Below are 115343 nucleotides of genomic sequence, written 5' to 3' on the forward strand. Positions count from 1 at the left end.
TCGCCGACCAGCCGGCCACCGGTGGCCTGGGCGATCCACGACAGCAGGCGCGGCGTCATGCGGCACCGCCTTCGCGACGGCGCAGGCAATCGCGCGCCACCGCCGCATCCTCGAACGGATGCTTCACCCCGCACACATCCTGGTAGGGCTCGTGGCCCTTGCCGGCGACCAGCACCACATCGTCGGCACCGGCGCCGCCGATCGCCTGCGCGATGGCGGCAGCACGGTCGCGCTGCACCACCACCCGCCCAGGCTCCCTGAGCCCGGCCAGGATGTCGGCCACGATGGCGTCGCCATCCTCGTTGCGCGGATTGTCGTCGGTGACGATGACGCGGTCGGCCAGGCGCTCGGCGATGGCTGCCATCTGCGGGCGCTTGCCGGTATCGCGCTCGCCGCCGCAGCCGAACACGCAGGTCAGCGTGCCGGCGGTGTGCGCGCGCAGGGAGGCCAGCGCCTGCTCCAGCGCGTCGGGGGTGTGGGCGTAGTCCACCACCACCAGCGGCGCGCCGGCTTCGCCACCCAGCCGGTTCATGCGGCCATCGACCGGCAGCAGCTGCGACAGGGTGTCGGCGATCAGCGCCGGCGCCATGCCCATCGCGAACAGGGTGGTCGCCACGCCGAGCAGGTTGTCCACGTTGAAGCGGCCCAGCAGCGGCGAACGCACCGGATGCGCCTGGCCGCCGGCGTGCAGCATGAAACGGATGCCGTTGCCGTCCAGCACCAGCTCTTCCGCGCGCACGCTGGCACCGGCGGCGCCGCGCGAGGAGAAGCCCAGCGCGCGCACCTTGCCACCGACCGCTGCGAACAGCTCGCGGCCGAACGCATCGTCCAGGTTGACCGCCGCCGCGCGCAGGCCGGGCCAGTCGAACAGCCGCGCCTTGGCCGCCCCGTAGCGGGCCATGTCGCCGTGGTAGTCGAGATGATCGCGGGTGAGGTTGGTGAACACCGCCACGTCGAAGTGCACGCCATCCACGCGACCTTGGTCGAGCGCGTGCGAGGACACTTCCATCGCCACCGCCGAGGCGCCCTCGTCGCGCAGCTCCGCCAGCAGCGCGTGCATGCGCAGCACCAGCGGAGTGGTGAAGCCGGTCGGCACGATCTTCGGGTACACGCCGCTGCCCAGCGTGCCGACGGTGCCGGCCTTCTGGCCGCGCAGCGTCCACGCCTGCGCCAGCAGCTGCACGGTGGACGTCTTGCCGTTGGTGCCGGTCACGCCCACTGTCGCCATCGAGGCGCTGGGATGGCCGTGGAAGCTGTCGGCCATCGCGCCCATGCGCGCGCGCAGGCCGGCCACCGGGATCGCGTCGGCCGGCGCAGGCAGGTCGTCCGGCGCCGGCGGTTCGTAGAGCACCGCCGCGGCGCCGGCCTCGCGGGCCACGTCGACGAAATTCAGCCCGTGCGCACCGAACCCGGCGATCGCCACGAACGCATCGCCCGGCTTCACCTCGCGGCTGTCCTGGACCAGCCCGGTGATGGCAAGGTCGGCGGACAGCCCTTCAAGCTCCGGCAGCAGTTCGCCCAGCAGCATGGCGCGGGTCATTGCAGCGCCCTCGCATTGGCGGCACCGGATGGCGCAATGGCGGCGGCCGTCGCGGGGAGTGCCGGCGGCGTGCGGCCTTCGGCCTTCATGCGCTTGGCCTCGGCCGCGGCCTGCACGGCCAGCCAGGCATCGAGGTTGTCGGGCGAGACATCCATCAGGCGCAGTGCGCCCTCCATCACGTTGCGGAACACCGGGCCGGCGACCACGCCGCCGTAGTAGCCCTTGCGGGTCGGATCGGGATCGTTCACCGCCACCACCATCGCGAAGCGCGGGTTATCCACCGGCACCAGCCCGGCGAAGTAGCCGATGTAGCGGCGCGAGTAACCGCCGGCGCTGGCCTTGCGCGAGGTGCCGGTCTTGCCGGCCACGTGGTAGCCGAGGATCGCCGCCTGGGTGGCGGTGCCGCCCGGCTCGGTGACCGTCTGCATCATGTGCAGCACCTGGTTGGCGATGCGCGCGTCCAGCACCCGCTTGGGCGGGTTGGGCTGGCCCTTGACGAAACTGGGCTGGTGCAGCAGTCCGCCGTTGCCGAGCGCCGCGTAGGCGGTGGCGATCTGCAGCGGGGTGGCGCTCAGGCCGTAGCCGTAGCTCATCGTCTGCTTGCTGGTGCCGCTCCAGCGGTCGGGCGCGGGGAACAGCCCGGCCGCTTCGCCCGGGAACCCGCTGCCGCTGCGCTGGCCGTAGCCGAAGCGGCGCATGAAGGCATAGAACTGCGCGTCGCTGAGCCGTTTGGCCACCAGCGAAGCTCCGACGTTGGAGCTCTTGCGGATGATGCCGGTGGTGTCCAGCACGCCGTAGTTGTGGGTGTCGGTGGTGCGGTAGCGGCCGTTGGCGATCCAGCCCGGGCTGGTGTTGAACAGGGTCGCGGGCGTGATCACCCCGGCCTCGAGCCCCGCCGCCACGGTCAGCGGCTTCATCGTCGAACCGGGCTCCAGCAGGTCGGTCACCGCGCGGTTGCGGTGCGCGTCGCGAGGGCTGGTGCCAACCGCGTTGGGGTTGAAGGTCGGCAGGTTGGCCATCGCCAGCACTTCGCCGGTTGCAACGTCCAGCACCACCGCCGAACCGCTGCTGGCGCCGGTTTCGGCAATCGCGTTGCGCAGTTCGCGGTGGGTCAGGTACTGGATGCGGCGGTCGATGCTCAGCGCCAGGTCGTGCCCGGGCTGCGCCGCGCGCACCAGGTCCACGTTCTCGACGATGCGGCCCTTGTTGTCGCGGATCACGCGCTTGGCGCCGGCAGTCCCGCGCAGCCAGTCGTCGAACGCCAGCTCCAGGCCTTCCTGCCCGCGATCATCGACGTTGGTGAAGCCCAGCACGTGCGCCAGTGCCTCGCCCTGCGGGTAGAAGCGGCGGTACTCGCGCTGACTGGCCACGCCGGGGATGTCCAGCGCGAGGATGCTCGCGGCTTCGTCCGGGTTGATGCGGCGCTTGAGGTAGACGAACTCCTTGTCGGCACGCGCGCTGAGCCGGCTGGCCAGCTCGTCCTGCGGCATGTCCAGCGCACGCGCCAGCGCCGGCAGGCGCTCGGGCACCTTCAGCAGCTCGCGCGGATTGCCCCAGATCGATTCCACCGGCGAGGAGATCGCCAGCGGCTCGCCGTTGCGGTCGGTGATCATGCCGCGCGAGGTGGCGATCGGGATCTCGCGCAGGAAGCGCGCGTCGCCCTGCTGCTGGTAGAAGGCATGGTCGACGACCTGCAGGTCCAGCGCGCGCGCCAGCAGCGCCACCGACCCCAGGCCCAGGAAGCCGCAAACCAGCGCCAGCCGGCGGCGCAGGTCGAACTGCTGCACCCGCGCGCGCGGATGCACGCTGGCGGCGCGCTCGCGGCGCGCTTCGCTCCCGAACCAGCGCAGGCGTTTGCCGAAACGGGTCATCGCCGCAGCACCACCACGTCTTCGGTGCGCGGGAACTCCATTCCCAGGCGGGTGCGCGCGACCTGGTCCACACGGTTGCTTTCCGCCCAGGTCGCCTGCTCCAGCTGCAGCCGGCCGAACTCGATGTTCAGCGCGTCGCGCGCCTTTTCCAGCCGGCTCAACTCGATGAAGGCCTGGCGGTGCTCGTGGCGGTCGCGCACGATCAGCAGCGCCGTCGCGATGTTGGCGACCACCAGCGCGCCCAGCAGCAGGTGCCGGTTCATGCCGCCACCGCCCGGCTTTCGACCGGCAGTTTCTCGGCCACCCGCAGCACCGCGCTGCGCGCGCGCGGGTTGGCGGCCAGCTCGCCCTCGGAGGCCTTCTGCGCGCCGCCCACCAGCCGCAGTACCGGCGTGAACGGCACCTCGACCGGCATGCGCCGGTTGGTCGGCGGCGCCTTGGCGTGCTTCGCCATGAACTGCTTGACGATGCGGTCTTCCAGCGAGTGGAAGCTGATCACCGCCAGCCGTCCACCCGGCTTCAGTCGCGACAGCGCGGCATCGAGGCCGGCCTCGAGGTCGGCCAGCTCGCGGTTGATGTGGATGCGGATGGCCTGGAAGCTGCGCGTGGCCGGATGCGTCTTGCTTGCACCGCGCGGGCAGGCCTGCGCGATCAGTTCGGCCAGCTGCGCGGTGCGCAGCAGCGGCGCCTGCGCGCGTGCCGCCACGATTGCCCGTGCGATGCGCCGGCTCTGGCGCTCCTCGCCGTAGATCCACAGCACGTCGGCGATGTCCTTTTCCGAAGCCCGCGCCAGCCACTCGGCGGCGCTCTCGCCGGACTCGGGATCCATGCGCATGTCCAGCGGGCCGTCCTTGCCGAACGAGAAGCCGCGCTCGGCCACGTCCAGCTGCGGCGAGGACACGCCGAGATCGAGCAACACCCCGTCCAGGCCCGCCGCGGTTGCCGGCCAGTCGGCCAGGCTGGCGAAGCTGCCGCGATGCCAGGACAGGCGCGCGTCGGCGTCGGCCATCTGCATGGCCACCGCGATCGCATCCGGGTCCTTGTCCATCGCCAGCAAACGCCCCTTTTCGCCAAGCCGTTGCAGCACCCCACGGGCATGACCGCCACGCCCGAACGTCCCGTCCAGGTAGGTTCCGTCCTCTTTCACCGCCAGACCGTCCATGACCTCGGCAAACAGCACCGGGAGGTGGGCGGACGCGATGCCCGCGCCACCGCCGCTCACAGCATCAATTCCTGGAACTCGTCGCCCAGGTCCTCGTCGCCCAGCGGCTGGCGGATCTGCGCCAGGTGGTCCGCCTCGCTCCACAGTTCGAACTTGTCGCCCATCCCCACCAGCACCGCCTTGCGCTCGATGCCGGCGGCATTGCGGTGGCTGGCCGGGATCGAGATCCGCGCATTGCCGTCGGGCTCGACGAACTCGGCCGCGCCCACCAGCTTCAGCTGCAGGATGCGGCTGGGCTTCTTGACCCGCGGCAGCGCGTTGACCTGGTCACGCACCTTTTCCCACACTGCGTGCGGATAGATGTACAAACCGGTGGTCTCGAAGGCGTTGTAGGTGATGACCAGGCGGTTGCCACACGCACGCGCGACGAGATCCCGGTAGGCGGTCGGAATCGCCAGCCGGCCCTTGTCGTCGATGGTGATGGCGGTTTCGCCCTGGAACATGCTGCCCTTGTCGCCCCCGTCTGCCGCGGAGTTTCAACCAAGAAAACCACGATTTTCCCGGTTTTCCCACGAAGCCCCACATTAGCAGGCAATTGACCTATGTCAACAACCCGACGGCGGAAATTTCCCCCGGCCCGTCAATGACTTGCAGCAAACTTCAACAAGTTGTTCAAGCTTTATCCACAAGCTTATGTTTCGCCTCATTTTTTGAGATTGCGGGACTTCCCGCACACTTTTCGATGAACAGGGGCAACCGCCCCGGATGCATGTTGCAGCGCAAAAACTGAATGGACGTCGCCCGGCGCAGAATGCCGCGCATGTGTCTGGTCGCCCTCGCCTGGAACGTGCATCCCCGCTGGCGACTGGTGGTGGCCGGCAATCGCGATGAACTGCACGCCCGCCCCACCGCGGCACTGGCCCGCTGGGCGGACGCGCCGGTACTGGCAGGGCGCGACCTGTGCTCCGGGGGCACCTGGATGGGACTGGGCCCGGATGGTCGGGTGGCGGTGGTCACCAATGTGCGCAACGGGCTGGCGCCGCCCTTCGCCGGCCCGTCGCGTGGCGAGCTGCCGCTGCGCTTCCTCGCCGGCCGCGACCCGGCCCCGGCCTACGCGGCCGCACTCGCTGGCGAGGCCGGGCGGTACGCCCCGTTCAACCTGCTGGTGGCCGATGCCAACGCATGCGCCTATGTCGGCCATCACCCGGATGTCGCACGCGAACACCGGCTGGCGCGTGGCACCTACGGCCTGTCCAACGGCGCCTTCGACGCGCCCTGGCCGAAAACCACGCGCCTGCGCGGGGTGCTGGCGGCATGGGCCGACGCCGGCGAGACCGACCCGGAGCCACTGTGGGCAGCGCTGGCGGACGAGCAAATCGCAGACGACAACCTGTTGCCGGATACCGGGGTGGGCCTGGCGCTGGAGCGGCGGCTGTCCGCTGCCTTCATCCGCGAACAGGACTACGGCACCCGCGCCAGCACGCTGGTGCTGGTGGGGCACGACGGCAGCACCCGCATCCACGAGCGCCGCTTCGGACCGGGCGGGGTGTTCGAAGGCGAAACCATGCTCGAGTCCGCGCCCTGAACGACATCACGGCGCCGCCACCGTACAATGGCCGCTGGCGGAGTCGGCCAGGCAGTCGCGTCACCGGAAACGGTGCCGAGGAAAGTCCGGGCTCCACAGGGCACGGTGCCAGGTAACGCCTGGGCGGCGAGAGCCGACGGAAAGTGCAACAGAAAGATACCGCCCAAGACTGCTTCGGCAGGACGGCAAGGGTGAAATGGTGCGGTAAGAGCGCACCGCGAGTCTGGCAACAGACCGGCACGGCAAACCCCACCGGGAGCAAGACCAAATAGGGAGACGATGAGGCGGCCCGCCGAGTCTCCGGGTAGGTTGCTTGAGCGTAGCGGTGACGCTGCGCCTAGAGGAATGACTGCCGCGGCGCGCAAGCGTCGAACAGGACCCGGCTTATCGGCCGGCTCCGCCGCCTTCCATTGCGCTGATCGCAATTGAAGGCCCCAAGGTTTGCTGCGCAAACCCTGGCCCCGGGCCTCCACGGACCTGCTCAATCCGATCCGTACAGTTCCTTGCGCGGCGCGCCGGACAGCTCCGCCGCCAGCTTCGCGGCAGTCGAGGGCGGCAGGTGGTCCTTGAGCCTGGCGTACAGGCGACGGCCTTCATGCACCTTGGCGTCCGCATCTTCACCCGCACCCTGCACCAGCACCACGAATTCGCCCTTGCGCTGGTCGCCATCGGCTTCGACCCGCGCCTGCAGCTGCGCGAGGTTGCCGTCCAACACGGTCTCGAACAGCTTGGTCAGCTCGCGCGCCAGCACCGCGGGACGCTCATCGCCGAACGCCTGCACCATGTCGGCCAGGGCTTCCGCGATGCGGTGCGAGGATTCGTAGAAGATCAGCGTGCGCGGCTCCGCGGCCAGCGCCTGCAGGCGTTCGCGCCGGGCCGAGGCCTTCGCGGGCAGGAAGCCTTCGAAGGCGAAGCGGTCGCTGGGCAGGCCGGCCACGCTCAGCGCCGCGACCAGCGCCGACGGGCCCGGCACCGGGCTGACCTTCACCCCGGCCGCACGCGCGGCGCGCACCAGCCGGAAGCCGGGATCGGAGACCAGCGGGGTACCGGCATCGCTGACCAGCGCCAGCGACTCGCCTGCCTGCAGGCGCGCGACGATCCTCTGCGCGATCGCCTCCTCGTTATGTTCGTGCAGTGCCACCAGCGGCGTGGCGATGCCGAAATGCGCCAGCAGCTGGCCGCTGCGGCGGGTGTCCTCGGCGCAGATCGCCGCGACATCGCGCAGGGTCTGCTGCGCCCGCGGCGACAGGTCGCCGAGGTTGCCGATGGGCGTGGCGACGACAAAAAGCGTTCCGGAGTCCTGCATGCCTGTCTTCAACGTGTGCGCGGGTAGAATCCTAGCCGGTTCCCGAACGAGCGCCCACGCCCGTGGCCCAGATGCGACTTTTCCTCCTCGTCCTGCTGCTGGCACTGGCCGGCTGCGCGAATGTGGCGCCCAAGGCGCCGCCCCCGCCGCCGTATGCCGCCGCCACGCTCGAGGCGCAGGCGCTGGCGGCCGGGCACGCCGCGCTGGACGGCCAGGCGCGCCGCGCCAACGCCGAGGCCATCGAACGGCTGCTGGCCAGCCTCGACGACGCCACCCTGGCGCGCGACGCCGCCCGCCTGCCCGCCGGCGACCCGCTCTACAACTTCGCCGGCCGCTCCCTGTTGCGGCGCGGCCTGCCGCCGCCGCGCGGCTTCGACCGCGACGAGGCCAGCTTCGGCGCCGCCACCCGCCCGCCCGCGGCCGCCGACGGCTATCGTCCGCCGCTGCAGGTCGGCGTGCTGCTGCCGCTGTCCGGCAACCAGGCCGCGGCCGCCGCCGCGGTGCGCGACGGCTATCTGGCCGGCTACTACGGCGAGTCCCGTCGCCGCCCCCTGCTGCGCTTCTACGACACCGCTGGCGGCGCGAAGGCGGCGCTGGCCCGTGCTGCGGCCGAGGGCAATGATTTCGTGGTCGGCCCGCTGGGCCGCGACGAGGTCGACGCGGTGTTCGCCGGCGAGCCGGCACTGCCGCTGCTGGCGCTCAACCGCGGCGACCGCGCACCGGCACCTGGCAGCGCAGCGTTCTCGCTGTCGCCGGAAGACGAAGGCATCAGCCTTGCGCAGTACCTGATCGAGGAACGCGGCAGCAAGCGCGTGCTGCTGGTCGCCGGCAGCGACGACACCCAGCGACGCACCGCCGATGCCGCGCGCAAGCAGCTGGAAAGCCGCGGCGTGCGCGTCGTCGCCCGCCTCGGCGTCAGCGAACAGATGGACGGCGCGCTGCGCCAGCTCGCCCAAGCCGAGGCGCCCGACGCGGTGCTGCTGGTGCTGAAGGGGCCGCAGGCGCGCATCGTGGCGCCGCAGCTGGCGCTGGCCGGCATGGCCGGGCTGCCGCGGGTGGCTGCCTCGCAGATCATCTCCGGCACCGGCAAGGCGGCCGAGGACGCGGCGCTGGACGGCATCGTCTTCCCCACCGAGCCGTGGCTGGTGCAGCGCGTGGACGGCCTGCCCTCGCAGGCCAGTGCCGCCGCGCGGGTGGATACCGCCAAGGGCCCGGCGGCGCGGCTGTTCGCATTCGGCCTGGATACGTGGCGGCTGACCGGTTACCTGGAGCACCTGGCGCTGACCAACAGCGGCATCGTCGGCGCCACCGGGCGCCTGCGCCTGGACGGTTTCGGCAACGTGCTGCGCCGCCCCGGCTGGACCCGCTTCGTCGGCGGCGAGCCGGTGCCGCTGGCCGATGGCGCGCGCTGAACCCGATCGGCGCGCCCGCGGCGACGCGGTGGAAACCGCGGCGCAGGGGTTTCTCGAGGCGAAAGGCCTGCGCCTGCTGGCACGCAACGCCAGTACGCGTGGTGGCGAGCTCGACCTGGTGATGACTGACGGCGCTGCCGTGGTGTTCGTGGAGGTGCGCTTCCGTGCGGATGCCGCCTTCGGTGGCGGCGCGGCCTCGGTCGATGCCGGCAAGCGACGCCGGCTGGTGCACGCGGCGCAGATCTGGCTGCAGGAGCACCCCACCCATGCCGAGGCACCCTGCCGCTTCGACGTGGTCGCCGCCAGCGGCGATCCGGCCTTGCCGGCACTCGACTGGCTGCGCGACGCCTTCCGTGCCGACGACTGCTGAAACACATGACCCTTCCCGCCGCCCTCGTTGCCGAACTGTCCGCACTGCTGGGCGAGGGCTGGCGCACGGACGAAACCACGCGCGCGGCCAACGGCGGAGACGACTCCCGCCGTCACGCCCTGCCCGATGCGGTGGCGCTGCCGCGCGCGCGCGAGGAAGTGCTGGCGCTGGTACGCGCCTGCCGCGCCCATCGCGTCCCCATCGTCGCCCGCGGCGGCGGCACCGCCACCACCGGCGCGGCGGTGGTCACGCAGGGCGGCATCGCGGTGTCGTTCGCGCGCATGGACCGCATCCTCGAGGTCCGCGCCGCCGACCGCTGCGCGGTGGTCGAACCCGGCCTGCGCAATGGCGAGCTGCAGGCTGCCCTGCAGCCGCACGGCCTGTTCTGGCCGCCGGATCCGTCCAGCTTCGAGAGCTGCACCGTCGGCGGCAATCTCGCCACCAATGCCGGCGGCCCGCGCGCGGTGAAATACGGCGCCACCCGCGACAACGTACTGGGACTGGTGGCCGTCACCGGTGCCGGCGAGCTGGTCCGCGTCGGCGGCGCCTATACCAAGTGCTCTTCCGGCTTCGACCTCACCCGGCTGCTGGTGGGCAGCGAGGGCACGCTGGCGCTGATCGTGGAGGCGACCCTGAAGCTCGCACCGCGCCCGCAGGCGCAAGCCGGCCTGCGCGCGTTCTACCGCGACGCCGCCAGCGCGGCAGCCGCGGTATCGCGGCTGATGGCGCAGCCGGTGGTGCCGGCGATGCTGGAGTTCATGGACCGCCGCAGCTTGGACCTGCTGCGCCGCAACGGCAGCGACGTGCCGGAGGCCGGTGCGATGCTGCTGGTGGAAGCTGACGGCAGCGTTGATGCCCTGCCCGACCTCCTTGCCGCACTCGGTGCAGCCGCCGAGGGCGCCGGCCTGCTCGACATGGACGTGGCGCAGGATGGCATCGCCCGCGACAAGCTGTGGGCGGCGCGGCGCGCGCTGTCACCGGCGCTGCGCACGATTGCCCCGGGTAAGATCAACGAAGACGTGGTGGTGCCGGTCTCGCGCATCCCCGAGCTGGTGGCGGGAGTCGAGGCATTGGCCGACGAATGCACCCTGACCATCGTCTGCTTCGGTCACGCCGGCAACGGCAACCTGCACGTCAACATCCTCTACCACTCCGACGATGCAGACGAATCCGCCCGCGCGCAGGCGGCACTGCCGCGCGTGTTCGCGCTGGCGCTGTCGCTGGGCGGCGCCCTGTCCGGCGAACACGGCATCGGCCTGTCCAAGCGTGCGTTCATGGCCGATGCCTTCGATGCCGCAACCCTGGACACGATGCGCGCGGTCAAGCGCGCACTCGACCCGGACGGCATCCTCAATCCGGGCAAGCTGCTGCCTTGACAGCAGCGGCCCGTGCGCTCGCCCACCGGCTGCCCCCCAACCTCAGGCACAGGTGATGCGACAGGCCGGCCGGATAGCCTGTGCTCCCGAACCCGTCTGGATCTGCCCGCATGCGCGCGCTGCTGCTCCCGCTAGCCCTGCTCTTCTCCGCAACCGCCGCACACGCAGCGCCGAAGCCGCCGGAAAATCCGGACGGGTATCGGGTCATGCTGGTCGGCAACAGCCTGACCTACGCGAACAACCTGCCCGCGCTGCTGCGCGCCGTCGGCGCCGCCGAAGGCAAGGCGATCAGCACCGAAACCTTCGCGGCCCCGGGCGGGACCCTCAGCGAGCGCGTGGCCGATGGCGCAGTGACGCAGGCGCTGCAGGAGCGCAGCTTCGACGCGGTGGTGCTGCAGGAACAGGGCGGCCACCTCGCCGCCTGCATGTCCAGCCCGTCGGCGCAACACAAGGCGCCCTGCGCCGCCAGCCGCAAGGCCTACGCAGCGCTTGCGGAGCAGGCGAAGGCGCGCGGCGCGCGGGTGCTGTTGATGGCGACATGGGGGCCTGACGAACGCTGGGACGCGCGGGTGGCGCGCAGCGTCGCCATGCATGCGAAAGCGACTGGCAGCGAAACCTTCCATGCCGCGCGTGCACTGCATGCGCTGCGGACGGCGATGCCGGGCGTGCAGCTGATCCCGGACGGGATCCACCCCAGCACCCATGGGGCTTTGATCCTGGCACTGGCGCTGTACCGTGAACTCACCGGCCAGGCGGCAACCGCCCACGAACTGCGGATCAATGCCCCGCTGCTGCCGGTGAACGCGGCGGTTTCGCCATCGACCCCACTGGAATCGCAACCGGCGCTGGCGGGCGACGGCAGGACCACGGTGGTGCCGGTGGAACTGATGGCGCCGCTGGTCGAGGCGCTGGCGAAACCGTCAGGCGAAGTGCTGCCACCCCGTCGCGGGCGCTGACCAGGCAGCGCCCGCGAGGATCGGGCGCACGCCGGTGGCGGCGGTGACGGTGCCGATCCGGGTGGCACCTGTGCCGGCTTCCGCCAGCGCCTCGCCTAGCGCGGCGGCGGCGGTCACAGGCACGGTGAAGCACAGTTCGTAATCGTCGCCACCCGCGGCCTGCAGCACGCGCCGGGTGTCCGGGTCGAACGCCGCGCGCAGCGCGTCGCTGGCCGGCAGCGCATCGACATCGACCTCCGCGCCGACCCCGCTGGCGCGGCAGATGTGGGCGAGGTCGGCCAGCAGGCCGTCGCTGACGTCGATGCAGCTGCTGGCGATCCCGCGCAGCGCAAGGCCCAGCGCCACCCGCGGGGTGGGCCGGTCCAGCCGCGCCTGCAGGACCGGCGATATCGCCGCGCCGGCCTGCCACTGCCGCAGCGCGCCGGCGGCATCGCCCAGCGTGCCGCTGACCCAGATGTCATCGCCCTCCCGGGCGCCGTCCCGGCGCAGCGCCCGGCCGGGCTCGACCAGGCCGTGCGCGGTGATCGCGATCGACAGCGGGCCGCGGGTGGTGTCGCCGCCGACCAGGGCGAAGCCGTGCTGCGCGGCCAGCGCGAAGAAGCCATCGAAGAAGGCGTCCACGAAGCCGGGGTCGCCCTGTGGCAGCGACAGCGACAGCGTGCCCCAGGCCGGCTGCGCGCCCATCGCGGCCAGGTCAGACAGGTTCACCGCCAGCGCCTTCCAGCCGATGTCGGCGGGCGCGGTGTCAGGCGGGAAATGCACGCCCACGTTGAGCGCGTCCATGGTCACCGCCAGCTGCATGCCGGGCGGCGGCAGCAGCAGCGCGCAGTCGTCGCCGATGCCCAGCACCACGTCGCCGCGCGCGGCGGCGCGCTGGCGGATGCGGGCGATCAGGTCGAATTCGTGGACCGGTGGCATCGGTACGGCGTTGTCAGCCCCGCGGGCGCAGGACGACAGGACGATTACCTCTTCGCTTCCACGCCGCGCAGCACCGCCGCGGCCTTGTCCAGCACGCCGTTGACGTAGGTGTGGCCGTGCTCCGAGCCGAAGCGCTTGGTGGAGTCGATGGCTTCGTTGATGACCACGCGGTACGGCACGTCCGGGCGGTGGGTCAGCTCGTAGGCGGCGATCCGCAGCGCGGCCCGCTCGATCTGGTCCACTTCCTCGATCCCGCGGTCCAGATGGCCGGCCAGCGCCGCGTCCAGCTCGGCGGTGTGGCGGAGCACGCCGCGCACCAGGTCCTCGAAGTACTCGAGGTCGGCGATCTCGTGGGCCTGTTCGTGGGCGAACTGTGCGATCAGCGCGCGCTCGTCGGCATGGTTGATCTGCCAGGCATAGATCGCCTGCAGCGCGCGTCGGCGCGAGCGCGAACGGGCCACGGGATCGATGCCGTCGGGACGACGATGATGCTTGTTCATGCTTGCTCCTGCAGCTTGCGGCGCAGGTCGGCCATCTCGATCGCCACCAGCGCCGCCTCTTCGCCCTTGTTGCCATGGCTGCCGCCGGCACGCGCCAGCGCATCCTCGAATTTCTCCACCGCCAGCACGCCGTTCATGACCGGCACGCCGGTATCCAGCGCCACCCGCATCAAACCATCGGATGTCCCGTCGGCCACCTGTTCGTAGTGGCGGGTGTCGCCGCGCACCACGCAGCCCAGCGCGACGATGGCGGCGTGGCCGCCGGCCTGCGCCAGCTGGCGCGCAATCACCGGCAGCTCCCACGCGCCGGGCACGCGCACCACGTCGATGGCAGCCTCGGCGACGCCGTTGGCGAGCAAGGTCGCGCGCGCCGATTCCACCAGCGCATCGACGATGCGCGGGTTCCAACGGCTGGCAAGGATCGCGAAACGCGCGTCGGGATGGACGCGCAGGTCGCCTTCGTGATGCGGCATGGGCTTGGGCGGGTGCGTGGGCTGGGCAGTTTACCGCGCCGGCAGCACCACGTATTCCACCACTTCCAGCCCGAACCCGGCCAGCCCGACCTGCCGGCGCGGCGTGCCGAGCACGCGCAGGTGGCGCACGCCCAGCGCGGCCAGGATCTGCGAGCCGGCGCCGTTGCGCCGCCACTGCGCCAGCGCCCCGGCCTTGCTGGCGGGGGGCGCCGGCTGTTCGCGGATGCGCGCCAGGGTGGCCTCGGCGTCGGGCGCATCGCCCAGCAGCACCAGCACGCCGCGGCCGTCGGCGGCGATCATCGCCAGCACGTCGCCCACCAGCGGACCGAAGTCGGCGCGCCGCCAGTGCAGTGCGTCGGCCAGCGGGTTCTGCTGCTGCACCCGCACCAGCACCGGTTCGTCCCCGGCCACCTCGCCACGCACCAGCGCATAGTGCAGGCCGCGGGTGAGGCGGTCGCGCCAGGTATGCAGCTGGAAGCGACCGTGGTCGGTGTCGATCTCGCGGCTGTCGATGCACTCGACGGTGTGTTCGGTATCCAGCCGGTAGCGGATCAGATCCTCGATCGAGCCGATCTTCAGCCCGTGCTCGCGGGCGAACGCCTCCAGCTGCGGGCGGCGCGCCATGCTGCCGTCGGGGTTGAGGATCTCCACCAGCACGCCGGCCGGCTCGAAGCCCGCCAGCAGCGCCAGGTCGGCGGCCGCCTCGGTGTGGCCGGCGCGGTTGAGCACGCCGCCGGGCTGCGCCATCAGCGGGAAGATATGGCCCGGCTGGCTGAGGTCGGACGGCTTGGCGTCGGGGCGCACGGCGGTGCGCACCGTATGCGCGCGATCGTAGGCGCTGATGCCGGTGGTGACGCCTTCGGCCGCCTCGATGCTGACGGTGAAGTTGGTGTGGTGCTGCGAGGTGTTGTCGCGCACCATCGGGTTCAGGCCCAGCTGCGCGCAGCGCTCGCGGGTCAACGACAGGCAGACCAGCCCACGCGCGTGGGTCACCATGAAGTTGATGTCCGACGGCTTGACCAGTTCGGCGGCCATGATCAGGTCGCCTTCGTTCTCGCGGTCCTCGTCGTCGACCACCACCACCATGCGCCCGGCGCGCAGTTCTTCCAGCAGTTCCGGGATGCTTGCAAAGCTCATGTCCAGTCCTTCGTTGCCTGCAGGCGCTCTGCATAGCGCGCCAGCAGGTCCACTTCGATGTTGACCGCGTCGCCGACCTGCAGCGCGCGGAAGGCGGTGTGTTCCACCGTGTGCGGGATCAGCGCGACCTCGAAACCGGTGTCGTCGGCGGCGTTCACGGTCAGGCTGACGCCGTCCACGCAGACCGAACCCTTGTGGGCGATGTAGCGCAGCAGCGGCCGCGGCGCCGAAAACCGCCAACGCACCGCACGCGCGTCGTCCCAGCGCCGCTCGGCGCTGGCCAGCCCGTCCACGTGGCCGCTGACCAGATGGCCGCCGAGTCGGTCGGTGGGCAGCATGGCGCGCTCTAGGTTCACCGGCGCGCCGATGGCCAGCCGGCCCAGCGTGGTCAGTGCCAGCGTTTCGTTGGAGGCATCGACGGCGAAGCTTGTCGCGTCGAATTCGACCACGGTGAGGCAGCAGCCGTTGACCGCGATGCTTTCGCCCAGCTGCACGCCGTCAAACGGCAGGGTGCCGGCGTCGATCACCAGGCGGGCATCGCCGCCGCGGGTTTCGCGCGATTCCAGCCGGCCGACGCCGGCGATCAGTCCCGTGAACATGTCAGTGCGGTTTCCTGAAGGCGTGCACGAACAGCGGCCAGCGCAGCGCGAGCGCGCCGGCATCGCCCCACGCATTGGCGAATTCCGCAGCCAGGGCGGCCACCGCATCGCGGCCGGTCGCCTCGCGATGGCGCTTGGCAGCCGAATAGCTGGCGAAGTAGGCGAGCAGGCGCGGCAGCGGCCACTGCGCGGTCAGCGCGAAGGCCGGCGCGTCGATGCGCGGGAACGGCCAGGCGTAGCCGGCGTAGGCGGCGTCGACGTCGCCGCGCTCGGTCGGCCAGTGCGGGCGGATCGCCTCCTGCAGCGCGGCATTGACCGCTTCGATCGATGTCGGCACCTGGATGTCCTGGTACCCCCAGACCACCAGCACGCCACCCGGCTTCAGCACCCGCGCGACCTCGGCGAAATACGCGCGACGGTCGAACCAGTGCAGCGCCTGCGCCACGCAGGCGGCATCGGCGCTGGCATCCGGCAGGCCGCAGGTTTCGGCAGGCTCGACGCGGAAGTCGGCATTCGCGATTGCCGGTGCCTGCGCGATCTGCGCCGCGCTGGGATCGGTGGCGTTTACGCGCCCGAAGCGCGCGGCGAGGTCCCGCGTGGCCTGGCCGCTGCCGCAGCCGGCTTCCCAGCACAGCCCGGGCGACGGGGCGACGCCGACGATCCAGTCGAACAGCGCCGACGGATACTCGGGCCGGGCGGCGGCGTAGTCGCCGGCAACCGCCGAGAAATGATCCTTGAACACGTTCACGCCGACTCCGGGCGCAGCAGCAGGCGGAAGTCCTCGCCCACCACGGTGCTTTCGATGCGCCGCATCTTCAGCCGCTGCGCCATCGCGTCGATGTGCAGGCCGTCGAACAGCGGGCGTGCGCGCGGGCCCAGCAGCACCGGCGCCACGTACAGCAGCAGTTCGTCGACCAGCCCGGCATCGAGGAAGGCGCCGGCCAGGGTGGCGCCGGCCTCCAGCTGCACCTCATTGATCCCGCGGCCCGCCAACAGGCGCAGCACCGCATCGAGGTCGAAGCGGGTGCCCTGCACCGGCACCGCCACGCGATCGATCTCCAACCCGCGCGGCAGCCGGGCATCCGGCGCGTGGATGTACAGGGTGGGCGCATCGCCTTCACGCACGCGGCCGCGCGCCACGGTGGCCAGGCCGGGGTCCAGCACCACCCGCAGCGGCGGCAGGAAGTCGCTGCCATCCTCCAGACGCACGGTGAGCTGCGGGTCGTCGGCCAGCACGGTGCCGGCACCGGTCAGCAGCGCGCCGCTGCGCGCACGCCAGCGCTGCACGTCGTGGCGCGAAGCCTCGCCGCTGATCCACTTGGAATCGCCGGAGGCCATCGCGGTGCGGCCGTCCAGGCTGGTCGCCAGCTTGACCCGCAGCCACGGGCGCCCGCGCTCGACACGGGCCAGGAAGCCGCGGTTGAGCTCGCGCGCCTGCGCTTCCATCAAGCCGTGTTCGACCACGATCCCGGCCGCCTGCAGGCGTTCGAAACCGGCGCCGTCCACCGACGGGAACGGATCGCGCATGGCCGCGACCACCCGCGCCACCCCGGCCGCCACCAGCGCCTCAGCGCACGGCGGCGTGCTGCCATGGTGCGCGCACGGCTCCAGGCTGACGTAGGCGGTGGCGCCGCGCGCCCGGTCGCCGGCGGCCTCCAGCGCGAACACCTCCGCATGCGGCCCGCCCTTGCGCTGGTGCCAGCCCTCGCCGACCACCTCGCCATCGCGGGCGATGACGCAGCCCACCATGGGGTTGGGACGCGCCGTGTACGCACCGCGCTCGGCCAGGCGCAACGCGCGCGCCATCAGCGCGTGGTCGGTGGCGGAAAACGAGAAGGGGGTCGGAGTCACTTTTCCTTGTCCTTGCCCGGCTTGGCAGTAGGGCGGGGGAAAAGTGGCTCTGACCCCTTTTTCTCCTCCAGCAGCGGCAACTGGCCCTCGCCGGGGAGATCGCGCTCCAGCCGATCCAGTTCCTCGCGGAAATCGGCCACGTCCTCGAAGCTGCGATAGACCGAGGCGAAGCGCACGTAGCCGACGTGATCGAGCTTGCGCAGCTCGGCCATCACGAATTCACCGACGCGGCGCGCCGGGATCTCGCGCTCGGCCGCCATCCGCAGCTGGTGCACGACCGCCCGCACCGCGGCCTCGATCTGCTCCTCGGAAACCGGCCGCTTCTGCAGCGCTCGGTCGAAGCTGGTGCGCAGCTTGCGCGCATCGAAGGCTTCGCGGCGGCCATCGGACTTGACGATGGCGGGCAGCTTCAGCTCGATGGTCTCGAGGGTGGAGAAACGCTCGCCGCAGGCCTCGCAGACGCGCCGGCGGCGGATCGTGGCGCCGTCCTCCGACACCCGCGAATCGATCACGCGGGTGTCGCTGTGCTGGCAGAAAGGGCAATGCATGGATCGAAGACGCGACCGCGCGGGCCTGTCCCTGCCCTCAGCCGTAGACCGGGAACTGCTTGCACTGCTTCTCGACGTTCGCGCGCACGCCGGCGATCACGTTCTCGTCGTTCGGGTTGTCCAGCACGTCGCAGATCCACTCGGCCAGCGCCACGCAGTCGGCTTCCTTGTAGCCGCGGGTGGTGACCGCCGGGGTGCCGATGCGCAGGCCGGAGGTGACGAAGGGCTTGCGGGGGTCGTTCGGCACCGAGTTCTTGTTGACGGTGATGTGGGCCTTGCCCAGCGCCTCCTCGGCCTGCTTGCCGGAGACGTCCTTGCCGATCATGTCGACCAGCATCAGGTGGTTCTGGGTGCCGCCGGAAACGATCTTGTAGCCGCGGGCGATGATCACCTTCGCCATCGCCTGCGCGTTCTTCACGACCTGCTGCTGGTAGTCCCTGAAGGCCGGCTCCAGCGCTTCCTTGAACGCCACCGCCTTGGCGGCGATCACGTGCATCAGCGGGCCGCCCTGGATGCCGGGGAACACGATCGACTGCAGCTTCTTCTCGATCTCCTCGGCCTGCTCGCCCATCGCGGCGCGGCTGGCGACGATGATGCCGCCACGCGGGCCGCGCAGGGTCTTGTGGGTGGTGGAGGTGACCACGTGCGCGTGCGGCAGCGGGCTGGGGTACACGCCGGCGGCAATCAGGCCGGCCACGTGCGCCATGTCCACGAACAGGTAGGCACCGACCTTGTCGGCGATGGCGCGGAAGCGCGCCCAGTCGACGACCTGCGAGTAGGCGGAGAAGCCGGCGACGACCATCTTCGGCTTGTGCTCCAGCGCCAGTCGCTCGACTTCGTCGTAGTCGATCAGGCCTTGGTCGTTGACGCCGTACTGGATGGCGTTGAGCAGCTTGCCGGAGATGTTGACCTTGGCGCCATGGGTCAGGTGGCCGCCGTGCGCCAGTGACATGCCGAGGATGGTGTCGCCGGGCTGCAGCAGCGCGAAGTACACCGCCTGGTTGGCCTGCGAGCCGGAGTGCGGCTGCACGTTGGCGTAGTCGGCGCCGAACAGCTGCTTCAGGCGCTCGATGGCCAGGTTCTCGGCCACGTCCACGTATTCGCAGCCACCGTAGTAGCGCTTGCCCGGGTAGCCTTCGGCGTACTTGTTGGTCATCTGGCTGCCCTGCGCTTCCATCACCCGCGGGCTGGCGTAGTTCTCGGAGGCGATCAGCTCGACATGGTCTTCCTGGCGGCGGTCCTCGGCGGCGATGGCCTTGGCCAGTTCGGGGTCGAAAGCGGCAAGCGTGTCGGCGCGGGAGAACATGGGGGCGAGCTCCGGGAAGGGGGACGTGGGGAAGCTGAATTCTAGCCCGTTTCGCGCCCGTTCCCGGCCATTTCCCCGCCGCAACTGTCCGTTCCAGCTATAATTTCCGCATCCCGAAATCCCTTCGCGGCCCTGCCCGGTGTAGGCCGCCGCCGTACGCCCGGAGCGCGCATGTCCTCGCAATACATCTACACCATGAACCGCGTGTCCAAGGTGGTTCCGCCCAAGCGGCAGATCATCAAGGACATCTCGCTGAGCTTCTTCCCCGGCGCCAAGATCGGCCTGCTGGGCCTGAACGGCGCCGGCAAGTCCACCGTGCTGCGGATCATGGCCGGGGTGGACAAGGATTTCGAAGGCGAGGCCCGCCCGCAGCCCGGCATCAAGGTCGGCTACCTGGCGCAGGAGCCGGAGTTGAACCCGGAACACACCGTCCGCCAGGCGGTCGAGGAAGGCGTGGGCGAGGTGCTGCAGGCGCAGGCACGGCTGGACGAGGTCTATGCCGCCTACGCCGAGGAAGGCGCCGACTTCGACGCGCTGGCCAAGGAGCAGGAACGCCTGGAGGCGATCCTCGCCGCCGGCGACGCGCACACCCTGGAGAACCAACTGGAAGTAGCCGCCGACGCGCTGCGCCTGCCGCCGTGGGACGCCGTTATCGGCAAGCTGTCCGGCGGCGAGAAGCGCCGCGTTGCGCTGTGCCGCCTGCTGCTGCAGAAGCCCGACATGCTGCTGCTCGACGAACCCACCAACCACCTCGACGCCGAATCGGTCGAATGGCTGGAGCAGTTCCTCGCCCGCTACACCGGCACCGTGGTGGCGGTCACCCACGACCGCTACTTCCTCGACAACGCCGCCGAATGGATCCTCGAGCTGGACCGCGGCCGCGGCATCCCGTGGAAGGGCAACTACACCGACTGGCTGGTGCAGAAGGACGAGCGCCTGAAGCAGGAAGAGAACCAGGAGAAGTCGCGCCAGAAGGCCATCCAGAAGGAACTGGAGTGGGCGCGCAGCAACGCCAAGGGCGGCCGCTCCAAGGGCAAGGCGCGCCTGGCGCGGATCGAGGAACTGCAGTCGGTCGACTACCAGAAGCGCCAGGAGACCAACGAGATCTTCATTCCGCCGGGCGAGCGCCTGGGCCAGAAGGTGATCGAGTTCAAGAACGTGTCGAAGAAGTTCGGCGACCGCCTGCTGATCGACAACCTCAGCTTCCAGGTGCCGCCGGGCGCCATCGTCGGCATCATCGGCCCCAACGGCGCCGGCAAGTCGACGCTGTTCAAGATGATCACCGGGCAGGAGAAGCCGGATTCGGGCCAGATCGACATCGGCCCGACCGTGCAGCTTGCCTACGTGGACCAGAGCCGCGGCGCGCTGGAAGGCAACCACACGGTGTTCCAGGAAGTCTCCGGCGGCCTCGACATCCTCAACATCAACGGCATCGAGATCCAGTCGCGCGCCTACATCGGCCGCTTCAACTTCAAGGGCCAGGACCAGCAGAAGCTGGTCGGCTCGCTGTCCGGCGGCGAGCGCGGCCGCCTGCACATGGCCAAGACCCTGCTGCAGGGCGGGAACGTGCTGCTGCTCGACGAACCATCCAACGACCTCGACATCGAGACCCTGCGCGCGCTCGAAGACGCGCTGCTGGAGTTCCCCGGCAACACCTTCGTGATCAGCCATGACCGCTGGTTCCTGGACCGCATCGCCACCCACATCCTCGCCTTCGAGGGCGACTCGCACGTGGAGTTCTTCCAGGGCAACTACCGCGAGTACGAGGAAGACAAGAAGCGCCGCCTGGGCGACGACGCCGGCCCGAAGCGGCTGCGGTTCAAGGCGCTGAAGTAACGGCCCGGACGCCCACGGCAACGTGGGCGTCCCTGCATGCAGGAGGAGGACACCATGGGCTTCATCGACAAACTGCGCGCCCGCTGGCGCGACGCCGACACCCTGCTCTGCGTCGGCCTCGATCCCGATCCGGCGAAGTTCCCAGACCGCTTCGTCGACGATCCGGACGCGCTGTTCGCCTTCTGCCGCGACATCGCCGATGCCACCGCGGAGTACGCCTGCGCGTTCAAGCCACAGATCGCCTACTTCGCCGCCCACAACGACGGCGAGGCGCAGCTGCAGCGACTGATCGCCCACCTCAACGGCGCGCACCCGGACGTGCCGGTGATCCTCGACGCCAAGCGCGGCGATATCGGCAGCACCGCGCAGCAGTACGCCTGCGAAGCGTTCGAGCGTTTCGGTGCGGATGCGGTGACGCTGAACCCGTACATGGGGCGCGACTCCGCCGATCCGTTCCTGCAGTACAACGACCGCGGCTGCGTGTTCCTCTGCCACACCTCCAACCCCGGCGCGCGCGACTTCCAGGAGCTGCTGGTGGACGGCGCGCCGCTGTACCAGCACATCGCCCGCGCCATCGCCGGTGAGTGGAACGGCGATGGCAACTGCGCGCTGGTGGTGGGTGCGACCTTCCCGGAAGAGCTCGCCGTGATCCGCGGGATCGTAGGCGACATGCCGCTGCTGATCCCCGGCGTGGGCGCGCAGGGCGGCGACGTCGAGGCGGTGGTGCGCAACGGCAGGACCGCGGACGGTACCGGGCTGATGATCAACTCCTCGCGCGGCATCCTGTATGCCTCGCGCGGTGAAGGCTATGCCGAAGCGGCGGCCGATGCGGCAAGGTCGCTGCGCGACGAGATCAACCGCTACCGCTGACCGCTATCGCGCCAGCGGCATGAAAGCGGGCGCGATCAGCGGCGCAGCGCCGCGCGCAGGGCCGCCAGCGGGAAGCGCCCCCAGATCATCGCGAACACCGCAGCGCGGGTGAGGCGCCCGCGCCGGGTGGCCTCGAACCTGCGGAAGTACCGCCACAGGCCGCGGTGCTTGTGCCATTCGACGAACAGCGGCCGCGCGCGCGACGATACCCCGCGCACGTGCAGGACCTCGACCTCGTTGGCGATGGCGACCACGCCACCGGACTGGCGGGCGCGGCGGCACAGGTCCAGGTCTTCGGCGTGCAGGCGATAGCCCTCGTCGAAGCCGCCGATGCGCGCGAACAGCGCCCGCGGCAGCAGCATCAGCGCTCCCGATATCGCATCCACCTGCTGCAGCGGCCTGGCCGGATCCCGCTGGATGGACAGTTCGCGGGCGCCGCGGGAACGCAGCATCGCGGCGAAGTCCGGATCGCGCCGGCGCGCGGCAGCATCCAGCGCGCCGTCCTCGCCGCGCAGCACGCCGCCCACCAGCGCATCGCCCAGGGTGAGGGCGGCACCACGCAACCGTGCCAGCGTGTCCGCTTCGATGAAACAGTCGGGATTGACGAAGGCCAGCCACGGCGCGGTGCTGGCCGCCGCACCCTGGTTGCAGGCCACCGCGAAGCCGGGGTTGTCCGGGTTGGCGATGAAGCGCAGGCGCGGATCGGCCAGCGCGTGGCGCTGCACGAGGTCGATGCTTGCATCTCGCGAGGCATTGTCGACGACCCGGATCTCCTCCACGTCCTGCGCCGCGCGCAGCCGCGACAGGCACTCGTCCAGGGTCTCCTCGCTGTCGTAGGCGACCACGACGACGGCGATGCCGGCATCGCTCACGACGCCCCCGCGAACAGGTCGGCCTGCGGCGGCAGGCGCGCCAGATGCGCGAGTTCCTCGCCCAACCGGGCCCGCAACGCGCGCTGCGGGTCGTCCATCAGGCAGTGTGCGATGCGTGCGTGCCAGGCTGGCCAGCGCGCGCACAGTGCGTCCATGTCGCCCTCGCGCGGCGCGCCTTCGGCGGCGCGCAGGACGAAGGCGGTTTCGCACAGCACGTTGCGCCCGCCCAGTCCGGCCATGCGCAGGCTCAGGTCGATCAAGGCCGCATACCAGGAACGATAGCTGGCGGCGTCCAGCCCGCCTGCCTGCACGCGGGCGCGGCCGCGCAGCAGCACCGCATGGCCCACCGCGGCCGGCAGATCGGGATGCATCGGCGGCAGCAGCGCGCAGGCCTGGGCCAGCAGCGACGGCGGGTATTCCAGTGCGGTGATCTCTCCGATCCGCGGCCACGCGGCCGCCTCGCCGGCATTGCTCCACGGCGTGGCGCTGGCGATCGCCGGATCGCGCGCCAGGCACTCGGCCAGCCGCTCCAGCCAGCCCGGTACCGGCGCCGCGTCGCTGGCCAGCACCGCCACGTCGGCGTCTGCGCAGGCGCGCAGCGCCTCGTCCATGTGCGCGGCCTCGCCCAGCGGCGCGGCGCGGCGGGTATGCGCGGCCTGCAGGCGGGTGCGCGCCAGCCAGCCTTCGATGAGGGCGACGCCGCGCGGCCCGGCCTGGGCGTTGTCCGCCAGCCACACCCGCGTGCCCGCAGGCGTGCCGGCATCGAGTGCCGCCAGGCAGGCGTCGAGTGCGTCCTCGTCGGTGCCCACCGGCACCAGCACGATCGGCAGGGCGGGATCGCTGCGGCTCACTTCTTCGGCTTGTAGATCGGTTCCAGCGCGCGGAAGCGGCTGCCGTATTCGTCGGTCAGCGCGCGCGCTTCCTGCGGGCTGCGCACCACCGTGGGCGTGATCAACACCACCAGTTCGTCGCGGTTCTTGCTCTTGCCCTGCGTGCCGAACAGGCCACCCAGCACCGGGATGCGGCTGAGCCCCGGCACGCCGCTGGAGTTGCTCCCGCTGCCTTCGCTGATCAGGCCGGCCAGCACCACGGTTTCGCCGCTGGTCGCCACCGCGCTGGTGGTGACCTTGCTGGTGTCGATGCGGACGTTGCCGAACTTGTCGGCGATCCCGGTGGGCTTGCTGACTTCCTGCACGATGTCGAGGAAGACCATGCCGTCGCGGCTGATGCGCGGGCGCACCTTCAGGATGATGCCGGTGTCGAGGTACTGCACCTGGCTGTAGGTGCCTGTGTCGCCGCCGGTCTGCGGATTGAAGCTGACCGAGGCCACCGGGATCTTCTGGCCGACGTTGAGCACCGCCTCGCGGTTGTTCTGCGCCATCACCGACGGCGACGACAGGGTGCGCACGTCGGTGACGTTGTCCAGCGCCTGCACGATGGCCGCGGCGCTGCTGCCGAGGAAGGTCCAGCTGAGCAGGTTGCCCGCGCCGCTGGGCAGCGCGCTGACGCTGCCGGCATGCGTGCCCCAGCTGTTGCGGCCGGTGGGAAACGGCAGCCCCTTGTCCGCCACCGCCTGGTCGAAGAACCAGCTCACCCCGTATTGCAGCTCGCCCTTCAGCGCCACGCTCAGCACCTGCGCCTCGATGTGCACCTGCATCGGCATCACGTCCAGGCGTTCGATCACCTGGCGGATCGACTTCCACTGCGCCGGGCTGGCGCGGACCAGCAGCGAATTGGTGTCCTCCACCGCCGACACGCCCACTTCGCTGCCGTCGATCTTCAGGGTCACCCGGCCATTGCCGCTGCCGGCCTGCGGCAGGCTGGCGCCTTCACCGAGACCGCCAGCCTCGCCGCCCGTGCGGCCACCGGCGTCGTCTCCCCGATCGTGCAGCTCGCCGGCCTGCAGCCCCGGCATCAGCGCGGGCTCGCCGCGGCCACCGGCCGCGGAACCGCCGAACACCTCGCCCAGCCGGTCGGCCAGATCGCGCGCCTTGATGTACTTCAGCTCGTAGGCGAACAGCCTGCCGTCGCCGCTGCCGCCTTCGATGCGATCGATCCACTGGCGGATCTCATCGAGGTGGGCGGGCTGGGCGGTGATCACCATCACCGCGTTGGTGGATTCCAGCGGCATGAAGCGGAACATGCCGGCGACGGGGGTGTTGGCCTGCGCGCCGAACACCCGCTCCAGGTCCTGCACCACGTCGCTGGCGCGGCCGGACTGCAGCGGGAACACACCCACCGACATGCTCGCCATCCAGTCGACGTCGAACACCTGGATGGTGCGCAGGTAGTTTTCCAGCTCGGCGCGGGTGCCGGCGACCGTGATCAGGTTGCGCGCACCGTCGATGCTGACGATGGAGCCCTGCCGCGCGTATGGCTTGAGGATCTTTTCCATCTCCAGCGCGGAGACGTGGCGCAACGGCACCACCCGCGATTCGAAGCCGCGCGCCAGCGCCGGCGAACCGGTGCGCGGCACCACCCCGCTCTGCAGCGCCTGATCGGCCGGGACGATGTTGTAGCGGCCGTCGCTGTAGACCATGCGCGCGCCGTTCTGCACCAGCACCTGGTCCAGCAGGCCCAGCGCGCCGGCCGCGCCGACCGGCTTCTGGGTGGCGACGGTGACGGTGCCCTGCACGCCGGGCGCGATGCTGTAGCTCTGGCCGAGCATGTCGCCGAGGATGGCCTTGACCACCGCATGCAGCGATTCGCCTTCGAAGTTGAAGCTGGCCTCGCCGCTGCTGGCCAGCGATGGCGGCGGCGCACTGGCCACGGCCTGGTTGATCGGCGCGCTGCTGGCGCGGCGGATCACCGGCTGCGGCGCATCGCCGCCCAACTCCTGCAGCACCTCGCGGCGGATGTCGGCGCCGGGGGCGGCATCGGCCTGCTGGCCGGCCGCTTGCGCGGCCCGGTGCATCTGCGGCTGCGGCGCACTGGCGCAACCGGCCAGCACCCCCGCCAGCGCGGCGACCAGCAAGGGGCGCAGGGGCACGCGGAGAAACGTTCGGTTCATGGGCTGCTTTGCCTTCGTCATCGTGTCGGTCCGGACAGCGGGCGCGGACGCCCGCCGCCGTCGCCGGCGTCCTGGTTCTGTTGCCGCATCTGCGCACGCCGCGCCTCGATGCGCCGGCGAATATCCTCGATCCTGCGGGCCTCGTCGGGTGCGGCATTGCCGACATCGCGCACGCCTTCCTGCGGCGGGGGCGGCACCATCGATGGCACGGGCGTCCCTGCGCGCGACCCCGGCTCGCCGGCCACGCCGAAGCTGCGCAGCTCCAAGGACACCTGCCCGCCCGGGCCTTCGAACAGCGCCTCGCGCGGCCGCACTTCCAGCAGCCGCCAGTCGGCCGCGCCTTCCGGGGCCGTGCCTTCGCGCACGCGCTGCGAATCGCCGCCGCCGCCAGGCTGCAGGATCGCCAGCCGCACCTGCGGGCTGATCAGCACCCCGGTGAGGACGAAATCCAGCGCTGCACCACTTCCCTCGCCCTCGCCCTGGGCGACGGCAAGGAATGCGCGCGGCCGCCGATCCTGGGTGAACAGCGGGCGCGAAGCGGCCTCGGCGTACTGCCCCAGCGGGCCGAGGCGCTCGCCGACGGCCGCGGGGGGCGCCGGCAGCGCCCCAAGGGCCACCGCCTGCGCCGGCTCGATCCGGGTGCCCATGCCCAGCGCCGCCGCCAGCCAAAGCAGCAGCGCCCAGACACAGGCCGCGGCCAGCAGCCAGGTGGACGCACCCGCGCGACCGAGGCTCTGCCCGATCCCGTGTCCGCCGCTCATGGACGTGCCCCCGCGGCCGGACGCAGGTAGCCGTACAGGTTGAAACCGACGTCCAGCCCGCCTTCCTGCGGCTGCGCTGCGCCGGGGACGGCGAAATACCGCTGCGCGGTGATCCCCAGCGCGTCCACGAACAGCCATGGCCGCGCCGACTCCAGCGCATGCAGCACCGCCAGCGTCTCGGCGTTGCCGCAGCGCAGCCGCACCTGCACGGTGACGCGGCGGTAGCGACCGCCGCCGACGTCGTCGCCCAGCGGCGTGCGGTTGACGATGGCGCAGCCGCGCCCACCCGCACTGGCATCCGCCACCACCCGCTCCAGATGCTGGATGAGCGCGGCCGCGGCGAGCTCGGCGGTGGGTTCGGCGAGGAAGCCGGAACCGCCATCCTGCGCCTCCGGGGTGGCCAGCGCCTGCTCGATCTGCGGCCGCTGCGCCAGCAGGCCGCGCAGTCGCGCGTCGCGCTCGCGCAACTCGGCGATGCGGGCATCGGCGGCGCGCATCGGCACCGTGAACAGCGGGTGCACCAGCGCCAGGTAGACGAGCCCCAGCACCGCCAGCAGCAGCGCCAGCGCCAGCCATCGATCGCGGTCGGCGCGGATCACCGCCTGCCTCCGGTCGCCGTGTCCGCCGCCGTTGGCGAGGCAGTGGTTGCCAGCTTCGCCACCAGGGTGAAGCGGTCCACCCGCAACCGCGGATCCTGCTGCAGGGCACCGCTCAGCGCAGGCGCGCTCCACTGCGGCGCGCCTTCCAGTTTCCCGACCAGGGCGGCGGCCTGGTTGGACAGTCCGATGAGGGTCAGCTGGTCACCTTCGACCGACACCTTTTCCAGCCAGGTGCCCTCGGGCAACCGCTGCGCCAGCGCATCCAGCAGCTCCACCGACGACGGCCGCGCCGCGCGTTGCGCGCGCAGGTAGGCGGCGCCTTCGCGCCCGTCCAGCAGCTGCTGGCGCTGCGCGGACAGCGCGCGCGCGCCGGCTTCGCGACTGGCCATTTCCTTTTGCAGCGTATCCGCCGCGGCTCGGCGGTTGTCGAGCAGCTGGCCCATGCCCAGCACCATTGCCAGCAGCGCGGCCAACGCCAGCAAGCCGTTCCAGCGCCGCCACGGATCGCGCAGCACATGCCGCTGCCCGGGAGGCAGCAGGTTGACGCCGAGCGGCCGGCCAACGGCATCGGCAAGGTCCACGCCGGCCAGACGCTCCGCCTGCCCGCCCAGACCGGCGGTCGCCGCGGCCAGTTGCGGTCGCGGCACCACCACCAGTTCGACCTGCAGCTGGCCGTCGTCACGCAACGCCAGGATGCGGCCGTCGAACAGCACGTCGGCGGCAGCGAACGGCGTCTGCCGTTCGATCTCGAACGCCAGCACGTCGCGCAGCCGATCCCGCGCAGCACCCGGCAGCAGCAGGCCGCGACGCAGGCCGCAGGTGGCCGGCAACAGCAGCCAGCGTGGCATGCCGACGGCGCGCTCGCGCAGTAGCCCGGCCAGCGGATCCGCTGCGGTGGAAAGCGGCAGCGGCAGGCTGGCAAGCGGGTGCACGGCGTCCGCCTGCTGCAGGTCGAGTCGCAGCTCTCCGGCTTCGGGGCGCAGCAGCAGCCGATCCTCGCCCGCAGCCAGTGCCCGTCGCAGGCGCACCGGCAGCCAGGCCATCAGGCCGGCCCGCCACCACGACAGGAAGCCGCGCAGGCCCGGACCGGGCCACGGCCAGCGCAAGGTGGCGGCGCTCACTTCACGGTTCCCCCGCGGCCCAATGCAGTGTCGTGTACGTCGAACCCGGCAAACCGCTGCTCCCCATCCGCAAGACCACCGACCATCGCGCACTGCGCCCATCGGCAAGCCGGGCGCGGCTCTCAATACTATACGTGCCGCTGCCCGGCGCCGGGGGCGCGGCCGGATCCACCGGCGCTGCCTGCGCAGGCAGCCCCAGCGCCCTGCGCACCACCGCATCGGCCAGGCCGGCATCGGGCAGCGCCTGGCCGCCGTGCACGGTCAGGTGCGGCGCCGCGGCGGCCTGCAGCGCCGGCGGCATGCCCAGCACCTGCGCCAGCTCGGACACCGTGTCGAAGGGTGCGTCCTTGGCCCCGCCGACCAGACCCGCCGCGGCGTAATCGGCATCCTCGGCGCCGCCGGCAGGCTGGCCGAGGCTGTCGGCATCGCGCCAGTCGATCACCGCGGCAGCGAGCCTGGTCGCCACGGCGCGCGGCTCGCCCAGCGCTTCGAAAAATGCCTGCAGGAGTTCGAACGACGCGGCGTTGAGATCGATCCTGGCGGCCTCGTCGCGCACCGCGACGTCAACCGCGATGCCATCCAGCACGAGGCGGTAGCTGCGTCCGTCAGCCGCCCAGCGCCGCGCCGGGTCCGGATCGAGCAGGCGCGCCGCGGCGTATTCGATCCCGGCGCGCGCGGCTTCCCGCGCCACCAGCGCGCGCGCCGCGCCGTTGCCCTGCAGCGACTCCACCCGCGCCGACAGCGCGTAGCCGGCCACCAGCCCGCTCAACAGCAGCACCAGCCACAGCACCAGCAGCAGCGCCGCGCCGCGCGCCGCCCTCATCGCCGCCCTTCCATGCCGGCGCCCGCCAGCGGCAGCGCCACCACCATGTCCGGCCAGGCGCCACGGGCATCGCGGATGCGCACCCGCACCTGCATCGGCAACGCCTGCGGCGTGGTCCAGGCGCGTTCCCACGGTCCCACCCGACCGTCGGCAGCCAGCGCACGATAGGCGAATTCGACATCGGCCAGCCCGTCAGCCAGCGGTTCCGGCGGCCGCGAGGCCGGCAGCGCGACGCCTGCGCGCAGCAGCTGGAAGCCGACCTCCAGCCGCTGCGCCTGGCCGGCAGCGCGCGCCTGCAGTGCGTGCAGCTGCGGCCCGCCCCGGCCCAGATAGGCGGGCTGCTCGGCGACGAAACGCATGGAGTGTGCATCACCTGCGAAGCGCAGGGCCTGGCCGCTGCCGGCATCGAAACCAAAGGCGATGGCCTGGGCGCCGCCGATCCGCTGCCGCAGGAACTGGGAGACCACGCGGATGCGCTCGTTCCGCTCCGCCATTGCTTCGCCGCGCGCCACCGTGGCGCCGGCCGCGCGCAGGATCCCGAATCCCAGCGCCAGCGCCGCCGCCAGCAGCGAGGTGGCCAGCAACACTTCCATCAGGGTGAAGCCGGCCGCTTGCCGCCTCATGGACGCATGCCCTCCGCCGGCGGCAGCACCAGCCGCAGCGAGTTCACCTGCAGCTGCTGCTGTGACCCGCCGTCGCCCCAACGCACGTCCAGCCGCAAATGCAGCAGGCGCGCGGCGAACGGGTCGACCGGCGCGCCACGCGCCTGCGGGTCCTGCCATGGCGTCACCGCCAGCTGCCAGCGATAGCGTCCTTCCTCGAACGTGCCAGCGCGTTGCCCCGGCTGCAGCAGCGCGTCGCTGCGCTCGGCCAGCAGCGACTGCGCATGCAGCGCCGCCTGCCCGGCGTCGCCGGCCTGGCGCAGCTGGCGGCTGGCGCCGGACAGCGTGCCCAGCAGCAGGGTCAGGCCCAGCGCCAGCAGCGCGAACGCGACCACGATTTCGATCAGGGTGAAGCCGCGTTGCCGCCGCATGGCCGGCACACGCGTACCGCTGCATCGCCGCGCGCTCATCGCGTGGCCCCGATCCGGCGCACCCGCACCTCGCCGGTCAGCCACGCAACGTCGACATCCCAGCCGCCGCCATTGGCCGCCATCCGCACCCGCCCGCCGCTGGCGGCACCATCGGGGAAGAAGCGCACCGCGCCTTCGCCGGGCACGGGCTGCAGGTCGCGCGCGCCGGTGAAGACCAGCTCGCCGGTGTCGGGCAGGCGGCCGTGGCGGCCCTTCGGGGCACGCCATGCACGGGCGGCCGGGTCGATCACGAATTCCTGAGGGACGCCGCTGGCGATCGCCAGCGCGCGGGTGAAGCGCATTTGCGCGGCAACCTCCTTCGCCGCCGAATGCAGGCGCGCACCGCGCAGGCCATCGCCGAACGCGGCCATGGCCAGGACGCTGGCGGCGGCGACCAGCGCCATCACCACCAGCATCTCCAGCAGGGTGAAACCCGCCGACCGGCCGCGCACGGTCCTGTTCCGCCCGCTTCCGGCTTATTCGTAACGGATGTCGGCGTTCACGCTGTCGCCGCCGGGCTGGCCGTCCGCGCCCAGGCTGACCAGGTCGAACGCCCGCCCTTCACCCGGCAGTTTGTACTGCACCGGATGCATCCACGGATCCTTCAGGTCGGCCGGCTTGGCGTAAGGACCCAGCCAGCCGGCGGCGCCCGGCGAAGTGACCAGCGCATCGAGGGTCGGCGGCAACGCACCCGTATCCATCTGGAACTGCTGCACCTTCTCGGCCAGCGTCTGCAGCTGCGCCTGCGCCAGCTTGACCTTGGCGCGGTCGCCGCCACCGAGGATGCGCGAGGCGGCAAAGGCGACGATGCCGCCGATCAGCACCACCACCACGATGATCTCGATCAGCGAGAAGCCGCCCTGCGCGGCCCTGGGGATCGGACGGAAATTGCGACGTTCACGCATTGCACTGCCCCGGCTTGGGTTGGAGTTCGGATTTGGGAAGGATGGCTGGCGCACTCATCCCACCACGTTGGTCAGGTCGTAGATCGGCGCCAGCACCGACAGGATCACCACGCCCACCACCGCCGCCAGTACCAGCGTCACCACCGGCACCAGCGCCGCCAGCAGCCGGTCCATCGCCGCCTGCGTTTCCTGGTCGAAGGTATCCGCGGTCTTCAACAGCATGGCATCCAGCGCGCCGGATTCCTCGCCCACCTGGATCATCTGCAGCGCCAGCCGCGGCAGCCGCTTGCCCCTGGCCAGCGCGGCGGACAGGCCGATGCCGTTCTTCACTTCCTCGGCGGCCGCGGCCACGTCGTCGGCCAGCACGCGGTTGTCCAGCACGTTGCGGGCGATGCCCAGCGCCGACAGCAGCGGCACGCCGTTGCGCAGCAGCGTGCCCAGCGTGCGCGCCAGCCGCGCGGTCTCGAGCTTGGCCACCAGCGGCCCGGCCAGCTTGCGCTGCAGCAGCCAGCCGTCGAAGCGGCGCATCACCGCGGGATCACGGCGCAGGCGCTCCAGCCACAGCACCAGCAACAGCGGCACAGCCAGGATCGCGATCCACCAGTCGCGCACGAACACGCCCACGCCCAGCACCAGCCGCGAGAACCACGGCAGCTGCGCGTCCAGGCTCTCGTACATGCCGGCGAACTGCGGCACCACGTAGCCCAGCAGGAACAGCAGCGACAGCCCGACCATCGCCAGCAGGATCGCCGGGTACACCATCGCGTTGACCACCCGGGTGCGCAGCGCGCGCGAGCGCTCCAGGTAGTCGGCCAGCCGTTGCAGCGTCTCGTGCAGGCTGCCGCCCGCCTCGCCGGCGCGCACCATGTTCACGTACAGCCGGCCGAACGCGCCGTGCTGGCGCTCCAGCGCCGTGGACAGCGAGGCGCCGCCGCGCACCGCTTCGCGGAGGTCCTCCACGATGCGCCGCGCCGCCTCGTCTTCCGGCAGTTCAAGCAGGATGCCCAGCGCCCGATCCAGCGGCTGTCCGGCCCCCAGCAGCGTGGCCAGCTGCTGGGTGAACTGGACCAGCCGCGCACCGGCGAACGGCCTGGGCTTGAACAGCGCGCGCCACGGCGCCTCTCCGCCTGCCTGCGCAGCGGGCTTCGCTTCCACCGGAAGATGGCCCTGCTCCTGCAGGCGCGCCGCCACCTCGGCCTCGCCGGCGGCTTCCATCTGCCCGTCCAGCAGCTCGCCGCGCGCGTTCAGCGCCTTGTAGCGGTACAGCGCCATCTCACGCGTCTTCCGTCACGCGCAGCACTTCCTCGATGGTGGTCTCGCCGCGCAGCGCCTTGGCGATGCCGACCTCGTACATCGTCGCCATGCCGGCCTCGCGCGCGAGCTTCTCGATCTCGTCCATGCCGGCGTGGCGCATCACCGCGCGGCGCACCGCGTCGTCCATCACCAGCAGTTCCATGATGGTGGTGCGGCCAAGGTAGCCGGTGGCAGACAGCGCGGACGGCACCGCCCTGTACAGGAAGATCTCGCCCTGCGGCTGGAAGCGGCGCAGGCCGAACTTCTCGATTTCCTCCGGCGACGCCGGGTACTTCTGCGCGTGCATCGGCTCCAGCCGGCGCACCAGCCGCTGGGCGACGATGCCGTTGACGGTGGAGGTGAGCAGGTAGTCTTCCACCCCCATGTCCAGCAGGCGGGTGATGCCGCCGGCGGCGTTGTTGGTGTGCAGCGTGCTCAGCACCAGGTGGCCGGTGAGCGCGGACTGGATGGCGATGCGCGCGGTTTCCAGGTCGCGCATTTCGCCGATCATGATGATGTCCGGATCCTGGCGCACGATGCTGCGCAGCGCGCTGGCGAAATCCAGCCCGATCGCCGGCTTGGCCTGGATCTGGTTGATGCCCTCGATCTGGTATTCCACCGGGTCTTCGACGGTGATGATCTTGACCTTCGGCGTGTTGAGCCTGCTCAGCGCGGTGTACAGCGTGGTGGTCTTGCCGGAGCCGGTCGGGCCGGTCACCAGCAGGATGCCGTGCGGCTGCTCCAGTACCTTCTGGAAGCGCGGCATGAAGGCCGGGCCGAAGCCGAGCCGCTCGAAATCCAGCACCACCGTCTCGCGGTCGAGCAGGCGCATCACCACCGATTCTCCGTGCGCGGTGGGCACCGTGCTCACGCGCAGGTCCAGTTCCTTGCCCTGTACGCGCATCACGATGCGGCCGTCCTGCGGCAGGCGCCGTTCCGCGATGTTGAGCTTCGCCATGATCTTGATGCGGCTGATGATCGCGGCGGTCAGGTTGGTCGGCGGGCTTTCGCCCTCCTCCAGCACGCCGTCGATGCGGTAGCGCACCTTCAGCCGGTTCTCGAACGGTTCGACGTGGATGTCGGAGGCGCGCACCTCGACCGCGCGCTGGATCAGCAGGTTCACCAGCCGGATCACCGGCGCTTCCGAGGCAAGGTCGCGCAGGTGTTCGATGTCGTCGGGGCCGGCCTCGCCTTCCGCACCCTCGACGATGCCTTCCATCGTGCTGCGGCCCTGGCCGTGCCAGCGCTCGATCAGCTCGTCGATCTCCGAACGCACCGCCACCGCCGCACGCACCGCACGCCCGACTGCCAGCCGCACCGCGTCCAGCACGTAGGCGTCCTGGGGATCGGCCAGCAGCACGTCGACGCCGGCCGCGTCCGCCGCCACCGGCACCACGTGGAACTGCTGCATGAACTTCACGCCCAGCGCCACCTCTTCTGGCGGCAGTTCCGGCACGTCCTTGCCGCTGCGCAGCGGCAGGTCCAGCGCAGCCGCGCAGGCCTCGGCGTGGTCGCGCTCGGACACCAGTCCCAGCCGCGCCAGCAGGTGCAGCAGACTGCCGCCGTCCTCCCCGTGCAGCCGCCGCGCGCGCGCCAGGTCCGGCTCCTTCAGCTTGCCGTGCTGCAGCAGCAGGGCGACGATGCGTTCGTCCGCATCCGCCTGCACCGGCTCGAACTGACTTGCAACTGCGTTCACGCACGGCACTCCAACGGTCCGTCGCGGACTTTAGCAGGCCGCGGGCCGGCGCCGAAACGACGACGCCCGGTGGCTTGCGGGCCACCGGGCGTTCAATGGGTTCCCCACCGGCATTGCTCGATCAGCCCGGCCCGACGGCATGCAGACCGTCGGGCGTTCGCGGGCTCGCGGCTAGCGCCGCTCGAGTTCCCCGCTCACCCAACCCACACCCTCGCGTTGCGGAACATCCGCTGCCACGGCGAATCTTCCGGCCAGTCGGCGGGCGCCCAGCTGAAGTTGGCGCTGCGCAGGGTGCGCTCGGGGTGTGGCATCAGCAGGGTGGCGCGGCCGTCGCGGCTGGCCACGCCGGCGATGCCGTCGGGCGAGCCGTTCGGGTTGGCCGGGTAGCTGTCGGCGATACGGCCGCCCTCGACGTAGCGCGCGGCCACGTCGACCGCGCCCTGGTCGATCACATTGGCGAACACCGCCCGACCTTCGCCGTGCGCCACCGCCACCGGGATGCGCGAGCCGGCCATGCCGCGCAGGAACAACGAGGGTGATTCGCCCACCTCCAGCAGCGCCAGCCGCGCTTCGTACTGCTCGCTGGCATTGCGCTGGAAGGTCGGCCAGTGCTCGGCGCCGGGGATGATGTCGCGCAGCTGGGCCATCATCTGGCAGCCGTTGCAGATGCCCAGCGAGAAGCTGTCCGCGCGGGCGAAGAAGGCGGCGAACATCTCGCGCAGCGCAGTGCGCTCGAGGATCGACGTCGCCCAGCCACGACCCGCGCCCAGCACGTCGCCGTAGCTGAAGCCGCCGCAGGCGGCGAGGCCGTGGAAATCCCTGAGGTCGAAGCGGCCGGCGATCAGGTCGCTCATGTGCACGTCGAAGGTATCGAAGCCGGCGCGGTCGAAGCCCCAGGCCATCTCGATCTGGCTGTTGACGCCCTGCTCGCGCAGGATCGCGACCTTCGGCCGCGCACCGGTCGAAACGAACGGCGCGGCGACGTCTTCGACGGTATCGAACGTCAGCACCGGCTGCAGGCCCGGCGCGTCGAAGCGGCGCACCGACTCGCGCTCGCTGTCGGCACCATCGGGGTTGTCGCGCAGCTTCTGCATTGCGTGCGTGACCGACCACCAGGCGTCGAACAGCTCGTCCCAGCGCCACTTCGCCAGCTCGTCGTCGCCGTCGGCAATCCGCACCACCGGTGCGGTGGTGGGCACCGCGATGCGCTGCGCGCATTCGATCAGGCCGTGGCGGGCGACCAGGTCGGCGAACGCGGCGCGCTCCTCGACCGGCACCTGCACCACCGCGCCCAGCTCCTCGTTGAACAACACCCGCAGCGGATCGCCGGTACGGCCGTCGCCCCAGCCGTCGAGGCGGATGTCGAGGCCCAGGTGCGAGGTGAACGCCATCTCGCACAGCGCGGCGAACACGCCGCCATCGGAACGGTCGTGGTAGGCCAGCAGCAGGCCGTCCTCGCGCGCGTCGCGCACCAGTTCGAACAGCGCACGCAGGCGCTGCGGGTCGTCCAGATCCGGCGCTTCGCCGCCGAACGCCGGCAGCGTGGCGCCGCCGTTGGCCTCCGGATGGCACTGCGCCAGCACCGAGCCACCCATGCGCTGGCGCCCGCCGCCGAGGCCGATCAGCCACAGCTCGGAGTCGACGTCGCGGCGCAGCAGCGGGGTCAGCTGGCCGCGCACGTCCAGCACCGGCGCGAACGCCGACACCACCAGCGACACCGGCGACACCGATTTGTGCGCCTGGCCGTCGGCCTGGTACTGCGCCTGCATCGACAGCGAGTCCTTGCCGACCGGGATGCCGAGTTCCAGCTCCGGACACAGCTCCATGCCCACGGCTTTGACCGCGTCGAACAGCCGCGCGTCCTCGCCGGCATGGCCAGCCGCTGCCATCCAGTTGGCGGACAGCTTGATCCGGTTGAGCGATTCCAGCGGCGCCGCCATCAGGTTGGTGATCGCCTCGCCCACCGCCATCCGCGCCGAGGCGGCGGCGTCCAGCAGCGCCAGCGGGGTGCGTTCGCCCACGCTCATCGCTTCGCCGGTGAACCCGTCGAAGCCGGAGAGCGTGATCGCGCAGTCGGCCACCGGCATCTGCCACGGGCCCACCATCTGGTCGCGCGCGGTCAGGCCGCCGACGGTGCGATCACCAATCGTGATGAGGAAGGACTTGGCCGCCACCGCCGGATGCGCCAGCACGCGCAGGCCGGCTTCGCGCAGGTCCAGCGCGTCGGTGTCGGCCTGCGGCCAGCGCGGCGGCGCCGGGTGCGCGGTGTCGCGGTGCATCTTCGGCGCCTTGCCGAACAACACGTCCATCGGCAGGTCGATCGCCGGCGGCTGGCCTTCATAGCCCACCCGCAGGTGTTCCTCGGCGGTGGCGACGCCGACCACCGCAAACGGGCAGCGCTCGCGCGCGCACAACGCCGCGAACTCGGCCACGCGCGACTGGGCCACGCCCAGCACGTAGCGTTCCTGCGATTCATTGCACCACAGCTGCATCGGCGACAGCGAGGGGTCGTCCTTCGGCACCTTGCCGAGGTCGATCACGCCGCCCACCCCGAAGTCGTGCAGGATCTCCGGGATCGCGTTGGACAGGCCGCCCGCGCCGACGTCGTGGATGCACAGGATCGGGTTGTCGGCGCCCCGCGCGACGCAGCGGTCGATGACCTCCTGCGCACGCCGCTCCATCTCCGGGTTGTCGCGCTGCACCGAGGCGAAGTCGAGGTCTTCGGCGGATTCGCCGGAGGCCACCGAACTGGCGGCGCCGCCGCCGAGGCCGATCAGCATCGCCGGACCACCGAGCACGATCACCGCATCGCCGGGCGACAGCCGCAGCTTGTCGACCTGGCTGCGATCGATGGCGCCAAGGCCGCCGGCCAGCATGATCGGCTTGTCGTAGGCGCGGGTGAGGCCCTCGCCCTCCGGCAGCTCGAAGCTGCGGAAATAGCCGGTCAGGTTGGGCCGGCCGAATTCGTTGTTGAACGCCGCCGCGCCCAGTGGGCCGTCGAGCATGATCTCGAAGGCCGAGGCCATGCGCGGGTTGAGCGCGCGCTGCCCTTCCCACGGCTGCGGCAGCGTGGGAATGCGCAGGTGCGAGACCGAGAAACCGCACAGCCCGGCCTTCGGGCGGCCGCCGCGGCCGGTGGCACCCTCGTCGCGGATCTCGCCGCCGGCGCCGGTGGAAGCGCCGGGGAACGGCGCGATCGCGGTCGGATGGTTATGGGTTTCCACCTTGATGCAGAACGCCGACGCGGTGACCGGCTCGCTGCGATAGCGCTGGGTGTCCGGGTCCGGGCGCCAGCGCGACGCGGCATACCCTTCCACCACCGCGGCGTTGTCGCTGTACGCCGACAGCACGTGCTCGGGCGTGCGCGCCTGCGTGTTCTTGATCATCTTGAACAGCGAGACCGGCTGCGGCTGGCCATCGATCGTCCAGCTGGCATTGAAGATCTTGTGCCGGCAGTGCTCCGAGTTGGCCTGCGCGAACATCATCAGTTCGACGTCGTGCGGGTCGCGGCCCAGCTCGGCATAGCGCGCGCGCAGGTACTCGATCTCGTCGTCGGCCAGGGCCAGGCCGAGGCGCACGTTCGCAGCCTCCAGCTGCGCCAGCGGGATCACCTCGACATCGCCCGCAGGCTGCGCCGCGAACAGCGCAGCGCCGGCGTCGCGCGCAACCAGCAGCGACTGGGTCATCGGGTCGTGCAGCAGCCTGGCCAGTGCCGCCTGCATGGCGGCATCGTCCGGCCAGCCGGCCAGGTCGAGGCGCAGGCCGCGCTCGACGCGCCGCACCGGCAGGCCGGCGCCGCGCAGCAGTTCCGTGGCCTTGCTGGCCCACGGCGACAGCGTGCCCAGCCGCGGGACCACATAGCGGCTGACGGCGCCGGCTTCGGCGGCGGCGAAGCCTTCCTCCGCCTGCAGGATGCGACGCAGAGCGGCGGCATCGGGCGTGGCCCCGGGTTCGGGATCGATCCAGTAACCGTGCCAGGCGCCGGCGATGCGCAGGCCGGGCACGAGAGTCTGGAGACGGGCTTGCAGGCGGTCGCGGCGGAACGGCGACAGGGCGGGCGCGCCCTCGAGGACGATCATGTCCGGCAGCTGTTGGGGACGGCCCGCCATTGTAGCCGAGCCGCGCAGGCCCGGCCCGCGGCCGGGGTCAGCCGGCCTTGTTGTCCTTCGCCAGCGCGTCCAGACGCTCCAGCAGCGCGTCCGGCGGCAGGTAGCCGCCAAGCTGGTGGCCGTCCAGGGTCAGGATCATCGGCGTACCTTCCAGGCCCATCCGCAGCCCGGCGTTGTACTGCATGTCCACCGGCGAGCGCGGACAGGCGGCCTGCTGCACCGCGCGGTCGTTCTTGGCGTCGGTCAGGGCCTTGCGACGATCCGGGGCACACCACACCGCCACCATCTTGCGGTAGTCGGGGCTACCGATGCCGGCGCGCGGGAACGCCAGGTATTCCACCCGGATGCCGCGCTTGTTGTATTCGGCGATGTCGGTGTGGAACTTGCGGCAGTACCCGCATTCCACGTCGGTCAGCACCACCACGGTGTGCTTGGTGGCGCCGCTGGGCGCGAACACGATGCGGTCGGCCTCGGGCAAGGTGGCCAGAACCTGACGGCGCACCTTCGCCATCGCCTCGTCACCCAGGTCCTTGCGGGCGGCGATGTCGAACAGGTCGCCCTGGATCAGGTACTTGCCGTCATCGCTGACCCAGATCACCTGGCCACCGGCAATGACTTCGCGGAAGCCGGGGATCGGCGCCTTGTCGATCGACTCGACCTGGATGCGCGGGTTCAGCGCACGCAGCGCGTCGCGCACGCGCGCCTCCGGGGTGCCGGCGGCGAAGCTGGGCTCCTTCACGGTCGCCACCGGCTTGGCGGCGGTCGGCGTGGCGGGATCGGTGGACTGCGCGCAGGCGGACAGGCTGAGGCAGAACAGGGCGGCAAAGACGAAACGCTTCATTGGAACTCCGATAGGGGCGCTGCATCCGACCCGGACCAGCACCATAGGTTCCGCATTCTCGCATGTCGCCTTGGCCGGGGCCGGCCGCTCAAATGCGCTTCAGGCGCGTGGATGGTGCTGCGCGTGCAGGTTGCGCAGGCGGTCGCGGGCCACCAGGGTGTAGATCTGGGTGGTGGTCAGCGAGCTGTGGCCCAGCAGCACCTGCAGCGCCCGCAGGTCGGCGCCGTGATTGAGCAGGTGGGTGGCGAAGCTGTGGCGCAGTCCGTGCGGGCTGATCTTCGCGGGGTCGATGCCGGCCATCACGGCACAGCGCTTCACCAGCCCCCAGAACGCCTGCCGGCTGGGCGCGTCGCCGTCCGCCTCGACAAACAGCGCCTGCACCGTCGACGGCTGGCGCGCGCTGGCCAGCAGTGGCGCCCGCGCGTCGCGCAGGTAGCGCTCCAGCCAATGCCGCGATTCCTCCCCAAGCGGCACCAGCCGCTCGCGGCCACCCTTGCCGGTCACCCGCAGCACGCCCTGGCGCAGGTTGAGCGCAGTGGCCGGCAGGCCAACCAGCTCGCTCACCCGCAGCCCCGCGGCGTACATCAGCTCCAGCATCGCGCGGTCGCGCAGCCCGATCGGGGTGGTCACGTCGGGGGCAGCCAGCAGCGCCGCCACCTGCGCCTCGGACAGGGCCTTGGGCAGCAGCCGCGGCAGCGTCGGCGGCTGCAGCAATGCACAGGGATCGTCCCTGCGCATGCCGCTGCGCAGTGCGTGCGCGAAATAGGCGCGCAGGCAGGACAACAGCCGCGCGGTGCTGCGCGGCGTGTAGCCGGCCTCGGCGCGCATCGCGAGGTTGGCGAACAGGTCTTCACGACGCGCCTGCGCCAACGCTGGCCGCCCCGCCGCACGCAGCCAGCGCGCCAGCCCCTGCAGGTCGGCGCGATAGGCCGACAGGGTGGCGCGTGACAAGCCGCGTTCAGCCCAGGCCGCATCGAGGAAACGCTCGATGCAGGCCGCATCCTCCTCCGCCAGTGGTGGCAGGCTGCGGGACAACTGGCGGCGGTCGGCGGCGCTGGGCATGTGCGCAAGGGTAGAGCCCCGAACGCCCTTCCGGCACCTCCGCAGCGCGCAGGCGCGCGCCACGGCGCCTGTATCCTGTATCGATGCCCGAGCACGACCCTCCCGTCCGACGTTTCCCCGCCCTGATCGGTTGGCGCCTGCTGGCGCTGCTCTACGACTTCTTTCCGATGCTGGCGCTGTGGATGCTGCTGTCCACTGCCTTCACCCTCGGCTACACCTACCTCGGCCACCACCCGGCGCGGGAGAACATCGCGCCCTTCAGTGCGCTGCAGTGGCTGCTGTGGCTGTGCTGCTGGCTGGCCACCGGCGTGTACGCAACAAACAGCTGGCGCCGCGGCGGGCAGACGCTGGGGATGCGGCCCTGGCGACTGGAAGTGGTCGCCGCCAACGGCGGTGAACCGACAACGCGCGTGCTGTGGCAGCGCTACGCGATGGCCACGCTGTCCCTGCTGGCAGCCGGCCTTGGCCTCTGGTGGGCCTGGGTCGACCGCGAGGGGCTGACCTGGCACGACCGCGCCAGTGGCACACGCCTGCAACGGCGCCCCAAATCTCCCTGACCCGGCACGCGCGCAGATGGACAACGACCGCCCTGCAACATCCGCCACCCGCATCGCCATCGGCTTCGTCTGCCTGTTCCTGCTCTACCAGTCCGCCGAGGGCGTGGGCGACCGCCTGTTGCACAGCTTTCCGGCCCAGGCCGGCTTGATGCTCGCCTGCGTGGTGGCGGCCTGGCCGGTGTCACGCTGGCTCGGGTTCCGCGGCCTGGACGCCTTTGCCCTGCCGCTGCGGGCGCGGACGCTGGCCTGGCTGCCGCCACTGCTGGTACTGGCCTTCGCGCTGAAGGCCGGGGCCCTGCACGCGGGTCTGGCGCTGGGGATCTACGCCCCTGACGCAACCAACCCATCACCGCTGAGCGGGTTGGCGGCGGCGCTGCCGATGCTGCTGCTGTCCACCTTCGTGCCGTCGATCGCCGAGGACATCCTCACGCGCGGCTTCCCCTACCGTGCCGCCGGTATCCGCTGGCGGCGGGGCGCCGCTTTCGTGGCGGCCAGCAGCCTGCTCTATGTCGCGAACCACCTCTACCGACTGACGCTGGGGCCGATGGAGTGGCTGATGCTGTTCGTTTTCGGGCTGGCCTATGCCACCGCGCTCTGGCGCACCGGCAGCCTGTGGGCCGCGGTCGGCCTGCACTGGGGCTGGAACCTGGGCAACGCCACGCTGGCCATCGCGATGCCGACCTCCACCGTCGACACCGACGGCGGCCGCCTCATGTCGATGGCGGCGCACCTTCTGATGCTGGCCACGGTGCTGGCTGTCAGCCGCCACCGCGCGCCCGCCGGCTAATTGCTGCGGCGGCGGAACAGCAGCCAGGACACCGCCAGCATCACCACCGGCGGCATCGCGTAGGCGATGCGGTAGTCGAAGCGGAAGATGCCGGCCAGCTCGCCGAAGATCCGCTGCAGCACCCAGAAGCCGAGCGCGAACACGATCCCGATGAACACCCGTTTGCCGTAGCCACCACTGCGCAACGAACCGAACGCGAACGGGATCGCCGCCAGGCACAGTGCCAGCACGTTGATGGGATAGAACCAGCGGCCCCAGTAGATGTCTTCGAATTCGCCGGCCTCCAGTCCGTTGCGGCGGCGGTACTCGATGCTCTGCGCCAGCTCGCGGCTGCCCATGTTGCGCGGCTTGGTCACGCTGGAGGCCAGCGCGGTCTCGTCCAGCTGCGACTTCCAGTGCTCCTGCGCGGTGCGGCTGCGGCTCACCGACTTGGCATGGAAGGTGGTGCGCTCGATCCCGCGCAACTGCCAGCCGCCGGGCCGGTGTTCGGCCACCTCGACGTTGGCGATGGACTGCAGGCGGCCTTCGGCGTCGAACTGGAACAGGCGCACGCCGCGCAGTTCCAGCCAGCGGTCATCGCCACGCTGCTTCTGCTCGCCGCTCTGCGCGTTAACGAACATGTCGCCTTCGCGCGCCCACAGCCCACTGTACTTGGACACCACCAGGTCGGTGTTGCGCACCGACTTCAGCGCCTGCGCGCGCTCCTCGCCCCACGGCGCCAGGGTCTCGCCATTCACCACCATCAGCAGGGTCAGCAGCGCCAGCGATGCCGCCACCGATGCCCCCAGGCGCCGCCGCGAGAGGCCCAGCGCGCGCAGGGCGGTCAGCTCCGAGGAGGCCGCCAGCTGTCCGAGGCCCAGCAACGCACCGATCACCGCGGCGGTCGGGAACAGGGTGTAGGCGCGCCACGGAATACTCAGTCCGGTGACCGCGATCGCATGGTTGGCGGTAAAGGCGCCCTTGCCGATGTCGCCGACGCTGTCGGCGAAGGCCAGCACCACATCCAGCCCGAGCAGTACGCCCCAGGCCAGCAGCACGCTGCCGATCACCGCCCGCGCGATATAGCTGTCGTGCAGCCGCGGCCAGTGCTTCATCGACGCCTCCACGGCCGCGCCACACGGCCGTCGCGGGCATACAACCAGGCACCCAGCGCCAGCATCGGCAGCAGCAGCCACCACAGGCCGGCGGCCAGCGGCAGCTGGCCCGTGGCCAGCCATTCGGTGCCCAGGATCATCAGGAATATGCCCACCAGATAGGCCAGGAAGGCCAGCAGCAGTGCGCCGTGGCGGGACTGGCGCGGCGAACTGCGCGCCAGCGGCAGCGCCATCAGCGCGAACGCCAGCGCCAGCAGCGGCGGCGCGATGCGCCAGTGCAGCTCGGCGCGCGCCGGGGCGGCGGGATCCGCCAGCAGTTCACCGATGGTCTTGAAAGCGGGGTCATCCATGCGCCGCTGGTCGTCCGGCGCCGGCAGCTGCATCTCGTTGCGGGCGTAGTGCATCAGCCGGTAGTCGAGTGCCTGCCCCGCCAGCGGGCCTTCCACCCGGAAACCGTCCAGCAGCGCCAGCACCCGCGCGCCCTGGTCGCGATACAGCTCGCCGCTGCGGGCAGTGGCCACGTCCATGCGGTCGCCACGCTCGCGGAAGATGAACACCCGCGCCAGCTTGGTGCCGTCGCTCGACATCTCGCCGGCATAGGCCACGCCGCCGCTGGCCATCGGCGTGAAGCGGCCCGGCTCCAACCCGGCCACCAGCAGGTTCTTGTTGGCCTCGATCACCATCCCGCGCGCCAGCCGGTTCGCCCAGGGGCCCAGCCACAGCGAACAGGCGGCGATCGCCAGCAGCACCGGCACCGCCACCAGCAGCAGCGGGCGCAGCAGCCGGACCGGCCCCACGCCGGCCGCGGTCAGCACGTGCATTTCCGAATCGCGGTAGAGCCGGCCCACCGCCAGCAGCAGCCCCAGCAACAGTGCCAGCGGCAGGATCAGCGGCAGGTAGCCGAGCAGGCGCAGGCCCAGCTGTGACAGCAGCAGCGCAGGCGGGACCTTGCCGGCGGCCATCTCGCCGATCAGGTCGGCGAACACGCCGCCCAGGCTGACCATGCCCAGCACCACCAGCGCGGCTAGCACGGCACGGGCGAACTCGGCGCTGAGGTAGCGATCCAGCTTCGGCATCAGGCCGGCCTGCTCCAGAACATGCTTTAGAATTGGGGTTCGCCACGCGCGGCGACTCGCCCGCGCCCGGCGCGGCCGCGCATTGTAAGCGACCCAGCCCGCCTGCCCGCCGGTCGCAACCGGCAGGCCGCCTTCTTTTTCGTGACACAGCCCGGATACCTTGTTCGATGACCCTCGAATTCAGCCTGAACCAGACCGCCCCCGTCTCCGCCCCGGTTGACTGCATCGTGGTCGGCGCCTTCGCCGACGGCAGCCTGACGCCCGCCGCGCAAGCGCTGGACGCCGCCAGCAGCGGCCGCATCCGCACCCTGCTGGAACGCGGCGACGTGTCCGGCAAGACCGGCAAGACCGCCCTGCTGCACGACCTGGGCGGGATCGCCGCGCCGCGGGTGCTGGTGGTGGGATTGGGGGATGCCGGCAAGTTCGGCGTGCCGCAGTACCTCAAGGCGGTGGGCGACGCCGCCCGCGCGCTGAAGACCGGCCCGGTGGCCACTGCACTGTTCACCCTGGCGGAAGTGGCGGTCAAGGACCGCGACGCCGCCTGGAACATCCGCCAGGCGGTGATCGCCGCCGACCACGCCTGCTACCGCTACCTCGCCACCCTCGGCGAGAAGAACAAGAAGCGCGAGGACAAGGGCCTGCAGCACCTGCACATCGCCGGCACCGATGCCACCGCGCTGGCGCAGGGCGTGGCGATCGCCGCGGGGGTGCGCTTCACCCGCGAGCTGGGCAACCTGCCGCCGAACATCTGCAACCCGGCCTACATCGCGCAGCAGGCGCAGGAGCTGGCGGCGCGCAGCGAGGGCGTCGAATGCGAGGTGCTGGACGACGCCGCGATGGAAGCGCTGGGCATGGGCTCGCTGCTGGCGGTGGCGCGCGGCAGCGCGCAGCGCCCGCGGCTGGTGGTGCTCAAGTACAACAACGGCGGCGACGCCAGGCCCTACGTGCTGGTCGGCAAGGGCATCACCTTCGACACCGGCGGCGTCAACCTGAAGACGCAGGGCGGCATCGAGGAGATGAAGTACGACATGTGCGGCGCCGGCAGCGTGCTGGGCACGTTCGTGGCCGCGGTCGGCATGCGCCTGCCGGTGAACCTGGTCTGCATCGCCGCGGCGGTGGAGAACGCCATCGACGGCAACAGCTACCGTCCGTCCGACGTCATCACCAGCATGTCCGGCAAGACCATCGAAGTGGGCAACACCGACGCCGAGGGCCGACTGATCCTGTGCGACGCGCTGACCTATGCGCAGCGCTTCCAGCCTGCCGCGCTGGTCAACGTCGCCACCCTCACCGGCGCCTGCATGGTCGCGCTGGGCAAGTACGCCACCGGCGTGATGACCAAGACCAGCCACGACCTGGCGCGCGAACTGCTGGACGCCGGCGAGACCGTGTTCGACCGCGGCTGGCAGCTGCCGCTGTGGGACGAATACCAGCCGATGCTGGACTCGGCGTTCGCCGACATCTACAACATCGGCGGCCGCTGGGCCGGCGCCATCACCGCCGGCTGCTTCCTGTCGCGCTTCACCGAAGGCCAGCGCTGGGTGCACCTGGACATCGCCGGATCGGCCTCCGACGACGGCAAGATGGGGATGGCCACGGGCCGCCCGGTCGGCATGCTGTCGCAGTGGCTGCTGGATCGCGCCGGCTGATGTCCGTGTAGGAGCGCACCGCAGGGGCGCGATGCCCATTGCGTACCCGACAACAGCAATCGCGCCCCTGCGGTGCGCTCCTACGGAAAACCACCATGCCCCGCGCCGACTTCTACCTGATCGACAAGCCGCGCTTCCGCGAACAGCCGCTGCTGCTGGTCTGCGAGCTGGCCAAGCGTGCATTCGCCGCCGACCTGCCGACGCTGGTGCTGGCCCGCGACATGGCGCAGGCGGAAGCGCTGGACGACCTGCTGTGGTCGTTCGATCCCGACGAGTACCTGCCGCACCAGATCGCCGGGATGGACGAGGACGAGGACGAGGCGCCGGTGCTGATCGCCGCGCCGGAATCCGACCCCGCGCCGCGCCCGCTGCTGATCAACCTGCGCGACGACGCGCCGGTCGGCGCCTTCGAGCGCGTGCTGGAAGTGGTGCCGGCCGACCCGGCCGCGCGCGGCCCGCTGCGCGAGCGCTGGAAGCACTACCAGTCGCTGGGCTTCGATCTCAAGAAATACGACATGTAATGGCGTGCAGGCGGGGCAACAGCTCCGATCCAAACGCCACGGGTACGGCCCCGGCCGCGCCTGCATGAAGAACACCAACCGCTTTCGATGACGACGCACCGATGACCACCCTCGCCTCCGGCTTCGACCCGCAATCCTTCGAAAACCGCCTGTACCAGCAGTGGGAAGGCAGCGGCGCCTTCGCGCCGACCGGCGACGGCCCGGCCTACACCATCCTGCTGCCGCCGCCCAACGTCACCGGCACGCTGCACATGGGCCATGCGTTCCAGCACACGCTGATGGACGCGCTGGTGCGCTACCACCGCATGCGCGGCTACCGCACCCTGTGGCAGATGGGCACCGACCACGCCGGCATCGCCACCGAGATGGTGGTCAGCCGCAACCTCGCCATCGAGGGCAAGGGCGAAACCCGCGATTCGCTGGGCCGCGAGCGTTTCATCGAAAAAGTGTGGGAATGGAAGCAGCACAGCGGCGACACCATCGAGCGGCAGATGCGCCGGCTGGGCGCCAGCGGCGACTGGTCGCGCAGCGTGTTCACCATGGACCCGATGCCGTCGCAGGCGATCACCGAGGCTTTCGTACGCCTGTTTGATGCGGGCCTGATCTACCGCGGCCAGCGGCTGGTCAACTGGGACCCGGTACTGAAGACCGCGATCTCCGACCTGGAAGTGGTGAGCGAGGAAGAGAACGGCCACCTGTGGTCGATCCGCTACCCGCTGGCCGATGGCGCGAGCTACGAGCACGTGGAGGTGGATGCCGACGGCGTCGAGATCCTGCGCGAGACCCGCGACTACGTGGTGGTAGCCACCACCCGTCCCGAAACCATGCTCGGCGACACCGCCGCGATGGTGCATCCGGAAGACCCGCGCTACCTCGCGCTGCACGGCAAGTTCGTGCAGCTGCCGCTGACCGGCCGCCGCATCCCGGTGATCACCGACGACTACGTCGACCGCGCCTTCGGCACCGGCGTGGTCAAGGTGACGCCGGCGCACGACTTCAACGACTACGCGGTAGGCCAACGCCACGGCCTGCCGATGATCAATATCTTCACCGACGACGCCAAGGTGGTGTCCGACCGCGACGACATCGCCGGCAAGTACCGCGGCCTGGACCGCTTCGAGGCGCGCAAGCTGATCGTCGCCGACCTCGAGGCCGCCGGCCTGCTGGTGGAGATCAAGCCCCACAAGCTGCAGGTGCCGCGCGGCGACCGCAGCGGCCAGGTGATCGAGCCCTACCTGACCGACCAGTGGTTCGTGCAGATGGACACGCTGGGCAAGCGCGGCCTGGCGCTGGCCGAGTCGGGCGCAGTGAAGTTCGTGCCGCCGAACTGGATCAATACCTACCGCCACTGGATGGAGAACCTGCAGGACTGGTGCATCAGCCGCCAGCTGTGGTGGGGCCACCGCATTCCGGCGTGGTTCGACGAAGCAGGCAAGGTCTACGTGGGCCGCAGCGAGGCCGAGGTGCGCGCGGCGCACGGCCTCGGCGATGCGCCGCTGCGGCAGGACCCGGACGTGCTGGAGACCTGGTTCTCCTCGGCGATGTTCCCGTTCAGCACCCAGGGCTGGCCGGACGCAGCGGCGATGGCCGAGCGCGGCTTCGACCGGCACGTGCCGTCGAACGTGCTGGTCACCGGCTTCGACATCATCTTCTTCTGGGTCGCCCGGATGGTGATGATGACCGACCACTTCACCGGCCAGGTGCCGTTCCACGACGTCTACATCACCGGTCTGGTGCGCGACAAGAACGGCCAGAAGATGTCGAAGTCGAAGGGCAACGTGCTCGACCCGATCGACATCATCGACGGCATCAGCGCCGACGACCTGGTCGCCAAGCGCACCTTCGGGCTGATGCAGCCGAAGATGGCCGAGAAGATCGAAAGGGACACCCGCAAGGAGTTCCCGAACGGCATCAACCCGCACGGCGCCGACGCGCTGCGCTTCACCATGGCCGCGCTGGCCGGGCCGGGCCGCGACATCAAGTTCGACCTCGCCCGCGCCGAGGGCTACAAGAATTTCTGCAACAAGCTGTGGAACGCCACGCGTTTCGCGCTGATGAACGTCGGCGACGCAACCTTCACCGGCAAGCCGCAGCCGCGTACCGACGCCGAGCGCTGGATCCTGTCGCAGCTCGACCGGGTCAGCGCGGAAGCCGCGGAACACTTCGCCAGCTACCGCTTCGACCTGCTGGCGCAGTGCCTGTACGAATTCGCCTGGAACCAGTTCTGCGACTGGTTCGTGGAGCTGGCCAAGCCGGCCTTGAATGGCGCTGCACAGGGAGGTGCGAGTGTCGCTGAAGGCAGGGTGCCGGAAGCGACCGATGACGCCGCCACCGCGGACAGCACCCGCCATACCCTGCTTTACGTGCTGGACGCACTGCTGCGCATGCTGCATCCGCTGATCCCGTTCGTCACCGAGGAGCTGTGGCAGGCCGTGGCGCCGAAACTCGGCAAGTCCGGCAGCCTGATGCTGCAGCCGTACCCGCAGGCCGGCGACATCGACACCGCCGCCTTCGCGCAGGCCGAGGCCGACATCGAATGGCTGAAGGCCATGGCCAGCGCGGTGCGCCGCATCCGCAGCGAACTGGGCGTGTCGCCGGCGAAGCAGCTGGCCCTGCTGGCGCGCGGCGGCGGCGCCGACGATGCCTCGCGCCTGCAGCGTTTCGATGCCTCGCTGCGCTTCCTGTGCAAGCTGGAACGCATCGAAATCATCGCCGGTGAGCCGCCCGCGGCCGCACCGGCCGTGGTCGGCGAGCTGCAGCTGTTCGTGCCGCTGGAAGGCCTGGTGGACCTCGACGCCGAGCGCGCGCGCCTGGACAAGGAAATCGCCAAGGTCGCGGCGGAAAAGGACAAGAGCGAGGCCAAGCTGGCCAGGTTCGGCGCCGGCGTGCCGGCCGCGGTGGTGGAGCAGGAACGGGCGCGCCTGGCCGACTGGACCGGCAAGCTTGACGCGCTCTCCGCGCAACGGAGTAGGCTGGGCTAGCACCAGCGCCCCGGGGCCACCGCGCCGGGGCGACGCACACGCCAGCGAGGGCATCCACAGATGGCCAGCCAGACCCCGGGCAGCGGCGCGCCCATCACCACCGATCCCTACCGCCAGCTGCTGGACGAAGTGGGCGCGTTCGTCTACACCACCGACCTGGGCGGCCGCTACACCTACGCCAACCAGCTGGTGCTGGACCTGCTGGGCGGTCATCCGCTTGATGCCGTCCTGGGCAAGTCGTTCACCGACTTCGTCGACATCGGCGAAGCCGGCGACACCTTGCGCAAGACCGACCGGCGCGTGCTGGAGCTGGGCGAAACCATCGCCCGCGAGGAAACCAACCACATCCACGCCACCGGCGAATCGCGCAGCTACTGGTCGATCAAGAAACCGCTGCGAGATGCCAGCGGCGCCATCGCCGGGATGCTCGGGATTTCCCACGACATCACCGAGAAGAAGCGGCTGGAAGACCGGGTGCGCCAGCAGAAGGAACTGCTGGATACGGTGCTCGACAACATCGACGGCCTGGTCTACGTCAAAGGGGCCGATCGCCGCTTCCGCTATGCCAACCGGCACCTGGCCGATGTGTTCGGCCGGCCGGTGGAGCAGATCATCGGCAGGCTGGACAGCGAGCTGATGCCGCGCGAGGCCGCCGACGCGTTCTGGGAAAAGGACCTCCGCATGCTGGCCACCGGCGAGCGCTACGCCGGAGAGGAATCCCTGGTCGATTCCAAAGGCCGCCTTCGCCACTACTGGAGCGTGGTGGTGCCGTGGCCGGACTTCAACGGCAGCCCCGCGCTGATCGGCCTGGTCACCGACATCACCGAGCTGCACGCGCTGAAGGAAGAACTGCAGCGGCAGGTGCGCACCGACAGCCTGACCGGGCTGGCCAACCGGCGCAGCTTCCAGGAGCGCGCGGAAAGCGAATTCGCGCGCAGCCGCCGCCACGGCACCCCGCTGAGCCTGGTCGCCATCGACATCGATCATTTCAAGCGGGTCAACGACGATTACGGCCACGCCGTCGGCGACCACGTGCTGCAGGACTTCGCCGGGTGCTGCCAGCACGCGCTGCGCGAGGAGGACCTGTGCGCGCGCACGGGCGGCGAGGAATTCTGCATCCTGCTCCCGGACACCGACGCGGCTGCCGCCCGCGTGATTGCCGAACGCATCCGGCTGATGACCGCCAGCTGCCGTCCCTGCCCCGAGCATCCCGCGCTCACGATCACCGCCAGCTTCGGCATCGCCTGCGTCGAACCGTCGGATCCCAGCTTCGACACCGTGTTCTCGCGCGCCGACCGTGCGCTGTACGCGGCCAAGCAGCAGGGCCGCGACCGCAGCTGCGTGCTGCGCGCCGAGCCGGCGGAAATGTCGGCACAGCAAGCCGTTCCGCCCCGCCACGCCATCCAGGACTGAGCAGCACCTGCGGCCGCAGCCGGGTGCCGACGGCAGGCCGGCAAGGCCAGCCTGTTTCCGGGCAAAAACAGTGCGCCGCTGTTCACCCCCGCTTGTCCCCGGATGCTACAGTCCCCCGCATGCTGCGCAGGCTGTCCCACTGGCTGTTGATAGTCTCGCTGATGCTGAATAGCATCGGCAGCGCCGCTGCGGGGGTTTCGATGCATCTGGACGCGCGCCAGGCTGCCCACCCTGCAGCTCCCAGCGGGATGGTTGCCGACCCTCATGCGCAGCACGACGGCCAGCCGGGCGTGGTGAGCGCTTCCGCGTCCGCGGATCAGCACGGCAACTGCGGCGATGACTGCTGCGGCGGTGCCGACAGCTGCCAGTGCCTGTGCCTGCATCACGCCCAGGCCCTGGACCTACCGCTGCCCCACCTGCCGTCGCTTGCCGGAACGGGCCTGGTCGCCTCGCTGGCGACGCTGGGCATTCCCGCGCCGCCATTGGGCGAGGACATCCGGCCCCCCATCCGCTGACGGGAAGCCCGGCGCCGACGGCGCCGGTTGTCGTGCCCACGCCGCAAGGGTGGGCGTCAGTGCCGGTCCATCGGCCATTCGACCCCTGGAGCGTTCCATGTCCCTGTTTCCTTCCGGCAGCGGAGGCGGCCTGCCCTCGCCATCGCGCCGTCGTTTCATCCAAGGCCTCGCTGCGGCGGGCGCCGTCTCCACCCTCGGGCTCTGGCCCAAGCCCGGCTGGGCCCTGCGATCCCCCGGGCAGCCGGAGGTGCTGGCCGGCACCGAGTTCGACCTGCGCGTCGGCGAGACGCTGGTCAACTACACCGGCAGGACGCGCCCGGCCGTCACCATCAACGGCAGCCTGCCGGGGCCGATCCTGCGCTGGAAGGAAGGCACGACCGTCGCCCTGCGCGTGCGCAACGAGCTGCCGCGCGGCTCGATCCACGGCCCGGATACCTCCGTCCATTGGCACGGCATCCTGCTGCCCGCGAACATGGACGGTGTGCCGGGGATGAGCTTCGACGGCATCCGTCCGGGCGAGAGCTACCTGTACCGCTTCCAGGTCCGGCAGTCCGGCACCTACTGGTACCACAGCCATTCCGGCTTCCAGGAACAGGGCGGCATGTACGGGCCGCTGATCATCGACCCGATCGAGCCGGAGCCGTTCGCGTTCGACCGCGACTACGTGGTGTTCCTGTCCGACTGGACCGACATGGACCCGGCCCGGCTGTTCGCGCGGCTGAAGAAGATGTCCAGCCACGACAACTACCACCAGCGGACCGTCGGCGATTTCCTGCGCGACGTCGAGCGCGAAGGCGCACGGGCCACGCTGGCCGACCGCGGCGCCTGGGGCCGGATGCGGATGACGCCGACGGACCTGTCCGATGTGAACGCCCACACCTATACCTACCTGCTCAACGGCACCACCGCGCTGGGCAACTGGACCGGGCTGTTCAAGCCGGGCGAGAAGGTGCGGCTGCGCTTCATCAATGGTTCGGCGATGACCTATTTCGACGTCCGCATCCCCGGCCTGGAGATGACCGTGGTGGCGGTGGACGGCCAGTACGTGCATCCGCTCACGGTCGACGAGCTGCGGCTGGCGGCGGCGGAGACGTTCGACGTGATCGTCGAGCCGCGGGGCCAGGAGGCCTACACCATCTTCGCCCAGGACAGCGCGCGCACCGGCTGGATGTCGGCCACCCTCGCCGTGCGCGAGGGCCTGCGCGCGCCGGTGCCGGCGCTGGACCCGCGGCCGCTGCTCGGCATGGCGGACATGGGCCATGGCGGGATGGATGGCATGGCACACGCTCATGGCGCACCTGCAGGCGGATCCGGCCATGGCGGCCACGACATGCAAGGGATGGATCACGGCGGCGCGGGCATGCAGGCGCACCCGGCCAGCGAAACCGGCAACCCGCTGGTGGACATGCAGACCATGATGCCGGCGCCGAGGCTGTCGGACCCGGGCATCGGCCTGCGCGACAACGGCCGCAAGGTGGCGACCTACGCCGACCTCCGAAGCACCTTCCAGGACCCGGACGGGCGCGAGCCCGGGCGCACGATCGAGCTGCACCTGACCGGTCACATGGAGAAGTTCGCGTGGTCGTTCGACGGGCTGAAGTTCGCCCAGGCCGAGCCGCTCAGGCTGGCCTACGGCGAGCGGGTCCGGATCGAGCTGGTCAACGACACCATGATGAGCCACCCGATCCACCTGCATGGTTTGTGGAGCGACCTGGAAGACGAGCAAGGCAACTTCCATCTGCGCAAGCACACTATCGACATGCCGCCCGGGACGAAACGCAGCTACCGGGTGCGGGCCGATGCGCTCGGCCGCTGGGCCTACCACTGCCATCTGTTCTTCCACATGGAGTCAGGCATGTTCCGCGAAGTGCGGGTGGAGGAAGGCGCATGAACAGGCTCAAGCAACTGGTCATCGGCGTGGCCACCGCGCTCGCGGCAATGCCGGTACTGGCCCAGCACGCCGGCCACGACGCGGCACCGGCCAAGGCACCGGCCCTGCAGTCGACGCCACGCACGCACGCGGCGCCGACTTCGCAGCAAGGACAGGGACAGGGCGAAGACCGCTCGAGGATGGACCACTCGAAGATGGACCACTCGAAGATGGATCACTCGACGATGGACCGCTCGACGATGGATCACTCGAAGATGGACCATTCGAAGATGGAGCACTCGGCCATGGGGCATGCGGCAGGCGATCTGCCGGTCGATGCACCACCGCGCGAGCCGATCCCGGTGGCCACCGACGCCGATCGCGCCGCCGCCTTCCCTGCCGTCCATGCACACCACCAGCACGGCACCAGCACCCACGCCTACAGCCTGGTCGACCGCCTGGAAGTCTCCGATGCGGACGACGGCACCGCGCTGGGCTGGGAAGGCAGCGGCTGGATCGGTGGCGACCTCCACAGGTTCTGGTGGCGGACCGAAGGCCATGCGCTGCAGGACACGGTCGAGCGCGCCAGCATGGAGGGCCTGTACGGCCGCGGCATCCGCGCCTGGTGGGACGTGGTGGCGGGCGTCCGCCACGACTTCGGCGAAGGCCCCGGGCGCAGCTGGGTGGGCGTCGGCATCCAGGGCCTGGCGCCCTACAAGTTCGAGGTGTCCGCCACCGCCTATGCGGGCCAGCAGGGACGGACGCTGCTGCAGGCGGAAGCCGAGTACGACACCCTGCTGAGCAATCGCTGGATCCTGCAGTGGCGCGCCGAGGCGCGCGCTTACGGCAAGGACGATCCCGCGCTGGCGATCGGTGCCGGGCTGTCCACGCTCGAGGCGGGCCTGCGGCTGCGCTACGAGGTGACCCGGCAGTTCGCGCCGTACATCGGCATCGAGCATGGCCGGGCTTTCGGCAGGACGGCCGACCTGCGTCGCGCCGCAGGCCACCGCGCAGACGACACCACCGTCGTGGCCGGCATCCGGATCTGGTTCTGATGCACGGCCCGATGATTTCCAGGAGAACGAGGATGGAACGATTCAACACGATGGCGCTCGGCATCGCACTTGTGCCGTTCGGCGCGACGGCCGGATGCAGCGCACCGGACCTGGGCAGCCGCGTCGCCACCACTGCGGCGGCGGCGCCTGCAGCGGCAGCAGGGCTGGATGCCGCCCGCGCCGGAGAGGCCGGCGACGCCAGCACCGCCACCCCAGCGACACTGCCGGTCGTGCTGGTGCACAAGACACCGACCTGCGGCTGTTGCGGCGCGTGGGTGGAACACATGCGCGCGGCCGGTTTCCAGGTGCAGGTCGAGGAACGCGCGGATCTCGAGCCAGTGCGCCAGCGGCTTGGCGTCCCTGACGGTAAGGTGTCCTGCCATACCGCGCAGGTCGGCGGTTATTTCGTGGAAGGCCATGTCCCTGCCGACGACGTCAAGCGCCTGCTGGCCGAACGGCCGCGGGCGCGCGGGCTGGTCGTGCCGGGCATGCCACTGGGCTCCCCCGGCATGGAAACCCCAGACGGCCGCGTCCAGCCTTACACGGTGGAGCGCGTCGAAACCGATGGCACCACCACCGCGTACGCCCATCATGGTGGCAAGGAGGCGAGATGACTCAGGGCACGGCCACACGGATCAGGCCGCGCCCTCAGCGCGTGCGGGAGGCAGCGGATCCCGCGGTCGCAGGCACAAAAAAACCCCGCAGATCCGCGGGGTTTGCTGCAATGCGTCGTTGGTGGCTATGGGTGGACTCGAACCACCGACCCCAGCATTATGAGTGCTGTGCTCTAACCGGCTGAGCTACATAGCCAACGCGAACCCGGAATTATTCCGGGTTTGCCGGCCGTCGTCAATTGGCGGGGCGTGCGGTTGCGGCTTCACGGTCCGGCTGGCAGAGTCGGGGACAGTAGATTTCTGGAGTCCGCATCGTGATCGATCCGGACGGGTTTCGGCCCAACGTGGGCATCGTGCTGATGCACGAGGACGGGCGGGTGTTCTGGGCGCGACGCGTGCGCCGGGACGGCTGGCAGTTCCCGCAGGGCGGGATCAACAGCGACGAAACCCCGCTTGAGGCGATGTACCGTGAGCTGCAGGAGGAGACCGGCCTGCTGCCCCGGCACGTGGAGGTGCTCGGCGCCACGCCAGGCTGGCTGCGCTATCGCCTGCCGCCGCATGCCATCCGCCATCGCGACCGGCTGGTCTGCATCGGCCAGAAGCAGGTCTGGTACCTGCTGCGCTTCCGGGGCAGCGATGCCGACCTGCGGCTGGACCTGACCGAGACCCCGGAATTCGATGGCTGGCGCTGGGTGCATTTCTGGTACCCGCTGGAACACGTGGTGACCTTCAAGCGCACTGTCTATGCCCGCGCCTTGGCCCATCTGGCACCGATGGCCCGCGACGTGGCCGGCTCACACGCGATTCCCGAGCCTGCTGCGGCCTCCGCGCCGCTGCGCTCCGGCCACGCACCGCGGCGGTGAAGCCCGATCTCCGGCACTCGGCCTGGAAACAAAGCTGAATGCATGGCGACCGCTCGTCGGTGCAATGTTGCATCGCAACAATTACTGCCGTATGTTGCATCGCACAAACCGGAGATTCCCGCATCCGGTGCCACGGCAACGCCAGGAGACCCCCATGTACCAGTTCAACGACCAGTTCAGCAAGGCCACCAGCCAGTTCGCCGAAGCCGCCGCCAGCGTCAACCGCCTCGCCCTCGAGAATGCCGAGAAGGCGTTCGGCCTGCAGCTGGCTGCGATCAGCGAAAACCTCAACGCCAGCTTCGCCTTTGCCGGCGAGCTGATCGACGTGCGCGACGCCGAAGGCCTTAAGGCCGTGTGGCCGAAGGGCATCCAGATCGCCCGCGCCAACGCCGAGCGCAGCTTCGGCGCCGCGCAGGAAGCCTTCGCCGGCACCCTGAAGACCAATGAAGCCATCGGCACCCTGGCCAAGAGCCAGTTCGAGCAGGCCGGCGCGCAGGTCAAGGCCGAAGTCGAGAAGGCCACCAAGGCCGCCTCGAAGGCCGCCAAGTAATCCCTCCCCCAAGGGACTGACGCAGCCCGCTCCCCCTTCAGGTCCTGCGTCCGATCACCCGGTGGCCCCTAGGCCGCCGGGTTTTTTTTGCCTGCGCGGCGCGCGGTCAGCGCGGCTCCTGGCGCAGCATCGAACCGAAGCTGAGGTACCAGGAATCGGCGCCGCTGCTGTTGCGGCCGAAGCCCAGAAACACCGGCCCGAGCGGCGTGTCCAGCCCACCGAACACGCTGCCGGCGACCACCGCGCTGCCGCGCCCGAATTCGCTGCGGGTATTCCACACGTTGCCAGCCTCGACGCTGGCGCCGACATACAGCGGCAGCGAGAACAGCCGGCTGGTATCGCCGGTACGGCGGTAGAACACCGCCCGCGCCAGCGCTGCCTGGCTGCCGACCAGCGAACGCTCGGCGTAGCCGGACAGGTTCAGGAACCCGCCGAGGAAGGTCTGCGAACGCAGGCCGCCGGCATCGTCCTCCAGCGCGCTGGCCAGACGCGTGCCCAGCAGCAGGTGATAGCGCTTCCACGCCACCGCCCAGTCCAGAGATGCCCGCGCCACTTCGCCGTCGGCGCTGGTGCCAGCCCAGGGATGCAGGGACAGCAGTTCGAGGTCGACGCGGCCACCGCTGGTGGGGAAATCGACGCTGTCCAGGGTGTCCCAGGTCGCGCCGGCGCGCAGCCCGGCAAAGCTCTCCGATCCCGCCTGCACCAGCCCGGCACCACCGACATCCAGGCGTGCGCTGTCGCGTCCGCCGACCAGCGCCAGCTCCATCCGCCAGGCCGGCTGCGGCGAATAGCCCAGGCCGAAGTCGAATTCGCGGCGCAACAGCCGGTATTCGGCCAGTTGGTCACCCTGCTGCCACAGCGGCAGCGACTCGCTGCGCACTTCCAGCGCGGGCCGCAGATAGAACGCACCCCGGTGGCCAAGCGGCTGGTACAGCTCGCTGCGCAGGCCGGTGATGCGCCCCAGCTGGATCAGGTTTCGCCACTTTCCGCCGATCCGGTTGACGTCGTTGAACACCAGTTCGGCCGACAGCAGGTAGTCGCTGCGACCGTTGAAGTCGTCGTCCAGCTGCAACCCCACCCGGCCGGATGCGGCCCAGGGCTTCTGCTGCGGCTGCATGACCAGGCCTGCCTTGCCATCGCGTTCCTGCAGGCGGTAGTCGATGGTTTCGAAGCGACCGTCACCATACGCATTGGCGACAGCGCGCTCCACCGCGGAAACCTCGAACGGTTTGCCCACCAATGGCGTCGTGGCCCACGCCACCCGCCGGGTGGCCGAGGGTGTCTGCCCGGGTTCCACGTCGAGGAAGGCGAGCAGCCCGGGATCGAATGCCCGGTGCCGCTGGCGCGCGCGCAGGGCGGTGTACTCCGCGGCAGGCAGCGCCAGCGCACGCAGGCGCGGCAACTGCGCCTCGGCGGCGTGTTCGCCGATCGCGACCGCTTCGGCAGCGCGATGGAAATCCGCCGCGGTGATATCGCCCAGTGCAGGCTGCAGCAGCAGGTCGGCATCACCCAGCGTTGCCAGGCTGCGCGCGGTCTTTTCCGCAATCAGCGCGGTGATCACCTGGTCCAGCACCACCGCCGGGTTGGTCAGCGCGTCCTCCTTGAGCAGCTGTGAACCCACGTCCACCACCACCATCGGGTGCGCACCCATCGCGCGCACTTCGTCCACCGGCACGTTCTCGGCCATGCCGCCATCCACCAGCAGCTGCTCCCCCACCCGCACCGGCGCGAACGCCCCGGGCACCGACATGCTCGCGCGGATCGCCACCGCCAGGTCGCCGTCGGCGAACACCTTCTTCCTGCCGGTGACGATGTCGGCGGCGACCGCGCGGAACCGGATGGGCAGCTGGTCGAAATCCTCCGCGCGCCAAGTCGACAGGGTCAGCCGGCGCAACAGCAGCATCAGCTTCTGCCCGCGCACCAGTCCCGCCGGGATGCTGAGGCGGCCATCGCGATAGCCGATCTCCAGATCTACCAGGTGGCGGAAGTCCTCCTGCTTGCGTTCCATCGGCAGCTGCGCGCGCGGCGGGCTGTCGACGAACATGTCATTCCAGTCGATGCTGGCCAGCAGCTGCTCCAGCTCGGCGGCGTCAAAGCCGGCCGCGTACAGCCCGCCGACAATCGCGCCCATGCTGGTGCCGGCAATCGCGCAAACCGGGATGCGCTCGCGCTCCAGCACCTTGAGCACGCCGACATGGGCGATGCCACGCGCGCCCCCACCGCCCAGCACCAGGCCGACGCAGGGCGCATCGACCGCCACCTCGGCGGGCCGCGCCTGTACGCCGACCGGCCACGACCCAAGCAGCAGCACCGCCAGCAAGCCGCACACGCGCTTCCGCCCCATCGCTTTTCCGCTCCCCGGCCATCAGGCCAATCCGCAACTCTAAGTCACGGCTGCCCGGCCTTCATGACCACCGGCACATGAGTCGCATTTGCGCTGGCATTTACTATACCGTCGGGTATATGATCCCCCGCTCTTTCCGCCTGACGTCCCGCAGTCCCGCATCGCCGCCTGCCGGCGTTACCGCGATGCCGGCCTTCCCCCCAGGAATTTTCCCCATGACAGCCCAGTCTTCCCGTCGTCCGCCCCGTCCGGCCCTGCGCTGGGCCCTGATGCTGGTCGGCGTCGCCGTGGTGTTCGGCGGCGTGTTCCTGCTCAAGGCGTTCTTCGCCAAGCAGACCAACAACTTCTTCGACAACATGCCGCAACCGGCTGCGTCGGTATCGGCGACGACCGCCAAGCCGCAGCGCTGGAGCGAGGGCGGCGAAGCCGTCGGCACGCTGGTGGCGGTGAACGGCACCGACGTCACCACCGAGGCGGGCGGCGTGGTCCGCAGCATCGAGTTCGAGGCCGGCCAACCGGTCGCCGCGGGCGCGGTGCTGGTGCGGCTGAACACCGCCAACGAAGAGGCCACGCTGAAGGCGCTGGAAACCTCGGCCAGGCTGGCCGAAACGCAGGCGCACCGCTGGCAGCAGCTGGGCCAGGACAAGCTGGTTTCGCTGGATGAAGTGCAGCAGCGCACCGCCGCCGCGGCCGCCGCGCGCGCGCAGGTGGAGGCGCAGCGCGCGCTGATCGCGCAGAAGACCATCCGCGCACCGTTCGCGGGCGTGCTGGGCATCCGCAAGGTCAACCTGGGCCAGTTCCTGGGACAGGGCGCGCCGGTCGTCAGCCTGCAGCAGCTCGACCCGATCTACCTCGACTTCAGCCTGCCCGAGCAGATGATCGGCAAGCTGGTGGACGGCACCACCGTGCGCGCCACGGTCGACGCGCTGCCCGGCCGCACGTTCGAGGGCACGGTCACCGCGCTGGAGCCGCAGGTCGACGCCAACACCCGCAACTTCAAGGCCCAGGCCACCCTGCGCAATCCCGACGGCACGTTGCGCCCGGGCAGCTTCGCCAAGGTCGCCTTCGACCTCGGCAGCGAGCGCGAGGTGGTGGTGATCCCGCAGACCGCGGTCAGCTTCAACCCCTACGGCAACGCGGTGTTCGTGATCGGCAAGGTCAAGCGCAAGGCCGGCGAAACCGACATGCAGGGCAAGCCGCTGACCGGCGACAAGCTGGTGGTGACGCAGCGCTTCATCAAGACCGGCGCCACCCGCGGTGACCTGATCGCGGTCACCGACGGCCTCAAGGCCGGCGAGCAGGTGGTCACCTCCGGCCTGCTGAAGCTGCGCAACGGCGCCGAAGTGACCATCAACAACGACGTGCGCCCGACGTCCGACGCGCAGCCCGAAGTCGAGAACAGGTAAGGCCCGGGACAAGCGCGCGGAAGCAGGCCACGCCTTCTGCCGCACCGCCTTTTCCGCCGCCGCCCTGAATCAGGATTCCCCATGAAATTCACCGATATCTTCATCAGGAAGCCGGTGCTGGCGATGGTCGTCAGCCTGTTCATCCTGCTGTTCGGCCTGCGCGCCTTCAGCGAACTGAACGTGCGCAAGTACCCGGAAATGCGCAACGCGGTGGTCAACATCAGCACCACCTACTTCGGTGCCGACGCCGACCTCATCCAGGGCTTCATCACCACCCCGCTGGAACGCGAGATCGCCAGCGCCGAGGGCATCGACTACCTGTCGTCGACCAGCTCGGCCGGCGTCAGCACCATTCAGGCCTACATCCGCCTGGACAAGGATCCCAGCGAGGCGCTCACCCAGATCAGCGCCAAGGTCAACAAGATGCGCGGCCAGCTGCCGCCGCAGTCGGAAGACCCGGTCATCGACCTGCAGCAGGGCGAGCAGATCGCGGCGATGTACGTGTCGTTCGCGAGCGAGACCCTGGACAACAATCAGATCACCGACTACCTGACCCGGGTGATCCAGCCCAAGCTGGTCACCGTGGACGGCGTGCAGCGCGCGGAGATCCTCGGCGCCGGCACCTTCGCCATGCGCATCTGGCTGAAGCCGGAAAAGATGGCCGCGCTGAAAGTCACCGCCAGCGACGTGTCGAATGCACTGCAGTCCAACAACGTGCTGGCGGCGGTGGGCTCTACCAAGGGCCAGATGGTCGCCATCGACATGACCGCGCGCACCGACCTGCGCAATGCCGACGAGTTCCGCAAGCTGATCGTGCGCGAGCAGGACGGCGCCATCGTTCGGCTGGGCGACATCGCCGACGTGGCGCTGGGCTCGGAGAGCTACGGCACCTCCGTGCGCATCAACGGCGAGTCGGCGACGTTCATGGGCATCTACGTGGCCCCGGACGCCAACTCGCTCGACGTGATCAAGGCGATGCGCAAGGTCTGGGACAACGAGATCGTGCCGCAGCTGCCGCAGGGCATGGAAGCGAGCATCCCGTACGACAGCACCGAGGCGATCCAGGACGCGATCGACGAGGTGATCCGCACGCTGATCGAGGCGTTGATCATCGTGATCGTGGTGATCTACCTGTTCCTGGGCTCGCTGCGCAGCGTGCTAATCCCGGCGCTGACCATCCCGCTGTCGCTGATCGGCGGATTGTTCCTGATGCTGCTGATGGGCTTCACCATCAACCTGCTGACGCTGTTGTCGATGGTGCTGGCAATCGGCATCGTGGTGGACGACGCGATCATCGTGCTGGAGAACATCCACCGCCACATCGAGGAGGGCATGAGTCCGTTCGACGCCGCCATCCGCGGCGCGCGCGAGCTGGCCTGGCCTGTGGTGGCGATGACCACCACGCTGATCGCGGTGTACCTGCCGATCGGCTTCCAGGGCGGCCTGACCGGCGTGCTGTTCACCGAGTTCGCGTTCACCCTGGCCGGCGCGGTGCTGCTGTCGGGCGTGATCGCGCTGACGCTGACGCCGATGATGAGCTCGAAGATCCTGCTGCCGCACGACCCGGCGCGCGCCAAGCGCGGCTTCGAGGCGTGGCTGGATGCGAAGTTCGACAAGCTCCATCACGCCTACCAGCGCAAGCTGCACGGGGCGCTGGAGACGAAGTCGGTGATCGCCGCGTTCGGCCTGATCGTGCTGGTCAGCTGCGTGTTCCTGTACATGGGCGCGCCCAAGGAACCGGCGCCGGTGGAGGACGAGGGCTTCATCTTCTCGGTCGCCAGCGCCGACCCCATCGCCACGCTGGACTACGTGGAGCGCTACACCGAGGAAGTCACCAAGATCGCCAAGACCGTGCCCGAAGTGCAGGATTACTTCCTGTTCAACGGCGGCTTCGGCGGCGGCGGCGGCGCCAGCCCCAGCGCGATGGCCGGCTTCGTACTCAAGCCGTGGAGCCAGCGCGAGCGCTCCACCAACGCGGTGTTGCAGCAGGAGCTGCAGCCGAAGATGTCGCAGGTCACCGGCCTCAACATCTTCGCGCTGGTGCCGCCCTCGCTGCCCAGCGCAGGTGGTGGCGGTGGCGGCGGCGAGTTCGTGATCGGCGGCGTGGGCGAGCTGTCGCAGCTTTCCGAGCTGGCCGATTCGATCCTGCAGAAGGCGATGGCCAGCAAGCGCTTCATCTTCCTGGACAAGGACCTGAAGATCGACAAGCCGCGCATCGAGGTCAACATCGATCGCGACAAGGCCGCCACGCTGGGCATCGACATGCGCACGCTGGCCGCCGACATGTCGGCGATGCTGGCGGGTGGCTATTCCAACCTGTTCTCGATGCAGAACCGCGCCTACCGCGTGATCCCGCAGGTGCAGCGCAGCGACCGCCTCAACGCGGCGCAGCTGGAGAACTACTACACCCGCACCCGCGACGGCCAGCTGATCCCGCTGTCCACCATCGTCACCCTCGAGGAAAGCGCGCAGCCGCAATCGCTCAAGCGCTTCCAGCAGCTCAACGCGGTGTCGATCACCTTCGCCCCCCGCCCCGGCGTGAGCAAGGGCGAGGCGCTGGCGATCCTGGACCAGGCCGCGAAGGAAGTGCTGCCGCAGGGCTACAGCGTGGACTACGCCGGCGAGTCGCGGCAGTTCAAGCAGGAAGGCTCGGCGATGCTGCTGACCCTGGCGCTGGCGCTGGTGGTGATCTTCCTGGTGCTGTCGGCGCAGTTCGAAAGCTTCCGCGATGCGCTGATCATGCTGCTGACGGTACCGATGGCGATCTGCGGCGCGCTGCTGGCGCTGAACGTGCTGGCGCTGCTGTCGCAGGTACTGCAGTTCGCCGGCATCGAGGCCTTCCCGGGCATGAGCATCAACATCTACACGCAGGTCGGGTTGGTCACGCTGGTCGGCGTGATCTCCAAGCACGGCATCCTGATCGTGGAGTTCGCCAACAAGCTGCAGATCGAACAGGGCCTGTCGAAGCGCGAGGCGATCGAGGAAGCCACCGGCATCCGCCTGCGCCCGGTGCTGATGACCACCGCCGCGCTGGTGTTCGCGATGATCCCCCTGCTGCTGGCCAAGGGCCCGGGCGCGGCGTCGCGGTTCTCGATGGGCGTGGTGATCGCCTCCGGCATGACCATCGGCACGCTGTTCACCCTGTTCGTGCTGCCGGCGTTCTACCTGTACCTGGCGCGCGACCATGCACACGATCCGCAGGCCGCAGGGGATGCGGACGCATTGCCGGAACCGCAGCACGGTTGACCGCATTGCGGATGATGCAAGACGAAAACGCCCGGGGAACCGGGCGTTTTTGTTTGGCGGTGACAACGGGCAGCTGCACCCGCCCCGGGTTCATTTCGCGAGGAACGGAATCCGCAAATGCCGTGCCATCGCCGCCGGACCCGCATCCGGTGCATATGGCAGCACGCCCCAGCACGACGCCGGCAGGCGTTCGCGCAGCATCGCCAGATTGTCTTCGACGCGCTCCATCGCCGGATCGACGTGCGAACCGATCCAGCCGGCAAGATGCAACCCATCGGCAGCAATCGCGTGCGCGCTGAGCAACGCATGGTTGAGGCAGCCCAGCCGCAGCCCGACGACAAGCACCACCGGCAGCCGCAGCGCGCGCACCAGGTCGGCCTGCATCAGCGATGCCGACAGCGGCGCGGCCCAACCGCCCACGCCCTCGACGACCACCGCATCACTGCGCGACGCCAGCCGCGCATGCGCATCGAGGAGTGGCGGCAAGGCTACCTCGACCCCGGCATCGCGCGCCGCCAGTTCCGGCGCCAGCGGATGTTCCAGCGCGAACGGATTGATGTCGGCATAGGCGATGCCGGCCTCGCCCGCCGCCTGCAAGGCCAGCGCATCCTCGTTCTGCCACGCGCCGTCGATGCGCTCGCAGCCGCTGGCCACCGGCTTCATGCCTACTGCGCGCAGGCCTTGGCCCCGCAATGCATGCAGCAACGCGCAACTGGTGAAGGTCTTGCCGATGCCGGTATCGGTGCCGGTGACGTAGATCGAAAACATCAGGCGATGCCTGCCGCGCATCGTGACCGCGCGCGGCGCATGGCCGCCTTGGCGATGAGCGGCGAGAACGACATCAGCGCATACACCATGCCGGGCGCACCGGCGAGCCACGGCGTGATGCGGCCCGGCAATCCCACCGCCACCGCGATGGACAGCAGCGCCACCAGCACGCTCCAGCCCCAGCTGGCGGCGTAGCCATACGTGCGCACCGTCTCTTCCGCGTCCAGCTGCAATGCTTGACGCCTGCGCCACGCATGCGCGTACAGCGCCAGCATGCTGCCGGCCAGCGTGGCGTAGGCCAATCCGTAGATGGAGAACATCGCCCGCAGGTCGCCCACGGAAGCCAACTGCACCGGCGTCGGGAACCAGCCGCCACTGATCCAGTAGAACAGCGCGCCGAACACGATCTTCAGCGGATACACATAGACCAGCACCAGGAACACCAGCAGCAGGCTCAGCCAGACACCGGCACCGTCATTCATGCCGTAACGCCGGCTCCAGCTCGCATGCGAATACCAGAAGAACGCGATCTGCGCGAACGATGCGGCGAACGCCGGAATGCCCTTGAGTGCCTCGATCAGGGCCGGGATGCTGTCCGGAATCGCATCCAGCGAAATCACCAGCAAGGTGACGGCGAAGGCAAAGGCGGCGTCCACGAAGGCTTCCAGCCGCGTCACCTGCTCGCCGCGCTCGAGGAAACCGTCGGGCATGCGCCGCAAGGAGGGGGGTTCGCTCATGCCGCCAGCATAGCGTGCGCGCTGCTAGACTCGGCGCATGAGTTTTTCCGCCACCACACTCACCGGCAGCAAGCCGGAACAGTACGCCCAGCTGCTGGAGCAGGCGCGCGCGCTGCTGCACGGCGAGCGCGACCGCACCGCCAACGCCGCCAACCTGTCCGCGCTGGTCTACCACGCGCTGCCCGACCTCAACTGGGTCGGCTTCTACTTCTTCGACGGCACCGAACTGGTGGTGGGCCCCTTCCAGGGCCTGCCCGCCTGCGTGCGTATCCCGCTGTCCAAGGGCGTGTGCGGCGCCGCCGCCAGCACCCGCGCCACCCAGCGGGTGGAAGACGTGGACGCGTTCCCCGGCCACATCGCCTGCGATTCGGCCAGCCGCTCCGAGCTGGTGGTCCCGCTGTACCAGGGCGATGCGCTGCTGGGCGTGTTCGACATCGACAGTCCGATCCCCGCGCGTTTTTCCGTTGAAGACCAGCATGGCCTGGAAGCGATCGCCCGGGCGTACTTGGAATCGCTTGGATGAACGTGAAGCTGCGCAACATCGGCCCCAAGTCCGCGGCATGGCTGCGCCAGGTCGGGTTGCGCACGCTGGAAGACCTGTCCGAAGCCGGTGCCGTCGGCGCCTACATGAAGGTGCGCCGGGCCGGCTTCAAACCCAGCCTCAACCTGCTGTACGCGCTGGAAGGCGCGCTGCTGGACTGCCATTGGCAGGAGGTGACAGAGGCGCGCCGCAACGAACTGGTGCAGGCCGCCGAAGCCGCCATCGCGCTGCTGCCGCCGCCGCGCGGACGGCCCGCCGCGGCGCCGGTGACCACCACCCATCATGAGGAAGCGGCGGCGCCGGCGTTCGCGCTGTTCGACGACGACCGCCACGGCGGCTCCGCCGATTGACCCAAGGCAAGGGTCCGGCCGCGGCGGCAGGCTACAATGCCCGCGCTTGAGGTGACCTTGCGGAATGCTCCGCGGGTTGAAACGGGAAGCCGGTGACGAAGCGCGAAGGCGCCTCCAGTCCGGCGCTGCCCCCGCAACGGTAAGCGCGACAACTCCGGCATCGGCCACTGTGCATGCGCATGGGAAGGCGCCGGAGGGGAACATCCCGCGAGGGATGCGCCGCGCGCGAGCCCGGAGACCGGCCCCAGGCAGTCTGATGGCGATGCGGAGGGCGTCGCGCGGCCCCGCGCGTGCGCCTGCGTCCGCCTGTGTCCGTGGTTGTCCTCTGCGTTTGCCGTCGCCCACCATCCCAGGGCGCGCGGGCGTGCGCGCCGGAGAGTCCCGAACATGAAGTTCCATCGCGATACCGTTTTCCGTCTCAGCCCGCTGGCGCTCGCACTGGCGCTGCCCGGCCTGGCATCGGCGCATGGCGACGATGCCACCGATCTCGACAAGGTCGTCGTCACCGCCACCCGCACCGCCAGCACCGCCGACGCCGCGCTGGCGGCGGTGGAGGTGATCGACCGCGCGCAGATCGACGCCAGCAGCGCGCGCTCGCTGCCGGAGCTGCTGCGCGGCCGCGCCGGCATCACCCTGGTCAACCAGGGCGGGCTGGGCAAGCTGTCCACGCTGTTCCTGCGCGGCACCGAATCCGACCACACGCTGTTCCTGATCGACGGCGTGCGCGTGGGGTCGCCGGCCTCCGGCCTGACCATGCTGCAGGACCTGCCGCTGGCGCAGATCGAGCGCATCGAGATCGTGCGCGGCCCGCGCTCCTCGCTGTACGGCGCCGACGCCATCGGCGGGGTGATCCAGATCTTCACCCGCCGCGGCGAGGCCGAAGGCGTGCGCGGCCGCGGCCGCATCGCCGCCGGCAGCCACGGCCTGCGCGAAGCCTCGGCCGGCGTCGACCTGCGCGGCAAGCGCGGCGGCGTGGGCGTGGATGTCGCCCATCAGGAAACCGACGGCATCAACGCCTGCCGCGGTTTCTACGACCCGGCCACCTGGGCCGGCGCCGGCTGCTTCATCGTGCCGGGCACGCACCTGGACCACGACGGTTACCGCAACAGCAGCGCCAGCCTGCGCGCCGACTTCGCCGCTAGCGATGGCTGGCAGATCGATGCCCGCGCCACCCGCGCCGAGGGCCACAACGACTACGACGGCGACTACGTCGACAACTCCGACATCGTCCAGCAGACCGTCGGCGGCAGCGTGCGCTGGGCCGCGGCCAGTGACGTGCAGCTGAAGCTGACCGTGGGTCGCAACAGCGATGATTCCGACAACCGCCTCGGCAGCACCTTCAGCAACCGCTTCACCACCACCCGCGACAGCGCCAGCCTGCAGGCCGACCTGACCGTGGCGCAGGGCCAGCTGCTGAGCGCGGGCTTCGACTGGCTGCGGGATCGCGCCACCATCGTCGACCCGTGGTCCCCGTTCGCCGCCGCCCGCGGCAACCGCGCCGTGTTCGCCCAGTACCAGGGCGATTTCGGCGCGCACGACCTGCAGCTGTCGCTGCGCAGTGACCGCAACGACCAGTTCGGCGGCCACCTCACCGGCGGGCTGGCTTGGGGCATGGACATCGCCGACGGCTGGCGCGTGACCGCCAGCCATGGCACCGCGTTCAAGGCGCCCAGCTTCAACGAGCTGTACTACCCCGGCTACAGCAATCCGCTGCTGCGTCCCGAGGCGTCGCGCAGCAGCGAGGTGTCGTTGCAGCGCAGCGGCGACGGCTGGCAGGTGCAGGCCAACGCGTACCACACCCGCATCGATGACCTGATCGCCTGGGACGCCAGCCTCGGCAAGCCCGGCAACGTCGAGCAGGCGCGCATCCGCGGACTGGAGCTGGCCGCGAGCGTGGCGCTGGGCGAATGGGATCTTCGCGGCCAGCTGGGCTGGCTGGACGCGCGCAACGCCAGCACCGGCTTCAACCACGACAAGCGCCTGGCGCGCCGCCCCACCCGCAGCGCCCGCATCGACCTCGACCGCAAGTTCGGCAACTGGGGCTTCGGCCTGTCCGCCATCGGCGAAGCCGCGCGCTGGGACGATGTCTCCAACAGCCTGCGGGTCGGCGGCTACGGCACCCTCGACGGCCGCGTGTCCTGGCGCTTCGCCCCGGCCTGGACCCTGCAGGCCAACGTGGTGAACCTGTTCGACAAGCGCTACGAAACCAGTGCCTGGTACGTCCAGCCCGGACGCGAATACGCACTGAGCCTGCGCTGGCAGCCGCAATGAGTTGAGGGAGGCGGCACCGCAAGGACGCGCGCAGGGATGCGACAGGGCCCGGCAGTGATGCCGGGCCCTTTTTGTGCCGGCGGTCGGAATTTCCGCTTTGGGGCGGGCGCACCCCTTGCAAACGGGTCGGCGAGCGTCCAACATTGTGAGTAATTAATTACTCACTATCGGAAACCCGATGAGCCTGCGCCCGCGCCCCCTGCCCGCCGGCGAGCGTCGCGCCGCTACGGTGGAAGCCGTGGTCGAACTGGCCGCCGAACAGAACCCCGGCGACATCACCACCGCCGCCATCGCCCAGCGCATGGGTCTGACCCAGGGCGCGCTGTTCCGGCACTTTCCCAACAAGGACGCGATCCTCGAGGCGGTGATGGGCTGGGTCAGCGAGCGCCTGCTGGCGCAGCTGGACCAGGCCGCGGCTTCAGCCACCACTCCGCTGGCGGCGCTGGAAGCGATGTTCATGGCCCACGTCGGCTTCGTCGCCCGCCATCCTGGCGTGCCGCGAATGCTGTTCGGCGAACTGCAGCGTCCCGGCGACACCCTCCCCAAGCGCATGGCGCAGACCCTCACCCAAGGCTATGCGCAGCGCCTGCGCGCGCATCTGGCGGCCGGCATCGCGCGGCAGCAACTGGATGCCGGGCTGGACCTGGACGCCGCCGCCACCCTGTTCATCGGCACCGTGCAGGGACTGGTGATGCAGTCGCTGATCGCCGGCGACGTGGCGCGCATCCGCCGCGATGCGCCCGGCGTGTTCGCCATCTATTGCCGCGGCATCCGGAGCCAGCCATGAGCCTGCCCGTCATATCCCGCCGCACGCTGATGCTGGTCGCGGCCATCGTCCCGTTGGTGCTGCTTTTTGCCTGGGTCGCGGTGCGCTCCGGTCCGCTGGCGCCGGTCGAAGTCACCACCATCAGCGTGGCCAAGCGCAGCATCGCGCCGGCGCTGTACGGCATCGGCACCGTGCAGGCGCGCTACAGCTACAAAATCGGCCCGACCTACGCCGGGCGGCTGCAGCGACTGGACGTGCACGTGGGCGATGCGGTCAAGGCCGGGCAGGTGCTGGGCGCGATGGCGCCGGTGGATCTGGACGACCGCATCGGCGCGCAGCAGGCCGCCATCGCCAGCGCGCAGGCGGCGTTGCTGCAGGCGCAGGCGCGCCAGCGTTACGCGCAGGCGCAGGCGCAGCGCTACGGCCAACTGGCACAGCAGCAGCTGGTCAGCGTGGAAACCGCCTCCGCGCGCCGGCAGGAGTTGGACGTGGCCAATGCCGGCCTGGCCGCCGCGCGCGACGACATCCGCCGCCTGCAGGCCGAACGCGACGCGGTGCAAGCGCAGCGCGGCAACCTGGCGCTGGTGGCGCCGGTGGACGGGCTGGTGGTGGCGCGCAACGCCGACCCCGGCACCACGCTGGTGGCAGGGCAGGCGGTGGTGGAAGTCATCGACCCGTCCAGCCTGTGGATCGACGCCCGCTTCGACCAGATCGCCGCCGGTGGGCTGGCCGCGGGCCTGTCCGCCGATATCACCCTACGCTCCGGGCCGGACGGCGCGCACGCGGGCACGGTGCTGCGCACCGAGCCGGTGGCCGACGCGGTGACCGAGGAAACCCGCGCCAAGATCGTGTTCGCCAGCCTGCCCAAGCCGCTGCCACCGCTGGGCGAACTGGCTGAAGTGACCGTGCGCCTGCCGGCGCAGGCGGCGATGCCCGCCATTCCCAACGCCACCATCCGCACCGTGGGTGGCCAGCGCGGCGTGTGGAAGCTGGTCAATGGCGAACTCGAGTTCGCGCCACTGGCACTTGGCCGCAGCGACCTGGACGGCAACGTGCAGGTGCGCAAGGGCTTGGCCGGCGGCGAACAGGTGGTGCTGTACAGCGAGAAAGCACTGACCGCCAACAGCCGCATCCACGTGGTCGAACAGATCCGGGGCACCGCGCCGTGATCAGCCTGGCCGGCCGCGACATCCTGCACGCCTGGGGCAAGTTCCTGTTCACCGGCATTGGCCTGGGCCTGCTGATCGGGGTCACCCTGACCATGGCCGGGGTGTACCGCGGCATGGTCGACGACGGCAAGGTGCTGCTGGACAACAGCGGCGCCGACCTGTGGGTGGTACAGCGCGACACCCTCGGCCCGTATGCGGAATCCTCCAGCGTGCCGGACGACCTGTGGCGCGACATCCACGTGCTGCCCGGGGTGGCACAGGCCGCCAACGCCACCTACCTCACCATGCAGGTGCGTCAGGGCGAGCGCGACGTGCGCGCGATGGTGGTCGGCATCGCCGCCGGCGCGCCCGGCACCCCTGGCTGGCCGCCGCAGCTGGTGGCCGGCCGGCAGGTCACCCGCGGCCATTACGAGGCGGTGGCCGACGTCGCCGGCGGGTTCCGCCTCGGCGACACGCTCGGCATCCGCCGCCATCGCTTCACCGTGGTCGGACTGACCCGGCGCATGGTGTCGTCCAGCGGCGACCCGATGGTGTTCATCCCGCTCAAGGACGCGCAGCAGGCGCAGTTCCTCAAGGACAACGACGCGATCCGGATGCAGCGCCGGCGCACCGCGGAGAACCCCGCCTTCAACCGCCCCGGCGTGCCCGGCCTGCTGGACGCGGTGGACGCCTCGCAGGCCAGCAACAGCGCGGTCAACGCGGTGCTGGTGCGGCTGGCGCCCGGCCACGCCGCCAGCGAGGTGGCCGAGCCGATCCGGCGCTGGAAGCGGCTGACCGTGTACGACCGCCCGCAGATGGAAGCGATCCTGGTGGGCAAGCTGATCGCCACCTCGGCACGCCAGATCGGCATGTTCCTGGTGATCCTGGCCGCGGTCAGCGCCGCCATCGTGGCGTTCATCATCTACACGCTGACCATGGACAAGATCCGCGAGATCGCCGTGCTCAAGCTGATCGGCACCCGCAACCGCACGATCGCGTGGATGATCCTGCAGCAGGCGCTGGTGCTGGGCGTGATCGGCTTCGTGGTGGGCAAGATCACCGCCACGTTCGCCGCACCGCTGTTCCCCAAGTACGTGCTGCTGGTGCCCGGCGATTCGGTGCTGGGCTTCTTCGCGGTGCTGCTGCTGTGCGTGGCCTCTAGCGTGGTCGCCATCCGGATGGCGCTGAAGGTCGATCCGGCCGAAGCGATCGGGGGTTGAGCATGGCCGCCACCGGCATCCGCATCGAAGGCCTGCGCAAGCGTTACGGCAGCGGCGACACCGCGGTGCTGGCGCTGAAGGACGTCAACATGCAGGTCGCGTCCGGCGAAGTGGTGGGCCTGGTCGGGCCCTCCGGCTCCGGCAAGAGCACGCTGCTGAAGAGCCTTGGCGCGGTGATCGACCCCACCGCCGGGCGCATGCAGCTGGGCGATGAGGTGATCTTCGACAACGGCTGGAAGGTGCGCGACCTGCGCGCGCTGCGCCGCGACAAGATCGGCTTCGTGTTCCAGGCGCCCTACCTGATCCCGTTCCTCGACGTCACCGACAACGTCGCCCTGCTGCCGATGCTGGCCGGCGTGGCGAATGCCGAGGCGCGCGCCCGCGCGCTGGAACTGCTGGCCGCGCTGGAGGTGCAGCACCGCGCGCGGGCGATGCCGGCGCAGCTGTCCGGCGGCGAGCAGCAGCGGGTGGCGATCGCGCGCGGGCTGGTCAACCGGCCGCCGGTGATCCTGGCCGACGAACCCACCGCGCCGCTGGATTCGCAACGCGCGCTGGCGGTGATCCGGCTGCTCAACGACATGGCCCGGCGCTTCCGGACCGCGGTCATCGTGGTGACCCACGACGAGAAGATCATCCCCACCTTCAAGCGCATCTACCACATCCGCGACGGGGTGACCTTCGAGGAAGCCGGCGAAGGCCGCGGCTTCGACTGAAGCCACGGCGGGCGGCGGACGGCGCGGCTACGGAGCAGGCACGACTTCTTCGCGCTGCGCCTGCAGCAGCACCAGGCACTGTTCCGCCGGCAGCGGCGGCGCCTTCAGGTAGCCCTGCATGTGCGCGCAATGGTGCTCGCGCAGGAACGCCAGCTGCGCCTGCGTTTCCACCCCTTCGGCCAGCACGCGCAGGCCAAGGTTGTCGGCCAGCGCGATGATGGTCCGCACGATCGCGGCGTCGCTGGCATCGCCCGGTACGTCGGCGATGAACGAGCGGTCGATCTTCAGGCAGTGCAGCGGGAACGCCTTGAGGTAGCCCAGCGAGGAATAGCCGGTACCGAAATCGTCGATGGCGATGTTCACGCCCAGCTTCTGCAGGTCGCCCAGCACCGCCGCGGCGGCCGCCAGGTCGTCCATCAGCATTGATTCGGTGATTTCCAGCTCCAGCGACGAGGGCGGCAGGTCGTTCTCGCGCAGCACCTGGCCCACCATGTCCACCAGGTCGCGCTGGCGGAACTGCCGCGCAGACAGGTTCACCGCCATGGTGCCCGGCGCCAGCCCGGCGTCACGCCAGGCGCGCAGTTGCCGGCAGGCTTCGCGCAGCACCCAGTTGCCGATGGCCAGGATCAATCCGGAGCGCTCGGCCACCGGCACGAACTCGCCGGGCGCCACCTTGCCCAGCTCCGCCGAGTGCCAGCGCAGCAGCGCCTCCCAGCCCACCAGCGCGCCGCTGCGGACATTCCACTGCGGCTGGTAGTGCAGCAGCAGCTCACCACGCTCCAGCGCCACCCGCAGCTGCGACTCCAGCAGCATCTGGCGGTCGAATTCCGCACCCACCGACCGGTCGTACACCTCCATGCAGTTGCGCCCGGACTGCTTGGCCCGGTGCAGGGCCAGGCCCGCATGCCGCATCACCGCGCCCGCCGCCTGGCCCGGTTCGGCGCTGGCCATCAGGCCGATGCTGGCACTGATCTGGATGCGGTCCTGGCCGATCCCGAATTCGCGCGTCATCGCCTGCAGCAGCAACTCGCCGAGCTCGCGCGCGGCGGCGGGCGGCTGGCCCTCCAGCACCACCACGAACTCATCGCCACTCAGACGGGCCACGAACACACCCTTGGGCACGCTGGCGCGGATGCGCGATGCCACTGCCACCAGCAGCCGGTCGCCCTGCGCGTAGCCCAGCGTGTCGTTGACGTGGCGGAAATGATCCAGACCCAGTAGCAGCAGGGCGCAATCGCCGTTCGCCGCCTCCCTGCGCGCAAGCACCTGCTCGAGATGCTCGGCCAACCCCACCCGGTTCGGCAACCCGGTCAGCACGTCGTGGGTCAGCATGTCGCGCATGCGCCGGAACGGGCGCCGGATGGCTTCGGCGTAGATGGCGCGATACAGGAAGTAGTACGCCACCAGCTTGTAGGCATGCCCGAGCAGGTTGGCCGTGCTGGCCACGCGCACGTACAGGATGAAGAACAGCTCGCTGGCGGCCAGCAGCAGCAGTGCCAGCAGCAGGCTGTTGAAGTCGATGTCCACCTGCCGCCGGCGCCGCAGCACCAGCAGTAATGCACCGCCCAGGTACAGCGCGCAAGCACCCCACTCCAGCCGGATCTTCAGCGGGGTCAGGCCGATGCCTTCGCGATACATCGGCGCGAGGCGTTCGGGCGCCGTCAACGGGAACCACGATGCACACAGCACCAGCAGCAGGATCCCGGCGTACCAGCCCTGCCGCCGCAGCCGCGAGACCGGCAACGGGCGCTCCGCGAGCAACAGGTAGCCCAGCAGCCCGATCCCGGCGGCATAGCGCGACAGCAGCCAGAACAGGATGGACTTGTGCGGGGAATTCGCGCTCACCACGTCCGGCATCCCGGCATAACTCAGCAGGTGCTGCGCGTCGAACAGCGCCACCGCCAGGAATGCCCCGCCCAGCAGCATGGCGCGGGTCGAGCGCTCGGCTCCGGTGGTCCCCATGCCGACGAAGAACACCAGTGCGGCCACCGCCACCGCGAAGATCTCCAGCAGCGAATGCAGGGCCAGGAAATCCGCGTGCGGGATCGGCAGCTGGTGCGACGGCGTCGATTGCCACGCCAGCAACGGAACCGCCAGCGCCAGCAACAGCATGCCGACGATGCGGTGCAGCGCGGGCCCCTGCATCGCGCCTGGCCTGTCCTCAAGCATCCCGCCCCCATCCATCATCGCCCCGGCGATGGCTTATCGCGCAGCATCCCCCATGCCGTGGTGCATTCACAAGCGCATGCGGGCATGGGCACCGGCAACACCGGGCCCCGGGGCACCCGGCGCGGCGGCGGACCCCACTCTGCGCAGGGGGTTCCCCCGCGGTTGCCAGCCATCGCCGTGCGCGGCCAGCCGCAGCGTGCCACCATGCGTGGCCATCTGTCCGATGACACTGCAAATGTCTGATCTCGATACCCTGCGCGCGCGCGCGCTGCAGGCTGCGCAACAGGCCTATGCGCCGTATTCGCAACTGCGCGTCGGCGCCGCCCTGCGTTCGGCCGCCGGCCATGTCTACACCGGCTGCAACGTGGAAAACGCGTCCTACACGCTGGGCAACTGCGCCGAGCGCGCGGCCATCGCCGCTGCGGTGCAGGCGGAGGGCGCCGACTTCCGGCTGGCCGCCATCGCGGTCACCGCCTTCGACGCCGGCGGCGATGTGCTGCCGATCTCACCCTGCGGCGGCTGCCGGCAGGCACTGGTGGAGTTCGGCGAAGACGCAACCGTGAGCTTCCGCCAACCCGATGCGCAGTGGCTCGACGTGACGGCAGGCGCACTGCTGCCGCACCGCTTCAGCTTTCCCGAGCGCTGAAGCAGAGCCGCCGCTGCGGTCATCGCGCGGGCTTGTGACTGCCCTCGTCGATGACAGGCAGACTCCCCGCTACAGCCAACGCCACCCCGGTACCGCCGCGGGCGCGGTTTCGCCCAGCGTGAATGCCGCACGCACCTGCGCAGCCGCACGCTCGGCATCGGCGGCGGTGCGCGCATGCACGCTGGCCAAGACCGCGCCTGCTTCCAGCCACTGCCCGCGCGCGGCCACGTCGGACAGCCCCACCGACGGGTCGATGGTCGCGCCCGGCACGCGCCGGCCGCCGCCCAGGTCGACCACGCATTCGCCCAGCGCGCGCACGTCGATGGCCTGCACCACGCCGGCTGCCTGCACCATGACCTCCCGCTGCACCGGCGCCTGCGGCAGCGCGTGCGTGAACACGTCGGCCGGCCCGCCCAGCGCCGCCACCATCCGCGCGAAGCGTTCCGCCGCGGTGCCGCTGTCCAGCGCCTGGCGCGCGCGCAGCAGCGCCGCTTCCCCGTTCTCCGCCAGTCCCGCCATATGCAGCAGGCGGGCCGCCTGTGCGAGTACCAGCGCCTGCAGGCGCTGGCAACGTGGACGGCCTGACAGCAGGTCCAGCACGCCCTGCACCTCCAGCGCATTGCCCGCGGTACGCCCGAGTACCTGGCCCATGTCGCTGAGCATCGCCGCCAGCTGCAGGCCGCTGCCGGCCGCCACCGCCTGCATGCGCGCGGCCAGTGCCTGCGCATCGGCCTCGTCCGGCGTCTGCGCGCCGCTGCCGGTCTTGATGTCCAGCACCAGCGCCTGCGCACCGCCGGCCAGCTTTTTCGACAGGATCGAGGCGACGATCAACTCGGGCACGTCGACAGTGGCGGTGACGTCGCGCACCGCATACAGGCGGCGGTCGGCCGGCACCAGGTCCGCGCTCTGTCCGACGATCGCGCAGCCGACCTCGCGCACCACCCGCGCCAGCCGCGCGGGGTCGGGATTCACGTCATAGCCGGGCAGGCTTTCCAGCTTGTCGAGGGTGCCGCCGGTATGGCCCAGGCCGCGCCCGGAGATCATCGGCACGAAGCCGCCGCAGGCCGCCAGCAGCGGCGCCAGCGCCAGGCTCACGCAGTCGCCGACGCCGCCGGTGGAATGCTTGTCCAGCACCGGCCCGGGCAGCTCGCGCCAGTCCAGGCAGCGGCCGGAATCGCGCAGCGCGAAGGTGAAGTCGCGGCATTCGGCGGCATCCAGACCGCGCCATGCCACCGCCATCGCGAACGCGCCGACCTGGCCCTCGCTCCACGCCTCGTCGGCGATGCCCTCGGCCAGCGCCTGCCACTGCGCGGCATCGAGCCTGCGTCCTTCGCGCTTGGCGCGGATCAGCGCAGCGGCGGACCAGGGATTCATGCGGAGCGCGCGCGACGCTGGCCGCGCGGAAAGTGGCGAAGCGACATCGGGATCACCGCAGGCAGCCGAAGACCGGCGCCGCCAGCCTAGGCGCGGCGACGCGCGCCAGCCTTGATCCAGGACAATCTTCGCCGCTGCTTATTCCACCGTGACCGACTTGGCCAGGTTGCGCGGCTTGTCGACGTCGGTGCCGCGTGCCAGCGCGGTGTGGTAGGCCAGCAACTGCACCGGGATGGCATGCACGATCGGCGAGAGGATGCCGACGTGGCGCGGCGTGCGGATCACGTGCACGCCCTCGGATTCGCTGAAGCTGCTGTCGGCGTCGGCGAACACGAACATCTCGCCGCCACGCGCGCGCACTTCCTGGATGTTCGACTTCACCTTCTCCAGCAGCGCGTCGTTGGGCGCGATCACCACCACCGGCATCTGCGTGTCCACCAGCGCCAGCGGGCCGTGCTTGAGCTCGCCAGCCGGGTAGCCCTCGGCGTGGATGTACGAAATTTCCTTGAGCTTGAGCGCGCCTTCCAGCGCGATCGGGTAATGCGTGCCGCGGCCGAGGAACAGCGCGTGCTGCCGCGGCGCGAACTTCTCGGCCCACGACGCCACCTGCGGTTCCAGGTTGAGTGCGTGCTGCACGCTGCCGGGCAGGTGGCGCAGGGCCTCCAGCAGCTCGCCTTCTCGCGCCTCGTCGATCTTCCCGCGCAGCTTGCCCAGCGTGACCGCCAGCGCGAACAGCGCCACCAGCTGGGTGGTGAAGGCCTTGGTCGACGCCACCCCGATCTCGGCGCCGGCGCGGGTCAGGAACAGCAGCCTGCTGGCGCGCGGGATGGCCGACTCCGGCACGTTGCAGATGGACAGGGTCTTGTCCTGCCCCTGTGCCTTGGCGTACTTCAGCGCCTCCATCGTGTCCAGCGTTTCGCCGGACTGCGAAATGGTCACCACCAGCTGCTTCGGGTTGCCCACCACGGTGCGGTAGCGGTACTCGCTGGCGATGTCGACCGCGCAGGGCAGGCCGGCGAGCGCCTCGATCCAGTAGCGCGCGGTCAACCCGGCGTAGTAGCTGGTGCCGCAGGCGAGGATCTGCACCGACTCGACGTCGGCCAGCACGCTGGCCGCCTCCTTGCCGAACAGTCCCGCATCGAAGCCGCCCGCATCGACGATGCCCTCCACGGTGTCGCCGATCGCGCGCGGCTGCTCGTGGATTTCCTTCTGCATGAAGTGGCGGTACGGGCCCAGTTCCAGCGAGGCCAGCGACACGTCGGACACGTGCACCTCGCGTGCCACCGGCGCATCGCCGGCGTCGAACACCTGCACGCCGTCGCGGGTCAGCTCGGCGGTATCGCCCTCTTCGAGGAAGATCACCCGCCGCGTCGCGGAGACAATCGCGGAGACGTCCGAGGCGACGAAATTCTCGCCTTCGCCCAGGCCGACCAGCAGCGGGCAACCCATGCGCGCGGCCACCAGCGTGGACGGATCGCGCTTGTCGATCACCGCCAGCGCATAGGCGCCGTGCAGCTCCTTCACCGCCGCCTGCAGCGCGGACAGGAGGCTGCCGCCCTGGGCGCGGTGGTAGTGGATCAGGTGGGCGACCACTTCGGTATCGGTCTGCGAGGTGAACTCGTAGCCCAGCGCCTGCAACCGCTGCCGCTGCGCCTCGTGGTTTTCGATGATGCCGTTGTGCACCAGCGCCAGCTCGCCATGGCTGATGTGCGGATGTGCATTGGATTCGGTGACCCCGCCGTGGGTGGCCCAGCGGGTGTGGCCGATGCCGAGGTGGGCATCCAGGCCTTCCGCCAGGGCGGCGGCCTCCATCTCGGCGACGCGGCCGGTACGGCGCACCCGGCGCACGTCCTCCCCGGACAACACCGCGATGCCGGCCGAGTCGTAGCCGCGGTATTCCAGTCGCTTCAGGCCATCCACCAGCAGGGGCACGACGTCACGGTTGGCGATGGCGCCGACGATTCCACACATGCTGGCACTGCTCCTTGAGGGGATGGGGAAGTGTAGTCGCAGCGGGCCGGCGGGTGTCCGCGCGGACGCCGGGATGCGTCCGTCCGGACACCGGACGCCGCCACCAAATCCATATATATCAAACACTTGCGATTGGCACGCGGATTGCTGATGGACAGGCATGGACCCTTCTTCCACCGACGCCCGCATGGACAACCACCGCCGCATCCGCGACACCTCCGGCCAGGACCAGGTCATGGCCACGCCCTACCGCCCCGCCCGTCGCAGGCGGATCGCCATTGCCGCGACCAGCGCCGCGGTGGTGCTGGCGCTGGGCGGCTGGGTGGCCTCCGGCTGGCTGTCGGGCGACCGTTCGTTCGACGCCTCGCGCCTGCGCATCGCCAGCGTCACCCGCGGCGACCTGGTGCGCGATCTCAGCGCCGAAGGCCGGGTGATCGCGGCCAACAGCCCGACCCTGTACGCGATCGCCGCCGGCACCGTGGCGCTGAAGATCGTCGCCGGCGACAAGGTGGCGAAGGGCCAGCCGCTGGCGGTGATCGACAGTCCCGAGCTGCGCAGCAGGCTGGTGCAGGAGGAATCCACCCTCGCCAGCCTGGAGGCCGAAGCAAGCCGCGCCGTGCTGGATGCGCAGATCGCGCGCGCCAACGCGCAGCGCGCACTGGACCAGGCCAGCGTCGACCGCACCGCGGCGATGCGCGATCTGGAGCGCTACCAGCGCGCCTATGAAGGCGGCGCGGTGCCGCAGAACGATCTGGCGCGCGCGCAGGACCTGATGAAGAAGGCCGACATCGGCCTGTCCGCAGCGCGCAAGGACTTCTCGCTGCAGAGCAGCGGCGCCGGGCTGGATGCGCGCAACAAGCAGTTGCAGGCGCAGCGCCAGCGCGCGGTGGTGGAGGAAGCCCGCCGGCAAGTGGATGCACTGACCCTGCGCGCGCCGTTCGATGGCCAGGTCGGGCAGGTGCAGGTGCCGCAGGGCACCCAGGTCGCCACCAACGGGCCGGTGCTCAGCGTGGTGGACCTCAGCCGCTTCGAGGTCGAGATCAAGGTGCCGGAGAGCTTCGCGCGTGACCTGGGCATCGGCATGCCGGCGCAGATCAGCGCCAACAACACCCGCTACGCCGGCGAGATCGCCGCCGTCTCGCCCGAGGTGGTGAACGGCGAGGTCACCGCCCGCGTGCGCTTCGCCGAAGGCAAGCAGCCCCCGGGCCTGCGCCAGAACCAGCGGCTGAGCGTGCGGATCGTGATGGACACCCGCCGCGACGTGCTGATGGTGGAGCGCGGCCCGTTCCTGGAACAGGACGGCGGCAACCTCGCCTGGGTGGTGGATGGCAGCAGCGCGACGCGCCGCCCGATCCGCACCGGGGCGTCCAGCCTCTCGTCCGTGGAAATCGTCTCGGGCCTGAAGGTCGGCGACCGCATCGTCGTCTCCGGCACCGATCAGTTCGGCACCGCCGAGCGCGTCCGCATCTCCGGCAACTGAGCAGCGAGGATTCCGCCATGCATGCCATCGACCGCAACTTCCCCACCTTCCGCTGGACGCCCGCACAGCTCGCCGATGCAGTACCGCCGCGCCTGGGCGAACTGTTCGCCTGCACCACCGACCGCGACGCCAGGCGCGGCCCCGCCGACACGGCACGCCATCGCACGCGCACCACGCCGGACTACCTGCCGGCCGAAGCGCTGGCGCCACGCTTCCGCGTTTCCTGACCCGACAACCACACAAGGAATCCCCGTCATGCTGGACATGCGCCAGGTCACCAAGGTCTACCGCACCGAGCTCGTGGAAACGCACGCACTGCGCTCGCTCGACCTGCAGGTCGGCGAGGGCGAGTTCGTCGCCGTCACCGGGCCGTCGGGCTCGGGCAAGACCACCTTCCTCAACATCGCCGGCCTGCTGGAGGAATTCACCGGCGGCGACTACGTGCTGGATGGCGTCGACGTGAAGGGCCTGAACGACAACGCCCGTTCGCGCCTGCGCAACGAGAAGATCGGCTTCATCTTCCAGGGCTTCAACCTGATCCCCGACCTCAACCTGTTCGACAACTGCGACGTGCCGCTGCGCTACCGCGGCATGCCGGCATCGGAGCGCAAGCTGCGCATCGAGGATGCGCTGGGCATGGTGGGCTTGGGCTCGCGGATGAAGCACTACCCGGCAGAGCTCTCCGGCGGCCAGCAGCAGCGCGCGGCGATCGCCCGCGCGCTGGCCGGCAGCCCGCGCCTTTTGCTGGCGGACGAACCGACCGGCAACCTGGACTCGCAGATGGCGCGCAGCGTGATGGAGCTGCTGGAGGACATCAACCAGCAGGGCACCACCATCGTGATGGTCACCCATGACCCGGAGCTGGCCGCACGCGCGCAGCGCAACGTCCACATCGTCGACGGCATGGCCTCGGACGTGGTCATGGAGGCCGCCATCGCCCATTCGCCGCACGCCCGCGTCGCCATCGCCTGAGGACACCGCCATGTTCGGCTACTACCTCAACCTCGCCCTGCGCAGCTTCCGCCGCAACCGCGTGCTCACCGCGCTGATGGTGCTGGCGATCGCGCTCGGCATCGGCGCCAGCATGACCACGCTGACCGTCTTCCACGTCCTCTCCGGCGACCCGATCCCGCAGAAGAGCGACCGCCTGTTCTACGTCCAGCTGGATCCGGAAACGCGCGACGGCTACAAGCCGGGCGACGAGCCGCAGGACCAGCTCACCCGCTTCGATGCCGAGGAACTGCTGCGCCAGAAGAAGGCCAAGCGGCAGGCCATGATGACCGGCGGCGGCGGCGTGGTGGAGCCGGATGGCAACAAGCTCAAGCCGTTCACGGTTGGCCTGCGCTATACCTCGGCCGACTTCTTCGCGATGTTCGACGTGCCGTTCCTGCGCGGCCGGTCATGGACCGGAGGCGATGATGACGGCCGTGCACGGGTGACGGTGGTGACCCGGGAACTGGGCGAAAAGCTGTTCGGCGGCAGCGACCCGGTAGGCCGCGAGCTGCGCATCGACGGCCATGCCCTGCGCATCGTGGGCGTGATCGACGACTGGAAGCCGGCGCCGCACTTCTACGACCTCAACACCGGCCGCTACGACAGCGACGAACAGGCGTTCGTGCCGATCAGCACCGCACTGGACCTCAAGCTGGGCCGCAACGGCAGCATGAACTGCTTCGGCCGCACCATCGTCAACGACCCCACCGCGCAGAACGTGCCCTGCAGCTGGATGCAGTACTGGGTGGAGCTGGAAAGCGCCGGCGACGCGGCCGCGTACAAACGCTATCTCGACAACTACTCCGAGCAGCAGCGCAGCGCCGGCCGTTTCGAGCGCCCGGCCAATACCCGACTGCGCAACGTGATGGAGTGGCTGGAGTTCCGCCAGGTCGTGCCCGGCGACGTGCGCCTGCAGATGTGGCTGGCGTTCGCCTTCCTGGTGGTCTGCCTGCTCAATACCGTCGGCCTGCTGCTGGCCAAGTTCCTGCGCCGCAGCGGCGAGATCGGCGTGCGCCGCGCGCTGGGCGCGTCGCGGATGGAGATCTTCAAGCAGTGCCTGGTCGAAGCCGGCACGGTTGGCGTGGCAGGCGGCGCGCTCGGCCTGGTGCTGGCCCTGCTGGGGCTGTGGGCGGTACGCCAGCGCCCGGCCGAGTACGCGCAGCTGGCCCACCTGGACGGCGGCATGCTCGCGCTGACCTTCGTGCTCGCCATCGGCGCCAGCCTGCTCGCCGGCCTGCTCCCCGCCTGGCGCGCGATGCGCGTGCCGCCGGCGCTGCAGCTGAAATCGCAATGACCCGCGCGACACCGCGCGGCACCTGACATCCCGGAGAATCCCGATGGAAATCCGTCCCATTCTGTCCACCCTGTCGCGCCACAAGACCGCGGCTGCGCTGATCGTGCTGGAGATCGCGCTGACCTGCGCGATCCTCTGCAACGCGCTGTTCCTGGTCGCGCAGCGGCTGGAAACCCTCAACATGCCCAGCGGCATGGACGATGCGCACCTGATCATGGCCCGCGCCACCGGCATCGGCACCCAGGTCGATGCCAACGCCCGCACCCGCGAGGACCTGGCCGCGCTGCGCGCGATCCCCGGCGTGACCGACGTGGTGATCGTCAACCAGACGCCGTTCCGCAACGGTTCCTGGAACACCTCGCTCGGCACCAGCCCAGACCAGGAAGTACCGACCCTCAACGCGGCACAGTACATGGTCAGCGAAGGCACCCTGAAGGCGATGGGCCTAAAGCTGGTCGCCGGCCGCGACTTCCAGCCGGACGAGTTCCGCAACACCACCGAGCTGGAAACCGCGACCGACGCATCGGCGCTGAAGTCGCCGCTGATCCTCAGCGCCGCGGCCGCGCGCAAGCTGTTCCCCGACAGCAGCCCGCTCGGCAAGACCGTGTACATGGCCGACGTCCCGCTGACCGTGGTGGGCGTGGTCGAAACCCTGGTGCGGCCGGCGCGGATGGGCGGCAACCGCGACTACTCGCTGATCTTCCCGTTCCGCATGCACTTCGCCAACGGTGGCATCTACCTGGTGCGCGTGGCGGATCCGGCACGTCGCGACGAGATCCTCAAGCAGGTGGACGCCACCCTGGAGAAGGTCGACCCCAATCGCCTGATCCGGCCGTCGATCACCTTCTCCGAGAACCGCCGCGAGTTCTTCGCCGACGACCGCGACATGATCGGCCTGCTGCTGATCGTGTGCGGCCTGCTGCTGCTGGTCACCGCGCTGGGCATCGTCGGCCTGGCCAGCTTCTGGGTGCAGCAGCGGACCAAGCAGATCGGCATCCGCCGCGCCCTCGGCGCCACCCGCGGGCAGATCCTGCGCTACTTCCAGACCGAGAACTTCCTGCTGGCCACGGTCGGCATCGTGCTGGGGATGGTGCTGGCGTTCGGGATCAACCAGCTGCTGATCAGCAAGTACGAAATGCCGCGGCTGCCGCTGGCCTATCTGCCGGTCGGTGCGCTGGGGCTGTGGCTGCTGGGCCAGCTGGCGGTACTGGGCCCGGCCCGGCGCGCGGCCGCAGTGCCGCCGGCCGTCGCCACCCGCTCCATCTGACCACCACCCATGGCCAAGGAGCCGCGCATGCACGCCTTTTCCCTCGCCGCGACCCTGCTCGTGCTGTCCGCGACAGCGGCCGCGGCGCCTTCGCCTCCGGCGGAGAACGAAGCGTTGTCCACGACGATCGCCAGCCTCGATACCGCCGTGTTCGATGCGTTCAACCGCTGCGCCGACCCGGCGCAGCTTGCCCGGCATGCCGGCTATTTCGCGGAGGACGTCGAGTTCTACCACGACACAGGCGGCGTCACCTGGACGCGCGACGCCATGATCGACAACACCCGCAAGCACGTCTGCGGGCACTACACGCGGGCGCTGGTCCCCGGTAGTCTTCGGGTCTATCCGATCCAGGGATTCGGGGCGATCTCGCAAGGCACGCACCGGTTCTGCCAGACGGACACCGGCCGCTGCGAAGGCGAGGCCGATTTCACGATCGTGTGGCGCCAGCAGGACGGGCAATGGACCATCACCCGCGTGCTGAGCTACGGCCACCGACCGAACCCCGATCCGTCCTGAGTTCCCGCCGTCGCCCCCGAGCCATCGCCCCATGCCCGTCATCCTGGTCATCGACGACAACCCCTCGGTCGGCACCGCGCTGGACCTGCTGTTCTCCCTGCACGACATCCGCACGCTGTGCGCGCAGTCGCCGGAGGAAGGCCTGGCGCTGCTGGCACGGGAGCCGGTGGACCTGGTGATCCAGGACATGAACTTCGTCGCCGACACCACCTCCGGCGACGAGGGCGTGGCGCTGTTCCATCGCATCCGCGAGGCGCATCCCGACCTGCCGATCATCCTGCTGACCGCCTGGACGCATCTCGAGGCCGCGGTCGAGCTGATCAAGGCCGGCGCTGCCGACTACCTCGCCAAGCCGTGGGACGACCGCAAGCTGGTCGCCACGGTCAACAACCTGCTGGAGCTGGCGGACAACCGCCGCCAGCTGGACCAGGCCCGCGCCGGCGAACGCCAGCGCCGCAGCGCGCTGGAGCGCGAACACGACCTGCGCGGGATCGTCTACGCCGACCCGGCCAGCGAGGCCGCGCTCACCCTGGCCTGCCAGGTCGCCCGCGCCGACATCCCGGTGCTGGTCACCGGGCCGAACGGCGCCGGCAAGGAGCGCTATGCCGAGATCATCCACGCCAACTCGCGCGTGGCCGCCGGGCCGTTCGTGGCGCTCAACTGCGGCGCGCTGCCGGCGGACCTGATCGAAGCCGAACTGTTCGGTGCGGAGGCCGGTGCGTACACCGGCGCCAACAAGCCGCGCGAGGGCAAGTTCGAGGCGGCCGATGGCGGCACCCTGTTCCTCGACGAGATCGGCACCCTGCCGCTGGCCGGGCAGGTGAAGCTGCTGCGCGTGCTGGAGACGGGCTGCTTCGCGCGGCTGGGCAGCAACCGCGAGCGCCACGTTCAGGTGCGCATTGTCAGCGCCACCAATGCCGACCTGCAAAGCCTGATCGCGGACGGCAAGTTCCGCGAGGACCTGTTCTACCGCCTCAACGGCATCGAACTGCGCATCCCACCGCTGGCGGCGCGGCCGCGCGACATCCTCCCGCTGGCGCGCCACTTCCTCGCGAACGGCAAGTACTTGGGCGATGACGCGGAACGCGCGCTGCAGCGGCACCCCTGGCCCGGCAACGTGCGCGAGCTGCGCAACGTCATGCAGCGGGCCGGCCTGCTGGCACGCGGCGATACCGTGGCAGCGGCCGACCTCGGCCTGCCATCGCCCCCCGCGGGGCCCCTGGCGAACGCCGACGAGCCCGACCGGGCGGTGATCGAAGCCGCCCTCGCCCGCAGCGGCGGCGTGTTGGCGCAGGCCGCCGCCGACCTCGGCCTGTCGCGGCAGGCCCTGTACCGCCGGCTGGACCGGCTCGGCATCCCGAGGACCTGATGCGCGTCCTCCGCGTCCTGCCCATCGCGGTCCGCATGATCGCCATCGCAGTGGCGGGCATCGTGCTGACGGCCCTCGTCACCGTGCTGCTGGACCGCTGGCTGCAGCCGTGGGCGGCCGCGCTGGTCGCAGCCACGGCCGTGGGCGCGCTGGTGGCGGCCATCATCTGGCGCGCGCTGGTGCCGATGCGCGCCCTGTTCCGCGCGCTGGCCGGCACCGTGGCCAGCTACCGGGACGGCGATTTCAGCTTCGGCATCACCTGGGACAAGGCCAGCGACCTGATCGAACTGGTCGATGCCCACAACGCACTGGGCACCACCCTGCGCGAGCAGCGCCTGGCGCTGGTGCAGCGCGAACTGCTGCTGGACACGATGGTGCAGAACACCCCGGTCGCGATGGTGCTGGTGGATCCATCGCGCCGCGTGGTGCTGGGCAACCTCGCCGCGCGCCGCATGCTGGGCGACGGCAAGCGCCTCGAAGGCCGCGCCTTCGATGACTTGGTCGGGGACGCCGACCCGGCGGTGCGCGAGGCCTTCGCCCGCGGGGGCGATGGCATGTTCACCGTCGGCAGCGACGACGATGAGGACATCTACCACCTGTCGCGGCGCAACTTCCGCCTCAACGGCCGCATCCACGAACTGGTGCTGCTGCGCCAGCTGACCGCGGAGCTGCGCCGGCAGGAAGTCCAGACTTGGAAGAAGGTGATCCGCGTCATCAGCCATGAACTCAACAATTCGCTGGCGCCGATCGCCTCGCTCGCGCACTCCGGCACGGAGCTGCTGCGCCGTGGCCAGTACGAACGCCTGCCGTCGGCGCTGGCCACCATCGAGGAACGCGCACGCCACTTGGAAGGCTTCATCCGCGACTACGCGCGCTTCGCCAAGCTGCCCGCGCCGCGGCTGGAGCCGGTGGAGTGGCAGCGTTTCGTCGCGCAGCTGCGCACGCAGGTGGAGTTCGTCACCGAGCTCCATCCCGCTGACGGCATTGCCCGCGTGGATGCGGCCCAGCTGGAGCAGGCGCTGATCAACCTGCTGAAGAACGCGCATGAATCGGGCACCCAGGCGAGCGAAGTGCGCCTGTCGGTGCGGCGCATCGCGGACGGCTGGCGCATCGAGGTCCTGGACCGGGGCAGCGGCATGAACGAAGCGGTGCTGGCCAACGCACTGCTGCCGTTCTATTCCACCAAACGCCACGGCACCGGCCTCGGGTTGGCGCTGGCGCGTGAAATCGCCGAGGCCCACGGCGGGCGCATCGCCCTGCTCAACCGCGACGGCGGTGGGCTTTGCGTGTCGATGGTGCTGCCGGCCTAGATCACCGTCGCCGCGCGTCGGCGGTGCGTCCGCCCCATCATCCTGCCGACCGCACCACCCAGTAGCCAAACAGCAACACACCAGCCACGACCTGCACTCCCAGCCCCATGCGCAGCATTGTCCGCGCACGCCCCTGCTGCAGGCGCAGCGCAGTCGCTGCGACCAGCAGCAAGAGGCCGTAGCCGATGGTCCACGCGAACCAGGCAATCCCCACGCCGATGCAGCCGAAGTTCTCGCAGTAGGTGCGCCACAGACTGATGCCCGAAAGCGCGAGCGCCAGCGCGCCGACCGCATAGGTCGCCGCCAGCACGCGCGGCGCCAGCTGCATCAGGCGCGGAGGCAACACGGACACTTGTTCTAACCCTGCTTCTTCACCGGCCGCCGCCAGCCATCCACGGTGTCCTGCCTGGCCCGTGCGAGGGTCAGCTTGCCCGCCGGGGCGTCCTTGCCGATCACCGAACCGGCACCGATGGTCGCGGCTTCGCCGATGGTGACCGGCGCCACCAGCGAACTGTTGGAGCCGATGAAGGCGTTGTCGCCGATGGTGGTGGTGGACTTGTTCACCCCGTCGTAGTTGCAGGTGATGGTGCCGGCGCCGATGTTCACCCCGGCGCCCACCACCGCGTCCCCCAGGTACGTCAGGTGATTGGCCTTGCTGCCCCGGCCCAAGGTGGTCTTCTTGGTTTCGACGAAGTTGCCAACGTGCACGCCTTCCGCCAGCACGGTGCCCGGACGCAGCCGCGCGTAGGGGCCGATGTGCGCGCCGCCCTCGCAGATCGCGCCGTCGATATCGCAGTGGGCGGCAACCACCGTGTCCGCACCGATGCGCGCGTCCTTGATCCGGCAGAACGGGCCGATGCGCACGCGATCGCCGAGTTCCACCTCGCCCTCGAACACCACGCTCGCGTCGATCTCGACGTCGCGGCCGACGGCCACGTTGCCGCGGATGTCGATCCGCGCAGGGTCGGCCAGGCGTGCGCCCTGCAGGCACAGCGCCCGCGCCTGGCGCTGCTGGAATGCGCGCTCCAGCTGGGCCAGTTGCCAAGGGTCGTTCGCCCCTTCTGTTTCCACCGGATCCTCGACAACGACGATCTCGGCCGCGGCATACTCCCGCGCGGCGGCCCCGAACACGTCGGTGAGGTAGTACTCACCCTGCGCGTTGTCGTTGCGCAGCCCGTCCAGCCAGCCCCGCAGGGTGCCCGCGACTGCGGTGATCATGCCGGTGTTGACCAGGTGAATCCGGCGCTGGGCCGCGTCCGCATCCTTGTGCTCGACGATGGCGGCGACATGTCCTTCGCTGTCGCGCACGATCCGGCCGTAGCCGGTCGGGTCGACCGGCTCGGCACCCAGCACGGCGATCGGTCTCGGCGCATCCAACAGGCGTCGCAGGGTAGCGGCGGTAATGAGCGGCACGTCCCCGTACAGCACCAGCACCCGCGCATCGTCCGGAATCCCCGGCATCGCCTGTTGCACGGCGTGGCCGGTGCCAAGCTGGTGCGCCTGCTCGGCCCATTGCAGGTCAGGCTGGCCAGCAAACGCCGCGCGCACCTGCTCGCCTCCGTGCCCGAAGACCACGTGGATGCCGGCCGGTGCCAGTTCCCGCGCGGCATCGATCACGTGCGCCAGCATGGGCCGGCCCGCGATCGGCTGCAGCACCTTGGGCAATGCCGATTTCATCCGTTTGCCTTCGCCGGCGGCAAGGATCACGACGTGCAGCGGCGGGGTGGACGGATTGGGCATGTCGGGATTTCCTGCGGAGACTGCCGCGATTCTAGCGGTCGCGGGCGCATGCCCGCTGGGTCACAATCATGTGCATGAGCCTGCGTCGCCACCTTGGGGGATACGCCACGGTCGGCCTGCTGCAATGGGCGGTCGAATACGCGGTCATGCTGTCACTGAGCCAGTGGGTGATGCCGGTGGCCCCGGCCAATGTCGCCGGCCGCATTTCGGGGGCGCTGCTGGGCTTCTGGCTGAACGGCAAGTGGACGTTTGCGGGCGACGGCCATCAACTGGGCACGCGGGCCGCGCGACGGTTTCTGGTCATGTGGCTGGTCCTGACCACGCTCAACACGGTCGCAGTCGACATGGCCGACCACTACGCGGGCCTGGCTACCGCGCAATCGCTGAAGCCGCTGGCCGATGTCCTGTGCGCGGGGCTCGGGTTCATGGCATCGCGGCACTGGGTGTACCGGATCGACTGAAGACACCCGTCGCCCGCGAGACTCGTCCGCACGGAGCGGGATCGTCCCTTCGTCGGCCGTCATCCCCGGCTGTTTATCCGGGTGTTTGTGGATATTGGGGTGCAAGAAAGACAAAACCCCAGCTCGATGAGCTGGGGTTTTGCGGGATAAAGACCCTGGCGATGACCTACTCTTGCATGCGGATGCACACTACCATCGGCGCAGCTGTGTTTCACTTCCGAGTTCGGGATGGGATCGGGTGGTACCACAGCGCTGTTATCACCAGGGAGAGGGTGGAGGGTCGCTGGCCGTCTATACGGTAGCGCCACGCTCTCAAGGGGGGGAAGAAGAGTGAACGAGCGTTTGGAGCAAGCCATCAACGTGTTGAGGCCAAGGGTTACTTCGCGAGGCGAAGCAACTTGAGGTGATATGGTCAAGCCACACGGATCATTAGTACAGGTAAGCTCAACGCATTACTGCGCTTACACACCCTGCCTATCAACCACCTGGTCTTGATGGTTCCTTCAGGGGGCTTGTGCCCCGGGAGATCTCATCTTGAGGCGCGCTTCCCGCTTAGATGCTTTCAGCGGTTATCGCTTCCGAACATAGCTACCCGGCAGTGCCACTGGCGTGACAACCGGAACACCAGAGGTTCGTCCACTCCGGTCCTCTCGTACTAGGAGCAGCCCCTCTCAAATCTCCAACGCCCATGACAGATAGGGACCGAACTGTCTCACGACGTTCTGAACCCAGCTCGCGTACCACTTTAAATGGCGAACAGCCATACCCTTGGGACCGACTACAGCCCCAGGATGTGATGAGCCGACATCGAGGTGCCAAACACCGCCGTCGATATGAACTCTTGGGCGGTATCAGCCTGTTATCCCCGGAGTACCTTTTATCCGTTGAGCGATGGCCCTTCCATACAGAACCACCGGATCACTAAGTCCTAGTTTCCTACCTGCTTGATCCGTCGATCTTGCAGTCAAGCACGCTTATGCCTTTGCACACAGTGCGCGATGTCCGACCGCGCTGAGCGTACCTTCGAGCTCCTCCGTTACTCTTTGGGAGGAGACCGCCCCAGTCAAACTACCCACCATACACGGTCCCCGACCCGGATTACGGGCCCAGGTTAGAACGTCAAGCACATCAGGGTGGTATTTCAAGGTTGGCTCCATGCCAGCTAGCGCCGACACTTCACAGCCTCCCACCTATCCTACACAGACGAACTCAACGTTCAGTGTAAAGCTATAGTAAAGGTTCACGGGGTCTTTCCGTCTTGCCACGGGAACGCTGCATCTTCACAGCGATTTCAATTTCACTGAGTCTCGGGTGGAGACAGTGCCGCCATCGTTACGCCATTCGTGCAGGTCGGAACTTACCCGACAAGGAATTTCGCTACCTTAGGACCGTTATAGTTACGGCCGCCGTTTACCGGGGCTTCGATCAAGAGCTTCGCTTTCGCTGACCCCATCAATTAACCTTCCGGCACCGGGCAGGCGTCACACCCTATACGTCCACTTTCGTGTTTGCAGAGTGCTGTGTTTTTGATAAACAGTCGCAGCGGCCTGGTTACTTCGGCCTCCTTCAGCTATTCACCATAGGAGGCGCACCTTCTCCCGAAGTTACGGTGCTATTTTGCCTAGTTCCTTCACCCGAGTTCTCTCAAGCGCCTGAGAATTCTCATCCTGCCCACCTGTGTCGGTTTACGGTACGGTCTGTGCAAACTGAAGCTTAGGAGCTTTTCCTGGAAGCGTGATATCAGCAGCTCTGTCCAATTGGACTCGTCCTTGGTCTCAACGTTGCGCTCCCGGATTTGCCTAAGAGCACCGCCTCAACCCTCTCACCGGGACAACCAACGCCCGGCCTGCCTAACCTTCTCCGTCCCTCCATCGCATTTGCACGAGGTGCTGGAATATTAACCAGCTTCCCATCGACTACGCATTTCTGCCTCGCCTTAGGGGCCGACTCACCCTGCGTCGATTAACGTTGCGCAAGGAAACCTTGGGCTTTCGGCGTGCGGGCTTTTCACCCGCATTATCGTTACTCATGTCAGCATTCGCACTTCCGATACCTCCAGCAGACTTTACAATCCACCTTCGCAGGCCTACGGAACGCTCCTCTACCGCGCATACAAAGTATGCACCCCAAGCTTCGGTTTACCGCTTAGCCCCGTTAAATCTTCCGCGCAGACCGACTCGACCAGTGAGCTATTACGCTTTCTTTAAAGGGTGGCTGCTTCTAAGCCAACCTCCTGGCTGTCTGTGCCTTTCCACATCGTTTTCCACTCAGCGGTAATTTGGGACCTTAGCTGTGGGTCTGGGTTGTTTCCCTTTTCACGACGAACGTTAGCACCCGCCGTGTGTCTCCCGTACAGTCCGTCTCGGTATTCGGAGTTTGCAATGGTTTGGTAAGTCGCGATGACCCCCTAGCCATAACAGTGCTCTACCCCCGAGAGGATACATACGAGGCGCTACCTAAATAGCTTTCGAGGAGAACCAGCTATCTCCGGGTTCGATTAGCTTTTCACTCCTAATCACACCTCATCCCCGACCTTTGCAACGGGCGTGGGTTCGGGCCTCCAGTACCTGTTACGGTACCTTCACCCTGGGCATGACTAGATCACCCGGTTTCGGGTCTACTGCCCGCGACTATGCGCCCTTATCAGACTCGGTTTCCCTTCGCCTCCCCTATACGGTTAAGCTCGCCACGAACAGTAAGTCGCTGACCCATTATACAAAAGGTACGCCGTCACCCTTGCGGGCTCCGACTGCTTGTACGCACACGGTTTCAGGGTCTATTTCACTCCCCTCGCCGGGGTTCTTTTCGCCTTTCCCTCACGGTACTGGTTCACTATCGGTCGGTCAGGAGTATTTAGCCTTGGAGGATGGTCCCCCCATGTTCAGACAGGGTTTCACGTGCCCCGCCCTACTCAATTTCATCGATCAGGCCCTTTCGCATACGGGGCTATCACCCGCTATGGCCACACTTTCCAGAGTGTTTTGCTAAAACAAGATCGACTTTTGGGCTAGTCCGCGTTCGCTCGTCGCTACTTACGGAATCTCGGTTGATTTCTTTTCCTACGGTTACTTAGATATTTCAGTTCACCGCGTTCGCCTTGCATGGCTATGTATTCACCATGCAATACCCTTGCGGGTGGGTTTCCCCATTCGGACATCGCCGGATCAAAGCTTATTGCCAGCTCCCCGACGCTTTTCGCAGGCTATCACGTCCTTCATCGCCTCTGACCGCCAAGGCATCCACCGTGTGCGCTTATTCGCTTGACCATATCACCCCAAGTTGCCTCGGGACGACACGTACCAGCGAATGGTACGACTATCACTTGATAAAAACGGCTTACGCCGTTTCGCCTCAGCCTCGACACGTTGCAAGACTTACGTCTCAAACGCTCGTTTGACTCTTCTTCCCTATTTTCAAAGAACATGACCAGGCCACAATGCCCAGCCATTTCAAAGTGTGTGTGCGCGTGTCATTCAGAGTGGTGGGTCTGGGAGGACTCGAACCACCGGCCTCACCCTTATCAGGGGTGCGCTCTAACCACCTGAGCTACAGACCCAAAATGTGTCTCTACTTCAGTGGTGGAGCCTGTCGGGATCGAACCGACGACCCCCTGCTTGCAAAGCAGGTGCTCTCCCAGCTGAGCTAAGGCCCCGTTATTACGGGACACGTGATCCCCTGTGGAATCACGCTCTCTGAATGCAGGTCACTTGTGCGGACGTCTGGCAACAGCGTTGCCATGTCTCAAAAGGAGGTGATCCAGCCGCACCTTCCGATACGGCTACCTTGTTACGACTTCACCCCAGTCATCGGCCACACCGTGGCAAGCGCCCCCCTTGCGGTTAAGCTACCTGCTTCTGGTGCAACAAACTCCCATGGTGTGACGGGCGGTGTGTACAAGGCCCGGGAACGTATTCACCGCAGCAATGCTGATCTGCGATTACTAGCGATTCCGACTTCATGGAGTCGAGTTGCAGACTCCAATCCGGACTGGGATGGGGTTTCTGGGATTGGCTCCACCTCGCGGTATCGCAGCCCTCTGTCCCCACCATTGTAGTACGTGTGTAGCCCTGGCCGTAAGGGCCATGATGACTTGACGTCATCCCCACCTTCCTCCGGCTTGTCGCCGGCGGTCTCCTTAGAGTTCCCACCATTACGTGCTGGCAACTAAGGACAAGGGTTGCGCTCGTTGCGGGACTTAACCCAACATCTCACGACACGAGCTGACGACAGCCATGCAGCACCTGTGTCACGGTTCCCGAAGGCACCAATCCATCTCTGGAAAGTTCCGTGCATGTCAAGGCCAGGTAAGGTTCTTCGCGTTGCATCGAATTAAACCACATACTCCACCGCTTGTGCGGGCCCCCGTCAATTCCTTTGAGTTTCAGTCTTGCGACCGTACTCCCCAGGCGGCGAACTTAACGCGTTAGCTTCGATACTGCGTGCCAAATTGCACCCAACATCCAGTTCGCATCGTTTAGGGCGTGGACTACCAGGGTATCTAATCCTGTTTGCTCCCCACGCTTTCGTGCCTCAGTGTCAGTGTTGGCCCAGGCAGTCGCCTTCGCCACGGATGTTCCTCCTGATCTCTACGCATTTCACTGCTACACCAGGAATTCCACTACCCTCTGCCACACTCTAGCTTGCCAGTATCCAGTGCCATTCCCAGGTTGAGCCCAGGGCTTTCACATCAGACTTAACAAACCACCTACGCACGCTTTACGCCCAGTAATTCCGAGTAACGCTTGCACCCTTCGTATTACCGCGGCTGCTGGCACGAAGTTAGCCGGTGCTTATTCTTCCGGTACCGTCAGAACACCCGGGTATTAACCGAATGCTTTTCTTTCCGGACAAAAGAGCTTTACAACCCGAGGGCCTTCTTCACTCACGCGGCATGGCTGGATCAGGCTTGCGCCCATTGTCCAATATTCCCTACTGCTGCCTCCCGTAGGAGTCTGGGCCGTGTCTCAGTCCCAGTGTGGCTGATCATCCTCTCAGACCAGCTATCGATCGTCGCCTTGGTGGGCCTTTACCCCGCCAACTAGCTAATCGAACATGGGCTCATCCAATCGCGCCAGGCCCGAAGGTCCCCGGCTTTCCCCCGTAGGGCGCATGCGGTATTAGCGTACGTTTCCATACGTTATCCCCCACGACTGGGCAGATTCCCATGTATTCCTCACCCGTCCGCCACTCGCCACCCACAGAGCAAGCTCTGCTGTGCTGCCGTTCGACTTGCATGTATTAGGCCTGCCGCCAGCGTTCACTCTGAGCCAGGATCAAACTCTTCACTTAAAGTTTTCGAGGACGAATCCTCTAATGCTTCGAAATGCAGAGCCCGACCAGACCCAATTACTCGCTGTACGTTGTACTTGCGTACAAATACTTATAAGAATTGAGGTTCTGTTCGAACGTCTGCTATGGACAACCATCCATCACCAGACGCCCGCACAAGTCACCTGCGCACACTGTCAAAGATCTTCGGGGCCGGCCTCAGCGCCTTTCCCGTTTCCCCTCAGCGCCGTAGCGTCCGAGTGAGCCGCCCATCATACAGGGGTTTGCATTGCTGTCAACACCCCGTGACGAACTTTTTTTCCCGCCCCGCTTCCGGCAAACCGGCTGCAGGAGGGCCGCGAATCATACCCGGGTTACAACCTCTGTCAACACCCGGATCGCCTCACTTCCCTGCCCCGCCTCCGCAGTCACCCGCAGCGGCAAGGGGGCGCATCTTGCACCCCATTCGCAGGATTGGGAAGTCTTGTTTTACCCCCTGAATACGGGTATCACGCGCGCATTCAGCTAACTTGGCGCGTCCTCACCCCGCCTGGGTCAGGCGAACACGTGCGAAGTTGCGCTTGCCCACCGCCAGCACACCCTCGAAGCCGGGCACGAATACCCGCGAAGCATCGTCGAACACCTCACCGTCGATGCGCACCGCACGCTCCTTGAGCTTGCGACTGGCTTCCGAGTTGCTGGGCATCAAGCCGGCCGCGACCAGCAGCGCGGCGATGCGCAACCCCTCGGCCGGCACGGCCACCTCCTGCAGCGGCAGCGCGGAGAGGTCACCCTCGCCACGCACCGCCGCGTGCCAGCCGGCGACCGCCTGCTCGGCCTGGGCCGCGCTGTGGAAGCGCGCCGCCAGCTCGCGCGCCAGGCGCAGCTTGACGTCGCGCGGATTCAACCCGGCCCCCACCTCGGCGCGCAGCTGCGCGGCCTCGCCGATACCGATCTCGAAACTGAGCAGGTCGATCCACTTCCACATCAGCGCGTCGCCGATCTTCATGGTCTTGGTGACGATGTCGATGGCCGGCTCGGCGATGCCGATGTAGTTGCCCAGCGATTTCGACATCTTGTTGACGCCATCCAGGCCCTCCAGCAACGGCATCGTCAGCACGATCTGCGGCGGCTGGCCATGGTGTTCCTGCAGCCCGCGACCCATCAGCAGGTTGAACTTCTGGTCGGTGCCGCCGAGCTCGACGTCGGCCTTCAGCGCCACGGAGTCGTAGCCCTGCACCAGCGGATATAGGAACTCGTGGATGGCGATGGACTGCTGCGCGGCGTAGCGCTTGGCGAAGTCGTCGCGCTCGAGCATGCGCGCAACGGTGTGCTGGCCAGCCAGCTTGATCATGTCGGCCGCGCTCATGGCGCCGAACCACTCGCTGTTGAAACGCACCTCGGTGCGCTCGCGATCCAGCACCTTGAACACCTGATCGGAGTAGGTTTGCGCGTTGGCGAGCACGTCCTCGCGGGTCAGCGGCTTGCGGGTGACGTTCTTGCCGGTGGGGTCGCCGATCATCCCGGTGAAGTCGCCGATCAGGAAGACCACCTGGTGACCCAGCTCCTGGAACTGGCGCATCTTGTTGAGCAGGACCGTGTGGCCGAGGTGCAGGTCCGGCGCGGTAGGATCGAAGCCGGCCTTGATCCGCAGCGGCCGGCCGAGCTTCAGCCGCGCTTCCAGCTCCTCGCGCTTGAGGATTTCATCGCTGCCGCGGGCAATCAGGTCCAGGATGGGCTGCAGGTCGGCAGGGGACTGTGGGGACACGGGCACTTCTCTCCGGCGGCGGGGGTGCGACACCGCATTCATGTTCGGGGCGGGTAGCGTTAACCACGCGTTAAACCGTGAACTGGAAAAACATTCGCAGATTCAACGGGTTGACGCGGGTTCCTAGCATGCCTATGGTAGCGCGTTGACGCTTTCTACACAGGCAGGGGACGATCATATGACGGATTCGAATCACGACGCCGTGCGTCGCGAGAATCTCGAACGTGCCCGCGTCAACGCGGACCGATCCGTCCCCCTCGATTCCCTGCCCTACCGCGGCCGCTGGACGCGGCGCCACTGGGCGCATGCCAGCGTCCTGACCACCATGGGCGTGCTGCTGGCGGCAATCGTGCCCGGCTTCTCCAGCGTGCTGGAGCATCCGGGGGACATGCAGATGCAGCGGATGACGCTGGCGCTGTCGCTGCCCAAGCTGGACAAACGCGCAACCAAAAGCACCGACGACCAGTGGCAGTCGGTCACGCTGAAGCCGGGCCAGACCCTGAGCGGCGTGTTCGAGGAGCTGGGCATCCCCTACGACCAGCTGGCGCGGGTGATGCAACATCCGAAGATCAAGCCGACCCTGCGCAAGCTGCGCCCGGGCACCGAGCTGAGCTTCAACCTGCCGGCGGACGGCAGCGTGCGGGCGATGCGGCTGGAGGCCGGCCCGGGCGTCGGCGATACCCCGATCGAACTGGAATTCAGCGGCGACACCCTGCGCGAGCGCGCGGTGCCGGTGGAGATCACCACCCGCACGGTGGTGCTGACCGGCGAAGTGGGCAAGTCGCTGTTCGCCTCGGCGCGCAAGCTGGGCCTGGGCAGCGCCCAGCTCAACCAGCTGACCGACGAGATGTTCAAGTACGACATCGACTTCGATTCGGACCTGGGCGAGGACGACCGCTTCAGCGTGGTCGTCGACCAGACCTGGAAGAACGGCCAGCTGGTCAACACCGGCCCCGTGCTGGCCGCGACCTTCACCGTCGACGGCAAGCTCAAGAGCGCGTTCCGCTACCTGCGCGATGGCAAGCCGGAGTATTTCACCCCGGACGGCCGCTCGCTGCGCCGCCCCTTCATCCGCATGCCGATTCCCTATGCGCGCCTGAGCTCCGGCTTCGGCGGCCGCAGGCACCCGGTGCTGGGCCGCTTCCGCCTGCACAAGGGCGTGGACTACGCCGCCGGCACCGGCACCCCGATCCAGGCCGCGGGCGATGCGCGGGTCGAGTTCGTCGGCCGCAAGGGCGGCTACGGCAACACCGTGATCCTCAACCATGGCGGCGGCAAGACCACCCTGTACGGGCACATGTCGCGCTTTGCGAAGCTGCGCCCCGGCCAGCGCGTGGCACAGGGCACGGTGATCGGCTACGTCGGCAGCACCGGCCTGGCTACCGGCCCGCACCTGCACTACGAATTCCGGGTCAACGGCGTGCACATGAACCCGCTGAAGATGACCCTGCCGCCGCCCACGCCGCTGACCGGGCAATCGCTGGTGGCGTTCAAGAGCGAGACCCACCGCGCCCTGGAGAAGATCCGCGAGGTCGAGGACGTGGTGTTCCAGCTCGATGACGGCAGCCGCGTTGCCAGCGCCGCCGCCAAGCCAGCGCCCGCGCCGAAGAAGGGCTGAGGCCACGCACGCGGCGATGCGATACTGCATCGCATGAGCGATTTCCCCCGCGGCCGGACTTTTCTCGGCCTGATTTCCGGCACCAGCGCCGACGGCATCGATGCCGCGCTGGTGCGGTTCGACGACGACCACGCGCATGCACGCCCCACCTTGCTGCATGGCCGCACCCATGCCTGGCAGCCCGCGTTGCGCGAGCGCTTGGTGGCGCTGGGCCAGCAGGCACAGGCACTGACCCTGGATGAGGTGGGCGAGCTGGACGTGCGCATTGGCCACGCCTTTGCCGCCGCCGCGCTGGCGACGCTCCGCGACGCCGGGCTGGCCGCACTCGACGTCGGCGCGATCGGCTCGCACGGGCAGACCCTGCGCCACCACCCGCACGGCGACGCACCGTTCACCCTGCAGCTTGGCGATGCCCACGTGGTCGCCGAGCGCTGCGGCATCCCGGTGGTGGCGGACTTCCGCCGCCGCGACGTCGCCGCTGGCGGCCACGGCGCGCCGCTGGTGCCGGCCTTCCACGCGGCCACCCTGCACGACCCCGGCGAGGACCGCGCGGTGCTGAACCTTGGCGGGATCGCCAACCTCACCCTGCTGCCGGCCCGCGGCACGGTGCGTGGTTTCGACACCGGCCCGGCCAACGGGTTGATGGATGCGTGGTGCCAGCGCCACACCGGCACGGCCTATGACGCCGGCGGTGCGTTCGCCGCACGGGGCCATGTCGATGGCCCACTGCTGGCGCGCCTGCTGGCCGAGCCCTGGTTCGCCGCGCCGCCGCCGAAATCGACCGGCCGCGACCGCTTCCACCTCGACTGGGTGGAAGCCGCGCTGGCCGGCACCGAAGCGCCTGCCGATGTGCAGGCCACCCTGCTGGCGCTGACCGCACGCAGCGTCGCCGACGCCCTGCGCGCCACCCAGCCGGGCACCCGCCGGGTCATCGCCTGCGGCGGCGGCGTGCACAACCCGCTGCTGATGGCGGCGCTGGCCGAAGCGATGCCGGACGCGCTGATCGAGTCCAGCGCCGCACACGGGCTGGACCCGGATTTCGTCGAAGCGATGGCATTCGCCTGGTTGGCGCGGGAGCACCTCGCCGGCCGACCGGGCAACCTGCCTGCGGTCACCGGCGCCGCCGGGCCGCGCGTGCTGGGCGCGCTCTACCCCGCCTGAGCAGGGGCTGCGGCGCGCATCCGCCGCGCCAGCCACAGGCACAGCAGCAGCGCCGGCAACCCGGCCAGCGCGGTGCCGAGGAAGAACAGCGCATAGCCGTCCAGCAGCGTGCGGCCGACCGCGAGCTGTTCCACCGCGACGCCGGAGAAGCCCTTCAGCAATTTGCCCAGCAGCGCGTAGAACGAGCTGAGCAGGGCGTACTGGGTGGCGGTGTAGCCGATGCTGGTGAGGCTGGACATGTAGGCCACCAGCGCGGTGCCCGCGAAACCGGTGGAGAAGCCGTCGATCGCCATCGCCGCCACGAACACCGCGTGGTCGCCGCCGGCATAGGCCACCCAGGTGAACGCGGCGTTGGAGCCGGGGCCGAGGATGGCGCCGGCCAGCAGGGTGGGCACGAAGCCGAAGCGCACCGCGCTGATGCCGGCAGCCGCGATCCCCAGCAGCGAAGTGGCAAGCCCGATCGAGGCGCGCACCTCGCCCACGAACTCCTTGCTGATGCCGATGTCGGCATAGAACGGGTTGTTCATCGGCCCCATCACGAAATCCGGCAACCGGTACAGGCTGATCGCCGCCAGCATCAGCAACGCCCACTGGCCGTGGGTCTTGAAGAAGGCGATGAATGGCCCGGCGATGGCGTCCCACAGCCCGGACACGGTCCACATCGGCGCGTGCGCGGTGACCTCCGGGCGCTGCGAGGCGGACGGCTCGCGCGCCAGGAACAGCGCCGCGCACAGGCCCACGCCCATCAGCACCGCCATCGCCCAGTACGACAGCGCCCAGCCCACGTAGGTGGCCAGGATCAGGATCAGCGCATCGGTCACCAGCAGCGCGGTGCGGTAGCCGAACTGGGTGCCTGAGGTCAGCAGGCCCAGCTCTTCGGCGTCGTCGGCGATCTCGATGCGCCAGGCGTCCACCACGATGTCCTGGGTGGCCGAGGCGAACGCCGCCGCCAGCGCCAGCGCGCCGAACACCAGCAGGTGCTCGATGGCGAATCCCGCCAGCTGAAACTGGCCGCCCTGTGGCTGCACCACCGCCATCCCGGCCAGGCCCAGCGCCACCACGACCTGCGACAGCACCATCCAGCCGCGGCGGTGGCCAAGCCGGCCCAGCAGCGGCACCCTGGTCTTGTCGATCACCGGCGCCCACAGGAACTTCAGGGTGTAGGCCAGGCCCACCCACGACAGGAAGCCGATCGCCGACAGCTCGCTGCCGTTCTCGCGCATCCAGTAGCCCATGGTGTTGCCGACCAGGTACAGCGGCAGGCCCGAGGAAAAACCCAGCAGCAGCATCGCCAGCACCTTGGGCCGGCGCAGCGCGCGCAGGACGTCGCGGGTGGTCTTCTTGCGGGAGGCGGCGCTGTCGGACATCGGGATTCCTGTGGCAGCGCCTGCCGGCGCGACGGGGTTGGCGGGTGGCGATCGTGCCGGGCTGGCCTATTCGGCGTAGTCGACCAGCACCGGGGCGTGGTCGGAGAACTTCGGCTCGGGGAAGATCTCGGCGGCGCGGATCGACGCGGCGATGCCCGGCGTGCAGATCTGGTAGTCGATGCGCCAGCCGACGTTGTTGGCGCGCGCGGCGCCGCGCTGCGACCACCACGAATACTCCACCACCCCGGGCTTGGCCACCCGGAAGGCATCCTTCCAGCCCTGCGCGGGCGGCGCGACCAGGCCGTCGTGGCAGTCGTCCGCGATCATTCCGCTGAGCCAGGCGCGCTCGTGCGGCAGGCAACCGGAATTCTTCTGGTTGCCGGTCCAGTTCCTGATGTCGTTTCGGGCGCGGACGATGTTCCAGTCGCCGCACAGGACATATTCCCGGCCGCTGGCCAGCCAGCCGTCCATGATCGGCTTGAGCCAGGCCATCACTTCTTCCTTGAAGCCCTGGCGCAACTCGCCGGAGCTGCCGGAGGGGATGTAGAAGCTGACCACCGACAGGTTGCCGAAGCGCGCCTCGATGTAGCGGCCCTCGTCGTCGAACGGCGCCCAGCCCAGCGCGGTGCGCACCTCGTCGGGCTCGCGCCGGCTGTAGATCGCCACGCCGCTGTAGCCCTTCTTCTGTGCGTCCTTGAACCACGCCTTGTAGCCTTCCGGCCGGAACGCGGCATCCGCCAGCTGGTGTTCCTGTGCCTTGGTTTCCTGCAGGCACAGCACGTCGACGTCGCGCGCGGCGAACCAGTCGAAGAAACCCTTGGAGGCGGCCGAACGCAGGCCGTTGGCATTGAAGGTGAGGATGCGCATGGTTTGGGGATCGTGGTACTCGGCGGCGGGGGCTGCGGCAGGTGGCGCGCGATGCGCCCGAAGCACGCAAGCATACCTGCCCCGGCACAGGGGCTCGGGCGCATGCGGTACGCTTTCGGTCCAAACCCCAGACTGATCGACGCCGTGTCCGACCACCGCCACCGCTTCCTGCAGCTCGCGCTGCGCGCCGACGCGCTGCGCTTCGGCGAATTCACCCTCAAGTCCGGCCGCAGCAGCCCGTATTTCTTCAACGCCGGTCGCTTCGACTCCGGCGCCGCGCTGGCCGCGCTGGCGCAGTGCTACGCCGATGCGGTGGACGCGGCGGCGCTGGACTTCGACCTGCTGTTCGGACCGGCCTACAAGGGCATCCCGCTGGCCACCGCGCTGGCCTGCGAATACGCGCGGCGCGGCCGCGACCTGCCGCTGGCGTTCAACCGCAAGGAAGCCAAGGCGCACGGCGAGGGCGGCAGCCTGATAGGCGCGCCGCTTGCCGGGCGCAGGGTGCTGATCGTGGACGACGTGATCACCGCCGGCACCGCCATCCGCGAAGCGCTGGCGATCATCCGCGAGGCTGGCGGCACGCCGGCCGGGATCGTGATCGCGCTGGACCGGCAGGAACGCGTGCGCGAGGATGCCGCCGAATCCGCGGCGCAGGCGGTGGCGGCCGAGCACGCCATCCCGGTGGTCGCGGTGGCCGCGCTGGACGACCTGCTGGCGTATGCCGGCGAAGACGCCGGACTGGCCGCCCATCGCGATGCGCTGCTCGCCTACCGCGCGCGCTACGGCGTCGCCTGATACGCTCATCCGACTGCCACAGGGGGCCGTCATGCCGGACCAACGCCACATCTTCCGCGCCGCCGTCGCCGCGCTTGCGCTGGCCGGCAGCGGCGCCGCCGCCGCCCAGACCGCCGCACCGCCGCAGAAGAAGATCTACTGCTGGGACGAGGGCGGCCGCCGGGTCTGCGGCGATGCGCTGCCGGCCTCGGCGGTGGACCGCGCGCGGACCGAATTCAGTGCCAAGAGCGGCATCCCCACCAAACAGGTCGACCGCGCCCTGACGGACGCCGAGAGAAGCGTGGCCGAAGTCGCGGCCGAAGCCGCGCGCCGGCAGGCCGAGGCGGAGGCGCTGCAGAAGCGCCGCGACTTGGCGATGGTGGAGTCCTACCTGACCGAGGCCGACCTGCGCCGCGCCTACGGCGAGCGCACCGCGCTGCTGGACGAAACCCTCAAGGCCAGCCGGCTGGGCCTGGCCAACCTGCGCCTGAGCCTGCTGTCGCTGCTGCGCCAGGCCGGTGACCTGGAGCTGGCCGAAAGCCCGGTGCCGCGCAAGCTGACCGATTCGATCCGCCGCCAGCACGGCGAACTGCTGCGCCAGCAGCAGATCCTGCGGGCGCAGGAAGTAGACCGCGCCGAGCTGGAACGCGAACTGGCCGATTCGGTGCAGCGCTATCGCGCGATGCGCCAGGATCCCAACGCACCCGCACCCGCGCCAGCACCGGCAGCGCCGACGCCGGCGGGCTGAGCAGCCGCCGTCAGAACGGCAGCTGCAGGTCCGGCTCCAGCCGCAGCAGGTTGTCGCGGAACGCCTGCTGGATGCGCGCCATCGCCGCACTGTTCTCGGCATCGAAGCGCATCACCAGCACCGGCGTGGTGTTGGACGCACGCACCAGGCCCCAGCCATCCGACCAATCCACCCGCACGCCATCCAGGGTGGTCTGGCGGGCGCCTTCGAACGTCGCGGTCAGGCGGAAGCGCTCGACGAAGGCATGCGGGTCGCCATCCGGGGCTTCGACCTTGATCTCGGCGGTGGATACACCGTCGGGCAGCGCGTCGAACACTGCGTCCGGCGTCTCCTCGCGCGCGTCCAGGATCTCCAGCAGCCGCGCTGCGGCATAGATGCCGTCGTCGAAGCCGAACCAGCGCTCGGCGAAGAAGAAGTGGCCGCTCATCTCGCCGGCCAGCGCCGCGTCCACCTCGCGCATCTTCGACTTGATCAGCGAATGCCCGGTCTTCCACATCAGCGGGCTGCCGCCGTAGCGCAGGATCTGCACCGGCAGGCGCCCGGTGCACTTCACGTCGTAGACGATCACCGCGCCGGGATTGCGTTCCAGCACGTCGGCGGCGAACAGCATCAGCAAGCGGTCGGGGAAGATGTTCTTGCCCGCCTTCGTCACCACGCCGAGGCGGTCACCATCGCCATCGAAGGCGATGCCGAGGTCGGCATCCAGCCGCTGCACCATCTGCACCAGCGCCTCGAGGTTGCGCGGTTCGCTGGGATCGGGATGGTGGTTGGGGAAGGTGCCATCGATATCGCAGAACAGCGGCGTGACGTCGGCGCCGATCGCCTCCAGCACGCGGGGTCCAAGCACCCCGGCCACACCGTTGCCGGCATCCACCACCACCTTCAGACGCTGGCCGATCTGGATGTCGCCGGCGATGCGCTGGACGTAGTCCTCGCCGATGTCACGCTCCTCGAGATTGCCCGGCGTGTCGGCGGTCAGCAGGCGGTCCTCGGCAATACGGGCGTGCAGGTCCTTGATCGCATCACCCGACAGGGTCTCTCCGCCGATGACGATCTTGAAACCGTTGTAATCGGGCGGGTTGTGGCTGCCGGTGATGGCCACGCCGCAACCGGTGCGCAGGTGGTAGCCACCGAAATACACCACCGGCGTCGGCGCCATGCCGATGTCGATGACGTGGCGGCCGGCCTTGCGCAGGCCTTCGATCAGGCCCTGGGCGAGGGTCGGCCCGGACAGGCGGCCGTCGCGGCCGACCACGATGGCTTCCAGCCCCTGCTCGGCCATCACCGAGCCGATCGCCTGCCCGATCAGCTCGGCCACACCGGCGTCCAGCGACTGGCCGACGACGCCGCGGATGTCATAGGCGCGGAAGATGCGGTGATCGATCACCACCTGCACCCTGGACGCGGGTTTGGCGGCATCCTGCTCGCGCTCCTTGGCGCGCGTTACCGCCTCGACCGGCGGCAGGGTCTGCTGCAGGTCCGACAGGGTGGGCCCGGCCTCGACTTCGCCCGCGCCGCCCATTGCCAGCAGCCGCGGCCGCAGCACGAACCACAGGCCACCGCTCACCAGCAGCAGGATGATCCCCAGCCCGAGCGCGGTCCAGCCGCTCAGGCCGAACGGCGCGGCCATGCTGTCCGGTGCCGCCGCGGCCACCCGCAGCTCGCTGTCCGGCACCCTTGCGCCCAGCGCCTCGGCCGCCGCGGCCAGCCCGACCTCCCCCCGCTCGATCACGCTGCGCTGCCCCTGGCGCAGCGCCAGGTAGGTACCACCCGGCAGCACCGGGCTTTCCACGCTGCTGCGCAGCCTGTCCAAGGGCAATTCCACGTAGGCGATCATTCGCCCCTCGCCGACCGGGGCGGCCAGCGCCAGCCGCGTCCCGCCACCGGCGCGCACCACGCGCACCGCCATCTTGCCCGTGCTCAGCGCATCCTCGGCGGTCGCCAGGCTGCCGAATCCACTGCGCGGCAGCTGCTGGTAGCGCGCATCCAGATCCGACGGCCACAGCTCGGCGCGCTGGACCTCGCCCCAGCCCTTGAGCACCGATGCCGCCGCGGCGGCGTCGCCCGCGGCCAGCGGGGTGGTGAATTCCTTGGCCGCCAGCCGTGCGCCGAACTTCTGGCGATGCTCATTGAGCGTGCGCCGCACGCCCACCACCACGTCATCGCGGGCGAACTCGAGCGCGCTCTGGCGGCTGTCGTCGCGCTGGCGCAGCCCGCCGGCAACCAGGCACCACAGCCCCAGGACGCCCAGCAGCGCGATCAGCCACGGCAGCGCGCGCGCCGCCTGCAGCGGGTCGTACGCCAGCTTGCCGTCCGCTTCCGCGCCAGCGGCGCCTTTCTTCCCACCCAATCCGAACAATGCCATCGCGTTCCCCTGTCAGCGCACGCCGGTGTGGCCGAAGCCGCCCTGTCCGCGTGCGCTCTCCTCGAAAGTATCCACCACCTGCAGCGCGGCACGCACCACCGGCATCAGCACAAGCTGGGCGATGCGGTCGCCGGGCTCCACGGTGAAGGCGGTGGCGCTGCGATTCCACAGGCTGACCATCAGCGGCCCCTGGTAGTCGGCGTCGATCAGTCCGGTACCGTTGCCCAGCACGATGCCGTGCTTGTGCCCCAGCCCAGAGCGCGGCAGGATCATCGCGCACAGCCCGGGATCGCCGATGTGGATGGCCAGCCCCGACGGCACCAGCACGGCCTGCCCGGGGGCCAGCTCCAGCGGTGCGTCCAGCGCGGCACGCAGGTCCAGTCCGGCGCTGTGCGCGGTGGCATAGTCGGGCAGCGGCCATTCGCCGCCGATGCGCGGGTCCAGCACTTTCACCTGCAGCGTGCGTTGGCTCATGCGGCCTCCCCGGCCTGCAAGCGTTCGCCGATGATATCCAGCAGCACCGCCGCCAGTTCGGCCTTGGGCGCGGGCCCGAGGGCACGCTCGCCAGCGGCGTCGATGACCAGCAGCGCGTTGTCGTCGCTTTCGAATCCGCTGCCCGCCAGCCCGACCCGGTTGGCGCAGATCATGTCCAGCCGCTTGCGCTCCAGCTTGTCGCGCGCGTAGCGGGCCACGTCGTCGGTTTCGGCGGCGAACCCCACCACCAGCCGCGGCCGCTGCGGGTGGATGGCCACCTCCGCCAGCACGTCGCGGGTCTTGACCAGTTCCAGCACCAGCGTGTCCTGGCCAGGCTGCTTCTTCAGCTTGCTGGCAGCGATCGCGCGCGGGGTGAAATCGGCCACTGCCGCCGCGCCGATGTAGGCATCGCAGGGCAGCGCCGCCATCACCGCGTCGAACATCTGCGCCGCGCTGCGCACGTCCACGCGGGCGACGCCCGGCGGTGTCGGCAACTGCACGGGACCGGCCACCAGCACCACCTCGGCACCGCGCTGCGCCGCGGCGGCGGCAATCGCGAAGCCCATCTTGCCGCTGCTGCGATTGCCTAGGAAACGCACCGGGTCGATGTCCTCGAAGGTCGGGCCGGCGCTAACCACGAGGCGCATGCCCGCCAGCGTCGCGCTCATGCGCCCACCGCCAGCGCGGCCACGATTTCCGCCGGCTCGGCCATCCGCCCGGGGCCGGATTCGCCTTCGGCCAGCGGGCCGTCGTTGGGGCCAACCATGCGCACACCGCGCGCCACCAGCGTGGCGACGTTCGCTTGGGTGGCCGGATGCCGCCACATCCGGTGGTTCATCGCCGGCGCGACCAGCAGCGGCGCCTCGGTGGCCAGGCACAGGGTGGACACCAGGTCATCGGCCAGCCCGTGCGCCAGCTTCGCCAGCGTGTTGGCCGTGGCCGGGGCCACCACCACGTGCTGGGCCCAGCCGGCCAGTTCCAGGTGCCCCATCGCCGCCTCGGCCTGCGCATCCCACAGGGAGGTGCGCACCGGCCGGTGCGAGAGGGCCTGGAAGGTCTGCGCGCCGACGAAGCGCTGCGCGCTGTCGGTCATCGCCACCTGCACCTCGGCGCCGGCGTCGCGCAGCCGCCGCACCAGCTCGGCGGACTTGTACGCGGCGATGCCGCCACAGACGCACAGCAGCACGCGGACGTCGCCGGCGGGGGAAAACGTAGCCTGCATCGGGCCATTCCCTGACCACTTGGAGAAGCAGCAGCTTACCCGATGCCGGGGCTGCATCCTTTGCCCCGCGCGGCTGGCCGACGCACGCTGGCCGCATGCATATCCGCGACTGGCCCGAAACCGAACGCCCCCGCGAAAAGCTGCTGGCCCGCGGCCCCGGCAGCCTGTCCGACGCCGAGCTGCTGGCGCTGTTCCTCGGCTCCGGCATCGCCGGCAGCGACGCCGTGGCCAGCGCGCGCGGCCTCTTGGCCGGCCAGGGCGGCCTGCGCCGGCTGCTGGACCGCGACGCCAAGGCGCTGACCGGCTTGCGCGGCATCGGCCCGGCCCGCGCCTGCCTGCTGGCGGCGGCACTGGAACTGGGCCATCGCCACCTGGCCGCGCAGCTTGAACGCGGCGAGGCGCTGGGCGATCCCGCCTGCGCCGGCCGCTACTTCGCGCAGCGCCTGCGCGGGCAACCGCACGAGGTGTTCGCGGTGCTCTACCTGGACACGCGCCACCGCGCGCTGGGCTTCGAGGAGCTGTTCCGCGGCGGCATCGACGGCGCCGAAGTGCACCCGCGCATCCTCGTCCAGCGCGCGCTGGCCCACGGTGCGGCGGCGGCCATCATCGGCCACAACCATCCCAGCGGCAGTCCCGATCCGAGTGCCGCCGACCGGGCGGTGACCACGCGCATCAAGCAGGCACTGGCGCTGGTGGACGTGCGGCTGCTGGACCACTTCGTGGTCGGCGACGGCCCGCCCACCTCGATGGCGCAGCTCGGGCTGGTCTGAAGGCGCCCTCGCGTACAATGGCCGGTAGATTCAACCGCAGCATTCCCGCACGTGAAAACCCAGCTCCGCGCCCTGATCGAACAGGGCCTGTCCGCCCTGCGCAACGCAGGCATCCTGCCTGCAGACCTCGCCAGCCCTGACTTCTCGGTCGAGCGGCCGAAGGAGCGCGCGCACGGCGACTTCTCCACCAATGCGGCGATGCTGCTGGCCAAGGCCGCGCGCAGCAATCCGCGCGCGCTGGCGCAGCAGCTGATCGAGGCACTGCCGTCCTCCGATGCGGTCGCCAAGGTCGAGATCGCTGGCCCCGGCTTCATCAATTTCCACCTGACCGCCGCCGCATGGCAGCAGCAGGTGCGCGACATCCATGCCAGCGGCGCCGCCTTCGGCCGCAACCCCAGCGGCGACGGCAAGATGGTGGGCGTGGAATACGTGTCCGCCAACCCGACCGGACCGCTGCACGTGGGCCACGGCCGCGCCGGCGTGATCGGCGACTGCATCGCGCGGGTGATGGCCGCCAACGGCTGGGACGTGAAGCGCGAGTTCTACTACAACGACGCCGGCGTGCAGATCAACAACCTGGCGATCTCCACCCAGGCCCGCGCCAAGGGCCTGAAGCCGGGCGATGCCGACTGGCCCGCCGACGCCTACAACGGCGACTACATCGCCGACGTCGCCGCCGCCTACCTGCGCGGCGACAGCGTGGAGGTGGACGGCCACGTCGTCACCGGCAAGGACGACGCCAACGACCTCGACGCCATCCGCGCCTTCGCGGTGGCGTACCTGCGCCGCGAGCAAAACGCCGACCTGCAGGCCTTCGGCGTGTCGTTCGACCGCTACTTCCTGGAGTCCTCGCTGTACACCGACGGCAAGGTCGAGGAGACCGTGCGCGAACTCATCGCCAAGGGCCACACCTACGAGGAAGGCGGCGCGCTGTGGCTGCGCACCACCGACTTCGGGGACGACAAGGACCGGGTAATGCGCAAGTCCGACGGCACCTACACCTACTTCGTGCCGGACGTCGCCTACCACCTCTCCAAGTGGCAGCGCGGCTACCAGCGCGCGGTCACCGAGCTGGGCGCCGACCACCACGGCTCGCTGGCGCGCGTGCGCGCCGGGCTGCAGGCGCTGGATTGCGGCATCCCCGCCGGCTACCCGGACTACGTTCTGCACCAGATGGTCACGGTGATGCGCGGCGGCGAGGAGGTGAAGCTGTCCAAGCGTGCCGGCTCGTACCTGACCCTGCGCGACCTGATCGACGAGGCCGGCCGCGACGCCACCCGCTGGTTCCTGGTCGCACGCAAGCCGGATTCGCAGCTCACCTTCGACATCGACCTGGCGCGCTCGCAGTCCAACGACAACCCGGTCTACTACGTGCAGTACGCGCATGCCCGCATCTGCAGCCTGCTACGCCAGGCCGGCGAAAAGGGCTACGCGTACGACGCGGCGAACGGCGCCGCCTCGCTGCAGGTGCTGGACGATGCGCCGGCACAGGAACTGATGCGCGAACTGTCGCGCTTCCCGGAAGTGGTGGAGGCCGCCGGCGCCACGCTGGAGCCGCACCTGGTCGCGCAGTATCTGCGCGAACTGGCCAACGCCTTCCACGGCTGGTACCACGCCAGTCCGGTGCTGGTGGAGGACGCCAATCTGCGCGACGCGCGCCTGACCCTGGCGCTGGCCACCCGCCAGGTGCTGGCCAACGGCCTTGACCTGCTGGGCGTTTCCGCCCCGGAGAGCATGTGATGGCGGCACGACGCGGGAAGTCCCAGGCAAAAAGGAATTCGTCCGGCGGCCTGCCGGGCTGGGCCTGGCTGGTGATCGGTGTCCTGCTGACGCTGCTGGCAGTGCTGCTGCTGCCGCGCTATCTCAAGTCCGACGGCAGCGACGGCTTCTTCCGGCCCAAGCCCAATCCCGACGCCCTGCCCGCCGCGGTAAGCGACGAGGGCGAGGCGATCGCGCCGGATACCGCCCCCGCTGGCGAGGGCAAGGCCGACGCGGACAAGCCCAAGCCCACCCAGTACGACTTCTACACGCTGCTGCCTGGCCAGGAAGTGGCGGTGAGCGACGCCGAGCTGGCGGCGAGCGCGAAGGCCGAAGCCGAAGCACAAGCCAACGCTGCCAGGCAGGCCAGCGCCGCGGAGACAGCGCCGGCCGCGGCCAGCAGCCCCGACGCCCTGCCCACGCCGCTCGGTGAAACCCCGGCTGCCGCCACGCCCGCACCCACCGCCGCGGCGACCGCAAGCGCGGAGGCTGCCCGCACTGCGCCGGCAACCCGCTACATCCTGCAGGCCGGCGCCTTCGGTGCATCCGGCGACGCCGAGGCCACCAAGGCCCGGATCGCGCTGCTCGGCCTGAACGCCCGCGTGGAATCCGCGCAGATCGATGGCAAGACCGTCTACCGGGTGCGCATGGGGCCGTACGGCAGCGCCTCCGAACTGGCGGACGCCAAGGCCAAGCTGGCCGGCAGCGGCCTGCCGGCGATGGCAGTCAAGACCCACTGAGGCCCGCGGCCGCGGCAGTAGAATGCGGGGATGAAGACCACGCCCCGCACCGCCCTCATCACCGGCGCCACCGCCGGCTTCGGCCGCGCCGCCGCGCGCCGCTTCATCGCCGCCGGCTGGCAAGTCATCGCCACTGGCCGCCGCGCCGAGCGCCTCGACGCCCTACGCGAGGAGCTCGGCGAGGCCCTGCACCCCGCCTGCTTCGACATCCGCGACGAGGCCGCCATGCGCGCTGCGCTGGATGCGTTGCCGGAACGCTTCCGCGGGATCGACCTGCTGGTCAACAACGCCGGGCTGGCGCAAGGCACGAAGCCGGCGCAGGACGCGCTGCTGTCCGACTGGAAGACCATGATCGACACCAACGTCACCGCGCTGGTGACGCTCACCCACGCCCTGCTGCCGACGCTCATTGCGCGCAAGGGCGCCATCATCAACATCAGTTCCACCGCGGCCACCTACCCCTACACCGGCGGCAATGCCTACGGCGGCACCAAGGCCTTCGTCAGCCAGTTCTCGCTGGGCCTGCGCGCCGACCTGCACGGCACCGGCGTGCGCGTGACCGCAATCGAACCGGGCATGGCCGAAACCGAGTTCACCGTGGTCCGCACCCACGGCGACCAGGCCGCCTCCGACAAGCTCTATGGCGGCGCCAACCCGATGACCGCCGACGACATCGCCGAGACGATCTTCTGGGTCGCCAGCCAGCCGGCGCACCTGAACATCAACCGGATCGAGCTGATGCCGACCTCGCAGTCGTTCGCCGGTTTCCAGGTGCATCGCCAGGCCTGACGCCCGAGGCGGGGTGAAGCAGGCGCCCGATCAGGTCGCTGCAGCCGGGACCGCCGCGGAGGCCCGCAGGGCGCGACCGCGCAGGCGCAGGAACGGTCGTTCCACCAGATAGTGCAGCGCCGCGGCCGCGCACAGCGAAGCCGCGCCATAGACCAGCCACGCGACAATGCCGCGCCCGTCCAGCCACCCGCCCCAGTGCCCCTGCACCACCGCGTACATCGGCTTGTGGACGAGGTAGAGGCTGTAGGAGATCGCAGCGATCCAGCCCGCGCCCGGCAGCGCACGCACGCCCAGCACGCCGCGCGCCTGCGCGCCGGCGAACACCAGCAGCGCCAGCCCCAGCGACAGCACCGGCCAGCCGATGCTGTTGCCGGGCAGCCCGACGCGGTCGCGGAACAGCCAGAACGCCAGCGCCATCACCGCCACGCCGGCCAGCGCGAACCCGTTGGCGTGGTTCGCGGCGCGGGCCCACGATGCGGGCCGGTAGGACTGCCACGCAGCCAGCATCACCCCCATCAGCAGGCCGTCGAGACGGTTCCAGGTGGGGTAATAGATGTCCTCGACGAACCACGGACGCTGCGGTTGGGTGGCGTCATCGTGCAGCCAGATGCCGCTGCGCAGGGCGATCCCGCCCAGCAGCACGGCAACGCACACGCCCCAGAACTTCGCCGGCGACGGCTTGCGCGCCAGCAGCAGCGCCAGCGCGGGGAACAGCAGGTAGAAGTGTTCTTCCACGCACAGCGACCACGCGTGCGAGAACGCGGCATTGGCGGCGTAGTCGATATCGAGGTTGACGAAGAACAGCGCGAACTTCCACCACGGCTCCATCCCCGGCGCCTCGCGGAAGCCCGGCCACAGCAGGTAGACCGCCAGCACCACCCAGAACGCGGGCAGGATGCGGAATGCGCGCTTCAGGTAGAAGTCGCGCAGCGACGGTGTCGCCCCGTTCGCCAGCGGCCGCAGCAGCTGCCCGCCAATCAGGTAGCCGCTGAGCACGAAGAACAGGTCCACCCCCATCCAGCCGTAGCGCGAAAGCCACGCCCAGTCCGGCCCGAGCCCGCCGACGATGAAGCTGTGGAACTGCATCGTCCACAGCACCGCGATGGCGCGCAGCAGGTCCAGGCCCGGCAGGCGCGCCGGCGCCGCGGCGTCGCTCACTGCGGCGTGTCGTCGAGGTAGGTGTAGGCGGTCAGCCCGGCTTCCAGTGCGGCCTTCAGCGCGTCGCTCTCGGCGGCGGGCAGGTTCGCCGCATCCACCTTCGCGGCGTATTCGCGGCGCAGGTCGGCCAGCTTGTAGCCGACGTAGTCCAGCATCACGTCGGTGGTATCACCGCGGCGCTGCTGGCCGATGGCGAAACCCTCGCCCTGGCAGCGCACCTCGATGGCATCGGTGTCGCCGAACAGGTTGTGGATGTCGCCCAGGATCTCCTGGTAGGCACCGACGAGGAAGAAGCCAAGGCGGTAGTTCTCTCCCTTGCGCAGCTCGTGCAGCGGCAGCGAGGAGTCGAGGTCCTCGTTCTCCACGTAGGTGTCGATCTTGCCGTCGGAGTCGCAGGTCAGGTCGGCGATGATGCCGCGCCGCGTCGGCACTTCGTCCAGCCGCTCGATCGGGGTGATCGGGAACACCTGGTCGATCGCCCACACGTCGGGCATCGATTCGAACACGCTGAAGTTGACGAAGTACTTGTCGACCAGCCGCTCGTTGAGTTCGTCGAGCAGGTCGCGGTGGCTCTTCTCGTCGTAGGTCAGGCGCGCCTTCACCGCATGGGCGATCGCGTAGAACAGGTCGTCGATGCGCGCGCGCTGCACCAGGTCCAGCTGGCCCAGCGCGTACAGGCTCAGGCCTTCCGCATGCGCCTGCGTGGCCTCGTGGAAGACTTCCACCGCCGGGCGCTGCGCCATCTCCCCATGCAGCTCGCGCAGCTGGCGCACCGGCGTGGACTCGTCGCTGTGCGATTCCGGCACGCGGCCTTCCGGCGCACGCTCGACCTCGCTGACGTTGGTCACCAGCACCGCGTGGTGGGCGGTCATCGCGCGGCCGCATTCGGTGAGGATGCGCGGCGGCACCAGGCCTTCCTCGCGGCAGGCATCGGCGAGCGGCTGCACGATGCTGGAGGCGTAGTGGTGGATGCCGTAGTTGACCGAATTGAAGGAGCGCGAGCGCGTGCCTTCGTAGTCGATGCCGAGGCCACCGCCAACATCAACATGGGTGATATTGGCGCCCAGCCGCGACAGCTCGACGAAATAGCGGGTGGCCTCGCGCATGCCGGCGGCGATGTCGCGCACGTTGGAGATCTGGCTGCCCATGTGGAAGTGCAGCAGCTGCAGGCACTCGCCCATGCCGGAATCGCGCAGCTCCTTCCACAGCGTCAGCAGCTGGCGCGGGTCCAGCCCGAACTTGGCCTTGTCGCCACCGCTGTTCTGCCACTTGCCGGCGCCCAGCGAGGCCAGCCGCATGCGCACGCCCAAGCCCGGCTTGACGCCCAGCGCGGCCGCTTCCTCCAGCGCCACCTTCAGCTCGGAGGGCTTTTCGATGACGATGAAGGTCTGCAGGCCGAGCTTGCGCCCGATCAGCGCCAGCCGGATGTATTCGCGGTCCTTGTAGCCGTTGCAGACGATGGTGCCGCCAGGGCGCGACAGTGCCAGCACCGCCATCAGCTCGGGCTTGCTGCCCGCCTCCAGCCCGAAGCCCTCGCCGTGGTGCGACGCCAGCGTGCCGGCGACCCCGGCGTGCTGGTTGACCTTGATCGGATAGACCGCGGTGTACCCGCCGGTGTAGTCCCAGTCCTGCCGCGCCTGCGCGAACGCGGTCTGCAGTTTCTGCAGGCGATGGCCGAGGATGTCGGGGAAGCGCACCAGCACCGGCAGGTTGCCGCCGTCCGCCAGCGAGGCATCGACGACCTCGGGCAGCGCGATCTCCGGGCCATCCGTGCCCTTCGGACGCACCACGATGCGGCCCTGCGCGTCGACGTCGAAATAGCCGTCCGCCCAGTGCGGGATCGAATAGGTCTTGCGGGCAAGGTCGGGGGACCAGTGGGACATCGCGGCAACTCCGGCAAACAGGCGCGCATTGTAGGGCCGCGCCCGTCCCGCTGCGGTGACCGCGCCAGGCGGGCTGCCCCCAGGCCGCCGCCCGGCGGACCGCCACGACATGCCGGGAAACCCCTTTCGCTACAATGCGCGGTTACCACGATTCCCCGGAACCCCCGCCATGACCGACTCCAACTGGCTGTACGAGAACTTCGACAAGGCCGGCTCGTCCATCGGCTTCCGCATCACCCGCAAGCTGGACGAGGTGCAGTCGCCGTTCCAGAAGATCGAGATCTTCGAGTCGACCGACTGGGGCAACGTCATGCTGATCGACGGCGCGATGATGCTGACCAGCCGCGACAATTTCCTGTATCACGAGATGATGTCGCACCCCGCGCTGTTCACCCATGCCGACCCGAAGCGCGTGGTGATCATCGGTGGCGGCGACTGCGGCACGCTGCGCGAGGTGCTGCGCCACCCGGGCGTGGAGAAGGCCGTCCAGTGCGACATCGACGAGCAGGTCACGCGGATGGCAGAGAAGTACTTCCCCGAGCTGTGCGAATCCAACGCCGACCCGCGCGCCGAACTGCTGTTCGATGACGGCATCGCCTACATGGCCAACTGCGAACCCGGCAGCGTGGACATCGTGATCGTCGACTCGACCGACCCGGTCGGCCCGGCCGAGGGCCTGTTCAACAAGGCATTCTTCGAAAGCTGCCACCGCGCGCTCAAGGACGACGGCATCCTGGTCCAGCAGAGCGAATCGCCGCTGGTGCTGCTCGACCTGATCAAGGCGATGCGTGCGGAAATGGGCAAGGCCGGTTTCCACAGCTTCCAGACCCTGCCGTTCCCGCAGCCCTGCTACCCCACCGGCTGGTGGAGCTGCACGATGGCGAAGAAAGCGGCGGGCGCCGGGTTCGACTTCCGCGAAGCCGATGCCCGCGGCAAGGGTTTCGCCACGCTCTACTACACCGCCGACATCCACAAGGGCGCGCAGAGCCTGCCGCCTTTTGTGACGGCCGCCCTGAAAGCCTGACCTGCCGGGAGGCAGCTCCCCCACTGCCTCCGGCAAACCGCATACCATCGAGTCGTCGCAACCCGTCGGCGGTGGCATGCAGGAGCCCGGATGGAAATGACCCGGTTGCTGCGAAGGGCAAGCCTGCTGCTGGCACTCATGCTGGCGGCCAGCGTCGGCGTGGCCGCCCAGCCAAGCGGCCAGCACGCGGAGGCGGTTTCGCCGTCGGCCAGCCGGTTCGACGCGGTGTTCGCCGAGGTCATCGGTCCGGGCTCGATGGACATGACCTGGGAGGACTACGAGGCCCGCCTGCAGCAGCTGCGCGTGCTGTTGCCGCAGGGGGATCGCAAGCGCGAGGTGCAGTTCCGTTCGGTCTACTGCACCAGCGAGCGCTGGGAAGATCCGAAGCAGGGGCTGGCCTATGCCGACGAGGCCCAGCGGCGCGCCCAGGCGGCTGGCGATCTGGCCTCGCGGGCGCGCGCGCAGTTCTGCCGGATCGGCTATGTGCAGGAGCTGGAAGGTGCCGGGAAGGCCCTGGGCGAAGCCGACCGCATGGTTGGCATGCTGGAGAATTCAACGGAATCCCAGCTGCTAGGTGAGGCATTGACCGAGCGCGGCTCGCTGCTGTCCCAGCAGGGCGAGCAGGCCAAGGCGCTGCTGGATTTCCAGCGCGCCCGCGCCAGCTTCCGCGCAGCCGGGATCGACCACGAAATCGACACGCTGATGCTGTGGATCGCGATCACCTATCGCCGCATTGGCGACTGGGCGCAGGCCGAGCGCTACTTCACCCGCTCGGTGGAAAGGATGCAGGACAAGCAGGATTGGGATCGTGTGATCACCGATCTGGTGCAGCTTGGCTACCTGTATGACGAGTCGGGTAACGCCGAAAAAGCGAAGGCTTCGTTTGCACGCGCGATCGAGGTTGCCCTTGCCCACAAGGAACCCCTGAGCGCCGCCAATGCACGCGTGGGCCTGGCCGCCGCGCAGGTGTCACTGGGCGAACACGACGACGCCCTGGCGAACCTGGCGCAGGCACGTACGGTCTTCGAGGCGGAAAATCGCCATGGCAACGACGACATGCTGCTGCTGCTCACCGGCCAGGCGCTTGCCGGCAAGGGCCAGCACCAGAAGGCGCTGGCCAACTACGCGCAGGCGCTGCCGTTGATCGAGAAGGACGGCAACCAGCGCTACCTGGCTCTCCTCTACCAGGCGCGCGCGGCCAGCCAGGAGGCACTGGGCAACGCCGCGCAGGCGCTTGCCGACTACAAGCGCTACTCGGCCCTGCAGACGTCGCTGCAGGGCAAGATGCGGCTGGAGCAGAGCCGGCTGCTGGAATACGAGTACGAGATCCGCAAGCGCGAGTTCGAGAACCATCGGCTGCGCGCCGAAGCCAGCACCCGCAAGTCCCAGCTGCAGGCGCTGGAGCGGGTCCGCCACTGGCAGACGCTGGCCCTGTTGCTGGGCGTGCTGCTGGTCGCGGTGCTGGGGGCGCTGGCCCTGCGCCAGCGCAAGCGCACGCGCCGCCTGCGCACACTGGCGATGACCGACCCGCTGACCGAGGTGGCCAGCCGCCGTGCCATCGAGAAGATCGCCGAGCGCGCACTTGCCGAAGCGGCGCAGCTGCAGGCTCCGGTCTCGGTGCTGTTGCTGGATCTGGACCACTTCAAGACGATCAACGACCGCTATGGCCATGCCGCCGGCGACGAAGTCCTGCGCGCGACCACGCAGGCCTGGCAGGCGCAGCTGCGCGGGCGCGACCGGCTGGGACGGATCGGCGGGGAGGAGTTCGCGGTGGTCTGCATGGATGCCAACCGCGAACAGGCGCTGGCGATCGCCGGCCGCCTGCTCGCCGCCACCCGCTCCCTGGAACTGCCGGGCATCGATTCCGCCCTGCACGTGCGTACCAGCATCGGCGTCGCCGAAGCGCACCCCGGCGACAACCGCGCGACGCTGTTCGCGCGCGCCGATGCGGCGCTCTATCGCGCCAAGCAGCAGGGCCGCGACCGGGTGGAGGAATAGCCGCGGCTACAGCGCGTCGCCGTCCAGTTCACCGGTGCGGATACGCACCACCTGCTCCAGGTCCCATACGAAGATCTTGCCGTCGCCGATCTTGCCGGTACCGGCAGCCCTGATGATGGCCTCGGTCACCGCGTCCACGCGGTCGTCGGTGACCGCGATCTCCAGC

General features: G+C 69.5%; 97 protein-coding genes, 3 tRNA genes, 3 rRNA genes, 1 other RNA gene, 2 pseudogenes and 1 riboswitch (2 of these 107 running past the window's edge). Of the genes and pseudogenes, 49 read left to right on the forward strand and 57 right to left on the reverse strand.

Features of this window, described 5'->3' with window-relative positions; all coding sequences use genetic code 11:
* The 6 genes and pseudogenes from murF to mraZ form a co-directional block, all read right to left on the reverse strand.
* Nucleotides 1-59 carry the start of a UDP-N-acetylmuramoyl-tripeptide--D-alanyl-D-alanine ligase gene (murF, locus tag ICG51_RS05345; RefSeq protein ID WP_190281973.1) on the reverse strand. The gene continues 1324 nt to the left of window position 1, outside the view, so the window shows 59 of its 1383 coding nt (coding positions 1-59); its start codon is at nt 57-59; its stop codon lies off the left edge, out of view.
* Entirely contained in the window at nt 56-1528 is a 1473-nt protein-coding gene (locus ICG51_RS05350) for a UDP-N-acetylmuramoyl-L-alanyl-D-glutamate--2,6-diaminopimelate ligase (protein ID WP_190282371.1), read from the reverse strand. Before ICG51_RS05350 ends, murF begins: the two co-directional genes overlap by 4 nt.
* A gap of 8 nt (nt 1529-1536) precedes the next feature.
* Nucleotides 1537-3411 (reverse strand): penicillin-binding transpeptidase domain-containing protein, encoded by a 1875-nt coding sequence (locus ICG51_RS05355; RefSeq protein ID WP_190281974.1) that lies wholly within the window; start codon nt 3409-3411, stop codon nt 1537-1539.
* Nucleotides 3408-3674, reverse strand: coding sequence for a cell division protein FtsL (ftsL, locus tag ICG51_RS05360; protein WP_190281975.1), 267 nt, complete (start codon nt 3672-3674; stop codon nt 3408-3410). Before ftsL ends, ICG51_RS05355 begins: the two co-directional genes overlap by 4 nt.
* Before the next feature lie 26 nt (nt 3675-3700).
* Nucleotides 3701-4642, reverse strand: a pseudogene (gene rsmH / locus ICG51_RS05365) (16S rRNA (cytosine(1402)-N(4))-methyltransferase RsmH); the annotation flags it as partial.
* On the reverse strand, nt 4630-5076 hold the full coding sequence (gene mraZ / locus ICG51_RS05370; RefSeq protein ID WP_190281976.1) for a division/cell wall cluster transcriptional repressor MraZ: 447 nt from the start codon (nt 5074-5076) through the stop codon (nt 4630-4632). The pseudogene rsmH and the gene mraZ, both read right to left, overlap by 13 nt.
* 317 nt (nt 5077-5393) lie before the next feature.
* On the opposite strand from mraZ, the gene ICG51_RS05375 reads away from it, so the two are divergent.
* Both ICG51_RS05375 and rnpB read left to right on the forward strand, forming a co-directional pair.
* Entirely contained in the window at nt 5394-6158 is a 765-nt protein-coding gene (locus tag ICG51_RS05375; RefSeq protein ID WP_190281977.1) for an NRDE family protein, read from the forward strand.
* Nucleotides 6159-6197: 39 nt separating this feature from the next.
* Nucleotides 6198-6561: RNase P RNA component class A (gene rnpB / locus ICG51_RS05380), an RNA gene on the forward strand.
* Nucleotides 6562-6639: 78 nt separating this feature from the next.
* Here rnpB and rsmI read toward each other — a convergent pair.
* Complete coding sequence (gene rsmI, locus ICG51_RS05385) at nt 6640-7464, reverse strand: 16S rRNA (cytidine(1402)-2'-O)-methyltransferase (protein WP_190281978.1); 825 nt, start codon at nt 7462-7464, stop codon at nt 6640-6642.
* A gap of 71 nt (nt 7465-7535) precedes the next feature.
* On the opposite strand from rsmI, the gene ICG51_RS05390 reads away from it, so the two are divergent.
* The 4 genes from ICG51_RS05390 (at nt 7536) to ICG51_RS05405 (ending at nt 11578) form a co-directional block, all read left to right on the forward strand.
* Nucleotides 7536-8876 carry a penicillin-binding protein activator gene (locus ICG51_RS05390; protein WP_190281979.1) on the forward strand — a complete coding sequence of 447 codons (1341 nt, stop codon included), beginning with the start codon at nt 7536-7538 and terminating at the stop codon, nt 8874-8876.
* Nucleotides 8863-9246 carry a YraN family protein gene (locus ICG51_RS05395; RefSeq protein ID WP_190281980.1) on the forward strand — a complete coding sequence of 128 codons (384 nt, stop codon included), beginning with the start codon at nt 8863-8865 and terminating at the stop codon, nt 9244-9246. The genes ICG51_RS05390 and ICG51_RS05395 overlap by 14 nt, the downstream gene beginning before the upstream one ends.
* A 5-nt stretch (nt 9247-9251) precedes the next feature.
* Entirely contained in the window at nt 9252-10622 is a 1371-nt protein-coding gene (locus tag ICG51_RS05400; protein WP_190281981.1) for an FAD-linked oxidase C-terminal domain-containing protein, read from the forward strand.
* 110 nt (nt 10623-10732) lie between these two features.
* Nucleotides 10733-11578 carry an SGNH/GDSL hydrolase family protein gene (locus tag ICG51_RS05405; protein ID WP_190281982.1) on the forward strand — a complete coding sequence of 282 codons (846 nt, stop codon included), beginning with the start codon at nt 10733-10735 and terminating at the stop codon, nt 11576-11578.
* On the opposite strand, the gene thiL is transcribed toward ICG51_RS05405, so the two are convergent.
* Genes thiL through glyA form a run of 9 tightly spaced genes read right to left on the reverse strand, consistent with a single transcriptional unit; the run spans nt 11543 to nt 18910 of the window.
* The gene (gene thiL, locus ICG51_RS05410) at nt 11543-12496 is read right to left on the reverse strand and encodes a thiamine-phosphate kinase (RefSeq protein ID WP_190281983.1); all 954 of its coding nucleotides are present in this window, start codon (nt 12494-12496) and stop codon (nt 11543-11545) included. The two genes, ICG51_RS05405 and thiL, sit on opposite strands and share 36 nt — an antisense overlap.
* Before the next feature lie 44 nt (nt 12497-12540).
* Nucleotides 12541-12996, reverse strand: coding sequence for a transcription antitermination factor NusB (nusB, locus tag ICG51_RS05415; RefSeq protein WP_190281984.1), 456 nt, complete (start codon nt 12994-12996; stop codon nt 12541-12543).
* Nucleotides 12993-13469, reverse strand: a complete 477-nt coding sequence (gene ribH, locus ICG51_RS05420; protein ID WP_190281985.1) for a 6,7-dimethyl-8-ribityllumazine synthase — start codon at nt 13467-13469, stop codon at nt 12993-12995. The genes nusB and ribH overlap by 4 nt, the downstream gene beginning before the upstream one ends.
* Nucleotides 13470-13499: 30 nt before the next feature.
* Nucleotides 13500-14606, reverse strand: a complete 1107-nt coding sequence (gene ribB, locus ICG51_RS05425; RefSeq protein ID WP_138349560.1) for a 3,4-dihydroxy-2-butanone-4-phosphate synthase — start codon at nt 14604-14606, stop codon at nt 13500-13502.
* A complete protein-coding gene (locus tag ICG51_RS05430; RefSeq protein WP_190281986.1) occupies nt 14603-15205 on the reverse strand; it encodes a riboflavin synthase in 603 nt (200 codons plus the stop codon). The genes ribB and ICG51_RS05430 overlap by 4 nt, the downstream gene beginning before the upstream one ends.
* A 1-nt stretch (nt 15206) precedes the next feature.
* Entirely contained in the window at nt 15207-15953 is a 747-nt protein-coding gene (locus tag ICG51_RS05435; RefSeq protein WP_190281987.1) for a class I SAM-dependent methyltransferase, read from the reverse strand.
* Nucleotides 15950-17056: a bifunctional diaminohydroxyphosphoribosylaminopyrimidine deaminase/5-amino-6-(5-phosphoribosylamino)uracil reductase RibD gene (gene ribD / locus ICG51_RS05440; protein ID WP_255428744.1), complete on the reverse strand. Its 1107-nt coding sequence runs from the start codon at nt 17054-17056 to the stop codon at nt 15950-15952. Before ribD ends, ICG51_RS05435 begins: the two co-directional genes overlap by 4 nt.
* Complete coding sequence (gene nrdR / locus ICG51_RS05445; protein WP_190281988.1) at nt 17053-17604, reverse strand: transcriptional regulator NrdR; 552 nt, start codon at nt 17602-17604, stop codon at nt 17053-17055. Before nrdR ends, ribD begins: the two co-directional genes overlap by 4 nt.
* Nucleotides 17605-17641: 37 nt before the next feature.
* Nucleotides 17642-18910 carry a serine hydroxymethyltransferase gene (glyA, locus tag ICG51_RS05450; RefSeq protein ID WP_190281989.1) on the reverse strand — a complete coding sequence of 423 codons (1269 nt, stop codon included), beginning with the start codon at nt 18908-18910 and terminating at the stop codon, nt 17642-17644.
* Between the two features lie 171 nt (nt 18911-19081).
* Between glyA and ettA the strand changes: the two genes are divergently transcribed.
* A complete protein-coding gene (ettA, locus tag ICG51_RS05455; RefSeq protein WP_190281990.1) occupies nt 19082-20746 on the forward strand; it encodes an energy-dependent translational throttle protein EttA in 1665 nt (554 codons plus the stop codon).
* Between the two features lie 54 nt (nt 20747-20800).
* The gene (pyrF, locus tag ICG51_RS05460) at nt 20801-21616 is read left to right on the forward strand and encodes an orotidine-5'-phosphate decarboxylase (protein WP_190281991.1); all 816 of its coding nucleotides are present in this window, start codon (nt 20801-20803) and stop codon (nt 21614-21616) included.
* Nucleotides 21617-21651: 35 nt separating this feature from the next.
* Here pyrF and ICG51_RS05465 read toward each other — a convergent pair whose 3' ends face one another.
* From ICG51_RS05465 to xerD, 16 genes are all read right to left on the reverse strand, one after another.
* Complete coding sequence (locus ICG51_RS05465) at nt 21652-22488, reverse strand: glycosyltransferase family 2 protein (protein WP_190281992.1); 837 nt, start codon at nt 22486-22488, stop codon at nt 21652-21654.
* Nucleotides 22485-23339 carry a glycosyltransferase family A protein gene (locus ICG51_RS05470; protein ID WP_223809526.1) on the reverse strand — a complete coding sequence of 285 codons (855 nt, stop codon included), beginning with the start codon at nt 23337-23339 and terminating at the stop codon, nt 22485-22487. The genes ICG51_RS05465 and ICG51_RS05470 overlap by 4 nt, the downstream gene beginning before the upstream one ends.
* Nucleotides 23336-25477 carry a type II secretion system secretin GspD gene (gene gspD, locus ICG51_RS05475; RefSeq protein WP_223809527.1) on the reverse strand — a complete coding sequence of 714 codons (2142 nt, stop codon included), beginning with the start codon at nt 25475-25477 and terminating at the stop codon, nt 23336-23338. Before gspD ends, ICG51_RS05470 begins: the two co-directional genes overlap by 4 nt.
* 38 nt (nt 25478-25515) lie before the next feature.
* Complete coding sequence (locus ICG51_RS05480) at nt 25516-26259, reverse strand: hypothetical protein (protein ID WP_190281994.1); 744 nt, start codon at nt 26257-26259, stop codon at nt 25516-25518.
* Entirely contained in the window at nt 26256-26858 is a 603-nt protein-coding gene (gspM, locus tag ICG51_RS05485; RefSeq protein ID WP_223809528.1) for a type II secretion system protein GspM, read from the reverse strand. Before gspM ends, ICG51_RS05480 begins: the two co-directional genes overlap by 4 nt.
* Nucleotides 26855-27979, reverse strand: a complete 1125-nt coding sequence (locus ICG51_RS05490) for a PilN domain-containing protein (protein WP_223809529.1) — start codon at nt 27977-27979, stop codon at nt 26855-26857. Before ICG51_RS05490 ends, gspM begins: the two co-directional genes overlap by 4 nt.
* Before the next feature lies 1 nt (nt 27980).
* Nucleotides 27981-28802 carry a type II secretion system protein GspK gene (locus tag ICG51_RS05495; protein WP_190281996.1) on the reverse strand — a complete coding sequence of 274 codons (822 nt, stop codon included), beginning with the start codon at nt 28800-28802 and terminating at the stop codon, nt 27981-27983.
* Complete coding sequence (locus tag ICG51_RS05500; RefSeq protein ID WP_190281997.1) at nt 28799-29425, reverse strand: general secretion pathway protein GspJ; 627 nt, start codon at nt 29423-29425, stop codon at nt 28799-28801. Before ICG51_RS05500 ends, ICG51_RS05495 begins: the two co-directional genes overlap by 4 nt.
* On the reverse strand, nt 29422-29835 hold the full coding sequence (locus tag ICG51_RS05505) for a prepilin-type N-terminal cleavage/methylation domain-containing protein (protein ID WP_190281998.1): 414 nt from the start codon (nt 29833-29835) through the stop codon (nt 29422-29424). The genes ICG51_RS05500 and ICG51_RS05505 overlap by 4 nt, the downstream gene beginning before the upstream one ends.
* A gap of 35 nt (nt 29836-29870) precedes the next feature.
* Nucleotides 29871-30326, reverse strand: a complete 456-nt coding sequence (locus tag ICG51_RS05510; RefSeq protein WP_190281999.1) for a GspH/FimT family pseudopilin — start codon at nt 30324-30326, stop codon at nt 29871-29873.
* 24 nt (nt 30327-30350) lie between these two features.
* A complete protein-coding gene (gene gspG, locus ICG51_RS05515; protein WP_190282000.1) occupies nt 30351-30779 on the reverse strand; it encodes a type II secretion system major pseudopilin GspG in 429 nt (142 codons plus the stop codon).
* Between the two features lie 54 nt (nt 30780-30833).
* Nucleotides 30834-32051 (reverse strand): type II secretion system F family protein, encoded by a 1218-nt coding sequence (locus tag ICG51_RS05520; protein WP_190282001.1) that lies wholly within the window; start codon nt 32049-32051, stop codon nt 30834-30836.
* A gap of 1 nt (nt 32052) precedes the next feature.
* Complete coding sequence (gspE, locus tag ICG51_RS05525; protein WP_190282002.1) at nt 32053-33768, reverse strand: type II secretion system ATPase GspE; 1716 nt, start codon at nt 33766-33768, stop codon at nt 32053-32055.
* 194 nt (nt 33769-33962) lie between these two features.
* On the reverse strand, nt 33963-37847 hold the full coding sequence (purL, locus tag ICG51_RS05530; RefSeq protein ID WP_190282003.1) for a phosphoribosylformylglycinamidine synthase: 3885 nt from the start codon (nt 37845-37847) through the stop codon (nt 33963-33965).
* A gap of 67 nt (nt 37848-37914) precedes the next feature.
* Nucleotides 37915-38718, reverse strand: coding sequence for a DsbC family protein (locus ICG51_RS05535; RefSeq protein WP_190282004.1), 804 nt, complete (start codon nt 38716-38718; stop codon nt 37915-37917).
* Between the two features lie 99 nt (nt 38719-38817).
* A complete protein-coding gene (gene xerD / locus ICG51_RS05540) occupies nt 38818-39780 on the reverse strand; it encodes a site-specific tyrosine recombinase XerD (RefSeq protein WP_190282005.1) in 963 nt (320 codons plus the stop codon).
* Nucleotides 39781-39863: 83 nt separating this feature from the next.
* Here xerD and ICG51_RS05545 point away from each other — a divergent pair, with 83 nt between their 5' ends.
* Nucleotides 39864-40337, forward strand: coding sequence for an RDD family protein (locus ICG51_RS05545; protein ID WP_190282006.1), 474 nt, complete (start codon nt 39864-39866; stop codon nt 40335-40337).
* A 16-nt stretch (nt 40338-40353) separates the two neighbouring features.
* Complete coding sequence (locus tag ICG51_RS05550; protein ID WP_190282007.1) at nt 40354-41124, forward strand: CPBP family intramembrane glutamic endopeptidase; 771 nt, start codon at nt 40354-40356, stop codon at nt 41122-41124.
* On the opposite strand, the gene lptG is transcribed toward ICG51_RS05550, so the two are convergent.
* Complete coding sequence (gene lptG, locus ICG51_RS05555) at nt 41121-42218, reverse strand: LPS export ABC transporter permease LptG (RefSeq protein WP_190282008.1); 1098 nt, start codon at nt 42216-42218, stop codon at nt 41121-41123. The genes ICG51_RS05550 and lptG overlap by 4 nt on opposite strands.
* Nucleotides 42215-43294, reverse strand: coding sequence for an LPS export ABC transporter permease LptF (lptF, locus tag ICG51_RS05560; protein WP_190282009.1), 1080 nt, complete (start codon nt 43292-43294; stop codon nt 42215-42217). Before lptF ends, lptG begins: the two co-directional genes overlap by 4 nt.
* Nucleotides 43295-43461: 167 nt before the next feature.
* On the opposite strand from lptF, the gene ICG51_RS05565 reads away from it, so the two are divergent.
* The 8 genes from ICG51_RS05565 to ICG51_RS05600 all read left to right on the forward strand — a co-directional run bounded on the left by ICG51_RS05565 (nt 43462) and on the right by ICG51_RS05600 (nt 53912).
* A complete protein-coding gene (locus ICG51_RS05565; RefSeq protein WP_190282010.1) occupies nt 43462-44943 on the forward strand; it encodes a leucyl aminopeptidase in 1482 nt (493 codons plus the stop codon).
* A gap of 95 nt (nt 44944-45038) precedes the next feature.
* Entirely contained in the window at nt 45039-45464 is a 426-nt protein-coding gene (locus tag ICG51_RS05570) for a DNA polymerase III subunit chi (RefSeq protein ID WP_190282011.1), read from the forward strand.
* 101 nt (nt 45465-45565) lie between these two features.
* Nucleotides 45566-48445: a valine--tRNA ligase gene (locus ICG51_RS05575; RefSeq protein WP_190282012.1), complete on the forward strand. Its 2880-nt coding sequence runs from the start codon at nt 45566-45568 to the stop codon at nt 48443-48445.
* Between the two features lie 60 nt (nt 48446-48505).
* Entirely contained in the window at nt 48506-49858 is a 1353-nt protein-coding gene (locus tag ICG51_RS05580) for a diguanylate cyclase (RefSeq protein ID WP_190282013.1), read from the forward strand.
* A 119-nt stretch (nt 49859-49977) separates the two neighbouring features.
* The gene (locus ICG51_RS05585) at nt 49978-50373 is read left to right on the forward strand and encodes a CopL family metal-binding regulatory protein (protein ID WP_190282014.1); all 396 of its coding nucleotides are present in this window, start codon (nt 49978-49980) and stop codon (nt 50371-50373) included.
* Nucleotides 50374-50470: 97 nt separating this feature from the next.
* Nucleotides 50471-52264 (forward strand): copper resistance system multicopper oxidase, encoded by a 1794-nt coding sequence (locus ICG51_RS05590; RefSeq protein ID WP_190282015.1) that lies wholly within the window; start codon nt 50471-50473, stop codon nt 52262-52264.
* Nucleotides 52261-53298, forward strand: a complete 1038-nt coding sequence (locus ICG51_RS05595; protein ID WP_190282016.1) for a copper resistance protein B — start codon at nt 52261-52263, stop codon at nt 53296-53298. Before ICG51_RS05590 ends, ICG51_RS05595 begins: the two co-directional genes overlap by 4 nt.
* 32 nt (nt 53299-53330) lie before the next feature.
* Complete coding sequence (locus tag ICG51_RS05600) at nt 53331-53912, forward strand: DUF411 domain-containing protein (RefSeq protein WP_190282017.1); 582 nt, start codon at nt 53331-53333, stop codon at nt 53910-53912.
* Between the two features lie 119 nt (nt 53913-54031).
* Here ICG51_RS05600 and ICG51_RS05605 read toward each other — a convergent pair.
* Nucleotides 54032-54108 (reverse strand) — tRNA-Met (locus ICG51_RS05605).
* A 118-nt stretch (nt 54109-54226) separates the two neighbouring features.
* Here ICG51_RS05605 and ICG51_RS05610 point away from each other — a divergent pair.
* Together ICG51_RS05610 and ICG51_RS05615 are read left to right on the forward strand one after the other, a co-directional pair.
* The gene (locus ICG51_RS05610) at nt 54227-54775 is read left to right on the forward strand and encodes an RNA pyrophosphohydrolase (RefSeq protein WP_190282018.1); all 549 of its coding nucleotides are present in this window, start codon (nt 54227-54229) and stop codon (nt 54773-54775) included.
* Nucleotides 54776-54929: 154 nt separating this feature from the next.
* Nucleotides 54930-55325: a phasin family protein gene (locus ICG51_RS05615; RefSeq protein WP_190282019.1), complete on the forward strand. Its 396-nt coding sequence runs from the start codon at nt 54930-54932 to the stop codon at nt 55323-55325.
* 106 nt (nt 55326-55431) lie between these two features.
* On the opposite strand, the gene ICG51_RS05620 is transcribed toward ICG51_RS05615, so the two are convergent.
* Nucleotides 55432-57669, reverse strand: coding sequence for a patatin-like phospholipase family protein (locus tag ICG51_RS05620; protein WP_190282020.1), 2238 nt, complete (start codon nt 57667-57669; stop codon nt 55432-55434).
* Between the two features lie 215 nt (nt 57670-57884).
* On the opposite strand from ICG51_RS05620, the gene ICG51_RS05625 reads away from it, so the two are divergent.
* Together ICG51_RS05625 and ICG51_RS05630 are read left to right on the forward strand one after the other, a co-directional pair.
* Entirely contained in the window at nt 57885-59075 is a 1191-nt protein-coding gene (locus ICG51_RS05625; RefSeq protein WP_190282021.1) for an efflux RND transporter periplasmic adaptor subunit, read from the forward strand.
* A gap of 81 nt (nt 59076-59156) precedes the next feature.
* Entirely contained in the window at nt 59157-62321 is a 3165-nt protein-coding gene (locus ICG51_RS05630) for an efflux RND transporter permease subunit (protein ID WP_190282022.1), read from the forward strand.
* Nucleotides 62322-62411: 90 nt separating this feature from the next.
* Here ICG51_RS05630 and bioD read toward each other — a convergent pair whose 3' ends face one another.
* Entirely contained in the window at nt 62412-63089 is a 678-nt protein-coding gene (gene bioD, locus ICG51_RS05635) for a dethiobiotin synthase (protein ID WP_190282023.1), read from the reverse strand.
* Nucleotides 63089-63826, reverse strand: coding sequence for a TMEM175 family protein (locus ICG51_RS05640; protein WP_190282024.1), 738 nt, complete (start codon nt 63824-63826; stop codon nt 63089-63091). Before ICG51_RS05640 ends, bioD begins: the two co-directional genes overlap by 1 nt.
* Before the next feature lie 37 nt (nt 63827-63863).
* Between ICG51_RS05640 and ICG51_RS05645 the strand changes: the two genes are divergently transcribed.
* The 7 genes from ICG51_RS05645 (at nt 63864) to ICG51_RS05675 (ending at nt 70835) form a co-directional block, all read left to right on the forward strand.
* Nucleotides 63864-64349 (forward strand): GAF domain-containing protein, encoded by a 486-nt coding sequence (locus tag ICG51_RS05645; RefSeq protein ID WP_190282025.1) that lies wholly within the window; start codon nt 63864-63866, stop codon nt 64347-64349.
* On the forward strand, nt 64346-64717 hold the full coding sequence (locus tag ICG51_RS05650; RefSeq protein WP_190282026.1) for a TfoX/Sxy family protein: 372 nt from the start codon (nt 64346-64348) through the stop codon (nt 64715-64717). The genes ICG51_RS05645 and ICG51_RS05650 overlap by 4 nt, the downstream gene beginning before the upstream one ends.
* 32 nt (nt 64718-64749) lie before the next feature.
* Nucleotides 64750-64979, forward strand: a riboswitch (cobalamin riboswitch).
* Between the two features lie 125 nt (nt 64980-65104).
* Nucleotides 65105-66988, forward strand: a complete 1884-nt coding sequence (locus ICG51_RS05655; RefSeq protein WP_190282027.1) for a TonB-dependent receptor — start codon at nt 65105-65107, stop codon at nt 66986-66988.
* A gap of 178 nt (nt 66989-67166) precedes the next feature.
* Nucleotides 67167-67775 carry a TetR family transcriptional regulator gene (locus ICG51_RS05660; RefSeq protein WP_190282028.1) on the forward strand — a complete coding sequence of 203 codons (609 nt, stop codon included), beginning with the start codon at nt 67167-67169 and terminating at the stop codon, nt 67773-67775.
* Nucleotides 67772-68923: an efflux RND transporter periplasmic adaptor subunit gene (locus ICG51_RS05665; RefSeq protein ID WP_190282029.1), complete on the forward strand. Its 1152-nt coding sequence runs from the start codon at nt 67772-67774 to the stop codon at nt 68921-68923. The genes ICG51_RS05660 and ICG51_RS05665 overlap by 4 nt, the downstream gene beginning before the upstream one ends.
* Nucleotides 68920-70122, forward strand: coding sequence for an ABC transporter permease (locus ICG51_RS05670; RefSeq protein ID WP_190282030.1), 1203 nt, complete (start codon nt 68920-68922; stop codon nt 70120-70122). Before ICG51_RS05665 ends, ICG51_RS05670 begins: the two co-directional genes overlap by 4 nt.
* Nucleotides 70123-70124: 2 nt before the next feature.
* Nucleotides 70125-70835 (forward strand): ABC transporter ATP-binding protein, encoded by a 711-nt coding sequence (locus ICG51_RS05675; RefSeq protein WP_190282376.1) that lies wholly within the window; start codon nt 70125-70127, stop codon nt 70833-70835.
* A 27-nt stretch (nt 70836-70862) separates the two neighbouring features.
* On the opposite strand, the gene ICG51_RS05680 is transcribed toward ICG51_RS05675, so the two are convergent.
* Complete coding sequence (locus ICG51_RS05680; protein ID WP_223809530.1) at nt 70863-73004, reverse strand: EAL domain-containing protein; 2142 nt, start codon at nt 73002-73004, stop codon at nt 70863-70865.
* A 235-nt stretch (nt 73005-73239) separates the two neighbouring features.
* Between ICG51_RS05680 and ICG51_RS05685 the strand changes: the two genes are divergently transcribed.
* The gene (locus ICG51_RS05685) at nt 73240-73650 is read left to right on the forward strand and encodes a cytidine deaminase (RefSeq protein ID WP_223809531.1); all 411 of its coding nucleotides are present in this window, start codon (nt 73240-73242) and stop codon (nt 73648-73650) included.
* A 69-nt stretch (nt 73651-73719) separates the two neighbouring features.
* Here the strand turns inward: ICG51_RS05685 and ICG51_RS05690 are convergent, their stop codons facing one another.
* Complete coding sequence (locus tag ICG51_RS05690) at nt 73720-75024, reverse strand: thymidine phosphorylase (RefSeq protein WP_190282032.1); 1305 nt, start codon at nt 75022-75024, stop codon at nt 73720-73722.
* Nucleotides 75025-75162: 138 nt separating this feature from the next.
* Entirely contained in the window at nt 75163-76995 is a 1833-nt protein-coding gene (gene glmS / locus ICG51_RS05695; protein ID WP_190282033.1) for a glutamine--fructose-6-phosphate transaminase (isomerizing), read from the reverse strand.
* Between the two features lie 187 nt (nt 76996-77182).
* Between glmS and ICG51_RS05700 the strand changes: the two genes are divergently transcribed.
* The 8 genes from ICG51_RS05700 to ICG51_RS05735 are packed head-to-tail and all read left to right on the forward strand — an operon-like array spanning nt 77183 to nt 85224.
* Nucleotides 77183-78475 carry an efflux RND transporter periplasmic adaptor subunit gene (locus ICG51_RS05700; RefSeq protein WP_190282378.1) on the forward strand — a complete coding sequence of 431 codons (1293 nt, stop codon included), beginning with the start codon at nt 77183-77185 and terminating at the stop codon, nt 78473-78475.
* Nucleotides 78476-78492: 17 nt separating this feature from the next.
* Entirely contained in the window at nt 78493-78702 is a 210-nt protein-coding gene (locus ICG51_RS05705; protein ID WP_190282034.1) for a hypothetical protein, read from the forward strand.
* 28 nt (nt 78703-78730) lie between these two features.
* A complete protein-coding gene (locus ICG51_RS05710; protein WP_190282035.1) occupies nt 78731-79447 on the forward strand; it encodes an ABC transporter ATP-binding protein in 717 nt (238 codons plus the stop codon).
* Between the two features lie 10 nt (nt 79448-79457).
* A complete protein-coding gene (locus ICG51_RS05715; protein ID WP_190282036.1) occupies nt 79458-80762 on the forward strand; it encodes an ABC transporter permease in 1305 nt (434 codons plus the stop codon).
* Between the two features lie 43 nt (nt 80763-80805).
* The gene (locus ICG51_RS05720) at nt 80806-82029 is read left to right on the forward strand and encodes an FtsX-like permease family protein (RefSeq protein ID WP_190282037.1); all 1224 of its coding nucleotides are present in this window, start codon (nt 80806-80808) and stop codon (nt 82027-82029) included.
* A 9-nt stretch (nt 82030-82038) separates the two neighbouring features.
* Complete coding sequence (locus ICG51_RS05725; protein WP_223809532.1) at nt 82039-82545, forward strand: nuclear transport factor 2 family protein; 507 nt, start codon at nt 82039-82041, stop codon at nt 82543-82545.
* 31 nt (nt 82546-82576) lie between these two features.
* Nucleotides 82577-83914, forward strand: coding sequence for a sigma-54 dependent transcriptional regulator (locus ICG51_RS05730; protein ID WP_190282038.1), 1338 nt, complete (start codon nt 82577-82579; stop codon nt 83912-83914).
* The gene (locus tag ICG51_RS05735; protein WP_223809533.1) at nt 83914-85224 is read left to right on the forward strand and encodes an ATP-binding protein; all 1311 of its coding nucleotides are present in this window, start codon (nt 83914-83916) and stop codon (nt 85222-85224) included. Before ICG51_RS05730 ends, ICG51_RS05735 begins: the two co-directional genes overlap by 1 nt.
* A 37-nt stretch (nt 85225-85261) precedes the next feature.
* Here ICG51_RS05735 and ICG51_RS05740 read toward each other — a convergent pair whose 3' ends face one another.
* Both ICG51_RS05740 and glmU read right to left on the reverse strand, forming a co-directional pair.
* Nucleotides 85262-85570 carry a hypothetical protein gene (locus ICG51_RS05740; protein WP_190282039.1) on the reverse strand — a complete coding sequence of 103 codons (309 nt, stop codon included), beginning with the start codon at nt 85568-85570 and terminating at the stop codon, nt 85262-85264.
* Nucleotides 85571-85581: 11 nt separating this feature from the next.
* Nucleotides 85582-86964, reverse strand: coding sequence for a bifunctional UDP-N-acetylglucosamine diphosphorylase/glucosamine-1-phosphate N-acetyltransferase GlmU (glmU, locus tag ICG51_RS05745; protein WP_190282040.1), 1383 nt, complete (start codon nt 86962-86964; stop codon nt 85582-85584).
* 74 nt (nt 86965-87038) lie between these two features.
* Here glmU and ICG51_RS05750 point away from each other — a divergent pair, with 74 nt between their 5' ends.
* Entirely contained in the window at nt 87039-87425 is a 387-nt protein-coding gene (locus ICG51_RS05750; RefSeq protein WP_190282041.1) for a GtrA family protein, read from the forward strand.
* 153 nt (nt 87426-87578) lie between these two features.
* Here ICG51_RS05750 and rrf read toward each other — a convergent pair.
* The 6 genes from rrf to tyrS form a co-directional block, all read right to left on the reverse strand.
* A 5S ribosomal RNA gene (gene rrf / locus ICG51_RS05755) occupies nt 87579-87691 on the reverse strand.
* Nucleotides 87692-87833: 142 nt separating this feature from the next.
* Nucleotides 87834-90691: ribosomal RNA gene (locus ICG51_RS05760) — 23S ribosomal RNA — on the reverse strand.
* A gap of 213 nt (nt 90692-90904) precedes the next feature.
* Nucleotides 90905-90981, reverse strand: a tRNA-Ile gene (locus ICG51_RS05765).
* Nucleotides 90982-91001: 20 nt separating this feature from the next.
* A tRNA-Ala gene (locus tag ICG51_RS05770) sits at nt 91002-91077 on the reverse strand.
* Nucleotides 91078-91169: 92 nt separating this feature from the next.
* Nucleotides 91170-92714: ribosomal RNA gene (locus ICG51_RS05775) — 16S ribosomal RNA — on the reverse strand.
* The 16S, 23S and 5S rRNA genes sit together here with 2 tRNA genes alongside, the layout of an rRNA operon.
* Nucleotides 92715-93234: 520 nt before the next feature.
* Nucleotides 93235-94461 (reverse strand): tyrosine--tRNA ligase, encoded by a 1227-nt coding sequence (tyrS, locus tag ICG51_RS05780; RefSeq protein WP_223809534.1) that lies wholly within the window; start codon nt 94459-94461, stop codon nt 93235-93237.
* A gap of 178 nt (nt 94462-94639) precedes the next feature.
* On the opposite strand from tyrS, the gene ICG51_RS05785 reads away from it, so the two are divergent.
* Both ICG51_RS05785 and ICG51_RS05790 read left to right on the forward strand, forming a co-directional pair.
* The gene (locus ICG51_RS05785; RefSeq protein WP_190282043.1) at nt 94640-96079 is read left to right on the forward strand and encodes a peptidoglycan DD-metalloendopeptidase family protein; all 1440 of its coding nucleotides are present in this window, start codon (nt 94640-94642) and stop codon (nt 96077-96079) included.
* 33 nt (nt 96080-96112) lie between these two features.
* Complete coding sequence (locus ICG51_RS05790) at nt 96113-97240, forward strand: anhydro-N-acetylmuramic acid kinase (RefSeq protein WP_190282044.1); 1128 nt, start codon at nt 96113-96115, stop codon at nt 97238-97240.
* Here the strand turns inward: ICG51_RS05790 and ICG51_RS05795 are convergent.
* Nucleotides 97228-98607, reverse strand: a complete 1380-nt coding sequence (locus tag ICG51_RS05795; RefSeq protein WP_190282045.1) for an MFS transporter — start codon at nt 98605-98607, stop codon at nt 97228-97230. The two genes, ICG51_RS05790 and ICG51_RS05795, sit on opposite strands and share 13 nt — an antisense overlap.
* A gap of 66 nt (nt 98608-98673) precedes the next feature.
* The gene (locus tag ICG51_RS05800; RefSeq protein WP_190282046.1) at nt 98674-99474 is read right to left on the reverse strand and encodes an exodeoxyribonuclease III; all 801 of its coding nucleotides are present in this window, start codon (nt 99472-99474) and stop codon (nt 98674-98676) included.
* A gap of 144 nt (nt 99475-99618) precedes the next feature.
* Here ICG51_RS05800 and pyrE point away from each other — a divergent pair, with 144 nt between their 5' ends.
* Both pyrE and ICG51_RS05810 read left to right on the forward strand, forming a co-directional pair.
* Entirely contained in the window at nt 99619-100269 is a 651-nt protein-coding gene (gene pyrE, locus ICG51_RS05805) for an orotate phosphoribosyltransferase (protein WP_190282047.1), read from the forward strand.
* A 31-nt stretch (nt 100270-100300) separates the two neighbouring features.
* Entirely contained in the window at nt 100301-100996 is a 696-nt protein-coding gene (locus ICG51_RS05810) for a hypothetical protein (protein WP_190282048.1), read from the forward strand.
* A gap of 10 nt (nt 100997-101006) precedes the next feature.
* Here ICG51_RS05810 and ICG51_RS05815 read toward each other — a convergent pair whose 3' ends face one another.
* The 3 genes and pseudogenes from ICG51_RS05815 to coaBC form a co-directional block, all read right to left on the reverse strand.
* Nucleotides 101007-103361, reverse strand: a complete 2355-nt coding sequence (locus ICG51_RS05815) for a phosphomannomutase/phosphoglucomutase (protein WP_190282049.1) — start codon at nt 103359-103361, stop codon at nt 101007-101009.
* 12 nt (nt 103362-103373) lie between these two features.
* Entirely contained in the window at nt 103374-103835 is a 462-nt protein-coding gene (gene dut, locus ICG51_RS05820; protein WP_190282050.1) for a dUTP diphosphatase, read from the reverse strand.
* A pseudogene (gene coaBC / locus ICG51_RS05825) lies at nt 103832-105057 on the reverse strand (bifunctional phosphopantothenoylcysteine decarboxylase/phosphopantothenate--cysteine ligase CoaBC). The gene dut and the pseudogene coaBC overlap by 4 nt, the downstream one beginning before the upstream one ends.
* Nucleotides 105058-105152: 95 nt before the next feature.
* Between coaBC and radC the strand changes: the two are divergent.
* From radC to ICG51_RS05845, 4 genes are read left to right on the forward strand one after another with little or no spacing between them, the layout of a single operon-like run.
* A complete protein-coding gene (gene radC / locus ICG51_RS05830; RefSeq protein ID WP_190282051.1) occupies nt 105153-105827 on the forward strand; it encodes a DNA repair protein RadC in 675 nt (224 codons plus the stop codon).
* Nucleotides 105828-105878: 51 nt separating this feature from the next.
* Nucleotides 105879-107567, forward strand: coding sequence for an arginine--tRNA ligase (gene argS / locus ICG51_RS05835; RefSeq protein WP_190282052.1), 1689 nt, complete (start codon nt 105879-105881; stop codon nt 107565-107567).
* Nucleotides 107567-108325, forward strand: coding sequence for an SPOR domain-containing protein (locus tag ICG51_RS05840; protein WP_190282053.1), 759 nt, complete (start codon nt 107567-107569; stop codon nt 108323-108325). Before argS ends, ICG51_RS05840 begins: the two co-directional genes overlap by 1 nt.
* 30 nt (nt 108326-108355) lie before the next feature.
* Complete coding sequence (locus ICG51_RS05845) at nt 108356-109114, forward strand: SDR family NAD(P)-dependent oxidoreductase (protein WP_190282054.1); 759 nt, start codon at nt 108356-108358, stop codon at nt 109112-109114.
* 30 nt (nt 109115-109144) lie between these two features.
* Here ICG51_RS05845 and ICG51_RS05850 read toward each other — a convergent pair whose 3' ends face one another.
* Together ICG51_RS05850 and speA are read right to left on the reverse strand one after the other, a co-directional pair.
* Nucleotides 109145-110245: an acyltransferase gene (locus tag ICG51_RS05850; protein ID WP_255428750.1), complete on the reverse strand. Its 1101-nt coding sequence runs from the start codon at nt 110243-110245 to the stop codon at nt 109145-109147.
* A 23-nt stretch (nt 110246-110268) separates the two neighbouring features.
* Nucleotides 110269-112155 (reverse strand): arginine decarboxylase, encoded by a 1887-nt coding sequence (gene speA / locus ICG51_RS05855; protein WP_190282055.1) that lies wholly within the window; start codon nt 112153-112155, stop codon nt 110269-110271.
* 169 nt (nt 112156-112324) lie between these two features.
* Between speA and speE the strand changes: the two genes are divergently transcribed.
* Entirely contained in the window at nt 112325-113179 is an 855-nt protein-coding gene (gene speE / locus ICG51_RS05860) for a polyamine aminopropyltransferase (protein ID WP_190282056.1), read from the forward strand.
* A 96-nt stretch (nt 113180-113275) separates the two neighbouring features.
* On the forward strand, nt 113276-115177 hold the full coding sequence (locus ICG51_RS05865) for a tetratricopeptide repeat-containing diguanylate cyclase (protein WP_190282057.1): 1902 nt from the start codon (nt 113276-113278) through the stop codon (nt 115175-115177).
* A 6-nt stretch (nt 115178-115183) separates the two neighbouring features.
* Here the strand turns inward: ICG51_RS05865 and ICG51_RS05870 are convergent, their stop codons facing one another.
* A protein-coding gene (locus ICG51_RS05870) for a P-II family nitrogen regulator (RefSeq protein ID WP_190282382.1) crosses the window boundary here: on the reverse strand, nt 115184-115343 show its 3' portion. It continues 179 nt past the right edge of the window; only the last 160 of its 339 coding nucleotides appear in the window; its start codon lies beyond the right edge, outside the window; the stop codon is at nt 115184-115186.

The organism is Thermomonas sp. XSG (assembly GCF_014678725.1).
Taxonomy (GTDB): Bacteria; Pseudomonadota; Gammaproteobacteria; order Xanthomonadales; family Xanthomonadaceae; genus Thermomonas.

Coding starts and splice junctions, on each gene's coding strand:
- ICG51_RS05645 (WP_190282025.1), top strand. CDS start 63,864: ATGAGTTTTTCCGCCACCACACTCACCGGCAGCAAGCCGGAACAGTAC.
- ICG51_RS05520 (WP_190282001.1), bottom strand. CDS start 32,051: ATGGCGCTGTACCGCTACAAGGCGCTGAACGCGCGCGGCGAGCTGCTG.
- ribB (WP_138349560.1), bottom strand. CDS start 14,606: ATGAGCTTTGCAAGCATCCCGGAACTGCTGGAAGAACTGCGCGCCGGG.
- ICG51_RS05570 (WP_190282011.1), top strand. CDS start 45,039: ATGCCCCGCGCCGACTTCTACCTGATCGACAAGCCGCGCTTCCGCGAA.
- ICG51_RS05395 (WP_190281980.1), top strand. CDS start 8,863: ATGGCGCGCGCTGAACCCGATCGGCGCGCCCGCGGCGACGCGGTGGAA.
- glmS (WP_190282033.1), bottom strand. CDS start 76,995: ATGTGTGGAATCGTCGGCGCCATCGCCAACCGTGACGTCGTGCCCCTG.
- ICG51_RS05710 (WP_190282035.1), top strand. CDS start 78,731: ATGCTGGACATGCGCCAGGTCACCAAGGTCTACCGCACCGAGCTCGTG.
- ICG51_RS05550 (WP_190282007.1), top strand. CDS start 40,354: ATGGACAACGACCGCCCTGCAACATCCGCCACCCGCATCGCCATCGGC.
- ICG51_RS05840 (WP_190282053.1), top strand. CDS start 107,567: ATGGCGGCACGACGCGGGAAGTCCCAGGCAAAAAGGAATTCGTCCGGC.
- rsmI (WP_190281978.1), bottom strand. CDS start 7,464: ATGCAGGACTCCGGAACGCTTTTTGTCGTCGCCACGCCCATCGGCAAC.
- ICG51_RS05785 (WP_190282043.1), top strand. CDS start 94,640: ATGACGGATTCGAATCACGACGCCGTGCGTCGCGAGAATCTCGAACGT.
- ICG51_RS05795 (WP_190282045.1), bottom strand. CDS start 98,607: ATGTCCGACAGCGCCGCCTCCCGCAAGAAGACCACCCGCGACGTCCTG.
- nusB (WP_190281984.1), bottom strand. CDS start 12,996: ATGAACAAGCATCATCGTCGTCCCGACGGCATCGATCCCGTGGCCCGT.
- ICG51_RS05815 (WP_190282049.1), bottom strand. CDS start 103,361: ATGGCATTGTTCGGATTGGGTGGGAAGAAAGGCGCCGCTGGCGCGGAA.
- ICG51_RS05615 (WP_190282019.1), top strand. CDS start 54,930: ATGTACCAGTTCAACGACCAGTTCAGCAAGGCCACCAGCCAGTTCGCC.
- ICG51_RS05690 (WP_190282032.1), bottom strand. CDS start 75,024: ATGAATCCCTGGTCCGCCGCTGCGCTGATCCGCGCCAAGCGCGAAGGA.
- ribH (WP_190281985.1), bottom strand. CDS start 13,469: ATGCCGCATCACGAAGGCGACCTGCGCGTCCATCCCGACGCGCGTTTC.
- lptG (WP_190282008.1), bottom strand. CDS start 42,218: ATGAAGCACTGGCCGCGGCTGCACGACAGCTATATCGCGCGGGCGGTG.
- ICG51_RS05430 (WP_190281986.1), bottom strand. CDS start 15,205: ATGTTCACGGGACTGATCGCCGGCGTCGGCCGGCTGGAATCGCGCGAA.
- ICG51_RS05700 (WP_190282378.1), top strand. CDS start 77,183: ATGGACAACCACCGCCGCATCCGCGACACCTCCGGCCAGGACCAGGTC.
- ICG51_RS05545 (WP_190282006.1), top strand. CDS start 39,864: ATGCCCGAGCACGACCCTCCCGTCCGACGTTTCCCCGCCCTGATCGGT.
- ICG51_RS05730 (WP_190282038.1), top strand. CDS start 82,577: ATGCCCGTCATCCTGGTCATCGACGACAACCCCTCGGTCGGCACCGCG.
- ICG51_RS05535 (WP_190282004.1), bottom strand. CDS start 38,718: ATGAAGCGTTTCGTCTTTGCCGCCCTGTTCTGCCTCAGCCTGTCCGCC.
- ICG51_RS05375 (WP_190281977.1), top strand. CDS start 5,394: ATGTGTCTGGTCGCCCTCGCCTGGAACGTGCATCCCCGCTGGCGACTG.
- ICG51_RS05405 (WP_190281982.1), top strand. CDS start 10,733: ATGCGCGCGCTGCTGCTCCCGCTAGCCCTGCTCTTCTCCGCAACCGCC.
- nrdR (WP_190281988.1), bottom strand. CDS start 17,604: ATGCATTGCCCTTTCTGCCAGCACAGCGACACCCGCGTGATCGATTCG.
- ICG51_RS05715 (WP_190282036.1), top strand. CDS start 79,458: ATGTTCGGCTACTACCTCAACCTCGCCCTGCGCAGCTTCCGCCGCAAC.
- ICG51_RS05625 (WP_190282021.1), top strand. CDS start 57,885: ATGACAGCCCAGTCTTCCCGTCGTCCGCCCCGTCCGGCCCTGCGCTGG.
- glmU (WP_190282040.1), bottom strand. CDS start 86,964: ATGCCCAATCCGTCCACCCCGCCGCTGCACGTCGTGATCCTTGCCGCC.
- ICG51_RS05650 (WP_190282026.1), top strand. CDS start 64,346: ATGAACGTGAAGCTGCGCAACATCGGCCCCAAGTCCGCGGCATGGCTG.
- glyA (WP_190281989.1), bottom strand. CDS start 18,910: ATGTTCTCCCGCGCCGACACGCTTGCCGCTTTCGACCCCGAACTGGCC.
- ICG51_RS05620 (WP_190282020.1), bottom strand. CDS start 57,669: ATGGGGCGGAAGCGCGTGTGCGGCTTGCTGGCGGTGCTGCTGCTTGGG.
- ICG51_RS05505 (WP_190281998.1), bottom strand. CDS start 29,835: ATGCGGCGGCAACGCGGCTTCACCCTGATCGAAATCGTGGTCGCGTTC.
- purL (WP_190282003.1), bottom strand. CDS start 37,847: ATGATCGTCCTCGAGGGCGCGCCCGCCCTGTCGCCGTTCCGCCGCGAC.
- xerD (WP_190282005.1), bottom strand. CDS start 39,780: ATGCCCAGCGCCGCCGACCGCCGCCAGTTGTCCCGCAGCCTGCCACCA.
- pyrF (WP_190281991.1), top strand. CDS start 20,801: ATGGGCTTCATCGACAAACTGCGCGCCCGCTGGCGCGACGCCGACACC.
- ICG51_RS05595 (WP_190282016.1), top strand. CDS start 52,261: ATGAACAGGCTCAAGCAACTGGTCATCGGCGTGGCCACCGCGCTCGCG.
- ICG51_RS05735 (WP_223809533.1), top strand. CDS start 83,914: ATGCGCGTCCTCCGCGTCCTGCCCATCGCGGTCCGCATGATCGCCATC.
- ICG51_RS05865 (WP_190282057.1), top strand. CDS start 113,276: ATGACCCGGTTGCTGCGAAGGGCAAGCCTGCTGCTGGCACTCATGCTG.
- ICG51_RS05600 (WP_190282017.1), top strand. CDS start 53,331: ATGGAACGATTCAACACGATGGCGCTCGGCATCGCACTTGTGCCGTTC.
- ICG51_RS05720 (WP_190282037.1), top strand. CDS start 80,806: ATGGAAATCCGTCCCATTCTGTCCACCCTGTCGCGCCACAAGACCGCG.
- lptF (WP_190282009.1), bottom strand. CDS start 43,294: ATGCCGAAGCTGGATCGCTACCTCAGCGCCGAGTTCGCCCGTGCCGTG.
- ICG51_RS05500 (WP_190281997.1), bottom strand. CDS start 29,425: ATGAGGCGGCAAGCGGCCGGCTTCACCCTGATGGAAGTGTTGCTGGCC.
- ICG51_RS05705 (WP_190282034.1), top strand. CDS start 78,493: ATGCATGCCATCGACCGCAACTTCCCCACCTTCCGCTGGACGCCCGCA.
- thiL (WP_190281983.1), bottom strand. CDS start 12,496: ATGCCACCGGTCCACGAATTCGACCTGATCGCCCGCATCCGCCAGCGC.
- radC (WP_190282051.1), top strand. CDS start 105,153: ATGCATATCCGCGACTGGCCCGAAACCGAACGCCCCCGCGAAAAGCTG.
- ICG51_RS05680 (WP_223809530.1), bottom strand. CDS start 73,004: ATGCTTGAGGACAGGCCAGGCGCGATGCAGGGGCCCGCGCTGCACCGC.
- ICG51_RS05565 (WP_190282010.1), top strand. CDS start 43,462: ATGACCCTCGAATTCAGCCTGAACCAGACCGCCCCCGTCTCCGCCCCG.
- ICG51_RS05790 (WP_190282044.1), top strand. CDS start 96,113: ATGAGCGATTTCCCCCGCGGCCGGACTTTTCTCGGCCTGATTTCCGGC.
- ettA (WP_190281990.1), top strand. CDS start 19,082: ATGTCCTCGCAATACATCTACACCATGAACCGCGTGTCCAAGGTGGTT.
- ICG51_RS05350 (WP_190282371.1), bottom strand. CDS start 1,528: ATGCTGCTGGGCGAACTGCTGCCGGAGCTTGAAGGGCTGTCCGCCGAC.
- ICG51_RS05630 (WP_190282022.1), top strand. CDS start 59,157: ATGAAATTCACCGATATCTTCATCAGGAAGCCGGTGCTGGCGATGGTC.
- ICG51_RS05580 (WP_190282013.1), top strand. CDS start 48,506: ATGGCCAGCCAGACCCCGGGCAGCGGCGCGCCCATCACCACCGATCCC.
- ICG51_RS05400 (WP_190281981.1), top strand. CDS start 9,252: ATGACCCTTCCCGCCGCCCTCGTTGCCGAACTGTCCGCACTGCTGGGC.
- speA (WP_190282055.1), bottom strand. CDS start 112,155: ATGTCCCACTGGTCCCCCGACCTTGCCCGCAAGACCTATTCGATCCCG.
- ICG51_RS05845 (WP_190282054.1), top strand. CDS start 108,356: ATGAAGACCACGCCCCGCACCGCCCTCATCACCGGCGCCACCGCCGGC.
- ICG51_RS05800 (WP_190282046.1), bottom strand. CDS start 99,474: ATGCGCATCCTCACCTTCAATGCCAACGGCCTGCGTTCGGCCGCCTCC.
- ICG51_RS05575 (WP_190282012.1), top strand. CDS start 45,566: ATGACCACCCTCGCCTCCGGCTTCGACCCGCAATCCTTCGAAAACCGC.
- ICG51_RS05355 (WP_190281974.1), bottom strand. CDS start 3,411: ATGACCCGTTTCGGCAAACGCCTGCGCTGGTTCGGGAGCGAAGCGCGC.
- ICG51_RS05655 (WP_190282027.1), top strand. CDS start 65,105: ATGAAGTTCCATCGCGATACCGTTTTCCGTCTCAGCCCGCTGGCGCTC.
- ICG51_RS05495 (WP_190281996.1), bottom strand. CDS start 28,802: ATGAGGGCGGCGCGCGGCGCGGCGCTGCTGCTGGTGCTGTGGCTGGTG.
- ICG51_RS05640 (WP_190282024.1), bottom strand. CDS start 63,826: ATGAGCGAACCCCCCTCCTTGCGGCGCATGCCCGACGGTTTCCTCGAG.
- ICG51_RS05675 (WP_190282376.1), top strand. CDS start 70,125: ATGGCCGCCACCGGCATCCGCATCGAAGGCCTGCGCAAGCGTTACGGC.
- ICG51_RS05810 (WP_190282048.1), top strand. CDS start 100,301: ATGCCGGACCAACGCCACATCTTCCGCGCCGCCGTCGCCGCGCTTGCG.
- bioD (WP_190282023.1), bottom strand. CDS start 63,089: ATGTTTTCGATCTACGTCACCGGCACCGATACCGGCATCGGCAAGACC.
- ICG51_RS05390 (WP_190281979.1), top strand. CDS start 7,536: ATGCGACTTTTCCTCCTCGTCCTGCTGCTGGCACTGGCCGGCTGCGCG.
- mraZ (WP_190281976.1), bottom strand. CDS start 5,076: ATGTTCCAGGGCGAAACCGCCATCACCATCGACGACAAGGGCCGGCTG.
- speE (WP_190282056.1), top strand. CDS start 112,325: ATGACCGACTCCAACTGGCTGTACGAGAACTTCGACAAGGCCGGCTCG.
- ICG51_RS05685 (WP_223809531.1), top strand. CDS start 73,240: ATGTCTGATCTCGATACCCTGCGCGCGCGCGCGCTGCAGGCTGCGCAA.
- ICG51_RS05585 (WP_190282014.1), top strand. CDS start 49,978: ATGCTGCGCAGGCTGTCCCACTGGCTGTTGATAGTCTCGCTGATGCTG.
- ftsL (WP_190281975.1), bottom strand. CDS start 3,674: ATGAACCGGCACCTGCTGCTGGGCGCGCTGGTGGTCGCCAACATCGCG.
- dut (WP_190282050.1), bottom strand. CDS start 103,835: ATGAGCCAACGCACGCTGCAGGTGAAAGTGCTGGACCCGCGCATCGGC.
- ICG51_RS05590 (WP_190282015.1), top strand. CDS start 50,471: ATGTCCCTGTTTCCTTCCGGCAGCGGAGGCGGCCTGCCCTCGCCATCG.
- ICG51_RS05660 (WP_190282028.1), top strand. CDS start 67,167: ATGAGCCTGCGCCCGCGCCCCCTGCCCGCCGGCGAGCGTCGCGCCGCT.
- ICG51_RS05480 (WP_190281994.1), bottom strand. CDS start 26,259: ATGAGCGGCGGACACGGGATCGGGCAGAGCCTCGGTCGCGCGGGTGCG.
- ICG51_RS05665 (WP_190282029.1), top strand. CDS start 67,772: ATGAGCCTGCCCGTCATATCCCGCCGCACGCTGATGCTGGTCGCGGCC.
- ICG51_RS05725 (WP_223809532.1), top strand. CDS start 82,039: ATGGCCAAGGAGCCGCGCATGCACGCCTTTTCCCTCGCCGCGACCCTG.
- ICG51_RS05750 (WP_190282041.1), top strand. CDS start 87,039: ATGAGCCTGCGTCGCCACCTTGGGGGATACGCCACGGTCGGCCTGCTG.
- gspG (WP_190282000.1), bottom strand. CDS start 30,779: ATGCGTGAACGTCGCAATTTCCGTCCGATCCCCAGGGCCGCGCAGGGC.